The organism is Nocardioides sp., assembly GCF_036503465.1.
Lineage (GTDB): Bacteria > Actinomycetota > Actinomycetes > Propionibacteriales > Nocardioidaceae > Nocardioides.
In genome coordinates this window covers 1-112664 of the sequence record NZ_DASXWU010000104.1, presented here as the reverse complement: position 1 = coordinate 112664, position 112664 = coordinate 1, and the positions used below count along the sequence as shown (strand labels likewise).

Below are 112664 nucleotides of genomic sequence, written 5' to 3'. Positions count from 1 at the left end.
ATCGAGGTCCGGATGGACTCCAAGCTCGTCGTCGAGCAGATGAGCGGCAACTGGAAGATCAAGCACCCCGACATGCGACCGCTGGCGATGGAGGCCAACCGCCTCGCGACGCGTCGACGGGGCGCCACGACGTACACCTGGGTGCCGCGCGAGCAGAACAAGCATGCCGACCGGCTCGCCAACGAGGCTCTCGACGGGATCCGGTCCGGCGTCACCCGGCACTCCGGCGACGAGGCCGACTCCGCGGTCGAGGTGGCCGAAAGCCCCGCCTACCGCGGCTGGTCGCCGCCCGGCGGTCCGGTCACGACGCTGGTCCTGGTCCGGCACGGCGCGACCGCGCTGACCGCGGAGAAGCGGTTCTCCGGAGGGCTCGGCAGCAGCAACCCCGGCCTCACCGACGAGGGCCGCGCGCAGGTGCGCGAGGTCGCGGACTGGCTGTCCCCGATCGGCGAGGCGGTGGACGTGGTCGTCACCTCGCCGGTACGCCGCACCCGCGAGTCCGCGGAGATCCTGGCCGAGCACCTCGGGGTCGGCCTCGTCGAGGAGCCGGGCTTCGCGGAGATGGAGTTCGGCACCTGGGACGGGATGACGTTCGCCGAGGTGCGCGACCAGCGCCCCGACGAGATCGAGGCCTGGCTCGGCTCGCTGGACGCCGCGCCGGACGGCGGCGAGTCGTTCCGCGAGGTCGAGAAACGCGTCCTCGACGCACTCTCGCGCATCCTCGAGGGCCACGCCGGCAAGACCGTCGTCGTGGTCGGCCACGTGACCCCGATCAAGGTGATCGTCGCCAGCGCCGTCGACGCGCCCCTCTCGTCGCTGTTCCGGATGGAGCTGTCCACCGCCTCGGTCAGCGTGGTCTCGTTCTTCGGTGATCCCGGCAGCGACGGCATCCGGGGCTCGATGCGCCTCTACAACGCCCAGCCGCCCGGGGCGGGGCAGATGCTGGACCCGCAGCGCTGGTGATCAGAGCTCGCTGACCACGACGTCGAGCTGGGTTCCACCCCGCGTCGCCGGTCCTGCCTCCACCTGCCAGCCGAGCTCGACCACGAGGTCGGTGAACGCGGACGGAGTCCGCGGGTCGCGACCGTCCTCCAGCACCGCGCGCACCAACCGCCCCTTGGTCGCCTTGTTGAAGTGGCTCACGACCTGGCGTCTCCCGTGCACCTCGTGCAGCACCCGCACCGTGACCACCCGGTCCGCCAGGTCGGGCGCCGGCCGCCAGAACGCGGCGTACGTCGACGAACGCAGGTCGACGACCAGACCGCGACCGGCCTGCTCCCGGACGACCGGGTCGAGGTGGCGGCGCCAGTGGGCGGCCACGCCGCCGAGCCCGGGCAGGCTGACGCCACCGGCGAGCCGGTACGGCGCGATCCGCTCACCCGGACGGACGAGCCCGTACAGCGACGACACGATCGCGATCCGCGAGAGCGCTCGCCGGTGCGCGGATGCGCCGAGCGTGGTGAGTTCCAGCGCGTCGTAGAGCACGCCGGTGTACACCCGTTCGGCCGCGGCCGTCGGCAGGTCGCGCAGCCCGGCGTTGCGGCACACGTCGTCGACCTGGCCGTCGCTGAGGCCGAGCACCCTGAGGGCCTCCGGCTCGGGGCCACGACACAGCGCCACGAGCGCGTCGACGACCTCACCTCGCGCGGCCGCCAGCGGTCCGGCCTCGAGGTCGAGCGGCTTCCCGCGCCGCGGCTGGGCCTTGCCCTCGCTGGGTGGCAGCAGGATCAGCACGCGGCGAGGCTAGCCAAGCCGCGGCATCACTAGGGTGGGGGCATGTCCTCGAGCCGAGTGGTGCGGGTCCACGCCCGAGACGAGGTGGCGGCCCGATCGCTCCGTGACGGCGTTGCCAAGATCCAGTCAGAGCTCCAGGTCACGCCCCAGTTCGCGCCGGAGGTCGAGGAGGCCGCGAGTCGCGCCGCCGCGGCGCCCCGCCTGCCGCAGCTCGACCGCACGGACATCCCGTTCGTGACCATCGACCCGCCGTCCTCGATGGACCTCGACCAGGCTCTTCACATCGAGCGTGAGGGCTCGGGCTACGTCGTGCACTACGCGATCGCCGACGTCGCGGCCTTCGTCCAGCCGGGCGACCCGGTGGACGTCGCCGCGCACGAGCGCGGCGAGACCCTCTACGGTGCGGACTCGAAGATCCCGCTCCACCCGACGTCGCTCTCCGAGGGCGCGGCGTCCTTGCTCCCCGACCAGGTGCGCCCGGCCCTGCTCTGGACGATCCACGTCGACGAGACGGGGGAGGGCACCGGCGTCCACGTCGAGCGTGCCCGGGTGCGGTCGCGGGCCAAGCTGGACTACGCCGGGGTCCAGCAGGCGATCGACGACGGCACCGCCGACGAGGTGCTGCGCCTGCTCCGCGAGGTCGGCGAGCGCCGGCTCCAGCGCGAGGCGGCGCGCGGCGGCATCTCGCTGCCGCTGCCCGAGCAGGAGGTCGAGGTGACCGGCGACCAGTGGTCGCTCGAGTTCCGTTCGATGATCCCGGCCGAGACCTGGAACGCCCAGATCTCGATGCTCACCGGCTTCGCGGCGGCCTCGCTGATGGTCTACGCGCGGGTCGGGCTCCTGCGCACGTTGCCGCCGCCGCACCCCCACGACCTGCAACGGCTCCATCGCGTCGCTCGGGCGTTGCACATCGACTGGCCGGCCGAGCAGCTGTACCCCGACTTCATCCGTGGTCTCGACTCCCGCAAGCCGGCCGAGGCCGCGATGATCACCGCCTGCGCCCGGCTGCTGCGGGGCAGCGGGTACGTCGCCTTCGACGGCGAGATGCCCGCGGAGCCGATCCACGCCGCGCTGGCCTCGGAGTACGCGCACGTGACAGCCCCGCTACGGCGCCTCGGTGACCGGTACGCCGGCGAGATCTGCGTGGCCCTCTGCGCCGGCACCGACGTCCCGCCGTGGGTCCTCGCCAAGCTGGCCGAGATCCCCGACGTCATGAAGGACGGCGGTCGTCGCGCCGCTCAGTACGAAGCCGCTGTCCTCAACCTGGTCGAGGCCGGCGTCCTGCACCGGCACGTGGGGGAGACGTTCGAAGGGGTCGTCACCGAGGTCGACGAGAAGGACGCCACCCGCGGCAAGGTGACCATCCAGGACCCCGCCGTCGAGGCGCGGGTGACCTCGTCGAGCGCCCTGCCGCTCGGAACGGATGCCGAGGTCCGGCTCGCCCAGGCCGACGTGGCCTCCCGGTCGGTGGTGTTCGAGCTCGCTTGAACCGGGCGAGGAAAATTTGTTCGAAGATTTCACCTTCGACGGGCAAACCGCTTAACCTTCTCTTGAGACTTCGTCGAGCGGTTCCCCGGCCGGCAAATCCCCCCCGCCGGAATTCCGGGCGCCTTCGACGACGGGTCCGAGGCACACCCCCCATCGCCTCGGCCCTTCTGACGACCGCCCCACTCCGCGCGCCTGTCGCAGCGGGTGGGGCGGTCTGGTCTCACCTCAGGCGTGTCACTCAGATGGTCTGAAGCCGACCTCCGACGGTTCCTCCCCGGGCCATCTCAGCGTGGTCACGCTGGGCGGTGTGGTCGCCACGACGCGTCCATGCGAGACGACGTGGGTGGGCCGCACCTGGCGGCGCACCGCGTCGTAGCCGTCGGAGGCCGGCAGCAGGATGAAGCTCGCCGGCCCGCCGACGTGGACGCCGTACTCCTCGCCCAGCCCGAGCACCGCGGCGGCGCGCGACGTGACCATCCGGAAGGTCTCCTCGATCTCGTCGCGCGAGAGCAGCTGGGTGGCGTGGGTGCCGACGTGCGCGACCTGGAGCGGGTTGGCCGTGCCGAGGGGGTACCACGGGTCCATCACGTCGTCGTGCCCGAAGGCGACGTTGACGCCGGCGGCGAGGAGCTCCTTGACCTGGGTGAGCCCGCGCCGCTTGGGGTAGTCGTCGAACCTGCCCTGCAGGTGCAGGCTGACCATCGGGTTGCAGACGACGTTGATGCCGGAGCGGGTGAGGATGCGGTGCAGCTTGTAGCTGTACGCCGAGTTGTAGGAGCCCATCGCGGTCGTGTGGCTGGCGGTGACGCGCTCGCGCAGTCCCGAGCGGGCCGCGCGGGTCGCCAGCACCTCGACGAACCTCGACTGCTCGTCGTCGATCTCGTCGCAGTGCGCGTCGACCCGCAGCCCGTGCCGCTCGGCCAGGTCCACCGCGATCTCCACGGAGCGCACGCCGTCCTCGCGGGTGTCCTCGAAGTGCGGGATCGCACCGATGACGTCGACGCCACGTCGCGCCGCCTCGGCGAGCAGCTCCTCGCCGTCCGGGAACGAGCAGATGCCCTCCTGGGGGAACGCGACGAGCTGTAGCTCGATCACGTCGCGGACGCGGTCACGCACCTCGAGCAGCGCGTCGAGCGCGACCAGGGAGGGGTCGGTGACGTCGACGTGGCTGCGCACGTGGAGGGTGCCGTTGGCGGCGTACCAGCGCAGCGTCTGCTCGGCCCGGCCGATCACGTCGTTCCGCGTGAGCATCGGCTTGCGCTCCGCCCAGCAGGCGATGCCCTCCCAGAGCGTCCCGCTCCGGTTCCAGCGCGGCTGGCCGGCGGTGAGGGCGGCGTCGAGGTGCACGTGGGGCTCGACGTACGGCGGGGTCGCCCAGGCGCCCGATCCGTCGAGCACCGTCTCGGCCTCGACTGCGGCGCCACTGTGTGGCTCGATCGCAACGATCCGGCCGCCCTCGACGTGGAGGTCGACGGCCGAGAGCTCTCCGGTCGCCTCGTCGCGCACCCGGACGTCGCGGACGAGCAGCTCGATCACGGCTCGCCCCCTTGGGTGTGCGCCGCCCGGTCGGCGCGGGCCATCAGCGAGGTGATCTCGTAGCCGAGGGTGGCGGCGGCGAGCGAGGTGATCTCGGCGTGGTCGTACGGCGGCGAGACCTCGACGAGATCGGCCGCGACGAGCTGCTCGGGCGGTAGCGCCCGGACCAGGGCGAGCAGCTCGCGGGAGGTGAGACCGCCCATCTCCGGCGTCCCGGTCCCGGGCGCGAACGCCGGGTCGAGGACGTCGATGTCGATCGACAGGTAGACCGGAGCGTCCCCGACCCGGCGGCGTACCCGGTCGAGGACCTCGTCGCGGCCGATCCGGTCGAGGTCCTCGGCCCGGACGATCTCGAAGCCGAACCGTGCGTCGTCGGTCAGGTCCCGGGCGTCGTACAACGGGCCGCGGATGCCGACGTGCGTGCCGGCGTCCTGGATCAGCAGGCCCTCCTCGTGAGCACGGCGGAACACCGTGCCGTGGGTGCGGTCAGCGCCGAAGTAGCTGTTCCAGGTGTCGAGGTGCGCGTCGAAGTGGATCAGCGCGACGGGTCCGTGCGTCCGGGCGACGGCCCGCAGTCCGCCGAGCGCGATCGTGTGGTCGCCACCGAGCAGCACGGGCCTGGCGCCGGAGGCGAGCAGCTCGGTCACGCCGTCGTCGATCTGCTGCAGCGCGGCGTCGATGTCGAAGGGGTTGCACGGGACGTCGCCGGCGTCCACGGCCTGGAGCACCTGGTACGGCGCGACGTCCTGCGCGGGGTTGTACGCCGGTCGCAGGTGGCGCGAAGCCTGCCGGATCGAGCTGGGGCCGAACCTGGCGCCCGGACGGAACGAGACCCCGCCGTCGAACGGGGCGCCGATCACGGCGACGTCGAAGACGTCCACCTCGTCCACGCGTGGCAGCCGCGCGAACGTCGACGCACCGGCGTACCGCGGCACCACGGTGCCGTCGACGGGTCCGAGAGGGGTGCTCATGCAGGTATCTCCGGCTGGGGGAACACGCGCGGGGTGAGGTCGAGCGAGCGTACGTGCTCGGCGAGGTCGCGGGCAGGTGCCAGCCAGAGCCCGGGCAGCGTCAGCATCGTCTGGATCAGGGTCTCGAGGGCGCGCAGCCGCCCGAGGCGACCGCTCAGGAACGGGTGGACGGTGAGCGTGAAGCAGGAGCCGTGCCGGTGGGCCTCGGTCAGCTCGGCGGTCCACATGGCCAGCGACTTGGCCGGGTCCTCGATCACGCCGGGGCCGAACAGCTCGGGCACGAAGGCGAACTGCTCCCAGTCGTCGAGCGCCCAGGAAACCGGGATCTCGACGATGCTGCGGGCGCCCTCCCCGGGGCGCTCGGCCAGCTGGTAGGGGAGGTCGGAGTCCATCAGGCTCGAGTCGTAGGCGAAGCCGCGGTCGAGGAGCAGCTCCGCGCTCGCGTAGGTCGTCTCCCACATCGGCGCGCGGTACCCGACGGGCCGGACCCCGGCCACGCGGTCCAGTGCCTCGAGGCCGCGGTCGAGCACGGCCGCCTCCTGGTCACGGGACATCCCGGCGATGGCCTCGTGGAGGTATCCGTGGTGCGCGATCTCGTGGCCCGCGTCGCGCACCCGGCGGAGCAGGTCGGGGTAGCGCTCGGCGGTGTAACCAGGACAGAAGAACGTCGCGCGCACCTCGTACCGCTCCAGAAGGTCGAGCACCCGGGGGACCCCGGTCAGCGGGCCGTAGGCCTGGTGCGACATCGCCGACAGCCGGTGCCGGCTCTCCGGGTCGACGGTGAGCGCGACGTCCTCGGCGTCCATGTCGAAGCCGAGGGTCGCGGCTGCCTGGTACCCGCCGGGCCAGGTCACCGGCGCGGCGGGGGTGGTGGCGTCGTGGGAGCCCGGATCCGCCGCCATCAGGCGCTTTGTGCGCCGACGGTCGGCGCCGCCGGAGCGGGACGCCGCGACAGCGCGACGTACGACAGGACGCCCGCGACGACAGCACCGGCGAGCCACGAGAGGTCGATGCCACCCATGCTCTTCGCGACCGGACCCTGGAGGTAGCTCGGGATGCCGTACTCGAACATCCAGGTGGCGACGATGCCGATCAGGAACGGGATGATCGCCTCCCAGACGATGTCGGGGACGCGGCTCGAGCCGGGCGGCTCGAAGAGCGCGTTGACGTCGATCTCCTGCTTGGCGACGGCGTAGAAGTACACGAGCATGATCGCGCCCCACGGCGCCACCCAGGTGACCAGCCCGGCGAGCCACCCGTCCAGGTTGGAGGCGAAGTCGCCGTTCCGGATCAGGTAGATCGTGAACAGGGTGGCGAGGATGCCCACGCCGTAGGACAGCTTGCGGCGGTCGACGTTCCAGTCGAGGGTCTGCGCGCACAGGCCGCAGGAGTAGATGTTCAGGACGTTGGTGGCGATCGGGCCGTGGATGACCAGCAGGAGCACCGGGATCGCCAGGCCGCCGAACGACTCGACCACCAGCTGGCCGGGGTCGACCGCCTGGGTCACGGTCGCGAGGGTGGCCCCGAAGATGCCGAGCCAGACGGTCGGGATGAACTGGCCGAGCACGCTGCCGACGTACAGCCTCGACCGCGGCACCCTCGGGGAGACGAAGCGTGAGTAGTCCGACGCGTAGGCGAACCAGGTGATGCCCCAGCCGATCCCGATCGCGGTCATCAGGGTGGTCAGCGAGCTCCACAGCGCCTTGCCGTGCAGGCCGCCGCCGGCGTACCCCCAGTCCACGTCGTTCTTGGTCCAGGCGACGATCGTCATCGCCAGCAGCACGACGATCGTGATCGGGACGGTCCAGCGCTCGAAGCGGGCGATCGCGCGGAAGCCGATCGCGGCCAGCCAGACCTGGATCGCCATGATCACGATGGCCACGCCGATCTTGAGGCCGTCGCCTCCGTGGATGCCGATCTTGCCGAAGAGCGCGATGACCAGGTCGAGGATGATCCAGGTGTTGATCGCGCACCAGCCGACGGCGAGCAGACCCTGCATGAGGGCCGGCAGGTAGGCGCCACGGCGTCCGAACGCCGCGCGCGACAGCACCATCTGGCTGACCGCCGTCCGCTGGCCCATCAGCACGAAGAACCCGAAGACCGCCATCCCGATCAGGTTGCCGATGACCAGCACCCCGATCGTCTGCCACAGGCTGAGGCCAAGGGCGATGCCCAGCGCACCGAGGACCCAGTTGATCGGTGCGATGTTGGCGCCCATCCAGATCCAGAACTGGTGGGCGACGGTGGAGGTCCGAGCGTTCTCCGGGATGGGGATCAGGGTGTGTTCGGCGGCTTCGGTGACATCGAGCTCGTCGGCGTTGATCGACACGGTTCCTCCGGAGGGTCGGCTGACGGGCAGTCAATTCCTGCGTTGCATCATCTGTCAAGGTATGTTGTCGCATGCATCAACTTGTGGTCGTGCCGCACGGGGAGGACGGAGATGTCGGTCGAGACCGAGCTGCCGGCTTCGGAGGGCGAGGTCGGGCCGCGGCTGCGTCAGCTGCGGGAGCAGAAGGCGATGTCGGCCCGTCAGGTCGCCGACCTGGCCGGCGTCTCCGCGGCGTACCTGAGCCGGCTCGAGAACGGCCGGGTCAGCCCCACCGTGGCGACCCTCGCCCGCCTGGTCGCGGCGATGGGGGAGACGATGGCGACCCTGTTCCAGGAGCCGCCGGGTCCACACGAGAACGTCGTACGTCGTGACGGCCGGCACCGGATGCGGAGCAGGGGCGTCCTCGACTCCCAGGTGACGCCGGGCTGGGCCACCCGGCTGGAGATCCTCGAGTCCCTGGTCGAGCCAGGGCAGGGGAGCAGCGGTCGCCTGCACACGCACGCCGGCGACGAGGAGTGCGTCCTGGTGCTGGACGGCGAGCTGGACCTCTGGCTCGGCGACGACCGGCACCACCTCGAGTGCGGCGACTCGGCCACCTTCGACTGCCGAACCCCCCACCGCTGGCGCAACCCCTCGGACGCTCGGTCGCGCGTGCTGTGGGTGATCACGCCGGCGAGCTACTGACGCGGAGGAGCGTCCGCCACTCCCTCCGGAGCAGTCCGTAGACCCACGAGTCGGACACGTCGCCGTTCACGACGCAGTCCTCCCGCAACGTCCCTTCCCGCACGAATCCGAGCTTCTCCAGGACCCGGGCGGATGCCACGTTGCGCGTGTCGGTCTCGGCCTGGACCCGATTCAGGTCCAGCGTGTCGAAAGCCCACATGAGCAGCGCGTGCGCGGCCTCGGTCGCGTAGCCCTGACCCCAGGCCGCCTCGGTGAGGCAGTAGCCCAAGGCGGCGCTGCGGTAGTCCGGGTTCCACCGGCTCAGGACGCACCACCCGACGAACGCCCCGTCAGAGATCCGATCCATCGCCAGCCGCGCCCCGGTGCCTTCGTCCGCCATCTGCCGGCACGCCGCGAGGAATCGCTGCGCGCGCGCAGGTTCGCTCCACGGCGGCGAGTCCCAGTAGCGCAGCACGTCGGCATTGCTGTGCAGCGCGTAGAGGGCGTCCGCGTCCGCGTCGGTGAACGGACGCAGCCTCAGGCGTTCGGTGTGCAGTGTGGGGGTGGGCAGGGACATGGGTGCCATGGTTCCTGACCGCCGCAGTTCGGGTCTCACCGGGCGAGCTGCATCGCCTCCTTCTATGATGCGGTATCGATGCGTGCCGCCGTCGCCTGCAGCTGAGTCAGGCAGCCGGGGCACGTCGGCCTGACGGCGATGGATCCCGCCGGCCACGCTGTGGCGAACCGCCGAACGGCTGATGGCTCCTGCTTGATTCCACGCAGGAGGTTGCCGCCGTGCCAGATCCGCGTCCCCAGGGTCACGGGAGCGGCCGCCGATGACCGGCGATCTTCGGGAGTTGGGAGCGATCTTCGTGGGCGGGGCGGTCGGGTCGGTTGCGCGCGCCTGGGTCGGACTTCATGTGGCCACAGCTGCGCACCAGTGGCCGTGGGGGACGTTCCTGGTGAACGTCGTGGCGGCGTTCCTGCTGGGCTACTTCTCGACGCGCCTGCTCGAGCGGCTTCCCGTGTCGAACTACCAGCGGCCGTTCCTGGGCACCGGGATCTGCGGCGGTCTGAGCACCTTCTCCACGATGCAGATCGAGGTCGTCCGCCTGTTCCAGTCCGGCGCTTGGGTCATCGGGGTCAGCTACGTGGTGGCGAGCATCGTCGCCGGTTACGTTGCTCTGCACCTGGCCACGGCGGTGGTGCGGCGGGCGGCGGTCCGATGGTGAGCTCGACCTTGGTGTGGGTGGAGCTCGCTCTGGGCGCAGGGTTCGGTGCCGTGCTGCGGTTCCTCCTGGACGGTGCCGTCAGCCGAGCCGTGACCAGCTCGCTGCCCGTCGGCACGCTGACGGTCAACCTGGCCGGCAGCCTGGCCCTCGGCGTCATCGACGGCGCCGCGCTTTCGCACGATGTCGCCTTCGTCGTCGGGACCGGCATGGTGGGTGCCTTCACGACGTTCAGCACGTGGATGTTCGAGACCCAACGGCTCGGCGAGGAGCGCCAGGTCGCCCGAGCCGCCCAGAACCTCTACCTGAGCGTCGTGCTCGGTGTGGTGCTCGGATGGCTCGGGCTGTGGATCGGGGGCCGACTGTGATCGACGACTGCCTGAAGGTCACCAGCTACTTCGGTGAGCGACTGCGAGTGGGTCGACGCTTCTACTCCGAGCTGCTGCTGGACACCTTCGAGGAGCACGACGTGTCCAGCAGCATCCTGCTGCGCGCCACGGGTGGGTTCGGGCTGCGGCACCATCTGCGCACCGATCAGACGCTGACGATGTCCGAGGACCCGTCGGTGATGGCCGTGGCCGTCGACACCCCGTCCCGGATGAACGTCCTTCTCCCACGGCTCGCCGAGCTGCAGCCACGCGGCATGCTCACCGTCGAACGAGCGCGCGTGATCCGAGGCGACGTCGCGCCGACGCCCGCCACCCCCGAGCACCACGTGGAGACCAAGCTGACCATCTACATCGGACGCGGTGAGCGCACCGCCCGGATGCCCACGCACATGGCCTTGTGCGATCTCCTGCAGCAGCGCGGCGTCGCCGGCGCGTCGGTGCTGGTAGGGGTGGACGGGACGTACCACGGGGAACGTCAACGGGCTCGGTTCTGGGACCGCAACCTCGATGTCCCCTCGATGGTGCTCGCGGTCGGCCCCAGCGAACGGATGGACCGGGTGCTCCCCGAGCTGGGTCCTTTGTTGCGCCGGCCGATGGTGACCGTGGAACGCGTCCGCGTGTGCAAGCGCGACGGCCAGCGTCTGGAGGGTCCTTACAACCTGCCGGACGTCGACCAGGACGGCCTGCCGTTGTGGCAGAAGCTCATGGTCTACACCTCCGAGTCCCACCTTCACGAGGGCGAACCCGTCCATCGGGCTCTGGCGCGTCGGCTGCGGCAGACCCAGGCGGCCGGGGTGACCTCGGTACGTGGTGTGTGGGGCTTCCATGGCGACCATCCGGCCCACGGCGACCGACTGACCCAGATCGGGCGCCGCGTTCCGGTCGTCACCGTCGTCGTGGACTCCTCCAGGCGGATCGCCGCCTCGTTCGAGGTCATCGACGAGCTGACCACCGAGCACGGCCTGGTCACCTGCGAGATGGTGCCGGCGATGCAGTACTTCCCGGCCGGCGACGGAGGTCGCGGAGGACTGCGGCTGGCTCGACACCGCTTCTAGCCAGGACAGCCCACGTGGATCGCGCTTCCGCGGGCCGGTGGCCGTGAGGCGGAGGGGCTGGTCTGTAGGCCGGGTTCTGTTCCCGGAGTCCTTGCGGCGCTCCGTTCGGCGGCCATCCATCTCGAGCCACCGTTGCCGGCGGCCTCGTGCGGTCCACCCGCGCACTCGGGCGGGCAGCCCTCGGACGTGCGCTGTTCGACCTTGCTCCGGGCGGGGTTTGCCGAGCCGACCCGGTCGCCCGGGCCGCTGGTGGTCTCTTGCACCACCGTTTCACCCTTACCCTCCGCGGCCGAACCGGTGGAGGGCGGTCTGCTTTCTGTGGCACTGTCCCGCGGATCGCTCCGGGTGGGTGTTGCCCACCGCCCTGCCCTGGGGAGCCCGGACCTTCCTCGACGCCGACGCTGCACGCCGTACGCCGCGGCCGCCCGACCAACCCCTCCGCGTCCGCGATTGTAGGGGAATGCGGAGCGCCGGGCCGACCCGGTGAGGTCGGTCGCCCCGGCGCTCCAGGGTGGGACGCCCGAAGGCGCCGGTTCAGCCGGTGTTCAGGCGCAGGAGCCCGAGCATCAGCTGAGGTTCAGCGAGGTGTCGTCGATGACGAAGTTCGTGGCGTAGGAGTAGTCCTCGGTGCCGGTGAACGTGATCGTCACGGTCTGACCCGCGTAGGCGCCCAGGTTGAAGGAGTGCCCCTGGTAGCCCGACTGCGCGTTCTGGTTGCTGTACGTCGCCTTCGTCGACCCGTTGACCTGGACCTTCAGCGTGTCGTACGCGCCGCTGGGGTAGTCGTCGGTGTCGATGTGCAGGTAGAACGTCAGCGTCGCACCGCAGCCCGCCGGGATCGACACCGACTGCGACAGCGTGTCGGTGTGGCTCGTTCCGTAGCCGTCCAGCCAGGCCTTCCAGCTGCCGGTGCGAGCCGGCTCGTAGGTCGAGTTGTCGATGACGTTCGCCGTGTGCGACCAGCCGGTGTCTCCCGACTCGAAGCCGGGGTTGGCCAGCTTCTGGCCGGAGCACCCTCCGCCGCCACCGCCGCTGATCGTCCACGTGAACGACGTGGTCCCGAAGGCGCCGGTCGTGTCGGTGGCCTTGACCGTCGGGTTGTACGTCGCCGCGGTGGTCGGCGTACCGCTGATCAGACCCGTCGAGGAGCTGATCGACAGACCGGCGGGCAGCCCGGTGGCCGACCACGTCAGCGTCTGACCCGACTGCGAGTCGGTGCCGGTCATCTGCAGCGACGCGGCGGTGCCGACCGTGCCGGTCCGGTTGCCCGGGTTGTTGACGGTCACGGTGTTCGTGCCGCCACCACCGGAGCAGGTCGGGTCACCGGACTGCGCCGGCACCGACACGGCGTTCCACGCGGCCTTCGTCGCGTTGAACAGCGCGCAGGTCGAGTCGAGGTTCTTGGCCGCGGTCAGCGTCCAGGTGCGGTACTTCAGGTACGACGACGAGCTGGTCTTCATCAGCATCGCGTTGTACATGATCTGCTCGGCCTTCTGGATGCCGACGCCGGTGACCGACGACCCGTTGCAGGTCGGGCTGTTCGGTTGACCGTTCGTGGGGCTGCTGCCCTCGGCCAACAGGTAGAACCAGTGGTTGCCCGGGCCGGCCGCCGCATGCACCTCCTCGTTGGGGATCGACGAGGAGTAGCAGTTGTCGTCGCCCGCCAGCGACGGGTTGTACATGTAGCGGATCGGGCCGGAGCCGACCAGGTTGACCTCCTCGCCGACGGTGAAGTCCGGCGGGTCATACGACGACGGCTCGTTGGCGTACCACTCGGTCGCCGCGCCGAACGTGTCCGCCACGAACTCCTGGGTGCCGTTGCCCGAGATGCCGCCGGGGGTGTGGTCGTCCACGCCGTGACCCTGCTCGTGTCCGAGCACGTCGAGCACCGGGATCCAGGCGCCCTGGGTGTTGTGCCCGATCTGCACCTGGGTGCCGTCGTAGTAGGCGTTCTCGTCGTTCAGGCCGATCCGGATCGGCCAGCCGCCGCCGTTGCCGTCGAAGCTGTTCCGGCCGTCCCACGCCGACAGCATGTGGTTCTCGGTGTTCTCGACGAACATCGCGTCGACGCAGCCGGTCTCCTTGTTCGTCGCCGAGCCGTTGCCCCACACGTCGTCGGTGCCGGTGAACGTCTGGTTGTTGGCCGCGTCCTGGCACTTGATGGTCATGTGGTTCGGGTCGACCATCGAGAAGCTCGAGCCGGACCCGCTGGTCGGGATCGTGACCGGGTTCGGACCGTCGTACGCCGCGGTGCCGGTGCCGTCGGCGACCCGCTCGCGGGCCTGCAGGACCTTGCCCGAGCGGGCGTCCACGACGACGTCCTTGATCGAGGGCATGACTCCTTGGTGCCCGGTGACCCGGGTCTCCCAGCCCAGCCGTGAGGTGGCTCCGTGCTGCCACACCACCAGGTGGGCGCGCGTGCTGTCGGTGACGTTCGGGACCTGGTGTCGCGCGGTCCGCACCGCGGTCGCCCTGGCCACGGTCGGGTCGATCGAGTGGAGGGCGACCTTGTGGGTCTGTGCCACCGAGGTGCCGAGGATCTGGCCGTGGGAGTCGGTGACGACCACGAAGTCGCCACCCACGACCGGGAGGCCGCGGTAGGTGCGCTCGTAGGGCGCGTACTGGATGCCGTGCGAGGACACGACCGGGTCGGCCTGGAACGCGTCGTGGGCACTCACCTTGAGGGCCGGCGGCTTGCTGGCCACCAACCGTTGGGCCGACTGGGCCGCCAGCGTCCGGGCGCTCTGCCCGTGCGTCGGGGCGGCAGCATCCGCGCCGTGGGGCGTGGCGGCGAGCGCCGCCCCCACCAGCGCGGCGGCAGCGAGGCCGCCGAGATGTCTCCTGCTCATGCTTTCTCCTGGATCCGGGCCGGGAGGCCCTTCCGGACGGTCCGCTCGGGGCGCGTCCGTCGCTGACGGTCCGACCGGGTTGCGGCCGGGCCGCGACCACCCCGGGGGCGAGGTGATCTGGCGAAGGGTTGCAATCGGCGCGAAGCAGGGTCAACGAGTCGCGAACTGCAGGTTTGTGCATTGCACGAAGTTGAGCAGGAGCCCGGCTACGGGAGGGTCAGGATCTCCGCGCCGTCGCCGGTCACCAGCAGGGTGTGCTCGAACTGGGCGCTGCGCCGACCGTCGGCGGTGACGACGGTCCAGCCGTCCGCCCACATCACCCACTCGTGGGTGCCGAGATTGAGCATCGGCTCGATCGTGAACGTCATCCCGGGCCGGATCTCGTCGTCGAACCGGGGATCGTCGTAGTGCGGGATGACCAGTCCGCTGTGGAACGACGTGCCGATCCCGTGGCCGGTGAACTCGCGGACCACGCCGTAGCCGAACCGCTTGGCGTAGGCCTCGATCACCCGGCCGATCACGTTGACCCGCCGGCCGGGCTTCACGGCCTTGATCGCCCGCATCAACGCCTCGTGCGTGCGATCCATCAGCAGTCGGGACTCCTCGTCGACGTCGCCGGCCGGGAACGTCGCGTTCGTGTCGCCGTGGACGCCGTCGAGGTACGCCGTGATGTCGATGTTGACGATGTCGCCGTCCTCGAGCACCCGGGCGTCGGGGATGCCGTGGCAGACGACCTCGTTGACGCTGGTGCACAGGGACTTGGGGAAGCCCTTGTAGCCCAGGGTCGAGGGGTAGGCGCCGTGGTCGCACAGGAACTCGTGGCCGACCCGGTCCAGGTCGTCGGTGGTGACTCCGGGGGCGACGTGCTCGCCCACCAGGTCACGCGCCTGCGCCGCGAGGCGGCAGGCGCGGCGGATCCTCTCGATGGTCTCGGCGTCCTTGACCTCGTTGCCGGTGAACGGCGCCGGCGCCGGCCGGTCGACGTACTCGGGCCGGCCGATGGACTCCGGCACCGGGCGGCGAGGCGAGATCGCGGCCGGGGCCATCGCGGTCGAGGTCATGGGTCGAGTCTAGAGTCGAGCCCCGGTGAGCGAGCTTGTGAGCTCACCGACCAGGGCGAGAGGTGGAGGAGGGTCCGACTCAGGCCCGAACGAAGAGAGGGACCGAGTGGCCCGTCTCGATACCCGTAGTCTGCTGGTCATGGCCGCGTACTGGTTCTGCGTCAAGCACCACCGCGTCGAGCAGACGCCCGGTGACGTCTGTCCGCCCATCGACCGGTTGGGTCCCTACGACTCCGAGGCGGACGCCGCGCGGGCGCTGGAGAAGGCCAAGGAGCGCAACGAGGACTGGGACAACGACCCGGAGTGGAGCGACGAGACCGACTGGGCCGGGCTCCCCAAGCGACGTCACCCCCAGTGACGCGCCCGGCTCCGCGCCGGCCCTCGCGACCCACGCCCCCGCCGGCGCCGCCCCGGATCTCGCCCTTGCCCTTCGGGGGCATGGTGGGCCTGGCCTGCGTGCTGTTCCTGGATCTCGCCAGCGGCCTGGTCGTCGACTGGCCGGTGGTCGTGCTGCTGGTCGCCGCGTGGGTCGTGCTGTTCGTCCTGGCTTGTGCGTGGTGGACCCCCCACCCCACCCGCCTCCCCTGGCTCGGTGCCGTCGCCTTCGGGATCTGGGTGGTGGTCGTGATCGGCGGCAGCGTGGCGTTCGGCTGAGCAGGCTGGTCGATAGTACGGATCACCAGACCGGTTCCCAGCGGCCGTGGGACAGGTCGTGTGATCCGTACTATCCGCTCAGAGCCAGCCGTGGGAGGTGGCGATCTGGACCGCCTCGGAGCGGTTGCCGGCGCCGGTCTTGCCGATGGCCGAGGACAGATGGTTGCGGACGGTGCCAGGGGAGAGGTGCACGCGCCCGGCGATGACGGCCACGGCGGCTCCGTCGGAGGCGGCCCGCAGGACCTCTGTCTCGCGTTCGGTCAGAGGGGAGTCGCCGATGGCCAGGCTGTCCATGGCCAGGACGGGGTCGACGACGCGAAGGCCCTGGTGGACCCGGCGTACGGCGTCGGCCAGCCGGGCTGCGGGGGTGTCCTTGACGACGAACCCGTCGGCGCCGGACTGCATCGCGCGGCGCAGGAAGCCCGGCCGGCCGAACGTGGTGACGATCAGGACCCGGGTGCCCGGTGAGACGCGACGTACCTCGGCGGCCGCGCTGATCCCGTCGAGCCCGGGCATCTCGACGTCGAGCAGGGCCACGTCGGGGCGGTGCTCGAGCACCGCCGGTACGACGGCGTCCCCCGACGCCACCTCGGCCACGACCTCGAGGTCGGGCTCGAGCCCGAGCAGGGCCGAGAGCGCGCCGCGGACCAGTGCCTGGTCGTCGGCGAGGAGGAGCCGGATGGTCACGGGACGACCACCCGGAGCGAGAAGCCGGGATGAAGCGACTGGGTGACCACGGTGCCGCCCACCGCGGCTGCGCGTTCGCGGAGCCCGGTCAGCCCGTGGCCGGTGCCGGGGGAGTCGGCGCCGCGGCCGTCGTCGCGCACCTCGACCTCGTGCTCGCCGAGCACGACCGTGCAGCGTCGGGCGCCGCTGTGCCGGATCACGTTGGTGATCCCCTCGCGGACCGCCCATGCGAACAGCTCGCGCCGGTCACTGGGGACGTCGTCCGTGGTGTTCGGCAGCTCGGCGGCGATCTCCGCGGCCGACAACGCCGTCTTGGCCCGGGCGATCTCGCCGGGCAGCGTCAGCTCGCGGTACCCCTCGACGGCTCGGCGTACGTCGCCCAGCGCGTCGCGGGAGAGCCGCTCGAGGTCGGCCAGCTCGGACCGGGCGCGCTCGGTGTCGACGTCGATCAGCCGGTTGGCCAGCTCGGCCTTGACCGTGATCACGGTCAACGAGTGGCCCAGGATGTCGTGCAGGTCGCGGGCGAACCGGTTGCGCTCGTCGTCGAGCGCCAGCCGGGCGTTCTCCTCGCGGACGGCGAGCACCTCGATGTTGCGGTTGATCGCCTGCGAGATCCCCCAGATGGCGAGGGTGGCGACCAGGGTGCCGAACAGGATCCCGTCGTCGCGCTCCCACCCGGGCAACCAGATGGTGGCGGCGTAGGCGCCGAAGGCGACCGTGGTCGCGGCGAGCCAGGCCCACCGGGTCTGCAGGCAGATCACGCAGATCACCGCGACGTACACCGCAGCGGCGTCACCCTTCTGCCCGATGGCGGCGCACATGACCACGCCCAGCGCGAGCTGCGCCAGGACGAGGGCCACGCCCTGCGAGCGTCGGACCGGCGTCCGGAACGGCGTGCCGACGCGGCGCCACCGCATCAGCACGAAGACGGTCAGATAGAGCGCGGCGAACAGCAGGGTCGCGCCGATGCCGATCCAGCCCCGGAGGTCGTGCCGGTCCCACGCGGCGCTCAGCGGGGAGAGGAGGTAGAACAGCCAGATCGCGGCGAACAGCAGACCCCAGCGACGTGGGCCGACGGGCCGGCCCACGTCGATCCCCGGAACCAGGGCGCTGCTCATGTCGGTCACCGTAGGTCAGATCCCGGGATGCTCACACGCGGGCGGTGTCCTTGCTCATCCGCCAGGCGGCGCCGGCCACGAAGATCGCCAGCCAGACCACCAGGTTGACCACCCACACCGCGTGCGGGGCGCCGCCGTACAGCGGCCAGCGGGCGAGCTGGGCCAGGCCGTAGATCGGGGTGCACGCCGAGATGTGACCGAGCGTCGAGCCGCTCGAGATCGGGAACCACAGCCCACCGACCGCGGCCAGACCGGCCAGGACGGGGCCCAGGATCTGCATCACGTTCTCGCTCGGCAGCAGGTAGCCCATGAAGAGGCCGAAGGCACCGAAGACGATCGACCCGATCCAGGCGATGACCGCCGCCGTGACCCAGACGTGCAGCGGCATGTCGGCCTTGCCGTTCAGGGCCCCGGCGACGTTCACCGCAGCCACGGACAGGGCGCCGAAGCCGAGGGCCACGATGGACTTGGTGACGATGTAGGCGACCGGCGACAAGGGCGTGAGCCGCAGCTGGCGGGACCAGCCCAGCGCGCGTTCGGTGGCGACCATCGCCCCGCCGCTGGTCGAGGCCAGCACCGCGCCGTACACCGCCATGCTGATCAGGATGTACGCCGAGACGTTGCCCGAGCCTTCACGGTCGCTGCTGTAGGCGGCGTTCGACCCGATGATCAGGAACAGGAGGACCGGCATCACGAAGGTGAAGATCATCGTGCGTCGGTTGCGGAGCATCCGCTTGAGCTCGATGGCGAGCGTGGTGTGGTTGAACCCGCCGAGCGAGGGAACGCGACGGACGGCCGGGTCGATGGTCTGGGTGGTCATGCCGAGGCTCCTTGGTCGATGGTGGCGGTCACCGAGGGAGTGATGGCCTGGTCGTCGCCGGTGAGGCTGAGGAACGCGTCCTCCAGGCCTCGGGCCGTGATCTCGAGGTCGTGGGCGGTGGTCTCGGTGAGGAGGTGGCGGGCGATCGCGTCGGTGTCCTTCGCGTGGATGTAGACCGAGTCGCCGCGCACGTCGACGCTGTCGACGCCCGGCAGCGCGGAGAGTCGGGCCGCGTCGGCGTCGGGCAGGGTCGCCCGGACGGTGCGGCCGGCGGCCAGCGCCTTGATCTGGCTGCCGGTGCCGTCGGCGACGATCCGGCCCTGGCTGATCAGCACGATCCGGTCGGCGTACTGGTCGGCCTCCTCGAGGTAGTGCGTCGCGAACAGGACCGTGCGGCCCTTCTCGGCGTCCGCGCGGATGGCGGACCAGAAGGCGCGGCGACCCTCGACGTCCATGCCGGTGGTCGGCTCGTCGAGCAGGAGCAGGGCCGGATCGGACAGCAGAGCCATCGCGAACCGCAGGCGCTGCTGCTCACCGCCTGAGCACTTGCCCACCTTGCGGTCGGCGATGCCGGTGATGCCGGCGCGAGCCAGTACGTCGTCGACCGGCGTCGTGTCGGCGAACAGGCTCGCGGTGTACTGCACCGTCTCGCGGACGGTGAGGTCCTTGAGGAGCCCGCCGGTCTGCATCACGGCCGAGACGAGGCCCCGCGAGATCGCCTGGCGGGGCTGCATCCCGAGCACCTCGACCGACCCGGTCGTGGGATGCGAGAGGCCCAGCACCATGTCGATGGTGGTGGTCTTGCCGGCACCGTTCGGGCCGAGGAAGGCCACGATCTCGCCCTGCTGGAGGCTGAGGTCGATGCCGCGGACGGCGTGGACGGAGCCGAAGTCCTTGGTGACGCCGGAGATCCGGACGGCAGGCGCGGCCCCGGCCGTGCTGCCGGTCGCTCCCGAGAGGCTGGTCTGTGTCATGGCCCCAGCCTGGACGAGGAGTGGATCTGGTGCCTCACACAGGCATCACGAGTTCGGCATGACGAATGTCATGAGCCGGTCATGAGCCCGCGTCAGAAAGTGTGCTCGGGGCCGGGGAACGTGCGGTTCTTGACGTCCTCGTCGTAGGCGCGGGCCGCCCGGAGCAGCTCGCCGTGCAGGTCGGCGTACTGCTTGACGAAGGTGGGCATCCGTCCGGTGCGCATGCCGAAGGCATCCGTCCAGACCAGGACCTGCCCGTCGCACTCGGCACCCGCGCCGATGCCGATGGTCGGGATCAACAGCTCCTTGGTGATCTGGGTGGCGACGTCACCGGGGACCATCTCCATGACGACCGCGAACGCGCCGGCGTCCTGCACCGCGTGAGCGTCGGCGATGACCCGCTCGGACGCGTCGCCGCGCCCCTGGACCCGGTAGCCGCCGAGCGCGTGCTCGCTCTGCGGGGTGAAACCGATGTGCGCCATCACCGGGATGCCGCCCTGGGTGAGCCGGGTGATCTGTGGGGTCATCTCGACACCGCCCTCGAGCTTCACGCAGTGGGCGAGCCCTTCCTTCATGAAGCGCGCGGCTGTCGTGTACGCCTGCTCCGGCGAGGCCTGGTAGGAGCCGAACGGCAGGTCGCCGACGACGAGCGCCCGACGGACGGAGCGGCTCACGGCCCGGGTCAGGGGGAGGAGCTCCTCGACGCTGACCGGGACGGTGGTCTCGTAGCCGTAGACGTTGTTGGCCGCGGAGTCCCCGACCAAGAGCACGTCGATGCCGGCCTCGTCGAAGGTGGCGGCGGTGTACTGGTCGTAGGCGGTGAGCATCGAGAACCGCTCGCCGCGCTCCTTGAGCTGGCGCAGATGGTGGGTGCGGACCCGCTTCACGGGGGCGCTGGTCCCCGAGAGGTTTCGGGGGGCGGGACCGGTGCCGTACGGCGCGGCGACCTCGTCGTTCATCCGGGGCTCCTCGGTGCCGACAGGGTCGGCCGTCATCGCGGCTCCCTCGTGGAGTCCACGCAACGCTTCCAGGCTAGTGACGTGCATGCAGGAAGGGGCCTGTGTCGCTCGTCACGGGCGCGTGAGCTCGTGGCGGAGTCCACCGAACGCGATCTCGTCGTCGCGAGTCCCGACGTGGGGGGCGGCGAACCACGCGGCGTACTGGCTGATCTCGTCGAGCCGCCACTCCAGGTCGAAGAGCTCGAGCATCTCCGGGTCTGCCCCGACCTCGTGTGGGGACATGCCGCCCTCGACCAGGAGCCGGAGGTCGAGCTCCGGCGGTGCCAGGGTCAGCGACTCCCAGTCCACCAGGAGCCGGCCGGACGCCGTCAGCAGCTGGTCGTGACTGCTGGGCTCGCCGTGGTTGGCGACCCAGGCCCGGTCCCGGGCGGCATCTGCGAGGCGGTGGTACCGATCGGTCCATCGAGCCACGTCGGTGAGCCGCTCGCGCACCGCCTGGCGCGCCGCGTCGGCGTACGGCCCGGGACCCCAGCTGCGGCCGGTGAGCTCGCCCGTCCTGTCCGCGAAGTCCGGACGGACCAGCGGGCGCCAGACCGGAGTGACCTCCGGGGGAGGCACGTCGTGGAGCCGGGTCAGGGCCAGCTGGGTCCAGGAGAGGTCCAGGGAGCCGCCCGACCCACCGTCGCGCCACGGCGTGCAGCTGAGTCGTCCCTCGCCGAAGGGGACAGTCGTCGCGCCGGATGCGCCGACCAGCGCCGCGACCACGAACTCCAGGCCGCTGTCGTGGAGAGCGACCGCAGAGGCGTACGCCGCCTCCAGGCGGTAAGCGTCTCGCCACTCGTCCACACGGTCCAGGGTGACGAACAGCCGCGGCTGCCGATCCTGGTACGCCGCCCAGTGGTGTGCGCCGAACCCCACCGGGAGGTACGAGACGGTGTCGACCCGCTCGTCCCAGCCTCGGCGGACCTCGGCGAGGACGTCCCCGTCGTCGACGAGGCCGGGTCGTTCATGCACGGGCGAACCTGCGCGTGCGGAGACGGTCGAACGCGCGCTCCGCCGGCGGGTTGCGGATCAGGTCGAGGAGTGCGGCGGTGGGCTCGTCCGGGCCGTACGTGGTGTCGACCGTCAGGTCGCAGTCCCCGTGCTGGAAGACCAGCCGCTGCTGGTGGAGCGCGGTGCCCGGGTCGCGGTCGTTGCGCAGCCTCTCGCGCCGTCGCAGCTCCTTCGGGGAGCAGGTGACGTGGACCAGCAGGACGTCGATCCCCACGGTCAGCCGCAACAGGTCGTCGAGCCGCCACGGCTCGTTGAGGACGTGGTCGCCGAGGACGTCCATCCCCGACGAGGCCGCGCCGACCAGCGCCCGGTGGTACGCCGCGCGCGTGCGGTGGAAGACGTCGTGCCACTGCCGGTCGGTGAGGTCGGCGTCAGGGCGGGTGCGGATCTGGTGGAAGAGATCGACCGGCAGGAGCAGCCACGGCGTGGGCAGCCGGCGGGCGACGGCCTGGGAGAGCGTCGACTTGCCGGCGCTCGACGGCCCGTTGAGGAGGACGATCCGACCCGACGGCATGGCAGGACGGTACCGAGAGCGCTGCTAGCTCTCGCGGGGAGGCGTCGGTGGGCGCAGGACCCGCGCCGCGCGTTCGCTGACCTGCTGCTGGGCGGCGAGCTCCTCCCCGACGAAGACCACGTTGTAGTTGTTCCGGCGCTGGATGTCGCGCATCACCGGGACCTTGCCCAGGTCGCGGAAGAAGCGCGCCACGTCGACGTCGAGCCACTGGCCCGACCACAGCTCGACGCCCTCCACCTCGATGTAGACGGCAGCCACCCGGCTGAGCACCTCGCGCGCGCCGGTGAGCACCGCGTCAGAGGCGCCTTCGACGTCGATCCAGGCCACGATCCGGTCGGTGTCCGTCGGATGCACCAGGTCGTCGACCCGCACCGCCTCGACGTCGACCGCTTCGTGCTCATGGCTGCCGCGGTGGATGCCGAGGCTGGCCATCCGGCTCTTCTCCGGGTCGACCGTCCGCCGGCCGATCGAGAGGGGGATGTTGACGGTCACGGTGCCGTTGGTCGAGGCCGCCGCCAGGTGCCGGTAGTCCACCCCGGCCCGGTCCAGCTGCTCGCGGTACCTGCGGTGCACGTAGGGGTTCGCCTCGAGGGCGAGGCATCGGGCCTCGGGGAACGTGCCCTTGGCCCAGGTCGAGAACGTGCCCTCGTGCGCGCCGAGCTCGAGGACCAGCGTGGGGTCGACGGTGCGGCAGAGGTCGTGGAAGAACCGGCGTACCCGACGGTCGATCACCCCGGTCGGCTTGCCGGTGTTGCGGGCCTGGGCGGCCGTGAACTCCGCCCAGAACCGGTAGCCGTGTGGCTCGTCGGGCAGCGGAGGACCGAGCGCCATGGGCGCACCCTAACGCGGGGCGATCCCTAGACTGGTGACGTGGAGTTCTACTCGGCGTACGCCCAGGGTTTCGCGCGGGTGGCGGCGTGCACCATGCCGGTGGCGCTGGCGGATCCGGCGGCCAATGCGCGCTCCGTCCTCGACCTGGCCCGTGACTGCCACGACGACGGAGTGGCGGTGGCCGTCTTCCCCGAGCTCTGTCTCAGTGGCTACTCCATCGAGGACCTGTTCCTCCAGGACACCTTGCTGAACGCCGTGCAGGAGGCGGTCGCGACGATCGTCGCGGGCTCCGCCGACCTAGTCCCTGTGCTCGTGGTCGGGGCGCCGCTCCGGCACGGCTCGAGGGTCCTCAACTGCGCCGTGGTGATCAAGGACGGACGCGTCCTGGGAGTCGCTCCCAAGTCCTACCTCCCGAACTACCGCGAGTTCTACGAGCGCCGGCACTTCGCGCCGGGCGACGACCTGCGGGGGGCGGCGATCCGCGTGGCCGGAGCGGAGGTCCCGCTGGGACCGGATCTGGTCTTCGCCGCCTCCGACCTGCCCGATCTCCGCCTCCACGTGGAGATCTGCGAGGACATGTGGGTGCCGGTGCCTCCGAGTGCCGAGGCGGCGCTGGCCGGGGCCACCGTGCTGGCCAACCTCTCGGGAAGCCCGATCACCGTCGCCCGGGCCGAGGACCGGCGGCTGCTGGTGCGCAGCGCCAGCTTCCGCGACAACGCGGCGTACGTCTTCGCCGCCGCCGGCCAGGGGGAGTCCACGACCGACCTGGCCTGGGACGGCCAGACGATGGTCTACGAGTGCGGCGACCTGCTCGGGGAGAGCGAGCGGTTCCCGATCGGGCCGCGGCGGACGGTCGTCGACGTCGACCTCGACCGGATCCGCCAGGAGCGTCTCCGGATGGGGACCTTCGACGACAACCGCCGGACACTCGGGCTCGGCCGGAGCGACGTCCGGGAGGTGGCGTTCGAGCTCTCGCCCCCGGCCGGCGACATCGGGCTGCGCCGCAAGCTCGACCGCTACCCGTTCGTCCCCGACGACCCCGACCGGTTGGCGCTGGACTGCTACGAGGGCTACCACATCCAGGTCGCCGGGCTGATGCAGCGGCTGGAGGCGATCGGCCGGCCCAAGGCAGTGATCGGAATCAGTGGTGGTCTCGACTCCACCCACGCCCTGATCGTCGCGGCCAAGGCGATGGATGCCCTCGGCCGGCCGCGCAGCGACGTCCTCGCGTTCACGATGCCGGGCTTCGCCACCGGCGAGACGACGAAGTCGCTGGCGACCCGTCTCGCGGGGGCGCTCGGGGTGACCTTCGAGGAGATCGACATCAAGCCGGCCGCCGAGCAGCTGCTGAAGGACCTCGACCACCCGGCGGCCGACCCCACGCAGGACGAGCCGACGTACGACATCACCTACGAGAACGTGCAGGCCGGGTTGCGCACCGACTACCTGTTCCGGCTGGCCAACCAGCGCGGCGGCATCGTCGTCGGCACCGGCGACCTCAGCGAGCTCGCGCTCGGCTGGTGCACCTACGGCGTGGGCGACCAAATGTCGCACTACAACGTCAACGCCGGGGTGCCGAAGACGCTGGTGCAGCACCTCATCCGGTGGACGATCGAGAGCGGCCAGTTCGACGAGGCGGCCGACCAGGTGCTCGGGGAGATCCTCGACCAGGAGATCACGCCCGAGCTGATCCCCACGGTCGAGGGACAGAAGGCGCAGGCGACCGAGGACACGGTCGGGCCGTACGCGCTCCAGGACTTCACGCTCTTCCACGTGCTGCGGCGGGGCTACCGACCGACCAAGATCGCCTTCCTCGCCTGGCACGCCTGGCACGATCCCGAGGCGGGGGACTGGCCACCCGGGTACCCGGCGGACCGCCGGCCGGCGTACCAGCTGAGCGAGGTCCGGCACTGGCTCGAGATCTTCTGCCGGCGCTTCTTCGCCAGCCAGTTCAAGCGCAGCGCTCTTCCGAACGGGCCGAAGGTGAGCGCGGGCGGCACCATGAGCCCGCGCGGGGACTGGCGGATGCCGAGCGACGCGGCGGCGACCGCCTGGCTCGCCGACCTCGAGCAGGTTCCTCGCCGCTGATCGGGTCACCCGCCCGGCGTACTCCGTCCTCCTGCCGGATGACATTTCGGCAACGGCGCGTCCCGACTGCAACCTTTCCCGGGCACGGTCAGTCGAAGGGCCGTAGGGGCGCCGCGGAGGCGCCGCCCTGAGCTCCGGGAGACGGACATGACACGAGTACGACGCGCGTGGGGGGTCGCAGCGGTCCTCGCGACGCTCGCCGCCACCATGCTGGCCACCACCGCCCAGAACGACGCCCATGCCGCAACCGGGTCCGCCGCCCCGGCGGCACGGCAGTCGGCCAGGACCGCCCTGCACATCCACGTCACCGGGTGCGACCGGTGCTCGGTGCAGCTCCAGCAGGCGATCCACGGCCGGGGCACCGTGTGGCAGTCGCGGTCGAAGCGGATCGGCGACGACAAGGAGGTGACGTTCCGCGTACGCAGCTACCGGACCAAGGGGATGTCCTTCGTCCTGCGCGCCCCGTGGGCCAGGGACCTGGACTGGGTCCCCAACGTCGCGACCCGGTACGCCGGCCACAAGGTCGACTCGTTCGTGACCCGTACGGAGGCCCGCGCGGCCGATCGCGCCGAGGGATGCTGGGCGGGCACGAACCTGGACCGGGTCGCTCTGGGCTTCCACGTCTCGCGCATCTCGGCGGAGGCCGGCGACGGATCACCGACGAAGGCTCCTCTGGTCTACGCGACTCACACGATGTCGAGCTGGCGGCCGATGGCCGACACCTACAAGGGCACGATCGCCAACCAGGAGGCGTTCTACTGCACCCGACCGAAGACCACCGACGTCACGTTCACCGCTCCTGGCTGCACCGGGTGTGAGCTCCAGCTGCTGAACGGTGCCCGGCGCGCCGAGAACCTCTGGGTCTCCCGGGCCAAGACCGTCTCGGGCGGGTCCGTCGCCTTCCGGGTGCCGCGGCCGCTGACGCGCGGCCTCAGTGCCACGGTCCGGGCGCCGTGGGAGGGAGCACCGCCGTTCACCACCACCGTGGTGTGGCGGTACGGCGGTCACAAGGTCGGTGACTCGGTCACCTTTGCCGACGCTCGGTCGCGCTCGCGGGCGACCGGATGCTGGGGCGGGACCACCGAGTCCGCCGTCTCGGTCGCACTGACGATCCGCGAAGTCACGGTCACGAGCACCACCGGCTCCCCGACCGCCGGGAGCATCGCGTTCGCCGACGTCACCCAGCCGTGGTTGAGGCCGATGTACCCGGTCAAGAAGGGTGTGCTCGGCACCCAGGACGTCATCGTCTGCAGCAAGTAGTCGACGTACGACGAGCACGACGCCCTGCCGGTCTCGGGCCGGCGGGGCGTTGTCAATTTTCCGGTCTGTTCGAAACGACGACTGGGGTCTAGCGTGTCGATCGTTGTCGGGGTTCTTCTGCTCGAGGGGAGATCACACATGCGTGCTCGTCGAAGCCGTGTTCTTCAAGGCAAGGCAGGGTTGGCCGCCGCCACTCTCGTGGTGGGCACCGCAGCCGGCGCGATCGCCTCGGTCGGCGCGGCGCCGCCCGCCGTCGGCGCTGATCCGTCCGGCTGTCAGCTGGGCAACGGCGTGAAGCACGTCGTCGAGATCGTGTTCGACAACGTGCACTTCTTCCGGGACAACCCGAACGTCCCATCCGATCTCGAGCAGATGCCCCACCTGCTCAACTTCCTCGAGTCCAACGGCACGGTGTTCTCGAACTCCCACACGCCGCTGATCGCCCACACGGCAGACGACAGCCTGACGATCTACACCGGCTTGTACGGCGACCGTCACGGCCAGCCGGTGACCAACAGCTACAACACCTACAACCCGTACGGCAGCACCGACACCGCGACGTCCTTCGCCTACTGGACGAGCCCCGTCGCCGATACGTCGAGGCCCCCGAACGTGAACCACGACACGGCACCGTCGATGACCTACTCGGCCACCGTGCCTGCCGGCGGCACACCGAACAAGGTCACCCCGGCGCCGTGGGTGCCGTTCACCCGCGCCGGGTGCTCCGTCGGTGACTTCTCGACTGCGAACATGGTGCTCGAGAACACCAACCCGGACATCAACACCGTCTTCGGGGCCGGCTCGCCGGAGGCCCAGCAGCTCGCGAGCGACCCTGACAGCTTCAAGGATGCGGAGGTCGCCGATTACATCGGCGTCGCGGTGCACTGCGCCCAGGGCGATGCGATCTGCGCCGACGCGCAGGCCAAACGCGGAAACGACACCTCACCGTCGCCGACCGCCCGGCCCGACCTGTTGCCCGACGAGCCCGGTGGCTACGACGGCTACCAGGGACTGTTCGGCGCGCGCTACGTGGCCCCGCAGCTGGGCGCCGGTTCGTTGGACCTGAAGCACAACGGCTACCAGGTCACGAACACCGCCGGGAACCTCGTCGATCTGAACGGGAACGAGATCGACGGCGCGTTCCTCAGCGGCCATCCCGGCTTCCCAGGATTCAGCCCGACGGCGGCGCAGACGCTGGCCTACGTGGCGGACATGCAGGAGGCCGGGATCCCGGTGACGTACGGCTACATCTCCGACACGCACGACAAGAAGAACGGCGCGACCGGGTGCACGTCACCGGGCAACGCGCTCGGCCCCGGTGACGCGTGCTCGGTCGCCGCGTTGAAGTCGTACGACGATGCCTTCAACACGTTCTTCCAGCGCCTCCAGGCGGACGGCATCACGCCGGCCAACACCGAGTTCATGATCAGCGCCGAGGAGAACGACCAGTTCGCGGGAGCGAACGCCGTCGGCCGCTCGGTCCAGCCCACGCCCGCGGACTGCGACGGCGTCACGACCCCCTGCACCTACTCGAAGACGCAGATCGGCGAGCTCGCAGCCAACATCAAGGGGCTGCTGTCGACGACCGCGAGCTCAGGAACGCCGTTCGACCTCGACGCGCAGGGGGCTTCGCTCTACGTGCACGGCCAGCCGTCCGCGGACGACCCGGCGGTGCGTCAGCTGGAACGCGACACGGCCGCCATGACGAACACGTCCGATCCCTACGCGAACTACAGCGGGGTGCCGGACGAGAAGATCGTCAAGTACCAGGCCGGCGCGCTCGAACAGCGGGTGTTGCACATGCAGACGAACGATCCGTTGCGAACGCCGACATACTCGATCTTCCCGATGCCGGACTACTTCTTCGGGACATCAGGTCACGATGTGAGCATCAACAACGGATTCGCCTACGACCACGGGTACTACTCGCCGAACATCGACATCACCTGGGCCGGGATCGCGGGTCCGGGAGTGGCGGTGAACGGCGTGGACGGTCCCGTCCCGACCGAGGGGAACGAGTCGCACGACCCGAACTCAACGAAGACCGTCCCCGAGGCGTCGAGAGAGGGCACCTGGGTCGAGGAGGCCGATCTGCGGCCCACGCTGCTGCACCTCGTCGGCCTGACCGACGACTACCAGACCGACGGCCAGGTGATCACGCCGGCGCTCACCGACGCGAGCAGCTCACTGGAGAAGGTGGCTGAGCTGGGCGCCTTGTATCAGCAGATCAACTCGAGCGTCGGTGAGTTCGCGACGGACACGCTGATTGCGGACTCCAAGGCGCTGGCGAGCGGGTCGACGTCGGACGACTCGACGTACACCACCGAGCAGGAGGCCCTGCAGACGATGGCCGATCATCGCGACCGGGTCGCGGCGCTCATGAAGGCGACCCTCTCGCGCGCCGCGATGGGGATCGCGCCCGGCCGCGGCGAGCTGCGCTCCGAGATGGTGCAGGGGAGGGCGCTGCTGAGGCAGGCGGCCGAGCTGGCAGCCGATACCTGACAACCAGGGCTCGGCCGCCGCACACAGCGGTCGAGCCGCTCGCAACATCGCCGTAACACGGCTGGGACACACTGCGGCCCATGGGCAAGCAGGAAGACTTCGTGCTGCGCGCGCTCGAGGAGCGCGACGTCCGGTTCGTGCGGCTGTGGTTCACCGACGTGCTCGGGTTCCTCAAATCCGTGGCCGTCGCGCCCGCCGAGCTCGAGGGCGCGTTCGACGAGGGCATCGGCTTCGACGGCTCCGCGATCGAGGGGTTCGCCCGCGTCTACGAGGCCGACATGCTCGCCAAGCCCGACCCGGCGACGTTCCAGATCCTGCCCTGGCGCAGCGGCGACGGCCCGAGCACGGCCCGGATGTTCTGCGACATCGTGATGCCGGACGGCTCCCCGTCGTACGCCGACCCGCGGCACGTGCTGAAGCGGACCCTCGGCCATGCCGCCGAGGAGGGCTTCACCTTCTACACCCACCCCGAGATCGAGTTCTACCTGTTCAAGGACAACCCCACTCCCGGTGGCGACCCGGTGCCGGTCGACCGGTCCGGCTACTTCGACCACACCGCACAGTCGCAGGGTGCCGACTTCCGGCGCGAGGCGATCACGATGCTCGAGTCGATGGGGATCTCGGTGGAGTTCAGCCACCACGAGGGCGGCCCCGGCCAGCAGGAGATCGACCTGCGGTACGCCGACGCGCTGTCGACCGCGGACAACATCATGACGTTCCGCACCGTGATCCGTGAGGTGGCGCTGAGCCAGGGCATCTGGGCGACGTTCATGCCCAAGCCGTTCACGGCTCAACCCGGGTCGGCGATGCACACGCACGTGTCCCTGTTCGAGGGTGACAGGAACGCGTTCTTCGAGGCGGGTGCCGAGTACCAGCTGTCGAAGACGGGCCGGAAGTTCATCGCCGGCGTCCTCCGGCACGCCAGTGAGATCGCGGTGGTCACCAACCAGTGGGTGAACAGCTACAAGCGCCTGCTCGGCGGCGGCGAGGCCCCCTCGTACATCTGCTGGGGCCACAACAACCGCTCGGCCATGGTGCGGGTACCGATGTACAAGCCGCAGAAGGGCGTCTCGACCCGGGTCGAGGTGCGCACGATCGACTCGGCCTGCAACCCCTACCTGGCGTACGCCGTGGTGCTCGCCGCGGGCATGAAGGGCGTCGAGCAGGACTACGACCTGCCGCGCGAGGCCGAGGACGACGTGTGGACGTTGACCGAGCGGGAGCGCAAGAGTCTCGGCATCGAGCCGCTGCCCACCAGCCTGTCCGAGGCGATCCGCGTCGCGGAGGACTCCGAGCTGCTCGCCGAGACCCTGGGCGAGCACGTCTTCGACTTCTTCCTTCGCAACAAGCGGAACGAGTGGCGCGAGTACCGCACCGAGGTCTCCGCCTTCGAGCGCGACCGGATGCTGCCGGTCCTGTGATCGGCTGACGTGTCCGGGGCGACAGCCGACACCGGACCGACGTTCCGGTTGTGGCCGCCGGTGGCCGTCGGTGCTCCGCTGCTGATCGGACTCCTGCTGACCTGGCTCGTCGGCGGCCCCTGGGGTCCTTCACGCGACGCGTCGGCGCTGGGCTGGGTCCTGCTTATCGTGTTCGCCATGTGGAACGGATGGGCGCTGCTGACGATGCGCCGCCACCGCACCGGGCTGTTGCCGGGCGAGCCGAGCACGACGGTCCTCGCGGTCGGTCCCTTCGCCAGGTCGCGCAACCCGTTGTATGTCGGACTGCTCGTCGCGTCGGCCGGCGTCGCGCTGCTGGCGGGCTCGCTGTGGGCCGTGCTCGCTCTGCCCGTCGAGTGGGCGTTGCTCAGATGGGGGGCGGTCCTGCCCGAGGAGCGCTACCTGTCGGCGAAGTTCGGTCCGGAATACGCCGACTATCGCGGCCGGGTGCGTCGCTGGCTGTGACGTTCCGGCGGTCGTGCGACGTGGTCGCCACCGGTGGTTGGGGAAGGCGTCCTGGCCCGGCTCCGGTGGTTGAGGAAGGCGCACTGGCCGTCACCGGTGGTTGAGTAAGCCGCCCCGCCCGGCACCGGTGGTTGAGGAAGGCGCCCCGGCCGGCACCGGTGGTTGAGGAAGGCGCCCTGGCGCCTGTCTCGAAACCACCGCTGAGGTACGGGGGTGCTGGTCGAGGTCTTGCGGTGGGTGGTGGGGTGCGGTCTTTTGGCTGAATAGAGGGACGGCAGGATGGCGCCTGGCCGCCGTTGCCGGCCTCCGGTTTGCATGGGGTATCCCGGTCCAGCACGTCTGGGCTACTCCCGAAAGACCTCTCGGAGAACCGGCCGACAAAGATTCCTCAAACTTTTTCTGGAAAGCGGTCGATAACGCTGTGGATAAGCGGGGTCACTGTCGGTGGTGCCTGCTTGGCTTATCGGTATGTCGATCTCGGAACTCTCCCCGCAGCAGCCCGGTGCCGCCGGTCCGGCCGCGGTCCTGGCCGAGATCCTCACCGCGGTCCGCGAGCTGGACGGGACCTGGTGGACCAGTCAGTCCGATGACGACCTGATCGCGGTGGCGGAGCTGGTCGCCGAGCTCCGGGCAGCCACGGCGGCGGTCGAGGCGGGGGCGGTGGCGGAGGCCGACACCCGTGATCTCGGGAAGGCCACGCTGCATCACGCCTCGACCCCGGCCTGGTTGACCCACCTCGGCGGGCTGCGTAAGGGCGAGGGACGTCGGGTCGTGACCCGCGCCCACGCCCTGACCGGACCCCTCACGGCGACCCGGGAGGCGATGGCGGCCGGGACGATCAGCCCGGAGCAGGCGGACGTGATCGTGAGGTCGATCGAGGCTCTGCCGGTCGGGGAGGCCGTGCGCTCCCGGGGTGAACGCACGTTGCTGGAGCAGGCGGGGTGTCTGGATGCCTCCGACCTGGCCCGGGCGGGTCGGCATCTGGTGCACGTGGTCGACCCCGACGGGGAGGACCGCACCCTCGAGAAGCAGCTGGCCCGGGAGGAACGCGCCGCCCACCTGGACCGGTTCCTCTCGATCGCTGCCGATGGTGCCGGCGGGGTCCGGGTCAAGGGACGCGGCTCGGCCGAGGACGGCGCCCTCCTCAAAGCCGCGTTGCTGCCGCTGACCGCACCGGCTCCGGCGGTCGACGACCGAGACGGCGAGCTGGTGCACGACCTGCGTGACCACGGCGCCCGACTCTGGGACGCCCTGGTCGCCACCGCCCGGCACGCCCTGGACACCGATCTCCCACCGGCCTCGGACGGCGCCCCGGCCCGGTTGATGGTCACCGTCGGCCTCGACACGCTCCAGGCCGGACTGACCACGGGCCTCGCGGAAACCGCGGAGGCCGGGCTGGTCGGGATCGGCGTGACCGGGCTGACCGGGGACGGCACCGACCTGTCGGTCGCGACCATCCGGCGGTTGGCCTGCGACGCCGAGATCATCCCCGCCGTCCTCGGCACCCGCGGCGAACCCCTGGACGTGGGCCGGGCGCGGCGGCTGGTCACCGTCGCGATCTGGCTCGCCCTGGTCATCCGGGACCGGCACTGTGCCTTCCCGGGCTGTGACCGGCCGCCACTGATGTGTCACGCCCACCACATCCGGCACTGGATTCTCGGCGGCGAGACGAAGCTCGAGAACCTCGTGCTCCTCTGCGGGCATCACCATCGGGTCATCCACGACTCACCCTGGCAGGTCAGGCTGAATCCCGACGATCACAAACCCGAATTCCGTCCACCACCCAAACCCGGTGTCGAAAGCGCCTGGATCCGATATCGACCCCGACGAGAATGAGGGGGTGCTGCACGACCCCGACGGTCGGTTCTTTGGGTCGGAGGCCGTCATCAAGATGCCCAGGAGCCCTCAGCCCATCGGCATGGTCTGATCGGACGGGAGCGTCAGCCAGGGAAGTGCCTCGGGGGCGACGAGCAGCAGGATGCCCACGCCGGTCAACAATGCGGCGGTGGCGACCGTGAGGCCGCCTCGCCAGGGCAGGGTTTTCTCGACCGCGATGATGCCGGCGACGAACCCCATCCAGATGACGCTCATCACCCCGAGCGCGAACAGCGACGCCATCAGCGCCCAGCAGCAGCCCACGCACCAGGCCCCGTTGCGCGCGCCCATCCGGAGCGCCCCTGTCACGCCGTCCCGCCACGAGCCCAGGAGCGCGCCGAGCGGGCTGCGGCACTTCGAGAGGCAGACGTCCTTGAACGGGGTGAGCTCATAGGCGGCCGCGGCGAGCAGCGTGGCGCCCGCGAAGCCGTGGCCGGCGCGGTCCCACGCGAGGGCGCCGTCCGAGGTCGACGCCACTGCGCCGGCGAGGACGTAGGCGGCGATGCCGGCCGTGGCCCACGTGAGCAGGTAACCCACCGTGAAGGCCCACGGTGACAGTGGCGAACGCTCCCTGGTGATGCGGGTGTACAGGCTCACCGTGGGCGCCACGGACGGCAGCATCATCGCGGCCATCATCACGACCCAGATGGCGAGGAACCAGCCCAAGCTCCCGAGGCTCGTCCAGGGTCCTGCGTCCATGCCGCGCATCTCGCGCGCGGTCCACAGCCAGCCGACGGCGGCGAGGGCGAACAGGGCGGCCACCAGCCCGAGCCGAGCCCGCGCCGCGGCGTACGCCGGACCGAGCCCGGCGCTCGCGCCGGCGGGCGCTGCCGACCTCATCGGAGGTCAGGCGGCCCAGGAGAACTCGGACTTGGACAGCCCCGTCTTGCCCTCGAAGGAGATGCCGAAGGCGTTGATCCGAGTGCGCTGCGCCTCGGCCATGGTGAGGTCGGAGCCGACGGGGTGGAACATCCCGTTGAACCGGACCGGCTCGCCGGACTCCACGCCGAACGGGACGACGTCCTCGATCTCGAAGTCGATCGTGTCTCCGACGCGCACGCTGTGCCGCAGGCCGTCGTCGCTGATCTCGATCGCGGCGCGTTCGACCCCGACCACTTCGGCAACGAGGGGCGTGAGCGCGCCCATGGGTCCGCCCAGCTGGCCGCCGAACACCTTCGTGAGCTTGTCGAACTGCTCGTCGCTCGCACCGTCGTCGACAAAGAGCCCGAGTCGCCAGTCGCCGTCGGTCATCACCTTCGGGGTGTCGGCGATCATCACGACCTTGCGCCCCGCGATGTCGGTGCCTTCGATCTCACCCTCGCGGATGTTGAAGGCCAACGTCACCCGGCAGAAGTCGTAGGTGGCGCCGTGGGCCATGGACAGGTTGCACGGGCACATCAGCTCGCAGGAACAGGTCTCGACATAACTCCCGGTCAGATTCCATGCCATTTCGGGCCCCCTCCGTGAGACCTTTCAGTCTTGCCAGGTCGGGTGGATCGGTCAATGAATCGATCGAGCCACGGGACACCGTCTCGACGCGTATGCCGATGGCCATAGGTTGGCCACGTGACACCACGCGTGCTCGTGATCCAGCACGAGGCAGACGACCCGATCCACCTGATGGGCACCTGGATGCAAGGCGTCGAGCTCGTCGTCTGCCGTGCCTACGAGGGAGATTCGGTCCCGGTCGAGATGGACGGCCTTGACGGGGTCGTCGTGATGGGCGGCGCGGTGGGCGCGCACGACGACGAGAAGGCGCCCTGGCTGCCCGCGGTCCGCGAGCTGATCCGGCTGGCCGCCGAAGCGCGGGTGCCGACCCTGGGCATCTGCCTCGGCCACCAGCTGTGCGCGGTCGCTCTGGGTGGCGAGATCGTGGTGAACCCCCGCGGCCGGCAGCTCGGACTCCTCGACGTCGGGTGGACCGCCGAGGCGGTCGACGACGCGCTGATGGGCGGCCTGGTCGGACCGCGCCGCGCGATGCACTGGAACGACGACGTCGTCGCCGTGCTCCCCGAAGGTGCGCGGCAGCTGGCGACGTCGAGCACCGGCGAGGTGCAGGCGGTCCGGTACGCACGGGCGGTCTGGGGCGTCCAGTGGCATCCCGAGGTGGACGACGCCCTCGTCGCACGGTGGGCGAACGACGGCAGCCTCCCGGCGTCCGAGAAGGAGCGGGTGCTCGACGACCTGGTCCGATCGCGGAACGACCTCGACGAGTCCTGGCGACCGCTCGCGCAGCGCTTCGTCGACCTCGTCCTAGCCGGCCGGCTCGGCTAGCGCGAAGAACCCTCTGCGGGGCCGGCGAAGGACTCCCGGAGCCGCTCGCGGACTCCGGGCGGAGCCTCGACTCGGTCGAGGCCGAGCAGGGCCGCTCCGACGACGGGCGGGGTGCGCACGACTCGGGGTTCGGCGAGGGGTGCGGCGTCAGCCAGGAGACGGTTGATCTCCTCCATCAGCTGCTTGTGCCCCGCGGTGAGCACACCGCCACCCAGCACGACCGGGAACGACTGCTCCAGGACCCCGAGACGTCGCATAGCTGCCACCGCCAAGGCGACCACCTCCTCGGCCTGACGGCGTACCAAGGCGGAGGCCACCTCGTCGCCGGCGGCCGCGACAGCGAACAGCACCGGCGTCAGCCCGCTGCACTCCGTCTCCGAGAGGGAGCCGAGGTGCACCGCTGCGATCAGCTCCTCCATGCCGGCCAGACCCGCGTGGCGGGGGAGCGCCTCGCTCAGCTCGGTGCGCGGCCCGCGGCCGTCCACGGCTCGCGCCGCCCACCACATCGCCTCCTGCCAGAGGTGGCCGCCGCCGCCCCAGTCGCCCGAGATGTGACCGACCGCGGCGAAGCGCGCCGTGGTGCCGTCGGGCAGCAGGCCGGCGCAGTTGATCCCGGCTCCGCACACGACGGCGACCCCGCGCGGCTCGTCGAGCCCGGCGCGGAGCAGGGCGAAGGTGTCGTTGAAGACCTCGATCGACGCGCCCCACCCCTGGGCGACGATCGCCGACTCCAGGGCCTGGTGCTCGACGGGCAGGTCGGCGTTGGCGAGGCAGGCCGACACGTGCCGGGCGACCGGGCCCTCGCCCTCGAGCCCGGCCCGCGCTCGCGCCCTCGCGACCAGGGGGGCGAGGCCGGTCACCGCGGTCGCCGGCCCGAGCCGGTCGGGCCGGAACGGACCTCCACGGGCGGTGGCCCGTACCGTCCCGTCGTCGGCGACGATCGCGACGTCGGTCTTGCTGTTCCCCGCGTCGATGGCGAGGACCGACGCCGGCTCCTCGGATGTGTGCTCGCCCATGTCAGGACCACCGGAGGTAGTCGCGGTTGGTGGCGATCAGCCGGTCGGCGAGACCGTGCGCGACATCGACCTGACCGACGAGCGGGTGGGCGAGAAGGGCCTTGAACACCCGGTCGTATCCGCCGCGCAGCGCCGCGTCCAGCGCGAGGTGCTCGTACGCCGTGACCGCCGCCACCAGCCCGGCGTACACCGGCGCGAGCGGTGCGAGGGGCACGGCTCGTACGCCGGAGCGGTCGACCGCGGCGGGAACCTCGATCACAGCGTCGTCCGGTAGGAAGGGCAGGGTGCCGTCGTTGCGCAGGTTCACGACCTGGGTGTGCGCGGCGCTTCCGGACCCGAGCAGGGACGCCGCGAGCTGCACGGCGGCCTCGGAGTAGAACGCCCCGCCGCGCTCGCCGAGCAGCGCCGGCTTCTCCTCGAGCGCGGGGTCCGCGTACATCGTGAGCAGCTCCTGCTCGATCTCCGCGACCCGCGCCGCCCGCGAGCCCGCCGCGCGCTGCTCGGCCACCACCTCGTCGTGGGCGTAGAAGTAGCGCAGGTAGTAGGACGGGACGACCCCCAGCGTGTGCAGCACCTCCACGGGGAGCTCCAGCGACTCCGCGATCTCCGCCCCGTGCGCCGCCAGCAGCTCCGGAAGCCGGTCGACCCCGTCCACGGTGACGGCGCGTTCCCAGGTCAGGTGGTTCAAGCCGACGTGGTCGAGCTCCACGAGCTCGGGGGAGACGCCCAGCCACGCGGCGAACCGGCGCTGGAAGCCGATCGCGACGTTGCACAGCCCGACGGCGCGGTGGCCCTCCTGCAGGAGAGCACGGGTGACGATGCCGACCGGGTTCGTGAAGTCGATGATCCAGGCGTCCGGTGCGGCCGCGCGCACCCGCTCGGCGATGTCCAGGACGACGGGGACTGTCCGCAGCGCCTTGGCGAGACCGCCGGCGCCCGTCGTCTCCTGCCCCACGCACCCGCACTCCAACGGCCACGTCTCGTCCTGCTGCCGCGCGGCCTGGCCCCCGACACGCAGCTGCAGCAGGACCGCGTCGACGCCGTCGAGCGCCGGCTCCAGCTCGGTCGTGGTCGTGATGCGCCCCGGGTGGCCGAGCCGGGCGAGGATCCGCCGGCCGAACGCGCCCGTCAGCTCGAGGCGGTCGGCGGCGGGGTCGACCAGGACCAGCTCGTCGACCGGCAGTACGTCGTACTGCCGGCCGAGGCCGTCCACCAGCTCCGGGGTGTACGTCGAGCCGCCGCCGACGACCGCGACCTTCCGTGGGGTGCTCGTCATCCCTTGACCCCCGTCAGCGTCACGCCTTCGATGAACGCCCGCTGGGCGAGGAAGAACAGGATGAGGACCGGTGCCATGACCAGGACGGTGGCCGCCATGGTCAGGTTCCAGTCCGTGTGGCGGGCGCTCTTGAACGTCTGCAGACCGTAGCTGAGGGTCCAGGCAGCCGGGTTCTCGCTGGCATAGATCTGCGGCCCGAAGTAGTCGTTCCAGCAGTAGAAGAACTGGAACAGACCGACGGCGGCGATCGCCGGCCTGATCATGGGGATCACCACGCTCACCATCGTCCGGAACTCCCCGCAGCCGTCGATGCGCGCGGCCTCCAGGTAGGCCCGCGGCACCGTCAGCATGAACTGCCGCAGCAGGAAGATGGTGAACGCGTCGCCGAAGGCGAGCGGGATGATCAGCGGCCACAGCGTCCCGGTCAGGTGGAAGTCCTGGGCCCACACGAGGTAGAGCGGGATGATCGAGACCTGCGGTGGCAGCATCATCGTCGCGATCACGACCATCATCGCCACGTTCCGACCCCGGAACCTGAAGTACGCCAGTGCATAGGCCACCGGAAGGCTGGACAGCAGCGTGAGGGCGGTGCCGCAGCCGGCGTACACGAGCGTGTTCCTCCACCACGTCGGGAAACCGGGGGTGTGCCAGACGTCGACCAGGTTGCGCCACGCGAAGGGGTGCGGCCACAGGTCCCGGGTCAACGACTGCTGGTCCGACATCAGCGCCGTGAGCACGACGAAGACGAAGGGCAGGACGAACAGCAGGGCGAGGCCGACCGCGAAGGAGTGCAGGGCGACCCACTCGAGCAGGGCGCGTCGTCGATAGAGGGCGGGCTGGGCGGCGCTCGTCGTCATCTCAGTCCTCCGCCGTCAGGAAGCCGCTGCCGCGCCCCATCAAGAAGGCCGCGAAGATCATCGAGAGGACGAACAGCACCATCGCGATCACGCAGGCGGCGCCGATGTCGAACCGTTGGAAGCCGAGGTTGTAGACCAGCTGGGGGAGGGTCAGGGTCGAGCCGGAGGGGTAGCCCGGCTCGAACTGGTTGCCCGACCCGGCGATCTGCCCACTCGCGACCTGGCCCGCCACGATCGGCTCGGTGTAGTACTGCATCGTCGCGATGACGCCGGTGATCACGGCGAACAGCAGGATCGGTCGCAGGTGGGGGAGCGTCACGTGCAGGAAGCGTCGCACCGCCCCCGCACCGTCCAGGGACGCCGCCTCGTACAGCTCCTGGGGGACGTCGAGCAGGGACGCCAGGAAGATCACCATCAGGTCCCCGACCCCCCACAGCGCCAGCAACGTGAGCGCGGGCTTGGACCAGGTCGGGTCGTTGAACCAGCTCGGCGCCGACACACCGACGTGGCCGAGGATGGTGTTGACCGGCCCTGTCCCGGGGTTGAGCAGGAACACGAACGCCAGAGTTCCCGCGACGGGCGGTGCCAGGAACGGCGCGTAGAACACCGTGCGGAGCAATGAGTTACCGCGCTTGACGGAGATGACCAGCTGGCCGAGCACCAGACCCGCCACGATCCGCAGGGTCACCAGTACGACGACGAACCACAGCGTGTTGCGCATCGCGGGCCAGAAGAACGGATAGTCGCGGAACACGAAGCGCCAGTTGTCCAGCCCGTTCCAGGTCGGAGACACGAAGCCGTCGTACCGGGTGAACGAGAGGTACGCCGTGGTCGCGAGCGGATACAGGAAGAAGAGTCCCGTCCCCAGCAGCCACGGGGACAGGAAGGCCAGGTTGCGCAGCAGCTCCCGACGGCGGCGGCTGCGCAGACCCGGACTCCTCCTCGTTCTGGGTGAGGCCGTGAGCGTCACTGGACCTGGGCGATGTTGGTGTCGATCTGGTGGGCTGCGTCGACGAGGCCGGACTGGAGGTCGCTCTGCTTCCCGGACTGGAAGTTGTAGCCCAGGTTCTGCAGGACCAGCTGGTAGTCGCCCCCGTTGGGGCTCGCCGGCGTCGTAGTGCTGTTCGGGTCCGACGCGATCTTGATGAACGTCTGGAAGTTCGGGTCCTGGCTCACCTTCGGCGAGGCCAGCGCAGCGGTCGTCGACGGGACGTTGTGGATCGCGTTCGCGAAGTTCACGACGGCGTCCGTGTCCGTGGTCAGGTACTTCACGAACTCCCACGCGGCGTTCTGCTTGTCACTCGTACTGGCGATCCCGACGATCGTGCCCGTGATGTAGCCCTTGCCGTACTGGTCCGCCAGGTCGTCGGGCACCGGGAAGGGTGCGACGCCGTAGTTCACCTTGCTGTTCGAGTCGTCGATCATGCCGGCGCGCCACTCACCGTCGATCATCATCGCGACCTGGCCGGTCATGAACGCGTTGTTGTTGCTGAACTCCTCACCGGCGGAGGTGCGGAACTTGTCCAGCCGCGCGTATCCGCCCAGCTTGTCGACGAGGTTCTTCTGCCACTCCATCGCGGACTTCAGGGCGCCGTCGTTCGCCACGTTGGACTTGCCGTCCGAGGTGAAGTACGTCGGCGACCACTGTGCCGCGAAGTGGGTGATCGTCGACTCGTAGAAGTGGTAGTCGGGCTGGAAGCCGAGCTGCGAGTAGGAGTCGCCGGACGTCTTGGTCAGCTTGACGGCGTCCGCGTCGAGCTGCGACATGGTCTTGGGCGGACCGCTGATCCCGGCAGCCTTGAACGCGTCCTTGTTGTAGTAGAGGCCGTAGGCGTCGCTGAGCAGGGGGAGCGAGCACTGGTTGCCGTTGTACTGCGTGTAGGACAGCTGTGGGCCCGGGAACGTCGTGGTCGGGTCGATCCCGGACTTCGCCAGGAACGGGGTCAGGTCGACGAACGCGTGGGACGTGCAGAACTCGCCGACGTTGTCGGTCGTGAACGACGAGACGACGTCCGGGGCCGATGAGCCGCCGGCTCGCAGCGCCTGGTTGATCTTGTCGTCGGTGATGTTGCCGACGGCCTTCACGTGGATGTTCGGGTGGGCCTTCTCGAACGCGTCGATGGTCGCCTGGATCGCCTTGACCTCGCTCGGCGCGCTCCACCCGTGCCAGAAGGTGATGGTGACGTCCGCGTTCGGGTTGTCGTTGGCCCCTCCCTTCGACGACCCGAAGCACGCCGTCAGGGCGAGCGCGAGGGCTGCGGTCAGGGCGCTGCCGGCGATGCGACGACGCAGGTGTCGGGTCATGGTGATCTCCTGTTGTCGGGCCGGGCGCTGCCCGGGTGTGCGAGGTGACGGACCGTGTCGAAGACGTCGTCCCGGGCGGCGGCGAGGGCCGTGTGGAGCGCACCGGTGAGCACCGGTCCCTCGCGGACCTCCGCGAGCTCGAGGCGCGGGCGCCCGGCGGCCAGCGACCCGAGCTCGTCGGCGACAGCCGCGCGGAGCCGCTGATCGCCGGCGAGGGCCACGGATCCCGAGAGGACGACGAGGGCCGGGTCGAGGACCGCGACCAGAGCCGCGATGCCGACGGCCAGCCGGTGCCCCAGCGTCGCGATCAGCTGGTCGCCCGCCCCCGGGGTCGCGATCGCCCTCCGGACGGCCGCGGGTGCCGATGTCGCCCGGATGCCGAGGGAGCGGGCGAGTGCGAGGACGGCAGGAGCGCCGGCGAGCTCCTGGAAGGCGCCGGCATTGCCGCGGCGTACGTCGCGCACGAGCGGCGTGCCCGGGAGCGGGAGGAAGCCGATCTCGCCCGCTCCACCGGTCGCGCCGCCGTACAGCCGACCGCCGATCACCACGGCGGCGCCGAGCCCCTCGTCGACCCAGAGCAGCACGAAGTCGTCGACCCCACGGCCGTGCCCCGAGCCGAGCTCGGCGACAGCGGCGAGGTTCACGTCGTTCTCCACGTGAACCGGCGCGGCGACAGCCTCTGCCAGCCTGTCGAGCAGGTCGGGGTCGTGCCACCCCGGGAGGTGGCGGGCGTAGCGCAGCCGGCGGGTGCGCGGGTCGAAGGCACCGGGGGTGCCGATCGCGACGTGCAGCAGGTCCGACGTGCCGATACCGGCCGCGGTCGAGGCGCCCTCGAGCGCCGTCCGCACGTTCTCCACCGCGTCGGGGCCGGGGCGTCGGGGCGTGCGGAGCTCGTGCTCGCCCACGATCCGGCCGGTGATGTCGGCGACCGCGGCCACGATGCGGGTCGGGGTCACGTCCAGCGCCCCCACGTGACCGGCACGCGGGTTCACGGCGTACAGCTGCGCCCGCGGGCCCGGGCCGCCGGAGGAGCTGCCGCTGGCGACGACGAGGCCCGCGGCCTCGAGCCGTGCCAGGAGCTGCGACGCCGTCGGCTTCGAGAGACCGGTGAGCTCGCCCAGCCGGGTTCGCGACAGCGGCCCGTGCTCGAGCAGGAGGTCGAGAGCCGCCCGGTCGTTGATCCCGCGCAGCATCCGCGGCGTACCCGGCCTCATCGGGTGCCCGTCCGCGCTGCTCTGCTCATGCCGTCCTCACATTAGACAGGAAAGTTTCCTAATAGATTGCACCAACGGGTTCGCGGCGCGCAAGGGTCAGCACCGCGACGGGTGGCTACATTGACGCGGTGAGCCCCCGAAGCGACTCCGCGCGCACTCGGCTGCTCAGGCTGGGCTTCGAGGACTCCGCGCGGGCGCGCGATGACCTGGCCAGGCTCGGGGACGAGGCGGAGCCGCTGGTGGCGGTCCTCGCTCGCACCGCCGACCCCGACCAGGCCCTCGCCGGCCTGGTGCGCCTGGCGGAGCGGGCAGGGCCCGGACTGGTCGAGGAGCTCGCCGACGACGAGGGCACCGCGATGCGGCTGCTCTCGGTGCTCGGCGCCAGCCAGGCGCTGTCCGACCACCTCTGCCGCCACCCCGAGCACTGGCGCGAGCTCGCCGACCCCTTCCTCGGCTCCACCCGCCCCGCGGCGTACGCCGTACGGGCCGACCTGATGCGGGCCGTCGGTGCCGATCCCGCGAGCGACGCCCCTACCGCGACGACGTCCGAGGCCGAGGCGGTCGATGCGCTGCGGGTCGAGTACCGACGGCTGCTCACCCGGCTCGCGGCCCGCGACCTGGCCCAGCACCTCGGTGTCGACGACGCGTCGGCCGAGCTCTCCGACCTCGCGGCCGGCACCCTCGACGCCGCCCTCGCGATCGCCCGCGCCCACGTGCCCGACGCGGAGACCAGCCGGCTCGCGGTGGTGGCACTCGGCAAGTGCGGTGGACACGAGCTCAACTACGTCTCCGACGTGGACGTGCTCTACGTCTTCGAGCCCGCCGACGGCATCGACGAGGCCACCGCCGCTCAGGTCTCCACGCAGCTCGCCTCGTTCCTGATGCAGGTCTGCTCCGACCACACCCGCGAGGGCACGATCTGGCCCGTCGACGCCAACCTCCGTCCCGAGGGGAAGGCCGGCCCACTGGTCCGCACCCTCGCCAGCCACCGCGCCTACTACGAGCGCTGGGCGAAGGCGTGGGAGTTCCAGGCCCTGCTCAAGGCACGGCCGGTCGCAGGTGACCTCGAGCTCGGGCGGAAGTTCCTGTCCATGGTCGGTCCGATGGTCTGGCAGGTCGCGGAGCGGGACGGCTTCGTCGGTGACGTGCAGGCGATGCGGCGACGGGTCCTGGACGCCATCCCCGCCCGCGACGCCGACCGTCAGCTCAAGCTCGGCGCGGGCGGTCTGCGCGACGTCGAGTTCGCCGTCCAGCTCCTCCAGCTGGTGCACGGGCGCACCGACGAGACGCTCCGCGACCCCGGCACCCTGCATGCGCTCGAGATGCTGACCGCGCGTGGGTACGTCGGCCGGGAGGACGGAGAGGCGCTGCACGCGGCGTACGAGTTCCTGCGCACGCTCGAGCACCGCATCCAGCTCCAGCGCCTGCGCCGCACCCACGTCGTACCGTCCGACGACGCATCGCTGCGCCGGCTCGGGCGCGGGATGGGGTTCACCAAGGAGCCGGCGAAGGCGCTCGAGCAGGAGTGGTCACACCATCGGCTGGAGGTACGCCGCCTCCACGAGAAGCTCTTCTACCGGCCGCTGCTCGAGGCGGTGGCGCGCGTCCCGGCGGCGGGGGTGCGGCTGACCGCCGAGGCGGCCGGACAGCGCCTCGCCGCCCTGGGGTACGCCGACCCCGCGGGGGCACTCCGGCATCTCGAGGCGCTGACCAGCGGGGTCACCCGGACCGCCGCCATCCAGCGCGCCCTGCTGCCGGCCATGCTCGAGTGGTTCGCCGACGCACCCGATCCGGACGCCGGCCTGTTCGGGTTCCGCCGGATCAGCGAGAGCCTCGGCTCGACGCACTGGTACCTCAAGACGCTGCGTGACGAGGGCCAGGTCGCCGAGCGGCTGGCCCGGCTGCTGGCGACGTCGCGGTACGCCACCGACCTCCTCGAGCGCGAGCCCGAGGGCGTGCGGATGCTCGGCGAGGACCTCACCCCGCTCGGGTCCGAGGCGATCCTCGAGCGCATGCACGCGTCGGCCGAGCGCCAGGACGACGCGGAGGAGGCCGTGCGCTCGATCCGCGCGATCCGCCGGCGCGAGCTGTTCCGGATCGCGGTCGGCGAGCTCTTCGCAGAGACCGAGGTCGCCGACGTCGGCGCCGCCCTGTCGCGGCTGACCGACGCCACGCTCGAGGCGACCCTGGAGGTCGCCGGCTGGTCGGTCCGCGAGCAGCGGGGGCTCGCCGAGGCGCCGACCCGGATGGCGATCGTCGCCATGGGTCGCTACGGCGGCTTCGAGCTGTCCTACGGCAGCGACGCCGACGTGCTGTTCGTGCACGAGCCCAGGGCCGATGCCGACGACGTGGCCGACGACGCCGGCGAGGAGGCGTCGGCGTACGCCCATGCGGTGGCCAACGAGCTCCGCCGGTTGCTGCTCGCGCCGGGCACCGACCCCGCCCTGGTGGTCGACGCCGACCTGCGCCCCGAGGGCAAGCAGGGTCCGCTCGTGCGCAGCCTCGCGTCGTACGCGGCGTACTACGGCACGTGGTCGAAGGTCTGGGAGGCTCAGGCCCTGCTCCGTGCCGACGCGGTCGTCGGCGACGAAGGTGTGCGCCGCGGCTTCACCGAGCTGATCGATCCGCTGCGTTACCCGCCCGAGGGGATCACCGACGTCGAGGTCACCGAGATCCGACGGATCAAGGCGCGGGTCGACCGCGAGCGCCTGCCCCGCGGCGCCGATCCGAACACCCATCTCAAGCTCGGCCGGGGCGGCCTCGCCGACATCGAGTGGACGGTCCAGCTGCTCCAGCTCCGGTACGCCGGCCGCGTGCCCGCCCTGCGCAGCCCCCGCACCCTGACCGCACTCGACGTCGCCCGCGACGCGGACCTCCTCGACGCCGCCGACCACGCGGCCCTCGACCGCGCCTGGAGATCGGTGAGCCGGCTGCGCAACGCGATCACCCTGGTCACCGGGCGCAGCGGCGACCAGGTGCCCCGCGACGCCCGCGAGCGTGCCGCCGTCGCCAGCATCCTGGGCTACGGCCCCGGACGCTCCGACGAGATGGTCAACGACTACCTCCGCACCACGCGCCGCGCCCGGGCCGTTGTCGAGCGGGTGTTCTGGGAGTGACCGATGCGTTGGTTTGGGGACGGTCGCTGGGCCCGTCTCGAGACACGGAGGACGGTCCTGAGGCCCCAAGCACCGTCACCGGGTTTCGACTCGCCTGTCACGGCTTCGCAGGCTCAGCCGTGGGCTCGCTCAACCTTCGCTCGCCCACGCCGACCCTCGTTCCTCGGGTCGGCTGCTCGCTCGACATACTCGGCGCATGACCTCCACCGCCGACCGGGCGACCGCACTGCTGGCGCTCCACACCGACCCGAAGCTGCTGACGCTCGTCAACGTCTGGGACGTCGCGAGCGCGCGCGTCGTCGCGCAGACCGAGGGCACGACCGCCATCGCCACGGCCAGCCACGCGATCGCAGCGATGTACGGCTACGAGGACGGCGAGCACATCCCGCGCGACCTCATGCTCGAGGCGGTCGGCCGGGTCGTCGATGCCGTCGAGCTTCCGGTCACCGCGGACCTCGAGGCGGGGTACGGCGATGCGGCCGAGACCGTACGCCGCGCCATCGCCCTCGGGGTGGTCGGCTGCAACATCGAGGACCAGCTGAAGCCGGTCGCCGAGGCGGCGGAGGTGGTCGGGTCGGTGATGCGGGCCGCCGCCGACGCGGGCGTGCCGGACTTCGTCCTCAACGCCCGCACCGACGCCTTCCTGCTGGCCGGCGACCGGGACCCGCACGACGTACTCGAGGACGCGATCCAGCGGGGTCGGGCGTTCCTCGACGCCGGAGCGCCGGTCGTGTTCGTCCCCGGTCGCCTGACCGAGGAGCAGGTCGGGGTGCTCGTCGACGCGCTGGGTCCGCAGCGACTGACGATGCTGCCCGCGCCCGGCTCCCCGCCGCTGGCCAGGCTGCAGGAGCTCGGCGTCGCCCGCGTCAGCTTCGGGCCGTTCCCGCAGCGCGTCGCGCTGACGGCGCTGCAGGAGATGGTCGAAGGAGTGGGAAGGGGCGAGGGCATCCCCTCCGGCACCCGGCCCCTGACCTGAATCCGTTTGGAGGTGTCCCTCGGCGACTGGTTGGCTGACCCCCGTGGACGACGAGCAGAGGGAACGCCTCGAGGCCGCGTCGAAGGCCTGCGACGCCACCGTGTTCGGGCACGCCAAGCGCACACCAGCCGAGACGCTGAGGGTGGTGGCGGACGCGACGGAGCGGCTGGGTGTCGACGAGTGGGACGTGTACGCCGAGAAGGGCGCTGTGGCGCAGGTCGAGGCCCGTGTCGCCGAGCTGCTCGGCAAGCCGGCGGCGGCGTACTTCCCGAGCGGGATCATGGCCCAGCAGGCGGCCCTCCGGGTCTGGTGCGACCGCACCGGCTCGCGGCGCGTGGCTATCCCCGACCTGTCGCACCTGCTCAAGCACGAGGAGGACGGACCGCGCCGGATCCACGGGTTCGAGTTCGACCACCTCACCGAGGGGCCGCGGACGGCGACCGCCGACGACCTCCGGCGGCTGTCACCCGGCCTCGGCGCTGTGCTGATCGAGCTGCCGCTGCGCGACGGGGGCTGCCTGCTGCCGACGTGGGACGAGCTGACCGAGCTTTCCGACACGGCCCGTGAGCTCGGCGTACCCCTGCACGCCGACGGTGCTCGCATCTGGGAGTCCCAGCCCTTCTGGGTCCCTCGCCGACATCGCCGCGCTGGTCGACACCATGTACGTCTCGTTCTACAAGGGCCTCGAGGCCCTCGCCGGCGCCGCGCTGGTCGGACCGGAGGACGTCGTGGCCGAGGCCCGCACCTGGCGCCGCCGGATGGGCGGCACCCTCTTCCACCTCACGCCGTACGCCGTCTCCGCCCTGGCCGGCCTCGAGGAGCGGCTGCCGCGGATGGGGGAGTACGCCGCCTGGGCACGGTCGCTGGCCGCCGAGCTGACGCAGTGCGGTGTGTCGGTGACGCCCGACCCCCCGCACACCAACACCTTCCAGCTCTTCGCAGAGTCGACTCCCGACGAGATCCTCGAGCGGAAGATCGCGTTCATGGAGCGCGAGAAGGTCGACCCCTGCGGGGGCTGGTGGGAGTCGCGTGTGCCGGGCATCGCGATGAGCGAGATCGCGGTCCACGAGGTCGCACTGGGGCACGACCCGGCTCAGGTCGCGGCCTGGATCGCCGAGATCGCGCGCGGCTGACGGATCGGTGGAGGCGGTCCTGCCGGGGATGCAGGCACTGCCCCTTGAGCGCCGTCCGGACCAGGCCTAGCGTGGGATGACCACGTCCGGAGGAGGCTCACATGACACTCACCCGGATCACGTCCACTCTCGGCGCGCTCGCGCTCGGCGGGGTACTCGTGGCCTCGACGTACGGCGCACAGGCGGCCGGGCCGCCGTCTGCACCGGACCACTCGGGCCACTCCGGACACAGCCGGACGGTCGAGAAGACCTACCACTTCCAGGCGCCGGTGCCCCACAAGTACGGCCCCAACGGAATGCGGATGGGCCTGCACTGCGAGACCGTGGACATGTCGTGACCGGGCCAGGTCGCGGTCGCGGCATGGTCCTCCGGGCCGCCGGCGCGGTCGTGTTCACGGCGCTGCTGGTCGGCCCGTCTGCGCAGGCCCGCGCGCCGGGTGTGTCCCACGTGTCCGACGGGCACGCACGCCCGGCCTACGGCCACACCACGAACGAGTGGCTGATGATGGGCCCGCACTGTGGCGCCAGCATGACGTCGGGCTGAGCCCGCGGGCGTTGTCTCACACCCGGCCGTCGAGGAACATCCGCAGCCGGCTCCTGGTGGACTCCGGGTCCTCGGCGATCGTCCGGTTCGCGGCACGACAGGCCCAGCCCAGGCGCAGCGCGATGGGGACGGCGTCCCGGAGCTCGGGCCGGTCCGGGGCGTAGCGGCGCAGGTGGCGGTCGATCAGGGGCGCGATGTCGACCGCGTTCTCGACGTCGTCGAGGCCCCAGGCGACGAAGCCCTCGAGTGTCACCGACATCGTGAAGAAGGGATGCGAGACGACCGCGTCGCCCCAGTCCAGGATCAGGTGCCGACCGGCCCGCACGAAGACGTTGCCGTCGTGCAGGTCGTCGTGCTGCAACGTCTCGGTCACGGCGTACGTCGCCAGCTCCTCGGCCAGCTCCCGCACCCGCGGTACGGCGTCGCGGAACCGCTGCTCCACGTCCTCGGCCTCGACCAGCGCGGCGTACCGGTCGGGCAGCACGGCCAGCCTCATGTCCGGGACGCCCGCTCCGACCAGGGCGTCGACGTCGGTCTCCATCGCCCGGGCGATGTCGGCGGCCCCCTCGAGGATGTCGTCCCAGCGGGACAGGTCGCGCTCCTCGGCGATCACCTCGCGGAGCCGGCGCCCGGCGTCCTCCATCAGCATCCAGCCACGGTCGGGATCGTCGGCGATCAGCGGCGGCACACGGTCGGGCACCCGCCGGGCCAGGAGGAGCACGACGGTCGCCTCGTGCCGGAGCGCCTCCATGTTGGCCTTGAACCAGACCGGCCCGTCGGCGGTCGGCACGCGCAGCACCGTCGACCACGGGCGCACGTGCACCTGGTCGGGCTCACCGGTCCGCGGCCGCCCCGCGCCGGCCAGCCGGTCGTCGACCCACGCGACCGCGCCCTCCAGCCAGGCCGGGTCCTCCCAGGGCTCCGCCGAGACGCCCACCATGTCGCCCGCCACGACGTGCAGTCTCGTCCACCGGCGTACGGCGTGGCTCGCGATTTCCCGGCGGGCGAGTGGTGCGGACCCGCATCATGTGGCGGTGGATCTGCCCAAGTACCCGGTCACGGACAGAGCGCCGTCACCGGGCGCGAGCACGGCGCGTGGGCCGGCCATCGCGCTCCTCGTGCTCGAGTCGGTCCTTCTCGGAGTCTCGCTCCCCATCCAGCTCCTTCTTCTGCTGTCGCTCGGGTGGGAGGGCGGTGACGAGGCTCTGAAGCACCGGCTGCTCGGTCTCCTGCCGCTGCTCGGCATGGGCGCCCTCGTGACAGTCGTCGTGGCCGCACTGGCCGCCGCCTCGGTCCGTCGGGACGCGAGCGAGGCCGTCGGATTGGCGGCGTCCGCCGCCGCTCTGACGGCGCTGCTCGGCATCGGCTGGCTCGCGGCCTTCGCGGTGCGGTCGTGGACCCCGTTCTCGGGCCGATCTGGGTGGCGATGACCGCGCCGTCCCTCGTGGCCTTCGGGCTACTTCTCGCCGTACGCCGCCGGGTCAGGCGGGCGGACGGGTCGCCGCCTCGATGACCCGCGTCAGCCGGGGCTGGAGCTCCTTGAGCTCCGAGATGTCCATGCCCAGGCGTTCGACGACGGCCGGCGGGACCTTCAGGGCCTTGCGCCGCAGGGCGCGGCCCTCGGGCGTGAGCTCGACGGCGAGTGCTCGCTCGTCGTGTGGGTTGCGCTCACGGGTGACGTAGCCGGCAGCCTCGAGCCGCTTGAGCAGCGGGGACAGGGTCGCGGGGTCGAGCTGGAGCATCTCCGAGAGGTCGCGGACCGACACCGACCCGTGCTCCCACAGCGCCAGCATCACGAGGTACTGGGGATGGGTGAGCCCGAGCGGCTCGAGCACGGGACGATAGAGCGCGATCACGCTCCGCGACGCCACGGCGAGCGCGAAACAGACCTGTTCCTCGAGTGCGAGCGGGTTCTCCGGAGGCACGGCTGTCGTCCTCGTCACAGTGGTTAGTGTACCAATGATTGGTACCCTAACCATTGATGGACACCACCCAGCCCGCTCGTCGCCGGCGTCACCTGATGGACCCTGCCAACCCGCAGCGTCCGAGCGTCGAGTCGCGCGAGATCACCGTCGTGCGGCAGTGGGTGTTGTCCGTGCTGGTGACGACGACGATCCTGCACCTGTCCTTCGGGTTGGCGTTCGCAGGTGTCTACGCCGACGGCACCCGGCCCGGCGCCGGTGTCGGCCTGAACGTCCTCGCCTCGGTCAGCGGCATCGGCGCCGTCGTCGCCGCGCGACTGATCCACGGGAAGTCGCCGCTGTCGTGGTGGCTGCTGCTCGGCCCGCTGCCTGGGGTCATCGGCCTCTGGCTACTGCTGCGCTGACAGGATGAACGGGTGACGTCTCGTCGAGATCGCCGCGTCGCAGTGACGGTCTGCCTGGCGGCCACCCTCGTGCTCGCGGGGTGCCGCTCGACCGGTTCCTCGTCCACCGCGTCCTCAGGTCCCGGGACCTCGCTCGACCACACGGTCCCCTCCGCGATCCTGGACCTCCCGCTGCGAGAGGCGGACGGGAGCACGACGACCCTCGGCGACTTCTCCGGCTGGACGGTCGTGATCTCGGACTCGATGACGCTGTGCACGGAGGACTGTCCGCTCGACACCGCGAACGTCGTGACCGCGGCACGAGCCGCCGACGCGGACGGGCTCACCGGGAAGGTCGTCTTCCTGACCATCACCGTGGACCCCGGGCGGGACACACCGCACCGCCTCACGGCGTACCGCAGGCTCTACGACCCCGACAACCGGTTGTCCAACTGGCTGCTGCTCACCGGCTCGCGGCCCGACATCGCCCGCCTCTGGAAGTACTTCGGCGTCTATTGGCGCAAGGTGCCGGAGGGACGCCCTCCGGACCGCGACTGGCTGACCGGAAGGCCGCTGACCTACGACGTCGAGCACGCCGACGTCGTCCTCATGCTCGACGGCAACGGCCACGAGCGGTACCTGATCTCCGGGCACGCGCACGTCGCCGGTGCACGCAACGTGCCCGGCAAGGTGCGCGACTTCCTCAACGGCCTCGGGCGTCAGCACCTGTACCGGCCGGGCTCGGGGTCGTGGACCTGGAACGACGTCCTCGACGGCGTCCACCGGGTCGCGGGTGACGGCTGAGGTCGGTCAGGTGCCGACGAGGGTGCCGGCGACGACCGCGACGAAGAGGAGGGCGAGGTAGTTGTTGGTGACGTGGAACAGCGCCATCGGCCGCGCCACCCCGCCGGCGCGCACCTGACGGCGTAGTCGCCACGCGGCGCCCCAGAACCACCCACCCAGCCCGACCGCGCAGACGCCGTAGACGGGCCCGGCGTACCAGACGAGCGTCAACGACACCGCGATCGTGGCGGCGGTGTACACGAGGATCTTGCGGACCACCATCTCGGGCGTGGCCACCACCGGGAGCATCGGCACCCCGGCGGCCGCGTAGTCCTCGCGGTATCGCATCGCCAGCGCCCAGAAGTGCGGGGGCGTCCAGACGAAGACGACGGCCGCGAGCAGCAGCGCCGGCAGCCCGACCCGGCCGGTCACGGCGGCCCATCCGACCAGCGCCGGGAAGCACCCGGCGGCTCCGCCGATGACGATGTTCGACGCGGTCCTCCGCTTCAGGCCCAGCGTGTAGACGACGATGTAGAACACGATCGCGGCGTCGGCCAGGGCCGCGGCGAGCCAGTTCACGGTCAGCCCGAGCACCAGGGTGGCCGCGACGCCGAGCAGGCTCGCGAACACCAGCGCGCGCGGTGGGCTCACGACGTATGCCGGGTCCGCGGCCGCGAGTGGCCGACGAGACGTGCGACGCATCTTGGCGTCGATGTCGCGGTCGAAGTAGCAGTTCAGCGCGTTCGCGCTGCCGGCGGCGAGGGTGCCACCGACCAGGGTCAGGAGCACGAGCGGCAGCGAGGGGACCCCGCGCCGGGCGAGGACCATCGCGGGGACGGTGGTCACCAGAAGCAGCTCGATGATCCGAGGCTTGGTCAGCGCGAGGTAGGCGCGGACGGCGCCCGCGTGCGCGGGCCGGTGGCGGGGAGGGGCTGCGCGGACGACGGTCACCGGGCACCCGCCAGGTGGTTCGGCGGAGTGGTCAGACCAGGACGCCGGTCACCCTGACGCGCCTCGTCGTCGAGCCAGCGCATCAGCACGACGCCGATGGCCGGGGCGATGGTGAACATCCCGGCGACCCACATCAGGGTGCCGGCGGCCTGCTGGTCGGCCAGCGGCGAGGTCCCCCACGGTGTCGGATGCGCGTAGGACGAGTAGAGCAGGTGGCCGGCGTTCGCGATCGCCAGCCCCAGGAACGCCGTCGCCGGCATGGAGATCATCAGGTAGAACACCCGGACCGGATGGCCGATCCGACGTGGCGCCGGATCCACTCCGACGGCGGGCCACCAGAACATCAGCGCGGTGACCAGGTAGACCAGGTGCTCGACCTGGTGCACGGGCTCGTGCTCCAGGGCCATCTCGTAGAGCGACGTCAGGTGCGTGACGACCAGCACTACCGCGAACGCCGCGAGGGCGACCAGGGGATGGGTGACGACCGTGACGAGTCGGCTGCGCAGCACCCGCACGAGCATTCGGCGACGGAGCCACGGTGGGTCGGCGCGCAGCAGGACCGACACCGGACCTCCCAGCAGCAGCAGCGGTGCCGCCACCATCTGGAGCAGCACGTGCTGGACCATGTGCAGCGAGAACGACGACTCCGCGAACACGTCGGGGGGCCCGTCGACCGCGACGACGAGGGCGAGCAGCCCGCCCGCGAAGCACCAGGCTCGCGACCGTGGGACAGCGCGCCCCTTCCCCCGGGTCCGGAACGGCACCCGGTGCCAGGCCGCGGCGTACAGGATCCCGGTGACGACGACGGCCGTCGTGGGTACGGCGCTGAGCGACCACGAGGTCAACCAGTCCCGGAGCGTCACCTCGGCTCCTTCCCACGACGGCGATCGCCGTCGCGGTGCTCACCGTGACACAACGTCACCGGACGACCTCGCTGGGTGACACGCCCGTCATGGTCATGCGGTGACCGGGTTACACAACGGTCATGTTCCGGGTCGGGGCGGCGACCGCGGGCCCCCGGAGGGATTAGAGATGGATACGCGATCTCCGGACCGCATCCAGCGGCCGCTACACCCAGTCGGCCGCACTGGATGAAAGGACCGACAACGTGAGCCATCGGACGATCTTCTTCGGCGGGCCCCCGGCGCGGCGCCCGGTCACTCGACTCGCACCCCTCCTCGTCGCCTTCGCCCTGGTGCTCGTGGTGGGGGCGTGCAGCAAGAGCGCCAACTCCTCGTCGCCGCAGAGCGGTGCCTCGACATCCGCGACGACCCCGTCCACGTCGACCAGCGCCAGCCCGGCCACGGGCAACGGCATCCCGACGTACGACGTGTTCGTCAAGAACTTCACCTACCACGGCATGCCGAAGACGGTGCCGGCGAACACGCCGGTCCTGGTGTCGTTCACCAACAAGGAGTCGTTCGCGATCCAGCACGAGTTCGTGGTGCTGAAGCTGACCGGTGGCAAGACGGCCGAGGACGTGATCAAGGACGCCAAGAAGAAGGGCCCCGACGGCGAGGACGACTGGATCCACGTCGCCGACAGCGGTGACCCCCTCGACACCGGGGCGACTGCCGTCGTGACGATGGACCTGGCTCCGGGCAAGTACGTCGCGACCTGCTGGCAGACCGGCAAGGCCGGTGGGGGGTCCGGTCCGCCACACGTGGCGATCGGCATGATCGCGCAGTTCACCGCCACCGCGTCCGCGACGGCAGCGAACACCCAGCCGCTGCCGAACTACGACACCTACGTCAAGAACTTCACCTACCACGGTGTGCCGAAGACGGTGCCGGCCAACGCGCCGTTCCTGTTCACGTTCACGAACAAGGAGTCCTTCGACATCACCCACGAGTTCGTGGTGCTGAAGCTGCCGCCCGGCAAGAGCGCCCAGGACGTCGTCGCCGACGCGAAGAAGAAGGGCCCGAAGGGCGAGGACGACTGGATCCACGTGGGTGACAGCGGGGACATCGACACCGGCAGCAGCGTCACCATCCCGATGGACCTGCCGCCCGGCAACTACGTCGCGACCTGCTGGCAGACCGGCAAGGCCGGCGGCGGATCGGGTCCGCCGCACGTGACGATCGGGATGATCGCGCCGTTCACGGCGTCGGCCGGAGCGACCGCACCGAGCAGCGCGGAGCCGGCGTCGTACCAGGTGTCGGTCAAGAACTTCACCTACCACGGGATGCCGAGCACGGTCGCGGCGAACACCCCGCTGCTGGTGTCATTCACCAACGACGAGTCGTTCGCGATCCAGCACGAGTTCGTCGTGCTGAAGCTGACCGGCGGCAAGACCGTGCAGGACGTGATCGCGGACGCCAAGAAGAAGGGACCCGACGCAGAGGACGACTGGATCCACGTCGCCGACAGCGGCGACCCGCTCGACACCGGGTCCAGCACGGTCGTCCGGATGGACCTGCCGCCGGGCAAGTACGTCGCGACCTGCTGGCAGACCGGTAAGGCCGGTGACGGATCGGGTCCGCCGCACGTGGCCATCGGCATGATCAAGGCGTTCACCGCCTCGTGATGCGCCTCGTACCAGCACCCCGGCGCCGGGCCACGTCGTCGACGGGAACGCCTCTGACGGCGCTCCCGCGGCGGCTGGCCCGGCTGGGGCTCGTCGCCGGGCTCCCGCTGCTCACCTCGGGATGTGTGAAGAGCGGGATCTCGCAGAAGGCCGCGGACACCCACGACCTCTTCTACATCATCTTGTGGCTGGCCCTGCCGGTGTTCCTGTTCGTCGAGGGCATGCTCGTGGTCTGCGTGATCGCCTTCCGGCGCAGGAAGGGCGACCAGTCGGTGCCGGTCCAGGACTACGGCAGCAACCGCGCCCTGTTCGCCTTCTTCGGTGGCCCGCTGGTGGTCGTGGTGATCCTGCTCGCCTTCGGCGAGCACACCCTCTCGACGGTCGACCACGTGGACCCTCACCCCGACCTCGAGGTCACGGTGACAGGGTTCCAGTGGGAGTGGTCGGCGACGTACCCGAAGGCGGGTTTCACCGTCAGCGGCGAGACGCTCAAGTCCCCGATGGTGATGGAGCTTCCGGTGGACCAGACGACGCGGATCACCCTGACCTCCAACGACGTCATCCACGAGTTCTACGTTCCGGACCTGCTGTTCATGAAGAACGCCGTCCCGGGCAACCCCAACGTGTTCACCATCCGCCCGACCAAGATCGGCACCTACCACTCCCAGTGCGCCCAGTACTGCGGGCTGTGGCACTCCAAGATGAAGTTCGACCTGAAGGTCGTCAGTGCCGCCGACTTCGCGGCCTGGCAGACCCAGGAGAAGAAGGCCACCACGCCGTCCGGCACGTGCGCGCCGACGGGCTCGTCGATCACCCTGACCGCGCACAACATCCACTGGGACAAGAAGTGCATCGCGGTCGAGGCGGACAAGCCGATCACGGTGACGATCGACAACAAGGACGCCGGCATCGCCCACGACTTCGGGGTCTGGCAGAGCTCCAAGCTGAAGCACGAGTTCTTCGCGACGCCGAAGGTGACCGGCGTGTCCACCAAGACCTTCAAGCTGCCTGCCCTCAAGGCGGGGAAGTACTACTTCCAGTGCGACGTGCACGGACCCGCCATGTCGGGAGTCCTGATCGTGGGTGGCTCATGAGAAGCGGGATCGGCGTGATCGAGGCGAGCCGGGCCGAGGCCCGGAGCGAGGAGGTGCCGGCATGACCGTCGCCAAGGTGAAGACGCCGCAGGCGGCTCCGCGTCCCGGGCGAGTCCTGGCCTGGCTGACGACCACGGACCACAAGAAGATCGGGATCCTGTACCTCTTCAACTCGTTCACCTTCTTCGCCGTGGGCGGCGCCCTGGCGATGATGATGCGGACGCAGCTGATGAAGGCGGACAACACGTTCCTGTCGCCGAGCACCTACAACGAGGTGTTCACGATGCACGGCACGATCATGATCTTCCTGGTGGTGCTGCCGCTGTTCTCCGGCTTCGGGAACTACTTCGTGCCGTTGCAGATCGGTGCCCTGGACATGGCCTTCCCTCGAGTCAACGCGCTGTCCTTCTGGCTGCTCCCGGTCGGCGGGCTGACGCTCGTGGCGGGCTTCCTCACCCATGGCGGGGCCGCCGCGGCCGGCTGGACCAACTACGTGCCTCTGGCACTGCAGGAGGGCACGGGGGAGGATCTGTGGATCCTGGGGCTCGCCATCGTCGGGACCAGCTCGATCCTCGGCGCGATCAACTTCATCGTGACCGTCCTCCGGCTGCGGGCGCCGGGCATGACCATGGCCCGCGTCCCGATCTTCACGTGGGCGACGCTGAGCACCTCCATCCTGGTCGTGCTCGCCGTACCCTCCCTGACCGCCGCTCTGATCATGCTGTTCACCGACCGGCACCTCGGGACGGTCTTCTTCGACCCGACCCACGGCGGCTCGATCGCCAACTACCTGAACACCTTCTGGTTCTTCGGCCACCCCGAGGTCTACATGCTGATCATGGGCGCTTGGGGGATCACCTCGGAGATCGTGCCGGTCTTCAGCGGCAAGCCTCTCTACGGCTACCGCGGAGTGATCCTGGCGCTGATGCTGGTGATGGCGCTGTCGTTCACGGTCTGGGGCCACCACCTCTACACCACCGGCCTGGTCGACGACCCGTTCTTCTCGGTCACCACCGAGCTGATCTCCGTGCCCACGGGGGTGTTGTTCTTCAACTGGCTGTTCACCCTCTGGAGAGGCCGCATCAGGCTGGAGCCGGCAATGCTGTTCGCGCTGGGCTTCATCTCGCTGTTCGTCGTCGGCGGCATCGACGGCGTGTGGATGTCGGCAGTGGCCGCCGACTACGCCATCCACGACACCTACTTCGTGGTCGCCCACATCCACTACGTGCTGTTCGGCGGCAGCATGTTCGCCGTCTTCGCCGCCATGTACTACTGGTTCCCGAAGATGACCGGACGCACGCTCGACCGGAAGCTGGGCTACTGGCACTTCGGCCTGGTGTACGTCGGGTTCAACGTGACGTTCTTCCCGATGCACTTCCTCGGGCTCGACGGCATGCCGCGGCGGATCGCGACGTACGACGCCGACACCGGCTGGGGCAGGACGAACTTCATCGAGACCATGGGGGCCTACCTGATCGCGATCGGGATGCTGGTGGCGCTGGTCAACCTGGTGCTCACGATGCGTCGCCCCGCCGACGCGCCGGACGACCCGTGGGAGGGCAACACCCTCGAGTGGGCGACCTCGTCGCCACCACCACCGCACAACTTCGACGCGCTACCCATGGTCTACTCGGAACGCCCCGTGCGTGACCTGAGGCTCGCTGCGACCGCGCCCGCCGAGGACGCGTCATGACCGCGCAGACCCCGGCGGTGCCGGGACGTCCGGCTGCCGAATCGGTGGACGAGCGGGCCGTCGGCAGCGCATCGAGCTCGGTGACCGGGATGACGCTCTTCGTGGCGTCGGAGGCGGTCTTCTTCGCCGCCTTCCTCGGCATCTACGCCAACTCCTACACCGCAGCCGACAACTGGCCCCCTCCCGGGATGCCGGCGCCGTCGCTCGTGGTGCCCTCGGTGGCGCTGGTCATCCTGCTCCTCAGCGGTGTCGCGATGACCCGGTGCCTCCGCCGGATGCACCAGGCGGCGTACCCCGCGGGGCTGGCACCCTGGCTGCTGACCGTGTTCGCGGGATCCGTCCTGTTCTCCGCGCTCGTCGCCGTCACGATGACCGGCACAGGTTTCGGGATCGGCGACGGCATCTACCAGTCCCTGTACTTCGTGATGACCGGGCTGGAGCTCGCGCACGGCATCGGCGGTGCCGTGCTCCTCGGACTGCTGCTGGTGCGGCTGCGCACGGGCGAGCTGGCCCTCCGTCGGGATCCGCTGCAGGCGGCAGCCATCTACTGGTACTTCGTGATCGTGCTCGGGGTCGTGCTGTACGCCGTCCTCGACCTGGCGGTCCAGTGATGGCCACGTCCGGAGGGGGTTGGCGATGAAGCTGCTGGGCCGGATCTTCCTGGCGCTGGGGGTGTTCCTGGTCGCGGGCGGAGTCGCCTATGGCCTCCACTCCTACGAGTGGCAGGGCTTCACGTTGATCCTCACCACCGCCGGTGGGGCATTCCTGTTCGGCGGCTACCTGGCGCAAGCCCTGCAGCGCGCCTCAGCCGCACACGATACGGAGCCAGCGGCCGTGGACGAGGGCGAGCCGCACGTCGGGCCCACCATCTGGCCGCTGGTCTTCGCCCTGTCGATGGTGCCCATGGTTGTCGGCGCAGTGGGGTCGAGGTGGGTGCTCGTCGTCGGTGCGATCGTGTTCGTGGGCGCCGGAGCCGGGTGGTTGCTCGACGTCCAGCGCCAGTGGCAGCACCACTACAGCCATGGTCCCGCGCCGGCGGTGCCGCGGGGTCCTGACACTTCGGAAGACGGATAGGTTGGGCAGGGACAGATGACCAGCGTCCGAAGGTTGCCTCCGATGACCCGCGCCTACGACCAATGCATGCGGTGCGGCAAGGCGACCCAGTGGGGCCGCTCGGTCTGCCGTGACTGCAACCCCGCGGGGCTTCCCGAGCCGAGCCCCTCGCAGTACCACGCGACCGTGTTCGTCGTGGTCCTGATCGTGGTCGTCATGCTCGCCGTCATCGGCATCGTGCTGCGCTGACCCGTCATGTGGGCCGGGGCCGTTTCCGTCGTACGACGGGGCTCCGTGGTCGCGGCCGTGACCGGGCTCCTGCTGCTCGGCTGGGCACCGGCGTCCTGGGGGCATGCGGTCCTGGTCGCCTCGGACCCGGCGGCCGGGGCGGAGCTGCACACGGTGCCCTCTGTGGTGACCCTGACGTTCGACGAGCCGCTCGTGCCGTCGCTGTCGCACGCGACCGTCACCTCACCGGCGGGACGGGACTTCTCGTCAACTGTGTCCGGGAAGACCATGCAGGTCCGGATGAGCGGAAGCAGCCACGGCGTGTACCGCGTGTCCTGGAAGACGGTCAGCGAGATCGACGGACACACGATCCAGGGCACCCTCCGCTTCGGAGTCGCGGTCCCGGTCACCGGCGCCGCCGTCACCGAACCCGGGGCGACCACGGCGGACTTCGAGGTCTCGGTGCTGCGCGCCTTCGAGTACGCCCTGGTGCTCCTGGCCTGCGGGATGGCCCTGCTGGAGTGGCTGGGTCGGCGTACGGCGCTCCACCAGCCCGTGGTACCCGTCACGGCGGCCCTGCTCGTCAGCGGGATCCTGGTGGTGGGGGCGGAGGTGGCGATCGCCGGGTCCGGGCTCTCGATGGTGGCCACCGCCGACTATCTGAGCAACGGCCTCACCGGCTGGGCGCGGGTCGGGCGTCTGGTGCTCGAGGCGGCGCTGCTCGGCCACGCGATGTGGCGGCGGCAGATCTCCGCCCTGCTCCTGGCCGGGATCATCGGGGCGGTCGCGGTGGCCGGGCACGGCGCCGACGTCGAGCCTGCCTGGCAGGGAATGGCGGTGAACGCCGCTCACCTGGCCGCCGCCGGCATCTGGGTGGGCGGGATCCTGGCCCTCGCGCTGGTCCGGCTGACAGGTGCGTGGGCCGGCTCCGGCCGGGACCTGTTGGCGGGCTTCTCACGGGTGGCGATCTGGGGGTTCGCGGCATCGGTCGGCCTGGGAGCGGTCCAGGCCTACCAGCTGCTCGGCAGTCCGCAGCCGGTGCTGCACACGTCGTACGGGCTCACCCTGGTGGCCAAGTCGCTCGCGGTGCTCGCGATGGTCCCGCTGTCCTGGTTGGCGTGGCGACGAGCGCGCGAGCACGTGCGCGGCGAGGCGGTTCTCGCGCTGGTCGTGGTCGCGGCGGCGGCCGCGCTGGCGGCGTTCCCGGTCGTGCCGAAGGAGGCCCGGGAGGCGGCAGAGGAGGCGGCGGACACCACCGACCCCGGGGCCGCGGCGACCGCCTTCCCGCGGTCGGGAGACCTGACCCTCGGCGGCCGGGCGGGGCAGGTGATGGTCGGGCTCACGCTCCACCCGGGCCGACCTGGGATGAACACCGTCACGGCCTACCTGGCCAGTCCGGCCGGGCGCGGCACGCGGGCGCGGGTCGAGGTGGGTGGCAGGTCGGTCGACCTGGACAGCTGCGGCACACGGTGCCGCAGCGGAACCATCAGGCTGAGGGGCGGCCAACTCCTCGCCGTGCACGTCGCCGGGGAGGGAACGGCGACATACCACCTGCCGCGCCTGCCCGCTGCGGACGGCTCGGCCCTCGTGCGCTCCGCGCAGCGGCGGATGGGAGCGCTCGCGTCGTACCGCGTCGACGAGACCCTGGCCGGCTTCCACACGCGGTACCTCTACCAGCGGCCGAACCGGCTGTTCGCGCGCACCCGGTTCGGGGACGGGATGCACGCCACGCTGTGGCTCGGCCGCCGGCTGTACCGCGGCTCGGGCCGTGACCGACCGTGGCACCTGGAGACGAAGGGTCCGCTCGCCCCGGTGCCGTACTACCCGTGGTACCCGTTCCGACCGCTCGTCGACGCGCACGTGGTCGGGAGTGCGCATCTCCAGGGGCGTCGCGTGGAGGTCGTCAGCGTGTTCGCCGGCCACGGCAAGGATCCCGAGGCCGTGTGGTTCACGCTGTACGTCGTGCCGGGGACGAACGACGTGGTGCGGTCGCGGATGTGGGCCACGAACCACTTCATGCTCGACCGCTACTCCGACCTCGACGGCCGGGTCAGGATCCCGAGCCCGGATGTCAGCCCTCGGTGAGGGACGCCGGGAGCGGCGTCGAGAGCTCCGTGCCGAAGGCGGGCACGGGCAGCCGCATCTCGAAGACCGAGCCGCCGCCGGGGCGGGGATAGGCGGTGACGGTGCCGCCGTGGCCCTCGCTGATGGCCTTCACGATGGCCAGGCCGAGCCCGACGCCGCGGTGACCGGATCCGGAGCCGCGCGCGAACCGCTCGAACAGGTCCGCACCCAACGCGGGGATGCCGGGGCCGCGGTCGGCCACCGCCACGACGACGAAGCCCCCGTCGAGGCGTGCGTGCACCTCGATCGTCGTGCCCTCGGGGCTGTGGGCGACGGCGTTCCCGATCATCTCGTCGAGGGCCTCGACCACCCGGTCGGGATCGACGAAGGCGACCACGTCCTCCACGGGGCCGAGCAGGACGTTGTGATGGGTGCCGATCCAGCGGTGGGTGGTGGTGGTGACCAGCTGCGCGAGCGACGTCTCCACCGGGTACAGGAAGTCGGGTTGCTCGCTCTTGGCGAGCGCCAGCAGGCGATCGGTCGTCTTCTTCAGGCGGTAGAGCTCGTCGACCACCACGTGGGCGTCCTCCGCGGCGGCGGGGTCGACCGTCGTCCGTTGCAGGAGCTCGGCGTGGCCGATCGCGATCGTGAGCGGGGTGCGCAGGACATGGGAGGCGTCCTGCACGAGCCGGCGGCTCTCCTCGAGCAGCGCCAGGTTGTGCTCGGAGACCCGCTCGGTCTCACGATGGGCGGCGACACTGCGGCGTACATAGAGGACCATCGCGATGAAGACGGCTGCCATGAGCGGGATCTCGGTGAGCTCGTCGGCGGCCTGGTCGCCGCTGATCACGTCGTCGAGGAGGGCGGCGCCGGTGACCACGACGATCACGCCGAGGGCGGCGGCGGTCGCCCGCACGCTCCACACGCGCCAGCCGTAGATGAGTGACAGGCCGATCCAGATGAAGTGGAAGGGGACGGTGGCCCACTCGCGGAGCATCAGGATGCCCCATGCGTTGACGGCGACGAAGAGCCACCACCAGATCTCGACCTGGTGGTGTCGCCAGACGCCGCTCAGCCAGGTCTGGGGGAGAGCGTCAGAGGTCGACGCCATATCCCACCCCACGGACGGTCGAGACCATCTCGGCTCCCAGCTTCTTGCGGATGCGGCGTACGTAGACGTCGACCACGTTGGTCTCGGGGTCGAAGTCGTAGCCCCAGACCTCGGACAGCAGCCGTTGCTTCGACACGCTCTCCCCGGCGTGCCGGATCAGCTCGGCCAGCAGGGTCGACTCCCGTCGCGTCAGCAGCACCGTCCGAGAGCCGATCTTCACCTCGTGGCGCACGGGGTCGAGCACGAAGTCGCGGGCGCTCAGGGTGAGGGCGTCGGTGTCCGGCCGCTCACGCATCCGCGCCCGCACGCGCGCGAGCAGCTCGTTGAGCGCGAACGGCTTGCCGAGATAGTCGACGGCACCGCCGTCGAGAGCCCGGACCTTCGAGCTGGTGTCGGTCAGGCAGGAGAGCACCAGGATCGCCACCTCGGGACGCTGGTGGAGCAGCCGCTTGAGGACCGTCATGCCGTCGGTGCCGGGCATGACGAGATCGAGGATGACCAGGCCGTAGGCGTGCTCCAGGGCCAGCCGGTAGCCCTCCTCGCCGCTCTCGGCCGTGTCGACCTCGACCCCCTCGGCACGCAGGGCACGCGAGACGAAGTGCAGCACCCCCGGCTCGTCGTCGACCACCAGCACTCGGTCTCGGGACATGAGCGACCACCCCAACATCCTCCCGAGATCACAAACCTCCTCAGTGTAGGCGCATTTCGCGCCTCCGGGCCCGGCTCTGACCCGGTGCCGGATGCGGACCCCCAAGGCCCATGGAGGCGATGGTTCCGACCGCGAGCCAGGGCCCTGCTGCTCGGACTCGTCGTCGCGCCGTTCCTCCTTGTGGGGTGCGGGTCGTCGGGGGAGTCGGGCGGTGATGCGGCGCGGACCACCGTCCGACCCGTGCCGGACACGGCGCCCTGCCCGAGATCACACGGCCTGGACGTCGAGGGTCTCCCGCGGCTCTCGCTCTCCTGCCTGACGTCGTCCGGCGCGGTCGAGATGTCCGTGCTCCACGGCAGGCCGGAGGTCATCAACATCTGGGCCTCGTGGTGCGCGCCGTGCCGCCAGGAGATGCCGCTGCTCCAGCACGCGCACACGGAGCAGGGCGACGGGGTGCTGTTCCTCGGGGTCGACGTCAAGGACTCTCGCTCCCACGCCCTGAGCTTCCTCGCGAACACCGGCGTCAGCTATCCGCAGGTCTTCGACGCCCGCGGGGACTTCCCGCTGAGGCTGGGTCTCCAAGGGGTGCCGAACACACTGTTCGTCGACGAGTCCGGACGGGTGGTGGACCGGGTGATCGGTCCCTTGAGCGAGACCCGGTTGCAGCAGGGGTTGGCGGCGCTCGATGGGGACTGAACGAGCTGGATCAGCGAGAGAAGGGCGGCGGACAGGTGGATCGGCCCGCCGGAGGCGGCCCCGAAGCGGGTGTCGGGTTGGGCCAGACGGGTACTCCTTCCACGACCGCACCGGTGCCGCGCGTGCTCGAACGACGACTCGACTCCACGGGAGGAGACACACATGGAGGACGGACCCGCTGCCGACCACGAAGTCCCCGAGGGGGTGAGTCCGCAGACCGTCGATGCTGTCGGAAAGCTGACCAAGGCGCTCGAGACCACCGAGCGTGCCCGGGGTCATCTCTGCGCGTTCCACCAGCTGACCGGTGAGAGCGACAGGCGCGTCGAGGAGGCCATGCACATGTTGCGCGATGCCGGTCACGTCGAGTGGGCCGACCGGCTCGAGCGCGAGCTCTTCGGCCGCAACGTGCTCGAGGGACGCTGGACCTTCCAGATCGTCGAGGAGTACGACGCGGGCTACTGGACGTCGTTCCGCGAGCTCGAAGCAGCCCTCCTCGAGGACGTCGTGCGCGGTCGCCGGCACCTGCGCGAGGCGGGGATGAAGGAGGACCACCGCTCCCGCGGCGAGTCGGGACACGCGGCAGCACACTAGGTCGGCGAGGCGGCGGCCGCCCCACAGCCGCGGAAAGCCCGGGGTGCTGAAGACCCCGGGCTTTCCGCGTCGGCATGCGGGCGGCTTCCCGGGCCTCCGGCCGGGACCTGTCCTCAGCGAGTTGTCAGGACCGCGCAGGCCACGGGGAGGGTCTCGTCGTAGGTGCCGTCCGGCAGTGTCATGCCGTGCACCACGACGACGTATTGGTGGATCGCGCCGAGTGTGGAGACCGGCTGGCCCGCCATCGTCTGGTCGAAGGTGCGCGAGTAGGCCAGGGTCGACCCGGCGATCTCGTCGTGGCCGAAGGTGATCACCGGCGGCCCGTAGGCCGGCAGCCCGTCTGCGAACGACAGGATCCCGTCCGGCCCGGCCAGGCTCGCGTCGGGGCAGTGCGCCTGGGTGCCGTCGCCGAACCCGTGCAGGTGCTCGAGGTGGCCGTTGGCCTCGAGGTTGTGCGCGTCCAGGTCGACCCGTAGCTGTCCGTCCTGGTCGATGATCGTGACCTGCCCGTGCACGCCGGACGCGTTCAGCTCGACCAGGCCGCCGCGAGCCACCACCGCCCCCGCGCCGCTCGCCGTGGACGGGGTGAAGGCCGCAGCAGCCGCGCCCACGCACAAGCCCGCCGTGAGCAGACGGATCTTCGATCCCTTGTTCATCGCATCCTCCGATCTCTCCCGTCGGCCCACCCGGCCGCGGGATGCCTTTCCTGGCTTGTACGGCGTGAGGCCCCGAAGTGTTCAGGCCTGGGACGATTGCGTGCCGTGGGGTCGGCGCGATGCCGAGTGCAGGAGCGACTCGCGACGGCGCACATGGCTGTCGCGGTCACCGGAGAGGATCACGGGGTGAAGGAGTACGTACTCTTCGACCACGATGGTGTCCTCGTGGATACCGAGCGCTGGTACTACGAGGCCGGAGAACGGGCCCTGGCGGACATCGGTCTGACCTTGGACAAGGACCAGTACCTCCGGGACATGAGCCAGGGAGGGGGCACGTGGGCCCAGGCCAGGGCGGCCGGTGTCGATGAAGAGACCATCAGCAGGCAACGTTCGGTCCGAGACGACTACTACCAGGAGTATCTGAGGACCGAAGCCATCGAGATCGAGGGCGTCGTCGAAGCTCTTGCCGAGCTGTCTCGCTACGTCCGGATGGCCATCGTCACGACCGCCAAACGTGTGGACTTCGAGATCATCCACGAGAAGCGCCGTATCAGACAGTTCATGGATTTCGTCCTGGTGCGCGAGGACTACATGCTGGCCAAGCCGCACCCGGAGCCGTACCTGACCGGCTTGAAGCGTTTCGGAGCCGACCGGGCAGAGACGCTGGTCGTCGAGGACTCAGCGAGAGGACTGCGCTCAGCGGTGGCGGCCGGTATCGACTGTGCGATCGTCCGCAACGAGTTCACCAAGGCACAGGACTTCACGGGAGCCAGCTATCGGATCGACACTCTGATCGAGTTGAAAGAGATCATCCGGGGCTTGACCTGAAGGAGTCTTCCCACGTGTCGAGATCGCTGAGTGACCCGTACGAGCGCGGGACGGCCCCGATGTCCGAGGACGACCCGGTGGTGCAGTGGCTGCTGGAGGGAGACCCGGCGATCCGCTGGCAGGTGTTGCGCGACCTCGTACAGGCTTCGGAAGCCGAGGTGGGGGCCGAGCGGGCTCGCGTGGGACGGGAGGGCTGGGGCGCTCGGCTGTTGGCGTCGCGTGATCCGGACGGACTGTGGGCGAACGGCGCCTATGTCCCCGGTACGGCGGAGTTCGCCCTCGCGACGGCTCGGGCCTTGGAGGCCGGTGAGCCGCCGCCGCCCTTCCCGTCGGCCGACCCGGAACCGGATGAGACGACGGCCGAAGGACCGAGTGACGATGCGGGCCAACCGTGGACCGCGACGTACCCGGTCCTGCTCGACCTGTGCCACCTGGGGGTTCCGCCGGACGAGCCGGTGATGCGAGAGACGGCAGAGCTGGTCAACCGCAACTGCCGCTGGGAGTACGACGGGCGGCCGTTCTTCGCGGGGGAGGTCGACTGCTGCATCAACGCCGGCACGATCCTGATCGGAACCTATCTCGATGTCGATGTCGACGAGGTCGTACAGCGGCTCGTGGTCGACCAGATGCCTGATGGCGGATGGAACTGCTGGGCGCAGACGCGTCCCGCGCCGGGCTCTTTCGCGAGCACTCTCGACGTGGTCGACGCCCTGCTGCGATGGGAGCGGCACACCGGCGGATCCGACGAGGTACGGCGGGCTCGGCGCGAGGGCGAGGAGTACCTCCTCCAGCGCCGTCTCTTCCGGTCGCTGCGCACCGGCGAAGTGGTGAACGAGCAGTGGACGCAGTTCTCGTATCCCCCGCGCTGGCACTATGACGTGCTGAAGGCGCTCGACCACTTCGCGCGGCGCGGGGGTGCGGCCGACCCGCGGATGTCCGAGGCGGTCGATCTGGTCCGCGCCAAGCGCCAACCCGACGGCCGATGGCTGCTCGAGAACAGCCATCCCGGAAAGACCCATGTCCGCTTCGAGGAACCCGACGGGACGCCGAGCCGGTGGAACACCCTGCGTGCCTTGCGCGTCCTGCGGTGGTACGACGCGGTCCCGACCCGGGCGACGTGACTCACCCAGTCGTGCGGCTGGGTTCGAGAAGTGACCTGAGGATGTCTTCGATCTCGTCGAGGCTGTCTTGCTGACCGTCGAAGCCGGTCATGTGGTCCCTTCCTGCCTGGTCCCGGAAGGTGAGTCGCCACGTGAACGTCGTTACTCCGTCGCGTTCGTGCAGCTCCATCGCTTCCACCGCCTCGACACCCGGCCAGCAGTTGAAGTGCCACGTCTCCACAGTTCGCACCGGCGGCTCGACCTCGAGGTAGGTCCCGCTGAACGAGAAGACGGTTCCGTCTCCGGTCACGAAGGAGGAGTGGTAGTTCCCGCCGACCCGGAGGTCGATCGAGCACTCCGTCATCCGGTCGGGGGGTGTGGCACCCCACCTGCTCACGTGCTCCGGCTTGGTCAACACGTCGAAGACGAGGTCGATCGGAGCGTCGAACTCTCGAGTGATGACAACCTCGAGCTCGCTGGGGAAGGTGATGATTGCCGAGCCATGCCGATCAGGTGCCACCGTCGTCTCCTTCTCGTTGCAGTGTCGCGAGGTAGTCCTCGATCCGATCCAGTCGCGCGTTGATCGCCCGCTCGTACTGGGACACCCAGTCCCGGATGGGCCGAAGCGCCTCGGGGGCCAGACGATAGAGCCGGCGGCGTCCCTCCGCCCGGCACTGGACGAGCCCGACGTCACCGAGCACCCGGAGGTGCCTCGAGACCTGCGGCTGAGGCATCGGGACCTCGCCCACGATCGCCCCGACCGCCTTCTCGCCGGCAAGCAGCACATCCAATATCGCGCGGCGATGGACATCGCCGACGGCGTTGAAGACATCCGACGTCGTCGATGCTCGAGCCACCGGCCCAACATATCTCGATATCGCCATATGTCAAGGCTACGTGACGGATGCGGTGCTGGCCCTGATGTAGGTGCACGGAAACGCGACGGCACTGGGCGAGGCCGGCTGCTACTCCCAGTCGCGCGCTCTGGGCCGCCCGAGCGGGTCGATCCTCGGTGTTCGACCGTTGTGGTCGAATCCGTGGTCGTTCGCGCTGCTGAACGGGGGCCGGCCCTTTCCGTGGCCGCGAAGGATCTGCTTGACGGTCGAGGAGCGGACCGCCCAAGCCGCGATCCCCACGCCAAGCAGGACAAGGAGTCCGTAGAAGATCATGACAACCCCGTCTCTGGACCGTGTTCGGAGTCTAGGAGAGATGGTCATGTCCGGCCAGCGCCTCAGCACCGCATCGCCCCGGGGTGTTTCCGCGACGTGGAGGGTGTCAGCCGCACAAGGCGTCGTTGATCACCGTCGACAACTGATCCTCGACCGCAACGGACAGGGAGGCGTTCTCCGCGATCACGACCGAACGGCTGCGGTCCCTCGCCGTCAGGGCGTAGGTGTGGAAGCCCGGTATGTCGCCAGTGGCGCCGTAGGCGGCGCCACAGCTGGTCTGGATCGTGCCCACGCCGAGTCCATAGCCGCTGTACGGAAGATCGGGATTGGTCTCCCGGCGCATCGTGAGCATCCGATCCAGCAGCGTCCCGTGCACCACCCGCCCGGACAGGAGCGCGTCGTAGAAGCGCGCCACGTCGCCGATGTCCGACACCACGCCGCCCGCGGCCCACAGCCACGTGAGCTCGGGGTTCGTGACATCCCTGCGGTTGTCATACCCGTGCGCCAGCGGGGGAGTTCTCGTCCGACTCTCGGCGAGACTGGCGCTGCGAAGACCGAGCGGACCGAAGAGCTCCTGTTGCAGGAGAGTCGCCAGAGGCTCGTGGCTCACCTTCTGAAGGATCATTCCGAGGACGACGTAGTTGGTGTTCGAGTAGAACGAGCGCGAGCCCGGCGAGAACATGAGGGGCAGGTGGACAACCGCACCCACCAGGGCGGGTGGGGCGGTCGACGTATGCCCGCTCACATAGTGCGAGGTCACGATGGGCGTGTAGTCGGGCAGCCCACTGGTCTGGCCGAGAAGGTCTGCCACGGTGATCTCGGCGCCTCGCGGGAGCAGGGCCGGCTCCCACTTCTCGACCGTGTCGGACAAGGACAGGCGCCCTTGGGTCACGAGTTTCAGGGCCACCGCTGCGACCATCGACTTGGTCAGGCTGGCGACCTGGAACCGATCGCCAGCGGTCATCGGCGCCCCGGTGGCCAGGTCCGCGCGGCCGACCGCCAGAGTGCGGCTCTGTCCGCCGTCTCGTACCACCACCACGGCGCCCGGGAAGACATCGGCTGCCACCGCTCCTCGGACGACCCGTCGGATCAGGGACATCTCATCGGCCAGCCCGGTCCCGCTCGCGGAGGCCCGTGCCTGGCTGGGGGCCGCCGGACTCCTGGACGAGGAGGACGAGGACCCACACCCCGCCGTCACGCATCCGGCCACCAGAGCGACCAGGACGGCACCCACCACACGTGCGTTTCCCGGCGCGGTCCGCCCACTCACGCGACGGTCGGGTGGCGCCGTCATGACACTCATCCTCCGAGGGCCGCGGCCCAGGCCTCGAAGCCGGGATGAATGTTCTCGGCCGCCGCCAGCGTCGTCCGGGTGTCACTGTCCGGTGTGAGCACGGCAGAGCGCATCTGGCGCGCGAAGTCGAGGCCCATGTCAGCTTGGACGTGCCCGACCTTCACGCTGAGGGCGTCCTGGTACCAGATGTAGTTCTCCGCTCCGACCCCGAAGTAGAGCTCGTCGAGGGCCTCGAGCGAGCGATGCTCGGGGCCGGCACCGTCGGTCCGGGCCCGGGCGAGTGTGAACCACAGGGACGCGTCCTCGGGACGATGTGCTACCAGAAAGCAGCAAGCGAGGTAGGTCGCCAAGAACTCGGACAACCAGCCCTGCGGAAGGGTGAGTCCCATCGCGCGTGTGTGAAGGTGACCGAGCTCGTGCACGGCGATCAGGTCTGCGAACCGCTCCGCGGACTTCCGTGACCCGGACGCCGCATAGATGTCGACGAGGAAGTTGCGCGTGGGATCAGCGGGGACCACCAGGTCGAACCCCTCGTCGGCGGCGTAGGGGATGCCATAGGGCGGCGCGTCGTCACCCCCCATCATCCAGTCGGTCTGATCGAGAACCATGACGATCGGAGAGAAGTCGGTCCCGAGACCGTCCGCGAGATATCGGTGCGCATCGCCGACGAGTTCCTGGAGATCCCTCGCCCGTTGCTCGTAGCCGGTGCTCGCGCGCGTCGTGGGCGTCCCGCCGATCTCGCTCACGGTCTCGAACATGCTGCCGTCCGGCTTCAGTACTAGATGTCGTAGTAGAGCTCGAACTCGTGGGGGTGCGGGCGGAGGGCGACCGGCTGGATCTCCTGGGTGCGCTTGTAGTCGATCCAGGTCTCGATCAGGTCGCTGGTGAACACCCCGCCCTCGAGCAGGAACTCGTGGTCGGCCTCGAGCGAGTCGATGACGGCGCCGAGGGTGGCGGGCACGGTGGGGATGTCGGCGTGCTCGTCCGGGGGGAGCTCGTAGAGGTCCTTGTCGACCGGCTCGTGCGGCTCGATCTTGTTGCGGATGCCGTCGAGCCCGGCCAGCAGCATCGCGGAGAAGGCGAGGTAGGGGTTGGCCGAGGGGTCGGGGCAGCGGAACTCGATGCGCTTGGCCTTCGGGTTCGAGCCGGTGATCGGGATGCGGACGCACGCCGAGCGGTTGCGCTGGCTGTAGACCAGGTTGACCGGGGCCTCGAAGCCGGGCACCAGCCGGTGGTAGGAGTTCACCGTCGGGTTCGTGAACGCCAGCAGCGACGGGGCGTGCTCGAGGATGCCGCCGATGTAGTAGCGGGCGGTGTCGGACAGGCCGGCGTACCCGGTCTCGTCGTAGAAGAGGGGTACGTCGTCGTCCCAGATCGACTGGTGGCAGTGCATTCCGGAGCCGTTGTCGCCGAAGATCGGCTTCGGCATGAACGTCGCCGACTTGTTGTTGCGCCACGCGACGTTCTTCACGACGTACTTGAACTTCATGACGTCGTCGGCGGCCTTGAGCAGCTGGGCGAAGTTGTAGTTGATCTCGGCCTGCCCAGCGGTGCCGACCTCGTGGTGGGCACGCTCGACGATCAGCCCGGCGCGCTCGAGCTCGAGCACCATCTCGTCGCGCAGCTCACCGAAGTGGTCGTACGGCGCGACCGGGAAGTACCCACCCTTGTACCGCACCTTGTAGCCGCGGTTGTTCTCCTCGGAGCCGGAGTTCCAGTACCCCGCCTCGGAGTCGATGTGGTAGTACCCGGCGTTGACCTTGGTCTCGAAGCGCACCGAGTCGAAGACGTAGAACTCGGCCTCCGGCGCGAAGTATGCCGTGGTGCCTATGCCGGTGGACGCGAGGTAGGCCTGCGCCTTCCGGGCGATGTTGCGCGGGTCGCGCGAGTAGGGCTCCCCGGTCAGCGGGTCGTGGATGAAGAAGTTCACCACCAGCGTCTTCGCGGTTCGGAACGGGTCGACGTACGCCGTGGTCGGGTCCGGGAACAGGGACATGTCGGACTCATGGATCGCCTGAAAGCCGCGGATCGACGAGCCGTCGAAGTTCAGCCCGTTGTCGAAGACCGACTGGCCGAAGGACGAGACCGGCACAGTGAAGTGCTGCATGATCCCGGGCAGGTCGCAGAACCGGACGTCGATCATCTCGACGCTCTCGTCCTTGATGAACTTCAGCAGCTCGTCGCTGGTGGCGAACATTCGACCTCCTGGGTGTTGTCTCGCCGGATGCCCGCCAACGTAGGAGCAGCCAGTTTCTCGACCGTATCCCCTGTGTTTCGCCGATGTAACGACCTCCCGGGCAGGAGTCGAGCAGCGGAACCGCCTCAGTAGGCTGACCCGGGTGCCGGTCCAGGAGCTGCCGTTCGAGACCGCGTCCTGGGCCCGGCGGGTCCTGGCGCTCCTCGTGGACTACGCCGCGTGCTGGGGCGTGATGCTCGCCGTCTACGGAAGCGACTGGTTCGGCAGCGGCAGCCTGCCGTCGGTGTACCTCAACCTGCTGTTCATCGCCGAGTCGGCCCTGCTGATGGCGCTCTCGGGCGGATCCTTCGGACAGCTCGCCACCCGCCTGCGCGTGGTGCGCGTCGACGGGAGCGGCCGGCCGCTCAGCCTCCTGACCGCGCTGCTGCGGCAGGTGATGATCTGCCTGGTCATCCCGCCCCTGGTGTTCCGGCCCGACGGCCGTGGGCTGCACGACATGGTCTGCGGGTCCGCGACCGTGCCGCTGGTCCCGCGGACCGACACCGGTTCATGACCCGTTTCGTGCGTCCCGGCTCGGCCCCGCAGTTACCCTGAACGAGCTGTCCGTCGCCTCGGGCGGCCGGTCACGCTCACGGGGAGCGGACCACGTGGAGCCCTGGAGGACCCATGCGCAGCCTGACTCTTCGCAAGACGGCCCTGGCTGCCGTCGTACCGCTGGCGCTCGGGTCGCTGGCGGCCTGCGGCAACCACGACTCGCAGACCGCGGCCGACCCCCAGGCGCCCTCGACGTCCACCGGCGCGAGCAGCCCGAGCTCGCCGGCGACCACCGACTCGGGGAACGGTGCCCACACCCTCGACCCGGCGGCGTTCCTCGGCAAGCTCAAGAGCGCCGCGAAGTCGATCACGACGGCTCGTTTCACCATGTCCATGGACCTGTCTGGCCAGAGCATCACGGCGAAGGGCGCCCTCGACATGACCGGTGACACGCCCGCGATGCAGGTGACCATGGACCTCACCGGGATGGGCACGGCCACCGACATGCGCATGGTCGGCGGCGTCATGTACATCAAGGACCCCACCGGCAGCGGGAAGTACCTCAAGCTCGACCTCAGCGACCCCAACGGGCCGCTCGGGAACATGGGCGACGCGCTGGGCAACTACGACCCCCAGTCGTTGATCGACAAGTTGTCGCCGGACACCTTCCGCAAGGTCACCGACCTCGGCCAGGCGACCATCGGCGGGCAGCAGGTGGAGCACTACCGGGTCGTGCTCGACACCCACGCCGCCACCCAGATGTTCAAGAACCTGCCGAGCACCGCCTCCTTGCCCAGGACGATGACCTACGACTTGTGGCTCGACAGCCAGGACCGGATGGCGCGGTTCACGATGCTGATGAAGAACGTCTCGCGCATCACGGCGACGTACACCGACTACGGCGCCGACGTCCACATCAGCGCCCCGCCGGCCGCCGACGTCATGGAGATGCCGAGCAGCAGCAGGTGACGCTCGGGAACGGCGTACGACGTGACGAGGGGCGGGTGCCGACGGCACCCGCCCCTCGTCCTCAGGCCTGCTACTTCAAGGCCTCGACGAAACGCGGCGCGTACGGCGTGCCGACACCGGTCACGTCGTCCCATCCGGAGGTCGTTCCGAGGGAGGTGTCGGCATTGAACCCGACGTTGAAGAAGCTCCCCGAGTTGAAGCTGCCGTAGTACAGCGACCGAGAGCCGGGGCCGGCCGCCGCCGACGGGTTCGGGTTGTCGAACGTCGGCGGAAGTGCGTCCCGGATCGCCCCCTGGGGGAGGTCGTAGACATACTGCGACGCCAGACCCGCGGGGCCGTCACCGACCGCGGCCCGGGCTTGATCGACGTCGGCCATCAGGCCGGCGAAGAGGGGAGAGGAGAGGCTGGTGCCGCCCCACTGCTCCTCGACCGGCTGGGTCGGGTCGACGGCCGGGTCGGTGAGCCAGACCTGCATCCCGGTCTCCGGGTCGCCCACCATGGAGATGTCGGGGATGGCCCGGTGGCTTCCGACCTTCCCGTAGCCGACGGCCGTGTCGTTGCCGATCGCGGACTCCTGCCAGGGCTGCGCCTGCCAGAAGTTGCTGAGGCCGCCACCTGCCCCGCCGATGAATCCCTCGTCGAGCGTCTGTGAGTCCGACCGGTCGTACGCGGTGCACGTCTTCTGCCCGTTGGAGTCCGTCGTGAAGGTGTCGCAGACGGCCAACCGGTAGAAGGTGTCACCCCACCCGGTCTCGCTGTCGTAGTTGCCCTGCTCGTCGGCGAACAGGCTGGTGCCGCCCACCGCGTTGGCCCACGGCGAGGTCGCCGGGAAGTCGACGGTCTGCACCCCGAAGCGCCCCGAGTTGTCCCCGTCGTCGCCGGTGGAGAAGTTGACTCCGATGCCCTCCGCCGCGGCGGTCTCCAGGATCCGCTCCATGCGCGTGCCCTGGCCCGGTGAGGCGAGGTCGACCGGGAATCCCCAGCTGTTGGTGACGATGTTCGCCAGGTGGTGGACCAAGATCCAGTTCACGGCTTCGTCCAGGCTGGACCGGTCGTTGGGCGCTGCGACCAGCACGATCTTCGCGCCCGGTGCCATGGCGTGAACGGCCTCGACGTCGATGGCCACCTCGGGCAGCCATCCCGACGGGTCCTGGGCCTTGGAGTCCTTCACGTGACCGATGCCCGGGGGCGTGACGATCTGGAAGTTGTTCTGGTCGAGCTTCGGGAGACCGTTCTCCGTCGAGAACTTGTTCGCGTCTGCACGGATGGTCGGGCTGCCGTAGGCGTCCACGATGGCGACGGTCTGGCCCGCGCCGGCATCCATCGACAGCTGGTCCACGCCGTACAGGTGCCGGAGGTCGGTGCCCGTGTAGCCGTTGCACGGCAGGAAGCCGGTGTAGGACTCGGTGGCATGAGACGGCTTGTCGAAGGTCACGCTCTGGGTCGTGTCGAGGAACCCGCACAGTCCCTTCCACGGAGTGGACGAGTCCGCGGGCGTCACCTTCTTGCGGCTGGCCATCGGGCGGTAGGTGGAGGCGGTGTCCAAGCCGCCGACACTGTCGATGTGTCCGCCTGCGATCGCGCCCAGCCGCGGCTTGGTCGTGCCACGGTAGGTGTGCCCCTGGTAGCGGTACTGACTCAGCTTGACGCCGAAGGCATGCTCGGCCTGCCTGGTCGTGCCGGAGACGTTGACGTAGGCCCGGTTGCTCGCCACCGACTCGATGCGGAACCCCTGAGCAGTCAGGTAGTGCTTGACCACGGCGATCTGGTGCTCGGTCGGGGCATAGCGGCGCATCACCTGCCGCGGCGTCAGCCACCGGTGGTACTGGGCGTTGCCCCGGGTGTAGATCGCCCGCGTGCGCGCCGCCAGCCCCCGGGTGTCACGCTGCTTGAGCCACACCGCGAGGTGCAGGACCGTGGACGGCTTGGTGCTGCCGAGCCTGGTGGCCCGCGATGTCCACGACGTCGTCGTGCGAGTGGTTGTGCGAGTGGTTGTGGGAGTGGCGGCCGAGCGGGTCGCGCTCGACTGATGGCGGGCTGTCGCGTGGGCCGGTGCGGCCACCTGTGCGACGCCGAGAGAAACCAAGCCGGCTGTGGCGATGGCCGCCAGCTTCTTGGTGCTGTGTGATGTGTTCACTCGTGACTTAGTGCCCGAGCGTCCCGTGCCGACCCGAACACATCTCCTGTTCTTCAGCTAGATGGAACGGAATCCGAGGTAAGGCGACAGGACTCTAACTCCGAAGACGGGTCGAACGGGAGAGGGGAGAGGCGACTTGTTGGCCTCGTCGTGCGCACCGCTTCGCGAGCGTTTCGTGAGCCTCGAGGGGCACGCAAACCGACGACGACCTCGCCCCACCCCGCAGCGGCCGCGGGTCAGCGGCCGCGCATCTGGCCGCGCAGTCCCTTCATCGAGGTCGGCACCGGGCCCCGGGGCATCGGCAGGGCCGGGCGTGAGGCGTCGATCGCCTTCAGCCGGGCCAGGATGTCGGTGATCTCCGCGGGCTGCACCTGGCGCTTCATCTTCTGCACGTGGCGCGACAGCTTGGACAGCGCGACCTGGCCCTCGTCATTGCCCACCACGATCTCGTGGACCGGGGTGTCGACGGCGACCCGCTCGTGACGCTTGCGCTCGCTGGTCATCAGCGGCCGGAGCCGGCCGGGGCTGCCCTCGCCGACGAGCACGATGCCCGGCGGACCGATCACCCGGTGCACGATGTCCTGCTGCTTGGTGAACGCGATCGCGTTGTCGACGTGCCAGCCGCGCTTGAGCAGGCCCAGCGCTCCGGCGGCCGCTCCGGCCTGGCCCTCCATCTGGCCGTAGACCGCCTTCTGCGCACGTCGTGAGAAGACGATCAGGCCGGACAGGACCGCGACCATCAGGGCACCGATGACGGCCAGCACGACGCCGAGCGTGCTGCTGCGGCCGACCGCCAGCCAGAACAGCCCGAAGCCGACGACCAGGCCGAGCAGCCCGGCGCCGAGCACCCAGCGGCCGATGGCCGGGTCGGACTTCTTGGCCATCCGGTAGGTCTGGGCGAACTGCTGACGCCGGCTCAGCGAGGGCGGGTCAGCCGGTTTCGGCGTGGGGCTCTTGGCCATGCTGTGACGTACTCCGTGGACGTGGTGATCGGGTCAGGCAGGCGTGCGCGCCGCCATGGCCTGACGGTACAGCCGCCCCGCCCGGTACGACGAACGCACGAGCGGGCCGGACATGACACCGGAGAAGCCGATCTCCTCGGCCTCGGCCGCCAGCTCGACGAACTCCTCCGGCTTCACCCAGCGCTCGACGGGGTGGTGCCGGGCGGACGGGCGGAGGTACTGGGTGATCGTGACCAGCTCGCACCCGGCCGCGTGGAGGTCGCGGAGCGCCTGGCTGACCTCCTCACGGGTCTCGCCCATGCCGAGGATCAGGTTCGACTTGGTGACCAGGCCGACGTCGCGGGCAGCCGTGAGAACGTCGAGCGAGCGGTCGTAGCGGAACGCCGGCCGGATGCGCTTGAAGATCCGCGGCACCGTCTCGACGTTGTGGGCGAGCACCTCGGGCCGGCTCTCGAAGACCTCGGCCAGCAGGTCGGGCTTGCCGTTGAAGTCGGGAATCAGGTTCTCGACACCGGTGTCGGGGTTGAGGGAGTGGATGGCGCGCACCGTCTCGGCGTACAGCCAGGCGCCGCCGTCGGGCAGGTCGTCGCGCGCGACACCGGTGATGGTGGCGTACCTGAGGCCCATCTTCTGCACGCTCTCGGCGACCCGTCGGGGCTCGTCGCGGTCGAGCGCCTGCGGCTTCCCGGTGTCGATCTGGCAGAAGTCACAGCGCCGCGTGCACTGGTCGCCGCCGATCAGGAACGTCGCCTCCCGGTCCTCCCAGCACTCGAAGATGTTGGGGCAGCCCGCCTCCTGGCAGACCGTGTGCAGCCCCTCGGACTTCACCAGACCGTGCAGCTCGGCATACGCCGGCCCCATCTTCGCCCGCGTCTTGATCCACTCGGGCTTGCGCTCGATCGGGGTTTCGGCGTTGCGGACCTCGAGCCGCAGCAGCTTGCGGCCGTCGGGAGCGACGTTGCGGGACGGAGCCTGAGTCACCGTCCCATCGTACGGGGACGGCCCAGTCCGCCCGTCAGCCCGGGAGGCCGAGCACCGGGACCCGAGCCTGACGGCCGGGCTCGGGCCGCGGCTCGTAGTCGGGCGTCGGGTCGTACGGCACCCAGGCGAGGAGGTCGGTGAGGTGCCGGCGTGCGCTCGGCAGCACGTCGTGCACGGTGACGTCGCGGCCGAGCTCGCCCGCCAGCGACGTGACGCCCGCGTCGGAGATGCCGCAGGGGACGAAGCGGTCGTACCACGACAGGTCCACGTCGCAGTTGAGCGCGAAGCCGTGCATGGTCACGCCGTGGCTCACCCGGATGCCCAGGGCGGCGACCTTCCGCTCCGGGCGGAAGGAGTCCGCCTTCAGCCAGACGCCGCTGCGGCCCGGGACGCGGGCGGTGGCGAGACCCAGGTCGGCGCAGACCCGGATCAGTGCCTCCTCGACCCGGCGTACGTAGTCGACCACCTTGACGTGGTCGGGGAGCCGGACGATCGGGTAGCCGACGAGCTGGCCCGGGCCGTGGAAGGTGATCATCCCGCCGCGGTCCACGTCGATCACCGGGGCGCCGCCGGGGTCGGCCGGTCGGTCGCCGGGCGCGGTGCGCTTCCCGGCGGTGAAGACCGGCGGGTGCTCGAGCAGCCAGACGGTGTCGGGCGCGGCACCGGACGCGACCTGCTCGTGGATCTCGCGCTGGGTGTCCCACGCGGACAGGTACTCGACGGCGTCAATGCCGAAACCGCCCTCACGGAACACCAGGTCGCTCACTCTCCCGAGCGTAACGAACGCCCCACGAAGGCCAGCTGGGCCGGCACCATCCGGGTCCAGTACGCCGCGTCGTGCGCGCCCTCCTCGAAGGTCGAGGTCACCGGACGGTCGAACCCGTCGACGTAGGAGCGGTCGGCCGGGTAGAAGGGGTCCTCCCGTCCGCAGTCGACACGCACCGGGATGCCGTCGAGATCGGCCTGGTGCCCCATCACCGAGTAGCGCCGGTACTCGGTGGCGTCGGAGAACCCGTCCGACGACGCGTCCGCCGGGTCGGTCCACAGTGCGGGGCTGAGGGCAGCGACCGCGCGCACCCGCTGAGCGCCGACGAGCCCGGCGAGCCGGAGGGCGCCGTACCCGCCCATCGACCAGCCCTGGAACGCCAGCCGTGAGGTGTCGAGACCGGCGTCGTCGAGCCGCGGGAGGAGCTCGTCGAGCACCATGCCCCCGGCGTCCTCACCGCTCGGGCGTGGGTGCCAGTACGTCGTGCCGCCGTCGACCGTGGCGATCGCGAAGGGCGGGACACCTGCCGCGACGGCCGCGGGCAGGAACCGGTCCATCCCCAGCTCGGTGACCGCCGTGGTGTGGTCGCCGCCGAGTCGGTGGAGCGACACCATGACCGGAAGCCGCTGCGTCCGCCGGCCCGGATAGATCACCGACCAGCCCACCTGCTTCCCGAGCCGGTCGCGTGACACGAATGTCCCGCTGACCACCTTCCCCGGCGGCACGTCGGGGATGTGACCTGCGGGCCCGGTCAGGCCGAGGGCGCGCCGGATCCGGTACTTTCCCGGCAGCCAGCCCTCGTCCACGGCGAGTCCGGCGGCGGCGACCGCGACGAGGGCGCCGCCGGCGCCGGTCAACACACCCCGTCGGGACACGTTCACGCGTCCACGGTAGGAGGGTGTGGACAGACTCTGCGGGGAGCGCGCCGATCGGGTCACAGTGGTGGGATGCGGACTCGGGAGGTGCTGTTGCTCGCGACCGTCGCGACGGTCGCACCGCTCTGGCTGGCCGGCATGACCGGCACGGCGGACGGCGGTGACGCCACACGCCATCCGGTCCGGACGACGCCCGCCGCCGACGGTCCGGCCTCGCCGGACGCCCGGGCGCTCTCGGTGCTCCGTCGGTGGGACAGGCTGCGCTCGCACGCCTGGGCGACCGGCGACCCGGCCGCTCTGATCCGGCTCTACGTGACGGGCTCGACCACCGGTGAGCGCGACGCCGACGACCTCCGCCGGTGGACCCGTCGCGGCCTGAGGGTCGCCGGGCTCCGCCAGCAGGTCGCCGAGCTCCGGGTCACCGACCGTCACCCCGGCCGGCTCGTCCTCGTCGTGACCGAACGCACCGTCGGCGGTGTCGCCGCCGGCGCGAGCCGGCCTACGGCGGTGCCGGCGAGTGCCTGGGCGACCCACCGGATACTCATGCGGCGGACGGCCGCGGGATGGAAGGTCGCCGAGGCGAGCGCTCAGCCGGCGAGATGACCCCAGCGGGTGGCGATCCGCTCCCAGGGGCCGCTGTCGGCGACCCGGCCCTCGACCAGGACGACGACCCGGTCGGCCTGTGCGAGAGCGGCGACCTTGGAGGTCGCACCGATCACCGTGGCGCCCCGCTCGCGCAGCGCGGTCCAGAGCTCGACCTCGGTCGTGGCGTCGAGCGCCGAGGAGACGTCGTCCGCGAGCAAGAGGTCGGCGTCGCATGCGAGCGCCCGGGCCAGGGCGAGGCGCTGCACCTGGCCACCCGACAGACGCACGCCGCGGTGCCCGACGAGGGCATCGGGTCCACCCGCGTCGGAGACGTCACGCTCGAGGCGAGCGGCCTCGACCGCGGGCATGACGTCGCGGCCGGGGTGGTCGAGTGCGATGTTGCCGCGGAACGTGCCGGACAGGACCCGCGGCACCTGGGCGACGTGGGCGACCCGGCCGGGTCGCAGGTCGGCCTGGTGGTCGGCGAGCACCTGACCGTTCCAGCGGATCTCTCCGGTGCTGCTCACCAGGCCGGCGAGAGCCCCGAGCAGGCTCGACTTCCCGGACCCGACCTGGCCCAGCAGGAGCACCAGCTCGCCGGGCACCAGCTCGAGGTCGACGTCGCTGACGCCGATCGTCCCGTCGTCGTGGACGGCCGTGAGGCCCGTCAGGTGCAGCTCGGTCAGCGGATCGCGCAGCGCGGGCGCCGGGTCGGGCGCGATGCCCTCGACGAGATGCACGCCCTCGGGCAGGTGCATCAGGTCGCCTCCGCCCGCGAGACGACTGGTCGCGCGCATCCACGCGCGGACGCCCGGCGCCTCGGTGATCACCGTGCCGGCGACCCGCCCGAACCAGTCGAAACCGTTGACCGCACCCGCGACCATCAACGCCGTGGCCAACCCCCACCACCCGGCGACCAGGATCGCCCAGGCGGCCACGACTCCCACCTGCACCATGACGATCGGCACACCGTCGAGCATCGCCTGCACGCGGTGCTCGCGGACGGCCGCGTCGACGCGTCCACCGTCGACCTCGCGCAGGTGACGGTGGACGTCGGGCGTCGCTGCCGCGAGCTTGACCGTGCGGATCGAGTCCAGCGAGGAGACCAGCGACCGTCCGAAGCGGGCACGTGCCGCCGACGACGCTGCGGCGGAGCGACCGGCGACGCGACGACCGAACGACGACGCCACGGCCGACGCGGTCATCACCGTGAGCAGCACGGCTCCCGCCAGGACGGTGCCCGCGACGACCGCTGTCACGATCGCGATGAGGAGTCCGTTGAGAAAGTCGACCCAGCGGTCGGCGTAGCGGGCCAGGCGGTCGGCGTCCATCGTGCGGGCGACCACCTCACCCGGAGGCGTCCGCTCGAGACGGTGGGTGCTGGTCTGTCCGTGCAGGACCCGCGTGCGCGCCCGCAGCATCACCGAGATCCACCACTGCGGGTAGCGCCGGATGGCCACCGAGAGCAGCAGTGGCGAGCCGATGAGCGAGACGATCAGGAGCCCGACGAGCAGCACTGGTCGCTGGCCCTGCTGGAGGTCGGTGACGGCGTGGCCCCAGATCCAGCCGGTGATCGCGCCGAACGCCCCGGTGAGGGCGGTGACGAGGAAGATCGCCATCCCGAGCAGGCCCCACTGCGGCTCGACGAACAGGGCGTTCTTGGTCGCGCGGGCGAGGCTCGGCAGCGGCTGCAGCTCCGGGCTCGGTGGGGGAGCGCCGGTGCGCCGCCGGGTGCCGACGGCGCCGCTGGTCAGGGCGTGCTCGTCGGCAGCGACGGCGTTCCTGTCCACGTCACGCCCATCGGTCTCACGGAGGGCGGACTCGCGAGCACTGGCATCGAGCAGGCCGCGGAAGGCGCCGGGCCGATGGGACAGGACCTCGCGTGGCCCGCTCTGCATCACCCGGCCTCCGTCGAGGACCGCCACCTGCTCGGCACGTTCGGTGGTCGACAGACGGTGGGCCACCAGGATGCCCGTGCGTCCTTTCAGCAAGCGATCCGCGGCGCTCACGACCCGCGCCTCGGTGAGCGGGTCCATGCGAGCGGTGGCCTCGTCGAGGACGACTACGCGGACGTCACGCACCAGCAACCGCGCGAAGGCGACCAGCTGCTCCTCGCCGGCCGACAGGCTGGTGCCGCCCGGACCGAGGAGCGTGTCGAGCCCCTGAGGGAGGCCCGCGACCCAGGCCGAGAGGCCCAGCTCCGCGACGGCACCCTCGACCGTGGCGCGGGGAAGCTCGGCGAACAGGGTGATGTTCTCGGCCAGGGTGCCCGCCAGGATCTCGGTGCGCTGGGTGACGACACCCACGGCGGCCCGCAGCTGCTGGAGATCGAGGTGGCGTACGTCGATTCCGCCGAGCAGCAGCGACCCGGGCTCGGGCTCGACCGCGCGCGAGACCAGGGAGGCCAGGGTGGACTTGCCGGAGCCGGTGCGCCCGACGAGCGCGCACGTCGTACCGGCGGGGACGGTCAGGTCGACGCCCGACAGCGCGAACGTGCCGTGCTCGTAGGCGAAGTGGAGGTCGTCGAAGCGGACCGAAAGGGGCCCGTCGGGGAGGTCGAGGCCGCCCTCGGGCTCGGGGTCGGACGCCATCAGCTGGCGCAGCCGGATCACGGCCCCGAGGCCCTCCTGCAGGTCGGGTATGTGCCGGGCCAGCTGGTCGACCTGACCGACGAACATCGTGGTCACCAGGAACAGCGTCACCAGCGACGCCGTCGACAGCCGGTCGCCGAGGACCAGCAGGACGCCCACGAGCGCGGTGGCGGCCAGGACTCCGTGGAGGAGCACGCCCGTGCGTCGCCCGATGCCCGCCTCGAGCGACACGACGTCGGCGAAGCGGCGGTGGATCTGCCCGGCGAGCTCCGTGCAGCGACGCAGGACGTAGGGCTGGCCCAGGCTCGTGCGCAGGTCGTCGCGGGCCGCGACTCCTTCCTCCATCGCGGCGGCGTGGTCGGTCCAGGCCATCTCCTCGAGAACCTTGAGCTCGGCCAGGCGGGGCAGCATCCGCTTGACCAGCAGCAGCGCGCCGGCACCGGTCACGGGGAACAGGACGAACGCCGGCCACCAGGTCAGCCCGCCGACCAGCCACAGTGGACCGGCGGCCATGCCGACCCGGACGACCATCCAGATGTTCTGCCGGAGCAACGTGCCGACCTCGTGCGTGTCGTCGTCGATCCGGTCGAGCATCTCGCCCACGGCCTGCTCGCTCAGCTCGGACAGGGGTTGAGCCATGGCCGCGTCGAGGAGATCGGCTCGCAGCCTCCCCTCGGCCCGGTCGACGAGCCCGGCCCAGACCGTGCGGCCGATCGTGTCGAGCAACGAGCCGCCGACCACGCACAGCGCCAGGAGGTCCACGAGGCGGCTGGTCGGGTGCTGGGCGAGGTGCCCTGCGATCACCGAACCCAGCGACATCCCGACGGCGCTGATGAACGAGAAGACGATGGACATCCCCGCCAGCGGCGACTTCATCCGGTGCCACGTGACAGGCGTACGGCCCTCGGGCACCCGCGGCCTGGTGGTCGTCGGGCGGAGGGCGGAGGGGGCGAGGTCGGTGGTCGTCACGGCCCTCTGACGGTACGGCGGAGCACCGACAGGCTGCCTTCGATTTTTCCGAGCGCTTCGGCCCGGCTCAGCGCGCGCCCGCGAGCCCGGCCGCGACCACCGCCGTCACGTCCCGGTCGCGGAACTCGAACCCGCGGTCGAGCAACACCGCCGGGACCAGGTTGACCGAGCCGAGCACCTCCTCCGCCAGCGGACCCGCGGCGATCCGGATCGCGGGCGCCGGCACCGGCAGCACGGCCGGGCGGCCGACCGCTCGGGCCAGCGCACGGTTGAACTCGGCCATGGTCGGTGTCTCGGGGCAGCACAGGTTGACCGGGCCGCTCGCCTCCGGGTCCTCGGCCAGATGCACGACCGCGGCGAGCCAGTCGCGCAGCGAGACCATCGGGAAGTACTGCCTCCCGCTGCCGAGCCTTCCGCCGGCTCCCAGCCGGTACAGCCGCCGCAGCATCCGGAGCGGCTCGGACTCGCGGTCCATCACCGGCGCCGTCCGGAGGACGCACACCCGAGCCCCCGCCTCGACCGCCGGCTGCGCCGCGGCCTGCCACGCCCGGGTCACCTCACCCATCAGCGTGTGGCCGCGGCTGTCGCCCTCCTCGGTCACGGGGTGGTCACCGTGATCGCCGTAGACAGCGACCGCGTTGCCCGCCAGGAACGCCGGTCGGCCGGGCGAGGCCGCGATCGCCTCGGCGAGCGTGCGGGTGGTCGTGACGCGCGACTCGCGCAGGGCATCGGCCCACCGCTTCGAGTACGGGTTGCCGATGGTCGGGCTGCCGGCCACGTTGACCACGACGTCGGAGTCCTCGACCACCTGGGCGTCGACCTGGCCGGTGGCGGGGTCCCACCGGGACTCGTCGTCGGCGGCCGCCTCACGGCGTACCAGGGACGTCGTGGTGTGGCCGCGGTGCCGAAGGGCCGCGGTCAGGTGCCGCCCGAGGAACCCGGACGCACCACCGACCAGAACGTGCACGGTCCCACTCTGCCATCCGGTGAACCTGCACCGGGCGCGAGCGGCTCAGGACCGGTCAGGCCTGGGCCCGTTCGTCGCTGCCGCTCTGCTCGGCGTCGTCGTTCCGCTCACGCTCGTCGATCCTCTGTTGCTTGCGCACGACCGGCGACGAGTCGAGTCCCAGGATCCCGGCGAGCAGGAGCGAGAGTCCCAGCCCGGTGCCGGCCAGCGCCCATGGCGCCGTGCGCACCGTCTCGCCGAAGAGACCGACGCCCAGGGCGATCGCGACCAGCGGCAACGTCGAGTCCATGACCGGCGTGCTGGCCGCCAGGGGACCCGCCTGATAGGCGTTCTGGACCAGGAACGCGCCGAGGAGGCTGACCGCGATCAGAAGATAGGGCTCCCAGGTGAGGAAGATCTGCAGGAAGCCCTGCGGCAGAAGCGTGATGGTCGCGTCGTACAGGGCTGACTGCAGCCCCATGGCGCACGCTCCCGCGAACGCGATGCCACCGGCCTTGGCCGGCCCGGACCTGAAGCGGGCGAAGGCCAGCCCCGCCGCCACGACGACGGCCACGCCGACGAGGGCCGGGATCCAGGTGAGCAACGGCTGCACCGGCTGACCGGTCTGCGGATCGGCGGACACCATCCCGACCGCGAGCCCGGCGACGACGGCGACGACGGCGCACCACTCGCGCGGGCCCAGCCGCAGCCCCCGGAGCCGCACCGAGGCGGGGATCGCGAAGAGGAGCTCGGAGACGATCAGGGGCTGGACCAGGATCAGCGGACCGAAGCTCAGAGCCAGCGCCTGGAAGCCGTAGGAGAGGACGGCGAGCCCGATGCCGATCACCCACCCCCGGTCACGGGCGAGCTCGACCACCAGGCGCAGGGACATCCTCTCGTCGCTGGGCCGCTGGGCCGCCGCCCGCTGCTGGAGCACTCCGGATGCGGCGAGGCACAGACCGGCGAGTACGGCGCTGACCGCCGAGATCAGGATGCTCACGGCTCAGCCACCTGACGGCCCTGGCCCCGACTGCGCGGACGGAGCGGTCAGCAGCGGCGAGCGGGTGAGCACCGTGATCCCCGCCAGCATGGTCAGCAAGGACGCTCCCATCAGGTAGACGTACGGCGGGTCTGAGCGCACCCCTCCGTGCAGGACCCAGACGCTGATCGCCATCGCGCACAGCAGCTGGCCGGTGACCACCGCCGGGTAGGAGGCGGGGAGCGGAGCCGCCTCGAAGGCGCTCTGGACCATCAGCGTGCCCAGGAGGGCGACGCCGACGACGGCGTACGGTCGCCACCCGGCCAGGGTCGCCGCGGGACCGCGCTGGCTCAGTGAGTGGACGGCCGCCTTCACCAGCACCGTCTGCAGCCCGAAGAGGACGCCGGCAGACCCGCCCAGGAGCGTTGCCCGCCGGGCCCCGGCCCGGCGGCTGGCGATGCCGGCCACGCCGACGGAGAGCAGCACCGGCAGGACGATCGCGAACAGCCACCCGGCGCTGTCGACGTCGCCCGCCTGCGGCCGGGCGCTGAGCAGGAAGACCACGATGCTGGCCAGCAGTCCGAACGCGGCCGCCAGGTCGCGCAGCGGCACCCGGTGCCAACCCCAGAGCGCGGCGACGACCAGCGCGAACACCAGCCTGGTCAGGAACACCGCCTCGACGAGGACGACGCTGCCGGTCGTCAGAGCACCGGCGAAGAGCGCGTTGCCCAGCAGCGAGAACCCCACACCGGCCAGCCACTCCGGACGCCGGGCCAGCCACCACAGCAGCCGCGGCGAGAGGTTCGCGTCCGGTGGCGCGCGCATTGCGACCCGCTGCTGCACCACCTCGCCGACACCCACGATCAGGGCGGCCAGGAGCGCGAGCGAGTACACCATGGCGCCTCCAGGAGAACGGGTCGTCCCTCCGGTGCCCGCGACCTCGCGGCCCCATGCGTGGGCTGCTCCCCGTGCTTGACAGCCGGGACTTCGGGTACCGGCACCCGTGGCGCACCACCGGATCCTGCTGGTCTCGGCGGCGATGGGTGGCGGGCACCTCCAGATCGCCCGGGAGCTCGAACGCCGACTCCGCGCTCGCGGTCACACCACACTGCTGGTCGACCAGCTGAGCGTGATGCCGGGTCCCACGGGCCGCTGGCTCGGACGGCTCTACATCTGGCTCGTGAACCGCGCGCCGAGGATCTACCAGTGGGTGTACCAGACGTTCTTCCTGGCCCGTCAGAAGGGCGGCGAGCGGGCGGGCGTCCCGGTGCGCCTCGCTCTGTCGGGCCTGCGCCGCGTGGCCGACGGATTCCGCCCCGACCTCGCGGTCTCGACGTACCCCTTGTGCTCCCTGGCGCTCGGGGAGCTACGCCGCCGCGGGCAGCTGTCGTGTCCCGCGGTGACGGTGTTGACGACGTTCTCGGTGAACTACCTCTGGTTGCACCCCGCCGTGGATCTCGAGCTGTGCATCTCCGGACCCGCCGCCGAGGACGTCACCCGCCGTACCGGTCGCCCCGCCGCGGTGTGTGGGCCCGTTGTCCGCGACGCGTTCTGGGACCATGCCGGCGACGGTGTCGGGGTCCGCGAGGGCCTCGGCGTCGACGGTGACCGGCATCTGGCGCTGGTCACCACCGGCTCCATGGGCCTGGTCGGGGACGCCGTCACCGCGGCCGAGGCCATCGCTTCCCTGCCGGACTGGGTCCCGGTCGTGCTCTGCGGCCACAGCGAGATGTTGGCCGAGCAGCTCGCCCAGGTGGAGGGGGCCGTCGCCGTCGACTGGTCGGACGACATGCCCTCGATGATGGCGGCCGCCGACGTGCTGGTCGACAACAACTGCGGGATGGCCGCCAAGGAGGCGCTGGCCTGCGGACTGCCGGTCGTCACGTTTCGGCCGATCAGCGGCCACGGCCGCGACGACACCGATGCCCTCGCCGGGCTCGGGCTCACCGACCGGGTTGACGAGGTGTCAGAGCTCCAGGCCGCGCTGGCGCGCATCCTGCACGACCCGCGATGCCGGCGCGACCGTGAGGACCGGGGCCGCGCCCTGTTCGTCGCCGACGCCGCCGAGATGCTCGAGCAGGTCGCCGCCCGTGCAGGGCGCTAGACCTCGAACTGGCCGGCCTCGAGCCGCGCCTTCACCTCCGACAGGAACCGAGCGGCGTCCGCACCGTCGACCAGCCGGTGGTCGTAGGTCAGCGCGAAGTAGACCATCTGCCGGACCGCGATGGTCTCGCCGAGGTTCGGGTCGTCGATCACCACCGGGCGCTTCACCACTGCACCGGTGCCGAGGATCGCGACCTGCGGCTGGTTGATGATCGGGGTGTCGAACAACGCGCCCCGGCTGCCGGTGTTGGTCAGTGTGAAGGTGCCGCCGGAGAGCTCGTCCGGGGTGATCTTGTTGGTGCGCGTGCGCTCCGCGACGTCGGCGATCTTGCGGGCCAGGCCCGCGATCGACAGGTCGCCCGCCTCCTTGATCACCGGCGTGAGCAGGCCACGCTCGGTGTCGACGGCGATCGCGAGGTTCTCGACGTCGAAGTAGGTCACCTCGCCCTTCTCGGTGTCGATCGCGGCGTTCAGGCTCGGATGGGCCTTCAGGGCATCGATCGCCGCCTTGGCGAAGAACGGCATGAACGACAGCTTCACGCCCTCGCGTGCGGCGAAGTCGGCCTTCACGGAGTCGCGCAGCCGCGAGATCGAGGTGACGTCGACCTCGACGACGGTCGTCAGCTGCGCGCTGACGTGCAGCGACTCGACCATCCGCTGGGCGATCACCTTGCGCAGCCGGGTCATCGGCTCGGTCTTGCCCCGGAGCGGTGACGGGACCGGCGCACCCGGCGCGGGAGCCGTGGGGGCGGCCGGCGCGGGCTGCTCGGGCTGGGCCGCGGCCGCAGCCGCCGCGGCGGGCCGGGTCGGTGCGGTGTCCTTGCCCTGCTTCTGCGCTGCGTCGAGCACGTCCTGCTTGCGGATACGACCGCCCACCCCGGTGCCGACGATGTCGGCCAGGTCGACGCCGTGCTGGGCCGCCATCTTCCGCACCAGGGGCGTCACGTACGCCGAGGAGTCGCGGCCGCCAGACGGTTCACCCGCCGCTTCGGCCGAGGGTGCTGCCGGCGTCGCGTGGGCGGCGGGCTGCTCGGGGACCTCGGGCTCGGGGGCCGACTCCGGCTGCGGCTCGGCCTCGGCCTCGGGCGCGGCCTCGGCCGCCTGCTCCTGCTCCTGCTCCTCGGCGGGCTGCTCCTCGGCCTGCTTCTGCTCGGCCTCCGGCTCCGTCGGGGCGGCCTGGCCGCCGTCGCCCGCAGGCGCCTGACCGGAGCCGATCACGGCCAGCTCGGCGCCGACCTCGACGGTCTCGTCCTCGTTGACCTTGATCTCGAGCAGCGTCCCCGCCGCCGGCGATGGGATCTCGGTGTCGACCTTGTCGGTGGAGACCTCGAGCAACGACTCGTCGGCCGCCACCTCGTCGCCGACCTGCTTGAGCCAGCGGGTCACCGTGCCCTCCGTCACCGACTCGCCGAGCTCCGGGAGCCGGACGACGGTCTGCTCCCCGGACGACCGGGAGGCCCCGCTTGTCGCCGCGGCGACCTCCTCACGCGGTGCCTCGTCCTGGGTGTCGGCCTGCTCGGCCTGCTCGGCCTGCTCGGCCTGCTGCGGTGCCTCCTGGCCGGGCGTCGCTTCCTGCTCGGCCTGGTCGTGGGCCTCGCCGCGCTCCACCCTCTCCTCGTCGAGCGGGGTCTCCGCGGGCTGCTCCTGCTCCTGCTGCTCCTCCGGTTGCGGCTCCGGCTCCGGCTCTGGCTCCGCCTCGGCTTGAACGGGCTGAGCTTGCTCGGGCTGGGCCTGCTCGGACTGCTCGTCGCCGCCGGACTCGCCACCCCCGTCGCCGCCACCCGACTCGTCGGCGGACCCGATCATCGCGAGCACGGCTCCGACCTCGACGGTGTCGTCCTCGTTCGCCTTGATCTCCAGCAGGGTGCCGGCGACCGGTGACGGGATCTCGGTGTCGACCTTGTCCGTCGAGACCTCGAGCAGGGGCTCGTCGACCGCGACCGCGTCGCCGACCTGCTTGAGCCATCGGGTGACCGTGCCCTCGGTGACTGATTCGCCGAGCTCGGGGAGGTTGACTTCGGTGGCCATGTGAGTGGGGCTCTTCCTGTTTGTCTGTGTCTCTGGCAGTCGCGGTCAGGCGTGGGCGTGCAGAGGCTTCCCGGCCAGGGCCAGATGGGCCTCGCCGAGCGCCTCGGTCTGGGTCGGGTGCGCGTGCACGAGGGGGGCGACGTCCTCGGCGTACGCCTCCCAGTTGTAGATCAGCTGGGCCTCGCCGATGAGCTCTCCGACCCGGTCGCCGACCAGGTGCACGCCGATGACGGGGCCGTCCTTGCGCCGGACCAGCTTCACGAAGCCCTGCGTCATCAGGATCTGGCTCTTCCCGTTGCCGCCGAGGTCGTAGGTCACGGTCTCCACCGCGTCGTCGCTGTACGCCGCGCGTGCGGCCGCCTCGTCGAGCCCGACCGAGGCGACCTCGGGGTGGCTGTAGGTCACCCGGGGGATGCCCGCCTCGTCGATCGGCGACGGCTCGAGACCGGCGATGTCCTCGGCCACGAAGATGCCCTGCTGGAAGCCGCGGTGCGCGAGCTGGAGCCCCGGGACGATGTCCCCCACGGCGTACACGTTCTCGAGGTTCGTCCGGCACCGCTCATCGGCGAGCACGAACCCGCGCTCCATGGCCACGCCCTGCTCGTCGTACCCGAGCCCGTCGCTCGTCGGACCGCGCCCGACCGCCACCAGCAGCAGCTCGGCCTCGATCACGTCACCACCTTCGACGGTGACCGCGACGCCCTCGTCGGCGACCTTCACGCTCTGGAACGGCGTGCCGGTGCGGATCTGGATCCTGCGCTTGCGGAAGGCCCGCTCGAGGGCCTTCGACGACGCCTCGTCCTCGACGGGAAGGAGCCGGGGGAGCGCCTCGACGATCGTGACCTCGGCGCCGAAGCTCGCCCACACGCTCGCGAACTCGCAGCCGATCACGCCGCCTCCGAGGACGACCACCGACGACGGCACGCGGTCGAGGCGCAGGGCGTGCTCGGAGGTGAGCACCCGCTCGCCGTCGATGTCGAGGCCCGGCAGCGAGCGGCTGTACGAGCCGGAGGCCAGCACCAGGTGCCGGCCGGCGTACGTCGTGTCGCCCACGGTCAACTGCCTCAGACCGGTCATCCGGCCCTCGCCCTCGATGACGGTGATCCCGCGGCCCTGGATCAGCCCGGTGAGGCCCTTGAAGAGCCGGGCGACGACCTTGTCCTTGTAGGAGTTCACGCCGACCATGTCGATGCCGTCGAGAGTCGCGGTCACGCCGAACTGCGCCGACTCGCGGGTCTGGTCGGCGATCTCGGCCGCGTGGAGGAGTGCCTTGGTGGGGATGCAGCCGATATGGAGGCAGGTGCCGCCGAGGTTCCCCTTCTCGACGAGGCCGACCGAGAGCCCGAGCTGGGCGGCCCGGAGAGCGCATGCGTAGCCGCCGGATCCTGCCCCGAGAATGAGTACGTCGAACTCGCCGTCGGTCACCCGGTCATCCTTGCACTCTCGGCCATGCCGATCGCAAGGAGGGCGAGGAGGTCGCGGCTGCACGGCGGCTCACGCTCGACCGGGCATCATGGCCCCATGAAATTCTTCGGACGCGGTCGGGGGCCGCGGCAGCGACGCCCGAGCGGCGACGCGGCCCGGACCGGCTCGACGCGGGTGCGGGCGTCGTCCGACGCGGACGAGCAGCACCTCGACGGCTTCGCCTCGACCCGCGAGGGCGTGGAGGGCTTCGTCGAGCCCCGGACCGCGGTCAGCGACGTGACCCTGCTCCTGGTGGCCTGGGACGGCGAGTACACGCGCCGCCGCGTGCCGTCCACCGACTGGGCCTACAAGTTCTGCCAGCGCCGCGGGATCTCGGCGTACGAGGCCGGCGTCGTCGGCATCCCTCAGCGGATGCGGGAGTACATCAAGCGGCAGAAGGCGCGCGGTCAGGCCTGACCCGTGAGCGTCCGCGCGTAGTCGACCAGAGTCGTCAGGGCGAAGCCCGTGCCTCCCGGCGTCAGATGGCCCGCGGCGCCGGCGGTGTTGAACGCCGGACCCGCGATGTCGAGGTGGGCCCAGGGCCGCCCGTCGGTGAACTCCCGGAGGAACGCGGCGGCGAAGAGTCCACCGCCCCAGCGGTTCCAGTCGTGCTGGGCGAGGTCGGCGATCTTGCTCCCGCGCACCCGGTCGACCACGTCCTGCGGGATCGGCATCCGCCAGAGCTTCTCGCCGGACTCCCGGCCGGACTCGACCAGCGGTGCGACGACCTCGTCGCTGCCGAACGCCGCGCCCACGCGGTTGCCCAGCGCCTGCATCATGTGACCGGTCAGGGTGGCCACGTCGATGATGGTGTCGGGCTGCTCCTCGACCGCGCGCTGGAGACCGTCGGCCATCACCAGCCGGCCCTCGGCGTCGGTGTTGAGCACCTCCACGGTCTTGCCGCCGTAGATGCTGATCACGTCGCCGGGCCGCATGCTGCTGCCGGACACCATGTTCTCGGCCAGGCAGGCGTACGCCGTGACGCGCAGCGGCAGGCCGAGCCTCGCGATCGCCAGCGTGGCCTGGGTGACCGTCGCCGCCCCGGCCATGTCGCACTTCATCGTCTCCATGCCCTTGGCCGTCTTGATGCTCAGGCCGCCGGAGTCGAAGGTGATGCCCTTGCCGACGAGCGCGAGATGGGCGAACGGTTCGGCGGGGGAATAGCGGAGCTCCACCAGCCGCGGTGGGGCGCTCGAGCCGCCCCCGACGCCGAGCAGGCCGCCGCAGCCGAGCTCGGTCAGCGTCGCCTCGTCGAGGACCGTGGCCGTGACCTTGGTGCCCTTCGTGGCACGAGAGATCTCCTCGGCGAACGCCGGCGGCGTGAGGTCACCGGCCGGCGTGTTCACCCAGTCGCGCACGCCCTGCACGGCCGCGGCCACCACCTGGGCCTCCTCGAACGTCGTGCCGGCCTCGCCGCGGCGCGCGGCCGGGCTCAGCACGGTGACCGTGCCGGCCCGCTTGTCCGGGTCCTTGGACTGGTACCGCGAGAACGCGTACCCGCCGAGCAGGTAGCCCTCCAGCACGTTGCGGATCAGCCCGGCGTCGTCGGCCGGGAGTGCGAGTGCGACCGAGGCGGCGTTGGCGGTCGACCGGGCGGCGACACCGGCGGCCCGGCGTACGGCGAGGAGCTCCGTGGCTCGGTCGGCGGGCTTCTCGCCCAACCCGACGAGCACCAGCAAGGGGCTGGACAGCTTGCCGCCGGTCGGCACCCGGGTCACCTCGCCCGTCTTGCCGGTGAAGCCGAGCGTGCTCAGGAGCGGGCGGAGTGACCGCCCGAAGGCGGTGCCGACATCCTCCGCCCCGGCCGCGAGGGTGACGCCCCCCTTGGGGTCCTTCCAGGCCCCGACGACCACGGCGTCGGCCCGCGTCTTGGCCGGGCTCGCGCCCCGCAGGTGGTAGCTGGTCACCGGGTCACCCTAGCCAGCGGTCAGGGGCAAATCCGGGGTCCCTGCTGAGGGGTCCCGCCCGGTGTAGGTTCGCGGGCATGGCCGAGGTGAGCGGTACGCCGCTGCTGCAGTCGCCGCTGCACGACCGGCACGTGGCCCTCGGGGCGAAGTTCGCCGAGTTCGGCGGCTGGTCGATGCCGCTGGAGTACCCCTCCGGCGTGGTCAAGGAGCACACCGCCGTCCGCGAGGCGGTCGGCATCTTCGACGTCAGCCACCTCGGCAAGCTGATGGTCACCGGCCCCGGCGCCGCGGGGTACGTCAACGCGACGCTGAGCAACGACCTCGGCAAGATCCGGCACGGCAAGGCGCAGTACACGCTGTGCTGCGACGCCGAGACCGGCGGGATCGTCGACGACCTGATCGCCTACTTCGAGGACGACGAACACGTGCTCCTGGTCCCGAACGCCGCCAACTCCGCCGAGGTCGCGCGCCGGCTGACCGCCGGGGCGCCCGAGGGCGTCAGGGTGCTCGACCACCACCGGCAGTACGCCGTCCTGGCCGTGCAGGGCACGAATTCCGACGAGGTGCTCGACGCGGTCGGGTTCCCGTCCGGCCACGAGTACATGTCGTTCGCCGAGGTCGAGTTCGAGGACAGCGGCGTCGTGGTCTGTCGCACCGGCTACACCGGCGAGCGTGGCTACGAGCTGATCGCGCGCAACGAGGTCGCCGGGAGCCTGTGGGACCGGTTGCTCGAGGCCGGTACGCCGTTCGGCATGCTGCCGTGCGGTCTCGGCGCCCGCGACACCCTGCGCACGGAGATGGGATACCCCCTGCACGGGCAGGACATCACCCTCGACGTCACGCCGAACCAGGCCGGTCTCGGCTGGGCGGTCGGCTGGAAGAAAGACGCCTTCTGGGGGCGCGACGTGCTCCTGAAGGAGAAGGAGTCCGGACCCCAGCGCCGGCTGCGCGGTCTGCTGGCGCTCGAGCGCGGCATCCCACGGCCGGGCATGCTGGTGAGCCTGGTGCCCGACGTACCGCTGTGCGAGATCACGTCCGGCACCTACTCGCCGACCTTGAGGAAGGGGATCGGGATGGCGCTGGTACCGACCTTCGTCGACCCGGAAGCCGAGCTCGGCGTGCAGATCCGGACCCGTCGCGAGATCTTCGCGTCCACCAAGCTCCCCTTCGTCGACACCTCGGTCCGGGAGTCGTGACGGTCCGATGAACCTCCCCGAGCAGCCCGCGACCTTCCGCCCGCCCTCGCCCGCCGAGCGGCCGTGGTGGTGGAAGCTCCTCGACCCCGCCGGCAAGGAGGCCCGGGTGCCGGAGGAGTACGCGAGCCAGCGCTTCGCCTCGCAGGCCGACGCCGAGTCGTGGGTCGGCGAGGTGTGGGCGGAGCTCTCCGCGGCCGGCGTCGACGCGGTCACGCTCTTCGAGCACGAACGCGAGGTCTACGGGCCGATGTCCCTGTCCGCGTGACGTTGCCGGCTCCCGTCGAGGCGGTCTGCACGACGTTCCTCTCGGCCGTGCCCGAGGGTCTCGTCTCCGGGCTGTACCTGCACGGCGGGCTCGCGTTCGGCGAATGGGTCGAGGGCAAGAGCGACGTCGACTTCACCGCGACTCTCGCCTGCCGTGCCTCCTCTGACGACGTGGCGGCGCTGCGAGCGGCTCACGAGATCGTGGCCGCGACACACGGGGACGCACCGATGCTCGACGGTGTCCACGTGCTTGCCTCCGACCTGGCCCGTCATCCCGACGAGTGCCCCGACCGGCCGACCGTGTTCATGCACACGTTCGAGGCCGCCGGACGCTTCAGCCTCAGCCCCGTCTCCTGGCACGAGCTCGCCCGGCACGGCGTCACGGTGTCCGGGCCGCCGGTGGAGTCGCTCGGCATCTGGACCGACGACGACGCGCTGCGCGCGCACACGATCCACAACCTCGACACCTACTGGCGGCGACATGCCGAGGCCTGTGCCGCCGATCCCGGAGGCGCTTCGGTGCCGTTCGCGTGTGAGTGGGTGGTGCCGGGGGTCGCGCGCCTGCACCATCTCCTCGTGACCGGCGAGCAGACCTCGAAGTCACGAGCCGCGCGGTGGGGCCTCAGCTACTACCCGGAGCGCTTCCGCCGGGTGCTCCACGAGTCGCTCCGGATCCGTGAGGGTGCCGCCGAGCCGCAGTACGACGACGTGCTCGAGCGTGGCCGCGACGTCGCGGCCTTCGCGGCCTACGTCGTGGAGGAGGGTGTCAGCCTTCCGTGGAGGGAGTGAGCTCGCCGACCGGGACCTCGGCCTCCAGCCGGTTGCCGCGCGGAGCGAGGGGGCAGGCCCAGCTCGGGTCGTAGGCGCACGAGGGGTTGTAGGAGAAGTTGAGGTCGATCACCCAGGCGCCCCCCTCGCGACCGAGGTCGGCGCCCTTGACCGTGTCGAGCAGATAGCGCCCGGCGCCGTACGTCGTGCGTCCCGCTGTGGCGTCGCGCAGCGGCACGAAGATCCCGTTGCCGTAGGACCCGAGCCACCACACGTCCAGCCCGCCGATGCCCGGGATCTCGAACCGGCCGGCTCTCGTGAAGGGCACCGCGCCGTCGCTGCCGGTGGTCGGCGCCCACTCCTCGGGCTCGGCGGGTTGCATCTCGAGCCGGAACCGGTACGCCGCGTCGTACCGCGCGTGCCGCAGCCCCTGCCCGGGCTGGCGGGCGGTGGCGGGGTGAGTGCGGAAGAGCGCGGTCCGTCGCTCGACCCACGCGGCGTGGGCGGTGGCCGGATCGGCGTTCGAGCGGACGTCCGCGTAGAGCGCGTGCACCTCCCGCCGCCACGAGGCGACGTGCTGCGACCAGGTGCACAGATCCTTCACCCCCACAGCATGACGAACGAGCGCCAGGATCGTGTGCCCGGGGACGGTCTCCAGACCGTCGTCAGGCACACGACCCGCAGAGCGGTTCAGGTGAGGGAGGGTGCGACGCCGGCCTCGGGCTCCTCGATCGGGAGCTCGCCCTCGACGATGCCTTCACGCTCGAGGAACCACTCGGCCATCCGGACCGAGAGCAGCGACTGCGTCGCCGGCCGACGCGACAGTGGCGTGGGTGGGATCAGTCGTTGCTGGGACTCCCCGCGTCGTGGCACTGGTCCATGGGACCAGGAACCGCCGACGGTCCTCTTGCGATCTTCTCTAGCCTCGTGCCATGCGCCCCTTCTCCCAGGTCGATGTCTTCTCCACCGAGCCGCTCACGGGCAACCCGGTCGCGGTCGTCCACGACGCGGACGGGTTGAGCGACGAGGAGATGCAGCGGTTCGCGCACTGGACGAACCTCTCGGAGACGACCTTTCTGCTGACGCCCACCGACCGTGCGGCCGACTACCGGCTCCGGATCTTCACGCCGAGCGCCGAGCTGCCGTTCGCCGGCCACCCGACGATCGGCAGCGCTCATGCGTGGCTCGAGGCCGGGGGGGAGCCGAGCTCCGACAGGGAGCTGGCGCAGGAGTGCGGCGCAGGGCTGCTCCGGATCCGGCGTACCGAACGACTCGCCTTCGCCGCCCCGCCGCTGCTGCGCGACGGACCGGTCTCGGACGACGAGCGCAGGCAGATCCTGACCGCGCTGCGCCTGGGCGACGACGACGTGGTCGACATCTCCTGGGGTGACAACGGCCCGGGCTGGGTGGTCGTCTTGATGCGCCACGCCGAGGCGGTGCTCGACGTGCGGCCCGACTGGTCGTCGTTCGGTGACCTCGACATCGGCGTCGTCGGCCCCTACCCGGAGGGTTCGGAGTGCGCCGTCGAGGTGCGCGCGTTCTGCCCGAGCATCGGCGTCGTCGAGGACCCGGTCACCGGAAGTCTCAACGCCAGCATCGGGCAGTGGCTTGCCGGCGAGAGCCTGCCCACGTCGTACGTCGCCTCGCAGGGCACCGCGCTCGGTCGCCGGGGCCGGGTCCACGTCGAGAAGGACGGCGACACGGTCTGGGTCGGCGGCGATGCGGCAACGACGATCAAGGGCACTGTCGGCGTCGGACCCTAACGTCGGGGCATGTTCGAGACACCGGACGAGCTCGACCGGCTCCAGTCGCTGCTCGACGCCTCGCACACACGGTCGACCGAGCACCTGCGCGGGATCATCAACGACGACCGCACGCTCTCGGCGACGCAGCTCGTCGGCCTCCTGACCGGGATGAAGGTGATCACGGCCGCCACCGTGACCGCGAGGGGGGAGCCGCGGATCAGTGCCATGGACGGCCACTTCCTGCACGGCACCTGGACCTTCTCCACCAGCCGCACGTCGGCGAAGGCGCGCCATCTGTCGAGCCGTCCGGCGGTCTCGGTGGCGCACGTCGACGGCGAGGCGCTCGCGGTGTTCAGCCACGGCCACGTCGTGGAGCTGGCGGGCGAGGAGCTCGCGGCGGTCGACGAGCACTGGACCTCTCATTACGGCTCGTCTCCGTTGTCGTGGGGCGACGTCGTGATGTGGCGGCTCGAGCCGACCTGGATGGTCGGCTACGCCTTTCAGCGCGAGCGGCTGCTCGCCGAGAGGGGCGTCACAGCCTGACGCCGGAACAACGTCCGCGGCCGCGAGGTTGCGGCCTCACGTGAGTCTGCTGTTCTCGCCGCTGACGCTGCGCGGCACGACGTTCCGCAACCGCGTGTGGGTCTCTCCGATGTGCCAGTACTCGTCCCACCACGGGCACCCGACCGACTGGCATCTCGTCCACCTCGGTGCCTTGGCGCAGGGCGGAGCCGGTCTGGTGATGACCGAGGCGACCGCCGTGGTTCCCGAGGGCCGCATCTCGCCGGAGGACGCCGGCATCTGGAACGACGAGCAGGCCGCCGCCTACGAGCGGATCGTCGACTTCGTCCGCGGGCAGGGCGCCGTGCCGGGCATCCAGCTCGCCCACGCCGGCCGCAAGGCATCCACCCGCGCGCCGTGGCGCGGGCGCGGATACGTCCCGGTCGAGCAGGGCGGGTGGGAGACCGTCGGCCCGTCTCCGGTGGCGTACGCCGACTGGCCGGCGCCGCGGGAGCTCACCCCTGACGCGCTGAGGGAGCTGCCGGGTATCTGGGCCGACGGGGCCCGTCGCGCGCTGCGGGCGGGGTTCGAGGTCGCCGAGATCCACGCCGCGCACGGCTACCTGCTCCACGAGTTCCTGTCGCCGCTGTCCAACCGGCGTACCGACGCGTGGGGCGGCGACCTTGACGGCCGCAGCCGCCTGCTCGTGGACGTCGTCGACGCCGTCCGCGCCGTCTGGCCCGACGACCGGCCGCTGTTCGTCCGGCTCAGCGCCACCGACTGGGTCCCCGGCGGGCTCGAGGTGGACGAGGTGGCCCGGGTCGCGACCCGGCTCGCCGAGCTGGGCGTGGACCTGGTCGACGTCTCCAGCGGCGGCAACTCGCCCGACGCCAGGATCGCCGCCGGTCCCGGCTACCAGGTGCCGTTCGCGACCGAGATCAAGGAGGCGAGCGGCCTTCCGGTCGGCGCCGTCGGCCTGATCACCGAGCCTCGTCAGGCGGAGAAGATCCTGGCCGACGGCGAGGCCGATGCGGTCTTCCTCGGCCGCGAGCTGCTGCGCAATCCTCACTGGCCGCAGCTCGCCGCGGCCGAGCTGGGCGACGACGTGTACTGGCCCGACCAGTACCTCCGCGCGCGTCCCTGACGACGTCGGCGCACGCGCCTAGATTGATCACATGCAGGTCTACCTCGATCTCCTCCGGCGCATCCTCGACGACGGGGTCGAGAAGTCCGACCGCACCGGCACCGGCACGCTGAGCGTGTTCGGCCACCAGATGCGCTTCGACCTGGCCGAGGGCTTCCCGCTGGTGACCACCAAGAAGGTCCACACGCGATCGGTCTTCGCCGAGCTGCTGTGGTTCCTCCGCGGCGACACCAACGTCACGTGGCTGCAGGACCGCGGCGTCACGATCTGGGACGAGTGGGCCGACGGCGACGGGGAGCTCGGCCCGATCTACGGCTACCAATGGCGCTCCTGGCCGGCGCCCGACGGGCGACACGTCGACCAGATCGCCCAGGTCATCGACCAGATCCGGACCAACCCCGACAGCCGTCGCCACCTGGTCTCCGCGTGGAACGTCGCCGACATCCCCGAGATGGCGCTCGCGCCGTGCCACGCGATGTTCCAGTTCTACGTCGCACCCGGGGCCGACGGCGGGCCCGGCCGGCTGAGCTGCCAGCTCTACCAGCGCTCCGCCGACGTCTTCCTCGGCGTCCCGTTCAACATCGCGTCGTACGCCCTGCTCACCCACATGGTCGCCCAGGTCTGCGGGCTGGAGGCCGGCGACTTCGTGCACACCCTGGGCGACGCCCACCTCTACACCAACCATCTCGAGCAGGCCCGGCTCCAGCTCACCCGCGAGGCCCGGCCGCTTCCGACGTTGCGGCTCGACCCGTCCGTCACCCGGATCGACGCCTTCGACCTCGAGCACATCGCCGTCGAGGGCTACGACCCCCACCCGGGCATCAAGGCGCCCATTGCCGTCTGACGCGGAGCCGGCCCAACGACGCCTCACCCTGGTCGCGGCGTACGCCGCCAACCGAGTGATCGGCGACCGGGGCCGCATCCCGTGGCACATCTCGGAGGACTTCGCCCACTTCAAGGCCACCACCATGGGCGGGGTGCTGGTGATGGGGCGGGCGACGTACGACTCCATCGGTCGGCCCCTTCCGGGCCGGACCACGATCGTGGTCACCCGCAACCGCGACTGGTCCGCCGAGGGGGTGCTCGTCGCGCACTCCCTCGAGGACGCTCTCGACCGCGCCGGTGAGCAGCCCGGGGAGACCTTCGTCGTCGGGGGCACCCAGCTCTACGAGCAGGCCCTGCCGCTGGCCACCCACCAGGTGCTGACCGAGGTCGACCTGGCACCCGACGGCGACGCGCACTATCCCGAGTTCGACCTCGGCGAGTGGGTCGAGACCCGCCGCGAGCCGCGCGACGGGTTCGCCTGGGTCTGGTGGGAACGCCGCAGCTGACGGAACCGCCCGACGCACCAGTACGTCGGATCCGCATGCGCCGTCTGCTCGCCGTGGTCCTCCTGGCCGCTGCGCTGTCCGGCTGCGGTGGGCATGCGACCGCCACCCCGCGGACCACCTGCCCGCCGCCCGCCGGCGGGCGCTGCGCCCAGGACATCGCGTGGCACGGCCCGATCTACCTGACCCCGGACGGTCGCCGGCTGCACCAGCTGATCCTCTGCGGCGGCACGCTGCACGCCACCGAGACGACCGACTCGGTGACGATCCGGCTGCACCTCGGCGCCATCGGAGCCGGAGCCATGAGCTGCGCGAAGGTCGACGTCGGGGTGCGCCTCCGCGCGGCCGTGGGCGATCGGACCGTCGTCGACTCCGTCAGCGGCCGAGTGGTCCGTGTCGTCCACGGGGCTCCGCAGGACCCCAGGTCCAGCCCTACGCTGCGCGGGTGACTGTCGAGCTCCACCTACGCGTCGAGGCGGCGGGCGCCCACCCGCCGTACGAGCAGATCCGCACCCAGATCGCGGACCGGGTCGATGCGGGCGACCTCGCCGCCGGCACCCGACTGCCGAGCGTGCGCGCCCTCGCGGACGCACTGGGCGTCGCGACCAACACGGTGGCGCGCGCCTACCGGGAGCTCGAGCACGCCGGCGTCGTCACCACTCGCGGCCGGAACGGCACCGTCGTCAGCGGCGACGCCGGGGACCGGGCTGCCAAGGAGGCGGCCGTGCGGTACGCCGACGCGATGCGCGACCTCGGCGTCGGGCAGGATGAGGCACTCGAGCTGGTACGGCGCGCGTTCGACCGGCCTGCGAGCAGTTGAGGGCAATCGACATCCAGGGGGAGCACCGGTGCTGGTGCACGACGAGGTCCGTGAGGCCGTCGCCGAGGGGCGTGCGGTCGTCGCGCTCGAGAGCACGATCATCAGCCACGGCCTGCCACGACCCGACAACGCGCACCTGGCGCGGGAGTTCGAGCAGGCGGTTCGGGACGGCGGTGCGGTTCCGGCCACGGTGGCCGTGATCGACGGTCAGGCGCGGGTCGGGCTCGACGACGCGGCACTGGACCGGCTCGCCAACGACGAGGACGCCGTGAAGGTCAGCGTGCGCGAGCTGGCCACGGTGGCCAACCGCGGAGGTGTCGGCTCGACGACGGTTGCCTCGACCGCACACCTGGCGGCCCTGGCCGGTGTCACGGTCTTCGCCACCGGCGGACTCGGCGGAGTGCATCGCGGCGCCCAGGACACGTTCGACGAGTCCGCCGACCTCACCACGCTCTCGCGCACCGGCGTGCTCGTCGTCTGCGCGGGCGTGAAGTCGATCCTCGACGTCGGCGCCACGCTCGAGCGGCTCGAGACGCTGGGTGTCGGCGTGCTGGGATACCGGACCGACCGCTTCCCCGGTTTCTACCTCGACGACTCCGGGCACGACGTCGGCTGGCGCGTCGAGTCGCCGCGGGAGGTCGCTGCGATCCTCGCGGCTCGCGAAGGGGTCGGCACGGCCGGCCTGGGGCTGGTCCTCGCCAACCCGATCTCGGCCGACGACGAGCTCGACCGGGAACTCCACGACCGGCTCCTCGAGACCGGCCTCGCCGCGGCGGAGCGCGACGGGGTCCACGGCAAGGACGTCACGCCGTACCTCCTCGACTGGTTCCACCGCGAGAGCGGCGGCGAGTCGCTGCGCGCGAACGTCGCGCTGGTCCGTTCGAACGCGCGGCTGGCCGCCGAGGTGGCGTCGGCGTACGCCGCACGTAGCTCGTCGACGGAGTCGTGACGGTGACCTTCTTCTGTCTCGGCGACCTGATGGTCGACGTGGTCGCGCGGCTGTTCGGACCGCTGGCGGAGGGGTCGGACAGCCCGGGCGTCATCTCCTACGTCGGCGGCGGCTCGGCCGCGAACACGGCGGCCTGGCTGACCCGGGTGGGGGAGAGCACGGTCTTCGTCGGGGCGATCGGCGACGACCCGGCGGGGCAGTCGCAGGTCGAGAGCCTGCACCGGCTCGGCGTCGACGTCCGCTTCCGGGTCGACCACACCCGGCCGACCGGCACCTGCCTCGTGCTCGTCGCTCCTTCTGGGGAGCGGACGATGGTGCCCGACCCGGGTGCCAACCTGTCGCTGCTCGAGCACGACGTACCCGTCGACGAGTTCCGCGCCGGCGACCACCTGCACGTCTCCGGCTACGCCCTGCTCCGCGACTCGCGCGACGCTGCCCTGCACGCGCTGTCCGCCGCGGTGGCCGCCGGGATGACGGTGTCGGTCGGCGCGGCGTCCGCGGCACCGCTCCAGCAGCTGGGGCCGGAGGCGTTCCTGCGGATGGTGCCCGAGGACGCACACCTCTTCGCCAACGAGCGGGAGGCGGGGGTGCTGGTCGGCGGCGCGGGTGCCGCCGCGGACCTCGCGCGGGGGCTCGCGACCGACTCGCGCCAGGTCGTGGTCACCGCCGGATCGGGCGAGGCCGCATGGAGCAACGGCGAGGCCACGGCCACGATGGCCGCCGCTGCGCTGGACCGGCCGGAGCTGGACACGACCGGCGCCGGAGACGCGTTCGCCGCCGGCTTCCTGGCCGCCCGCGCCCGGGACGTCTCGCCCGAGGTCCGGCTGCGCGACGGGCACGCGCTCGCCGCCGCCGCCTGCCGCACCACCGGCGGCCGCCCCGAGGCCTGACCCTGCTGTGCGTGGCAGGGTGGCGGCATGGAGCTGCGCATCTTCCTCGAGCCTCAGCAGGGTGCGACGTACGACGACCAGCTGACGATCGCGCGCCTGGCCGAGGGCCTGGGATTCGGGGCGTTCTTCCGCTCGGATCACTACCTGGCGATGGGCGTCGACGGTCATCCGGGCCCGACCGACTCGTGGGTCACGTTGGCCGGGATCGCGCGCGAGACCGACACCATCCGGCTGGGCACACTGCTGACGTCGGCGACCTTCCGCTACCCCGGCCCGCTCGCCATCTCGGTCGCGCAGGTCGACCAGATGAGCGGCGGGCGCGTCGAGATCGGGGTCGGCGCGGGGTGGTACGACGCCGAGCACGCGGCGTACGCGATCCCCTTCCCGCCGGCGCCCGAACGCTTCGACAACCTCGAGGACACCCTCGCGATCCTGACCGGGCTCTGGGGCACCCCCGACGGCGAGACCTTCTCCTACGCCGGCTCGCGCCACTCCGTCACCGATTCCCCGGGGCTCCCGAAGCCGTTCCAGCAGCCGCACCCGCCGATCATCGTCGGCGGCAAGGGCGCGAAGCGGACGCCGGCCCTGGCCGCGCGCTTCGCCGACGAGTTCAACCTGCCGTTCGTCGGCCTGGACGAGAGCGAGCGGCAGATCGCCCGCGTACGCGCGGCCTGTGAGGAGATCGATCGCGACCCGGACGCGCTGGTCTACTCCAGCGCCCACACCGTGTGCGTCGGACCCGACGAGGCGGAGGTACGCCGACGCGCCGACTCCATCGGCCGCACGCCCGAGGACCTCCGCGCCAACGCCGTCGCCGGCACACCGCAGGAGGTCGTCGACACGATCGGGCAGTACGCCGCGCTGGGCGCGACGCGGATGTACCTCCAGGTGCTCGACATCCACGACCTCGAGCAGATCCACCTGATCGCCTCCGAGGTCATGCCGCACGTGTGACCCGCCGACACCCGAGCCGGCATCAGGCGATCACGCAGAACAGGTTCCCCTCGGGGTCGGCCAGCACCACGAAGTCGGCGTCCTCGGGATAGGTCCAGTCGGCCCGTGTGGCGCCCAACCCGACCAGCCGCTCGACCTCGGTCCCCAGGTCGGAGCTCGAGCGGTCGACCCACAGGTCGAGGTGCGTGCGGTCCGTCTCGTCGAGATGGACTCGCACCCCGTCGCCGTCCGGCGGGACGAGGAAGTCGGGGGCGCCCTCCTGGGCGCGGTAGCCCACCGCCTGCGGCCAGAACTCCGCCGCGCGCCGGGCGTTGCCGACGTTCAGCACGACGGCCCTGGCCTCAACCGCCATTGCCACTCCTTTCTGTCGGGGGCAAAGTCGTCGGATCGGTCGCCATCCGCCGATCGATCCCGGTCCCGTACGTCGGATGGCTTCCGCGCACGTGCACGTCGTACGCCGTGGCCGTCGCGACGTACAGCCGCAGGTCGCCGTCGCCGCTGAGCTCCTCCGGCGCGAACCGCCGACCGCCCCTCGACTGGTCGAACGCCTCGTCCAGCACCTCCGGCAGCTCGTGCTCCGCGAGCTCGCGGGCGGTCGCCGACATGTAGACGGCCTCGCTGGTGCCCGGCGAGGTCGATGAGTCGAAGACCACGATTCGCACCTCCGGGCGCTCGCGCACGTTGCGCGAGTGCTGCGCGTCCGGTGACGAGACCCAGTAGAAGTCCCGGTAGCGCGCCGGCGTGAAGTACACCGGGGACAACCGCGGCAGCCCGTCCGCCTCGACGGTGCCGAGCACCAGGTACCGGTTGCCGTCGATCACCCGTCTCGCCATCTCCGCCAGCTCGTCCTCGGCCATGCGGCCACCCTGACCGCAGCCGGTCGCCCGTGTCGAGCCGTCTCCGGCCGCGACCGCTCAGACGTGTGCGAGATCTGATGAACGGGTAAGTCAGGGGTGACAGGAGGGCGGATGAAGGCACTGACGGTCAAGCCCGGCGCGGCCGGGGACGTGAAGGTGGACGAGGTACCCGACCCCAGCCGGGAAGACGGCGACCTGCTCGTCGAGGGCGTCGCGGTCGGCGTGTGCGGCACCGACAAGGAGATCGTGCGCGGCGAGTACGGATGGGCGCCCGAGGGCCGCGATCGGCTGGTGATCGGGCACGAGTCGCTCGGCCGGGTCCTGGAGGCGCCGGAGGGAAGCACCCACGCCTCCGGCGACCTCGTCGTCGGAGTCGTCCGCCGGCCCGACCCGCAGCCCTGCGGCGCCTGCGCGCACGGGGAGTGGGACATGTGCCGCAACGGTCAGTACACCGAACGGGGCATCAAGGAGGTCGACGGGTACGCCAGCGAGCAGTGGACGGTGCCCGAGAAGTACGCCGTCGGCGTGGCAGGACACCTCGGGCTCGCCGGCGTGCTGCTGGAGCCCACCAGCGTCGTGGCGAAGGCCTGGGAGCAGGTCGACCGGGTGGGAGCCCGGGCCTGGTTCGAGCCGCACACCGCTCTGGTCACCGGCGCCGGGCCGATCGGCCTCCTGGCGGCCATGATCGGGGTGCAGCGCGGCCTCGACGTGCACGTCCTCGACCGGGTCACCGACGGCCCCAAGCCCGACCTCGTGCGCGACCTCGGCGCGACGTACCACTCCACCTCGATCACGGAGATCGCTCAGCAGGCACGCCCGGACGTCGTGATCGAGGCGACGGGCGTCGGCCAGCTCGTGTTCCAGGCGATGGCCGAGAACGCGCCGTACGGCATCGTCTGCCTGACCGGGGTCTCTCCGACGGGGCGCACCCTCGAGGTCGACGCGGGCGGGCTCAACCGCAGCCTCGTGCTCGAGAACGACGTGGTCGTGGGCTCGGTCAACGCCAACCTGCGGCACTACCAAGCCGCCGCGGACGCGCTCGCCGCGGCGGACGTCTCGTGGCTGCGCCGCCTGATAACGCGCCAGGTCCCGCTCGACGAGGCGCCCAGCTCCTTCGACGCCCCGTCTTCCGACGACGTCAAGGTCGTGATCACGCTCGGCGATGCCCCGGACCAGCCTGCTGCCGCTGGCTGAGGCCGTCCCCACCAGCCGGCCCCGCGGCGTCGCCCTGGTCGTTGTGCCGCGGGAGCGCTAGCGTGCGCCGGTGCACGCGTCCCGCTTGGACGAGACCCTGAGCCATGCTGCCGCGGGCGCGGGGGTGCCTGGCGCGCAGGCAGTGGTTCTCCGCGACGGCGACGAGCTGTGGAGCGGGGTCTACGGGCTGGCGGACATCGCGGCTGGGACACCGGTCACCGACGACACCGTGTTCTGCCTGGCCAGCGTCGGGAAGCTGCTTCTCGCGACCTTCATCCTCCATCGTGCCGAGCGAGGTCTCCTCGACCTGGACGCCCCGATTGCGTCCGTGCTCGGTCGGGAGATTCCGGGCACCGATGTGGTGACGATGCGGATGCTGCTGGCTCACACGGCGGGATACCCGGACGTCTACGAGTCGCCCGGGGTCCAGGTGCTGATGCCGCCGGAGAAGCCGGGCGAGACCAGCGACTACGACCCGGACCGGCCGTTCACCTGGTCGATGCTGGCGCCGGGGTACCGGGAGCCGGTCGAGCCGGGTCGCCACTGGGCGTACTCCAACGGCGGGTACATCGTGCTGACCGAGGTGCTCGCTCGTCTGCTCGGCGGCCCCGCCGAGCTGATGGCGGCCTGGGCGGGCTTCGTGGCATCGGACGCGCGGCTCGGCCTCGGAGACGGGTTGCTGACCCCGGAGCGTTCCGAGTCGGCCCGCTCGCGCCTCGCCCACGGGTACTGCCGGCAGGACGGAGGGCCGTACGCCGACGTGAACGCCGACCACCCGGCGATCGGGATCCCTACGGACCTGTACGGTCTGCCGTTCGGAGACGGCATGTTCGCCGGTACCGCGCGCGGGGCCGGTCGTTTCCTGGACGCGGTCTTCGTCCGCGGCGCCTTCCTGGGAGAGCCGACCCTCGCGCAGATGACCGTGACCAGCGCCCAGGCCGCCGCCGACGGACCCGCGGAACCCGGCCTGGACACCTACGGGCTGGGCACGTTCCGCATCCCGGAGTCCGGCGCTGCCTGGCAGGGCCACTCGGGGACCTACGGAGGGTTCTCGGCGCTCGCCGCAACGCGTCGCGCCGACGGCGTCACCCTGGTCGTCCTCACCAACGGGATGACCGACGACGTCCAGCCGGCGCGGTCGATCTGGCGGGAGCTCGCGGCCACGTGCACGGCATGACCGGTGGTCACGGGTAGCCTGATCGCATGACGTCCCCGGCGCCTTTCGGGCGGATGCTGACGGCGATGGCCACGGCGTTCACCGACGACGGATCGGTGGATCTCGACGGTACGGCGGCGATCGCCCACCACCTCGTCGAGCACGGTCACGACGGCGTCGTGGTCAGCGGGACCACCGGCGAGAGCCCGACGACGTCCGCGGCCGAGGCGGGAGACATCCTGCGCGTCGTCAAGGACGCGGTCGGCGACCGGGCGACCGTCATCGCCGGCGTCGGCACCAACTCCACCGCGCACAGCATCGAGCTGGCCCAGCAGGCCGAGAAGCTCGGGGCCGACGCGCTCCTGCTCGTGACGCCGTACTACAACAAGCCGGGCCAAGCCGGCGTGCTCCACCACTTCCAGCAGGTCGTCGCCGCGACGGGCACGCCGGTGGTCCTGTACGACGTCCCGGGGCGCACCGGCACCCAGATCGACCTCGAGACCTACGCGCGGATCAAGGGCGACACCGTGGTCGCGGTCAAGGACGCGGTCGGCGACTTCGCGCGCGGCGTACGCCTCCTCGAGCTCGGGTACGCCGTCTACAGCGGCGACGACGCGGCCAACCTCGCCTGGCTCGCGCACGGCGCGAGCGGAGTGGTCAGCGTGGTCGGCCACGCGGGGGGCCGCCAGATCCGCTCGATGATCGAGGACTTCCTCGACGGCAACACCACCGCCGCCCTCAAGACCTACCAGCGCCTCCTGCCGGCGACGAACGCGATCATGGGTGTCCCGAACTACGGCGCCACCACCGCCAAGGCCTGCCTGCAGCTCCTCGGCGTCCTCGACAACCGCAACGTCCGCGGCCCGCTGGTCCCGTTGACCGACGAGGAGGTCGACGCACTCCGCGCCGGCCTCGAGGCCTCGTCGCTGCTGTGATCCCCAACCAGAGGGAGACCCCTTGAGTCACCCACATCCTGAGCTCTCCACGCCGGCCGCACTGCCGAAGGGGGGCTTACGGATCTATCCGCTCGGCGGGCTGGGCGAGGTCGGCCGCAACATGACCGTCTTCGAGTACGACGGCCGGCTGCTGATCGTCGACTGCGGCGTGCTCTTCCCCGAGGAGTCGCACCCCGGGGTCGACCTGATCCTCCCCGACTTCGACGCGATCCGGGACCGGCTCGACCAGGTCGAGGCGCTGGTGCTGACGCACGGGCACGAGGACCACATCGGCGCCACGCCGTACCTCCTGCGCGAGCGCGGCGACATCCCGCTGGTCGGCTCCGAGCTCACCCTGGCCCTGCTGGACTCCAAGCTCCGCGAGCACCGGCTCCAGGAGACCGTGCACCACAAGGTGCAGGCCGGTGTCCGCCTGGGCCTGGGTCCGTTCGGCCTGGAGTTCGTGGCGGTCAACCACTCGATCCCGGACGCCCTCGCGGTGGCCATCCGCACCGGTGCGGGTCTGGTGCTGCACACCGGCGACTTCAAGATGGACCAGCTGCCGCTGGACCGCCGGATCACCGACCTCCGCTCGTTCGCGAGGCTGGGGGAGGAGGGCGTCGACCTCTTCCTCACCGACTCCACGAACGCCGAGGTGCCCGGCTTCACGACGTCCGAGCAGAACATCGCCCCCGTTCTCGACCGGGTCTTCCACGACAGCGACCAGCGCATCATCGTGGCCTGCTTCGCCTCGCACGTGCACCGGGTGCAGCAGGTGCTCGACACCGCCGTCCGGCACGGCCGCAAGGTCGGGTACGTCGGCCGCTCGATGGTCCGCAACATGGGCATCGCTCAGGACCTCGGCTACCTCCACGTCCCCCCGGACGTGATGGTCGACGCCAAGGACCTCGCCGACCTCCCACCCGACCGGCAGGTGCTGATCTCGACGGGGAGCCAGGGCGAGCCGATGTCGGCGCTGAGCCGGATCGCACAGCGCAACCACAACTTCGTGCACATCGAGGAGGGCGACACCGTCATCCTCGCCAGCTCGCTGATCCCCGGAAACGAGAACGCCGTCTACAAGGTGATCAACGGCCTCGCCCGGCTCGGGGCGAAGGTCGTGCACAAGGGCAACGCGCTGGTCCACGTCTCCGGGCACGCCAGCGCCGGCGAGCTGCTCTACGCCTACAACATCGTCAGGCCGCGCAACGTGCTGCCCGTGCACGGCGAGTTCCGGCACATGAAGGCGAACGCCGACCTCGCGAAGGCGACCGGCGTCGAGAACGTCGTGATCGCCGAGGACGGTGTCGTCGTCGACCTGGTCGACGGGGTCGCCAGCATCGCGGGCAAGGTCGACTGCGGCTACGTCTTCGTCGACGGCTCCAACATCGGCGACATCACCGAGTCCGACCTGAAGGACCGCCGGATCCTCGGCGAGGAGGGGTTCGTCTCGGTGATCGTCGTGATCGACTCGGTCAGCGGGAAGGTCTCCAGCGGCCCCGAGATCCATGCCCGCGGCTTCGCCGAGGACGACAGCGCGTTCGACGACATCAAGCAGCCGATCGTCGACGCTCTCGACCAGGCGATCCGCGACGGCACGGACGACACCTACCAGCTCCAGCAGGTGGTACGCCGAGTGGTCGGCCGCTGGGTCAACCGCGAGCTCCGCCGGCGGCCGATGATCATCCCGGTCGTGATCGAGGCATAGGAGGCGGGTGCCTCCTATGCCTCGTGGGTCCACATCGGGGGGTGTTACATCGGGTCGCGTTCGTCCCTGACGCGGCGACCCGTGGTCGTGGTCGTGGCGGTGCCCGTGCCCATCGCGGTGTCGCGCTCGGTGTCGGCAACCACCGCGCGCTCGCGGGCGAACCTGGCGTCGCGGACCGACACCACGCTCATCCGGCCCAGCGCCATCGCCGCCAGGAAGACGATCACGACGCCCAGACCCAGGAAGAAGCCGATCCACTCAGCGATCTGCCCGAGGTTGCTCGTCGCAGTCGGTGCACCGGCCTGCATCACGCCGTCGTTCCAGAGCATGCTGAACCACTGGCCGGTGACGAACCAGGCGCCACCCGCTGCGGCCAGCCACGCTCCGGCCGACCCGCTGATCCGGCTGGCGCTACCCATCACGGCCAGCCCGCCGAGCACCGTGGCGGCCGCGGGCAGCACCTCGAGCCAGAGGCGCCCCATGGTCCAGTGCCAGGTGATGTCCGGGGTGAAGCTGTAGCCGAACGCCGGCCCCACGAACGGGACCAGGCCGCCCCAGATGCCCAAGAGGACGATCAACAGGCCGCTTGCCGCTCCGCGGGAGCGGGGCATGTGCAAGCGGTCGTGCATGGTCAGCTCGGACTCGTGCCGTGTGGCGACCATGTGTCTCAACTCCTTCCGAGGAGGACAATCCACCGCTTGGCCCGTACCCCGGCCGACCCGTCTTCATGCGGGAAACAGGCGCTCGCCGCGGGTGTCACGAGCGCGGGACGGAGGCGGAGATTCACGTCGCTGCGAGCACGCCGGCGACGATCAGGGCCTGGCCCACGTGGTAGGTCACCATCACCGCAACCGGCGCCCACGGACGCGGCGCGACGAAACGGTCGACGGCCAGGATCGAGTCACTCACGGCGAACACGGCCGCGCCTGTGGCGATCCGGGCTTCGCCGGTGTCGAAGGCGAGGATCACCATCGCCCCGATCACGACGGTGTACGCCGCCACCGGCAGCGCCAGAGCCTGCCCGCCCCGGAGGAACGTCGCCGGGACGACGTGTCGGGTGGCGAGCAGGCAGCCGAAGAGCACCGGCCATGCCACCCACGCCCATCCGGCCGGGTCGAGGCCGATCCGCGTGAACGACACGACGTAGGCCAGGTGCCCGACCAGGAACGCCGCCAGCCCGAGCCGGAAGCGGCTCTCGGTGCGACCGAGCAGGGACACGTCCCCGACCAGCCCCAGCACCAGGGCGACGAGCAGCCACAGTCCGGCGGGGGTGCCGGTGCCGCCGAGGACCAGCGCCACCAGGATCAGGGCGAGGAGCGTCGCCGGCTTCGCCCACGTCTCGGTACGCCGGTCGCCGCGGCCGACGGCGTACCAGTCCACGAGGGCGAGCACCGCCGGGACGACCCAGAGCGCCTGCACCGCGGCAGCATGACAGGCCCATCGGCAGACGTGCCAAGGTGACCCCATGAACGTGAGCGAACTCCTGACCGACGCCCTGGGCCGTGTCCGCGAGCAGATCCCCGACGTCGTCGGGGGCCTCGGCGACGACGACCTCGCCTGGCGACCCGATCCCGAGGCCAACTCCATCGCCTGGCTGGTGTGGCACCTCAGCCGGATCGAGGACGACCACGTCGCTGGCGTAGCCGGCAGCGAGCAGGTGTGGACCGCCGACGGGTGGGTCGACCGGTTCGGGCTGCCCTTCGACGAGGGTGAGCACGGGTACGGGATGAGCGCCGCCGACGTCGGGAAGGTCAAGGTGGGCGGCGACCTGCTGGCCGGCTACTACGACGCGGTGTCGCGCCGTACCGCCGACTACGTCGCCGGGTTGCAGCCCGACGACCTCGACCGCGTCGTTGACAGGGCGTGGGATCCCCCGGTGACCCTCGGCGTCCGGCTGGTCAGCGTGGTCAACGAGGTGAACGCACACCTCGGCCAGGCTCAGTACGTCCGGGGCCTCCTCGAGCGTCGGTAGCAAGACGGCCCTCCGCGCGCGGCGTGTGGTCCGTGTGACTGGAGTGACGGTGACCTAGATTCGTCACCATGGCGACCCGTACGTCTTCCCCGCCGGGTTCGCGGAGCAGGGCCAAGTCGTCTGCCCGGCCTTCTGCGCGTTCCCGGGGTACGACCAAGAAGAAGCGACCCCGCGCGTCCACGCGCAGGAAGCGCGGTCCGGTCCTGCGCCTGTTCGGCGTCGTCGGCCGTGGGGTGGCGGCGGTGTGGCTCGGGATCGCCCACGCCATCGGGGCCGTGGCCCGCAAGATCGGCAGAACCGCCCACGATCTGGAGCCCGAGCACCGGCGTGACGGGTTCGGCCTGTTCCTCTTCGGCCTCGCCGTGGTGGTCGCGGCCGCCGTCTGGTGGCAGCTGCCCGGCGGACTGATGGCGGGCGCTCGTACCGTGGTCGCCGGCTCGGTCGGCAAGGTGGGCTGGCTGGTGCCGCTGATGCTGGTCTGGGTCGGCTGGCGGAACATGCGCGACCCGGAGCGCAACGGCCCGGCGGGCCGTCAGGTCGTGGGCTGGGTCGCGCTCGCCTTCGGTGTCCTCGGCACGGTCCACATCGCCGCCGGGAACCCGGCCCCCGTCAACGGCGACTCGTCCGACCTTCGCGACGCCGGCGGCGCGATCGGGTACGTCGTGTCGAGCCTGCTCCTCGACCTGCTCCGCACGGCCTACGTCGTGGTGCCGCTGCTGCTCCTGCTCGCCTTCTTCGGGCTGCTGGTGGTGACCGCGACCCCGGTCTACCAGGTGCCGGCCAAGCTGGCCGCGTTCCGCGACCGGGTGCTCGGCCGCACCCCGGTCGAGCAGTCCGACCTCCCCGAGAACGGCGTGCGCAGCCGGCGTCGTCGCTCGTTCGGCGAGGACGAGTACGACCCGGAGATGGGGGACCCGGCGTACGACAGTCCGGTGCTGACGGATCGCGAGCTCAAGAAGCGACGCAAGCGCGGCGAGGTCGACGACACCCAGGCCGGCGGCGACTCGACGCAGGCGGGGGCGGTCACCGATGCCATGCCCGACCCGATGGCCGACACGGCCGCGGACCTGGTCGCCCCGCCGCACACCCCGCTGCCGGAGCGGATGGAGCAGCTCGAGCTGTCCGGCGACGTCGTCTACAGCCTTCCCGGCAACGACGTGCTGCGTCCCGGCTCGCCGCACAAGGCCCGTTCGCGCGCCAGCGACGGCGTGGTCGACCGGCTCACCCAGGTGCTGGAGGAGTTCGGGATCGACGCCCAGGTCACCGGCTACACCCGAGGCCCGACCGTGACCCGCTACGAGGTCGAGCTCGGGCCGGCGGTCAAGGTCGAGAAGGTCACCGCGCTGTCGAAGAACATCGCGTACGCCGTGGCCTCGGCCGACGTGCGGATCCTCAGCCCGATCCCGGGCAAGTCCGCGATCGGCATCGAGATCCCCAACTCCGACAAGGAGATCGTCTCCCTCGGCGACGTCCTCCGGTCGGGCACCTCGCGCTCCGACCACCACCCGCTCGTGGTCGGCCTCGGCAAGGACGTCGAGGGCGGGTTCGTGGTCGCCAACCTCGCGAAGATGCCCCACCTGCTGGTGGCCGGAGCGACCGGCTCCGGCAAGTCGAGCTTCATCAACTCGATGGTGACCTCGCTGCTGATGAGGTCGACCCCCGACGAGGTGCGGATGATCATGGTCGACCCGAAGCGGGTCGAGCTGAACGCCTATGAGGGCATCCCGCACCTGATCACCCCGATCATCACCAGCCCGAAGAAAGCCGCGGAGGCCCTGGCGTGGGTCGTGCGCGAGATGGATCTGCGCTACGACGACCTGGCCAACTTCGGATTCCGCCACGTCGACGACTTCAACAAGGCCGTCCGGGCGGGGAAGGTGAAGGTGCCGCCGGGCAGCGAGCGCGAGGTCGCGCCGTACCCCTATCTGGTCGTGGTCGTCGACGAGCTCGCGGACCTGATGATGGTGGCCCCTCGTGACGTCGAGGACGCGGTCGTCCGGATCACCCAGCTGGCCCGGGCCGCGGGCATCCACCTGGTGCTGGCGACCCAGCGACCGAGCGTCGACGTGGTCACCGGCCTGATCAAGGCGAACGTGCCGTCGCGGCTGGCGTTCGCGACGTCCAGCCTCGCCGACAGCCGGGTGATCCTCGACCAGCCCGGCGCGGAGAAGCTGGTCGGCCAGGGCGACGGGTTGTTCCTGCCGATGGGCGCGTCCAAGCCTGTGCGTGTCCAGGGCTCCTGGGTCACCGAGGCGGAGATCCACCAGGTGGCGGCGCACTGCAAGAAGCAGCTGTCGCCGACGTACCGCGAGGACGTCACCGTCCCGCAGCAGAGCAAGAGGGAGCTCGACGACGACATCGGCGACGACCTCGACCTGGTGGTCCAGGCGGTCGAGCTGGTGGTGTCGACGCAGTTCGGCTCCACCTCGATGCTGCAACGCAAGCTCCGCGTCGGCTTCGCGAAGGCGGGCCGGTTGATGGACATTCTCGAGAGTCGTGGCGTGGTCGGGCCGTCGGAGGGCTCGAAGGCGCGCGACGTACTGGTGAAACCCGATGAGATCGACGCCGTGATCGCCACCCTGAACGGGGAGATGGGGGCCTGACATGACCGACGCCACGACCCACAGCGTGACGGACGAGTCCGTCCGGGAGGCGATCGGCGACCCGGTCGCCGCGCCCGAGCATCTGGTGGAGGTACGCCGCCGCACCGGGCTGGCCGCCGCGCTCGGCGCCGGCGCGTCGCTGGTCGGCGTGGCCTACCTCGCCCGCGCCGCGAGCGGGGGTGGGGTCCTGGACTGGATCCTCGCCGCGGTCCTCGGCGCGATCGGCGTGCTGAACCTGGCCGCGCTCGTCGACGCGCGCACACCGCTGCTCGTGGCCGACGACCTGGGGATCCGGCTGCGGCTCGGGCGCACCTGGGTCGGACTGCCCTGGGGCGGTCTCCACGAGGTCGAGCACCGGATCCGGAGCACCTGGTGGCGCGACGGGCTGCTCACGGTCCGGACCCACTACGTGCAACGGATCCTGGAGGACCTCGACCCCGGTGCTCGTCGCGCGGCGGGGTTCAACCGGCGGCTGCACCGATCGGCGCTGGCGGTCCCGCTCGGGGTCGGGACCCGGGTCGTCGGCGCCGTTCCGGACCTGACCACCGTCCTCCGCGCGCTCGCCGACGGCCGCACCCCGGTCGTCGAGACCGAGCCGATCGCCGAACCCACTCAGCCCACTCAGCCCACGCTGCCACGACT

General features: G+C 70.9%; 113 protein-coding genes, 1 other RNA gene, 1 pseudogene and 1 riboswitch (1 of these 116 running past the window's edge). Of the genes and pseudogenes, 60 read left to right on the top strand and 55 right to left on the bottom strand.

Annotated features, from left to right (window positions below; genetic code table 11):
* Window positions 1–963, top strand: partial view of a bifunctional RNase H/acid phosphatase gene (locus VGK78_RS20205; RefSeq protein ID WP_331529549.1) — the 3' portion only. The gene continues 216 nt to the left of window position 1, outside the view; only the last 963 of its 1179 coding nucleotides appear in the window; the start codon falls outside the window, past its left edge; the stop codon is at window positions 961–963.
* On the opposite strand, the gene VGK78_RS20200 is transcribed toward VGK78_RS20205, so the two are convergent.
* Window positions 964–1734: a peroxide stress protein YaaA gene (locus VGK78_RS20200; protein ID WP_331529548.1), complete on the bottom strand. Its 771-nt coding sequence runs from the start codon at window positions 1732–1734 to the stop codon at window positions 964–966.
* Between the two features lie 42 nt (window positions 1735–1776).
* On the opposite strand from VGK78_RS20200, the gene VGK78_RS20195 reads away from it, so the two are divergent.
* A complete protein-coding gene (locus tag VGK78_RS20195) occupies window positions 1777–3222 on the top strand; it encodes an RNB domain-containing ribonuclease (RefSeq protein WP_331529547.1) in 1446 nt (481 codons plus the stop codon).
* 234 nt (window positions 3223–3456) lie between these two features.
* On the opposite strand, the gene codA is transcribed toward VGK78_RS20195, so the two are convergent.
* The 4 genes from codA to VGK78_RS20175 are packed head-to-tail and all read right to left on the bottom strand — an operon-like array spanning window position 3457 to window position 8058.
* Complete coding sequence (codA, locus tag VGK78_RS20190; protein WP_331529546.1) at window positions 3457–4758, bottom strand: cytosine deaminase; 1302 nt, start codon at window positions 4756–4758, stop codon at window positions 3457–3459.
* Window positions 4755–5729: an agmatinase gene (gene speB, locus VGK78_RS20185; RefSeq protein WP_331529545.1), complete on the bottom strand. Its 975-nt coding sequence runs from the start codon at window positions 5727–5729 to the stop codon at window positions 4755–4757. The genes codA and speB overlap by 4 nt, the downstream gene beginning before the upstream one ends.
* Window positions 5726–6631, bottom strand: coding sequence for a polysaccharide deacetylase (locus VGK78_RS20180; RefSeq protein WP_331529544.1), 906 nt, complete (start codon window positions 6629–6631; stop codon window positions 5726–5728). The genes speB and VGK78_RS20180 overlap by 4 nt, the downstream gene beginning before the upstream one ends.
* Window positions 6631–8058 carry a cytosine permease gene (locus VGK78_RS20175; protein ID WP_331529543.1) on the bottom strand — a complete coding sequence of 476 codons (1428 nt, stop codon included), beginning with the start codon at window positions 8056–8058 and terminating at the stop codon, window positions 6631–6633. The genes VGK78_RS20180 and VGK78_RS20175 overlap by 1 nt, the downstream gene beginning before the upstream one ends.
* Window positions 8059–8169: 111 nt before the next feature.
* On the opposite strand from VGK78_RS20175, the gene VGK78_RS20170 reads away from it, so the two are divergent.
* Window positions 8170–8742: a cupin domain-containing protein gene (locus VGK78_RS20170; RefSeq protein WP_331529542.1), complete on the top strand. Its 573-nt coding sequence runs from the start codon at window positions 8170–8172 to the stop codon at window positions 8740–8742.
* On the opposite strand, the gene VGK78_RS20165 is transcribed toward VGK78_RS20170, so the two are convergent.
* Window positions 8723–9298 (bottom strand): GNAT family protein, encoded by a 576-nt coding sequence (locus VGK78_RS20165; protein WP_331529540.1) that lies wholly within the window; start codon window positions 9296–9298, stop codon window positions 8723–8725. The two genes, VGK78_RS20170 and VGK78_RS20165, sit on opposite strands and share 20 nt — an antisense overlap.
* A 125-nt stretch (window positions 9299–9423) precedes the next feature.
* Window positions 9424–9496, top strand: a riboswitch (Fluoride riboswitch).
* Between the two features lie 61 nt (window positions 9497–9557).
* Between VGK78_RS20165 and crcB (VGK78_RS20160) the strand changes: the two genes are divergently transcribed.
* The 3 genes from crcB (VGK78_RS20160) to VGK78_RS20150 are packed head-to-tail and all read left to right on the top strand — an operon-like array spanning window position 9558 to window position 11394.
* Window positions 9558–9953, top strand: coding sequence for a fluoride efflux transporter CrcB (gene crcB / locus VGK78_RS20160; RefSeq protein WP_331529539.1), 396 nt, complete (start codon window positions 9558–9560; stop codon window positions 9951–9953).
* Window positions 9950–10318 carry a fluoride efflux transporter CrcB gene (gene crcB, locus VGK78_RS20155; RefSeq protein WP_331529538.1) on the top strand — a complete coding sequence of 123 codons (369 nt, stop codon included), beginning with the start codon at window positions 9950–9952 and terminating at the stop codon, window positions 10316–10318. Before crcB (VGK78_RS20160) ends, crcB (VGK78_RS20155) begins: the two co-directional genes overlap by 4 nt.
* Complete coding sequence (locus tag VGK78_RS20150) at window positions 10285–11394, top strand: DUF190 domain-containing protein (protein WP_331529537.1); 1110 nt, start codon at window positions 10285–10287, stop codon at window positions 11392–11394. Before crcB (VGK78_RS20155) ends, VGK78_RS20150 begins: the two co-directional genes overlap by 34 nt.
* A 49-nt stretch (window positions 11395–11443) precedes the next feature.
* Here VGK78_RS20150 and rnpB read toward each other — a convergent pair.
* The 3 genes from rnpB to map all read right to left on the bottom strand — a co-directional run bounded on the left by rnpB (window position 11444) and on the right by map (window position 15304).
* An RNA gene (gene rnpB, locus VGK78_RS20145) (RNase P RNA component class A) lies at window positions 11444–11831 on the bottom strand.
* A gap of 129 nt (window positions 11832–11960) precedes the next feature.
* Window positions 11961–14243 carry a M4 family metallopeptidase gene (locus VGK78_RS20140; RefSeq protein WP_331529536.1) on the bottom strand — a complete coding sequence of 761 codons (2283 nt, stop codon included), beginning with the start codon at window positions 14241–14243 and terminating at the stop codon, window positions 11961–11963.
* A 206-nt stretch (window positions 14244–14449) separates the two neighbouring features.
* Window positions 14450–15304 (bottom strand): type I methionyl aminopeptidase, encoded by an 855-nt coding sequence (gene map / locus VGK78_RS20135; protein ID WP_331529534.1) that lies wholly within the window; start codon window positions 15302–15304, stop codon window positions 14450–14452.
* A gap of 139 nt (window positions 15305–15443) precedes the next feature.
* Here map and VGK78_RS20130 point away from each other — a divergent pair, with 139 nt between their 5' ends.
* Both VGK78_RS20130 and VGK78_RS20125 read left to right on the top strand, forming a co-directional pair.
* The gene (locus tag VGK78_RS20130; protein ID WP_331529533.1) at window positions 15444–15662 is read left to right on the top strand and encodes a hypothetical protein; all 219 of its coding nucleotides are present in this window, start codon (window positions 15444–15446) and stop codon (window positions 15660–15662) included.
* 80 nt (window positions 15663–15742) lie between these two features.
* On the top strand, window positions 15743–15958 hold the full coding sequence (locus tag VGK78_RS20125) for a hypothetical protein (protein WP_331529532.1): 216 nt from the start codon (window positions 15743–15745) through the stop codon (window positions 15956–15958).
* Between the two features lie 78 nt (window positions 15959–16036).
* On the opposite strand, the gene VGK78_RS20120 is transcribed toward VGK78_RS20125, so the two are convergent.
* The 8 genes from VGK78_RS20120 to VGK78_RS20085 form a co-directional block, all read right to left on the bottom strand.
* Window positions 16037–16645 (bottom strand): response regulator transcription factor, encoded by a 609-nt coding sequence (locus VGK78_RS20120; RefSeq protein ID WP_331529531.1) that lies wholly within the window; start codon window positions 16643–16645, stop codon window positions 16037–16039.
* Complete coding sequence (locus tag VGK78_RS20115; RefSeq protein WP_331529530.1) at window positions 16642–17763, bottom strand: sensor histidine kinase; 1122 nt, start codon at window positions 17761–17763, stop codon at window positions 16642–16644. Before VGK78_RS20115 ends, VGK78_RS20120 begins: the two co-directional genes overlap by 4 nt.
* 31 nt (window positions 17764–17794) lie before the next feature.
* A complete protein-coding gene (locus VGK78_RS20110) occupies window positions 17795–18583 on the bottom strand; it encodes an ABC transporter permease (protein ID WP_331529529.1) in 789 nt (262 codons plus the stop codon).
* Complete coding sequence (locus tag VGK78_RS20105) at window positions 18580–19557, bottom strand: ABC transporter ATP-binding protein (RefSeq protein ID WP_331529528.1); 978 nt, start codon at window positions 19555–19557, stop codon at window positions 18580–18582. The genes VGK78_RS20110 and VGK78_RS20105 overlap by 4 nt, the downstream gene beginning before the upstream one ends.
* 92 nt (window positions 19558–19649) lie before the next feature.
* A complete protein-coding gene (gene panB / locus VGK78_RS20100) occupies window positions 19650–20552 on the bottom strand; it encodes a 3-methyl-2-oxobutanoate hydroxymethyltransferase (protein WP_331529527.1) in 903 nt (300 codons plus the stop codon).
* A 75-nt stretch (window positions 20553–20627) separates the two neighbouring features.
* Window positions 20628–21530: a hypothetical protein gene (locus VGK78_RS20095; RefSeq protein WP_331529526.1), complete on the bottom strand. Its 903-nt coding sequence runs from the start codon at window positions 21528–21530 to the stop codon at window positions 20628–20630.
* The gene (locus VGK78_RS20090; protein ID WP_331529525.1) at window positions 21523–22083 is read right to left on the bottom strand and encodes a phosphotransferase-like protein; all 561 of its coding nucleotides are present in this window, start codon (window positions 22081–22083) and stop codon (window positions 21523–21525) included. Before VGK78_RS20090 ends, VGK78_RS20095 begins: the two co-directional genes overlap by 8 nt.
* 24 nt (window positions 22084–22107) lie before the next feature.
* Complete coding sequence (locus VGK78_RS20085; protein ID WP_331529524.1) at window positions 22108–22914, bottom strand: FkbM family methyltransferase; 807 nt, start codon at window positions 22912–22914, stop codon at window positions 22108–22110.
* Between the two features lie 39 nt (window positions 22915–22953).
* Here VGK78_RS20085 and VGK78_RS20080 point away from each other — a divergent pair, with 39 nt between their 5' ends.
* The 6 genes from VGK78_RS20080 (at window position 22954) to VGK78_RS20055 (ending at window position 32504) form a co-directional block, all read left to right on the top strand.
* Complete coding sequence (locus VGK78_RS20080; protein WP_331529523.1) at window positions 22954–25002, top strand: NAD(+) synthase; 2049 nt, start codon at window positions 22954–22956, stop codon at window positions 25000–25002.
* A gap of 147 nt (window positions 25003–25149) precedes the next feature.
* Entirely contained in the window at window positions 25150–26262 is a 1113-nt protein-coding gene (locus VGK78_RS20075; protein ID WP_331529522.1) for a hypothetical protein, read from the top strand.
* 201 nt (window positions 26263–26463) lie between these two features.
* Window positions 26464–28764: a hypothetical protein gene (locus tag VGK78_RS20070; protein ID WP_331529521.1), complete on the top strand. Its 2301-nt coding sequence runs from the start codon at window positions 26464–26466 to the stop codon at window positions 28762–28764.
* Between the two features lie 80 nt (window positions 28765–28844).
* Complete coding sequence (locus VGK78_RS20065; protein ID WP_331529520.1) at window positions 28845–30185, top strand: glutamine synthetase family protein; 1341 nt, start codon at window positions 28845–28847, stop codon at window positions 30183–30185.
* A gap of 9 nt (window positions 30186–30194) precedes the next feature.
* Complete coding sequence (locus VGK78_RS20060) at window positions 30195–30668, top strand: isoprenylcysteine carboxylmethyltransferase family protein (protein ID WP_331529519.1); 474 nt, start codon at window positions 30195–30197, stop codon at window positions 30666–30668.
* Between the two features lie 468 nt (window positions 30669–31136).
* The gene (locus VGK78_RS20055) at window positions 31137–32504 is read left to right on the top strand and encodes an HNH endonuclease signature motif containing protein (protein WP_331529518.1); all 1368 of its coding nucleotides are present in this window, start codon (window positions 31137–31139) and stop codon (window positions 32502–32504) included.
* Window positions 32505–32573: 69 nt separating this feature from the next.
* Here the strand turns inward: VGK78_RS20055 and VGK78_RS20050 are convergent, their stop codons facing one another.
* Together VGK78_RS20050 and VGK78_RS20045 are read right to left on the bottom strand one after the other, a co-directional pair.
* Window positions 32574–33383: a DUF2182 domain-containing protein gene (locus VGK78_RS20050; protein WP_331529517.1), complete on the bottom strand. Its 810-nt coding sequence runs from the start codon at window positions 33381–33383 to the stop codon at window positions 32574–32576.
* Window positions 33384–33389: 6 nt separating this feature from the next.
* Window positions 33390–33992 (bottom strand): DUF1326 domain-containing protein, encoded by a 603-nt coding sequence (locus VGK78_RS20045; RefSeq protein WP_331529516.1) that lies wholly within the window; start codon window positions 33990–33992, stop codon window positions 33390–33392.
* Window positions 33993–34109: 117 nt separating this feature from the next.
* Here VGK78_RS20045 and VGK78_RS20040 point away from each other — a divergent pair, with 117 nt between their 5' ends.
* Window positions 34110–34817: a type 1 glutamine amidotransferase gene (locus VGK78_RS20040; RefSeq protein ID WP_331529515.1), complete on the top strand. Its 708-nt coding sequence runs from the start codon at window positions 34110–34112 to the stop codon at window positions 34815–34817.
* Here VGK78_RS20040 and VGK78_RS20035 read toward each other — a convergent pair.
* Genes VGK78_RS20035 through VGK78_RS20010 form a run of 6 tightly spaced genes read right to left on the bottom strand, consistent with a single transcriptional unit; the run spans window position 34814 to window position 41484 of the window.
* Window positions 34814–35833: an N-acetylglucosamine kinase gene (locus VGK78_RS20035; protein WP_331529513.1), complete on the bottom strand. Its 1020-nt coding sequence runs from the start codon at window positions 35831–35833 to the stop codon at window positions 34814–34816. The two genes, VGK78_RS20040 and VGK78_RS20035, sit on opposite strands and share 4 nt — an antisense overlap.
* A 1-nt stretch (window position 35834) precedes the next feature.
* Window positions 35835–37109, bottom strand: a complete 1275-nt coding sequence (locus tag VGK78_RS20030) for a 6-phospho-beta-glucosidase (protein WP_331529512.1) — start codon at window positions 37107–37109, stop codon at window positions 35835–35837.
* On the bottom strand, window positions 37106–37966 hold the full coding sequence (locus VGK78_RS20025; protein ID WP_331529511.1) for a carbohydrate ABC transporter permease: 861 nt from the start codon (window positions 37964–37966) through the stop codon (window positions 37106–37108). The genes VGK78_RS20030 and VGK78_RS20025 overlap by 4 nt, the downstream gene beginning before the upstream one ends.
* A 1-nt stretch (window position 37967) precedes the next feature.
* Window positions 37968–38936, bottom strand: coding sequence for a sugar ABC transporter permease (locus tag VGK78_RS20020; RefSeq protein WP_331529510.1), 969 nt, complete (start codon window positions 38934–38936; stop codon window positions 37968–37970).
* Window positions 38933–40270 (bottom strand): ABC transporter substrate-binding protein, encoded by a 1338-nt coding sequence (locus VGK78_RS20015; protein WP_331529509.1) that lies wholly within the window; start codon window positions 40268–40270, stop codon window positions 38933–38935. The genes VGK78_RS20020 and VGK78_RS20015 overlap by 4 nt, the downstream gene beginning before the upstream one ends.
* Window positions 40267–41484, bottom strand: coding sequence for an ROK family transcriptional regulator (locus VGK78_RS20010; RefSeq protein WP_331529508.1), 1218 nt, complete (start codon window positions 41482–41484; stop codon window positions 40267–40269). The genes VGK78_RS20015 and VGK78_RS20010 overlap by 4 nt, the downstream gene beginning before the upstream one ends.
* Before the next feature lie 128 nt (window positions 41485–41612).
* Here VGK78_RS20010 and VGK78_RS20005 point away from each other — a divergent pair, with 128 nt between their 5' ends.
* The 6 genes and pseudogenes from VGK78_RS20005 to VGK78_RS19985 all read left to right on the top strand — a co-directional run bounded on the left by VGK78_RS20005 (window position 41613) and on the right by VGK78_RS19985 (window position 47253).
* A complete protein-coding gene (locus VGK78_RS20005; protein ID WP_331529507.1) occupies window positions 41613–44600 on the top strand; it encodes a bifunctional [glutamine synthetase] adenylyltransferase/[glutamine synthetase]-adenylyl-L-tyrosine phosphorylase in 2988 nt (995 codons plus the stop codon).
* 196 nt (window positions 44601–44796) lie between these two features.
* Window positions 44797–45576 (top strand): isocitrate lyase/phosphoenolpyruvate mutase family protein, encoded by a 780-nt coding sequence (locus VGK78_RS20000; RefSeq protein WP_331529506.1) that lies wholly within the window; start codon window positions 44797–44799, stop codon window positions 45574–45576.
* Window positions 45577–45619: 43 nt separating this feature from the next.
* A pseudogene (locus VGK78_RS20445) lies at window positions 45620–46129 on the top strand (beta-eliminating lyase-related protein); the annotation flags it as partial.
* A 10-nt stretch (window positions 46130–46139) separates the two neighbouring features.
* Window positions 46140–46709, top strand: a complete 570-nt coding sequence (locus VGK78_RS19995; RefSeq protein ID WP_331529505.1) for a beta-eliminating lyase-related protein — start codon at window positions 46140–46142, stop codon at window positions 46707–46709.
* 101 nt (window positions 46710–46810) lie between these two features.
* Window positions 46811–47047: a hypothetical protein gene (locus tag VGK78_RS19990; protein WP_331529504.1), complete on the top strand. Its 237-nt coding sequence runs from the start codon at window positions 46811–46813 to the stop codon at window positions 47045–47047.
* Window positions 47044–47253: a hypothetical protein gene (locus tag VGK78_RS19985; RefSeq protein WP_331529503.1), complete on the top strand. Its 210-nt coding sequence runs from the start codon at window positions 47044–47046 to the stop codon at window positions 47251–47253. The genes VGK78_RS19990 and VGK78_RS19985 overlap by 4 nt, the downstream gene beginning before the upstream one ends.
* Window positions 47254–47269: 16 nt before the next feature.
* Here VGK78_RS19985 and VGK78_RS19980 read toward each other — a convergent pair whose 3' ends face one another.
* Window positions 47270–48205, bottom strand: coding sequence for a phosphotransferase (locus VGK78_RS19980; RefSeq protein ID WP_331529502.1), 936 nt, complete (start codon window positions 48203–48205; stop codon window positions 47270–47272).
* Window positions 48206–48287: 82 nt separating this feature from the next.
* Between VGK78_RS19980 and VGK78_RS19975 the strand changes: the two genes are divergently transcribed.
* A complete protein-coding gene (locus VGK78_RS19975) occupies window positions 48288–48683 on the top strand; it encodes a hypothetical protein (protein WP_331529501.1) in 396 nt (131 codons plus the stop codon).
* A 51-nt stretch (window positions 48684–48734) separates the two neighbouring features.
* On the opposite strand, the gene VGK78_RS19970 is transcribed toward VGK78_RS19975, so the two are convergent.
* The gene (locus VGK78_RS19970) at window positions 48735–49196 is read right to left on the bottom strand and encodes a MarR family transcriptional regulator (protein WP_331529500.1); all 462 of its coding nucleotides are present in this window, start codon (window positions 49194–49196) and stop codon (window positions 48735–48737) included.
* Window positions 49197–49234: 38 nt separating this feature from the next.
* Here VGK78_RS19970 and VGK78_RS19965 point away from each other — a divergent pair, with 38 nt between their 5' ends.
* On the top strand, window positions 49235–49579 hold the full coding sequence (locus VGK78_RS19965) for a hypothetical protein (protein ID WP_331529499.1): 345 nt from the start codon (window positions 49235–49237) through the stop codon (window positions 49577–49579).
* A 12-nt stretch (window positions 49580–49591) separates the two neighbouring features.
* The gene (locus VGK78_RS19960) at window positions 49592–50362 is read left to right on the top strand and encodes an SCO family protein (protein ID WP_331529498.1); all 771 of its coding nucleotides are present in this window, start codon (window positions 49592–49594) and stop codon (window positions 50360–50362) included.
* A gap of 6 nt (window positions 50363–50368) precedes the next feature.
* Here the strand turns inward: VGK78_RS19960 and VGK78_RS19955 are convergent, their stop codons facing one another.
* Both VGK78_RS19955 and VGK78_RS19950 read right to left on the bottom strand, forming a co-directional pair.
* Window positions 50369–51292 (bottom strand): heme o synthase, encoded by a 924-nt coding sequence (locus VGK78_RS19955; protein ID WP_331529497.1) that lies wholly within the window; start codon window positions 51290–51292, stop codon window positions 50369–50371.
* The gene (locus VGK78_RS19950) at window positions 51289–52155 is read right to left on the bottom strand and encodes a cytochrome c oxidase assembly protein (protein ID WP_331529496.1); all 867 of its coding nucleotides are present in this window, start codon (window positions 52153–52155) and stop codon (window positions 51289–51291) included. The genes VGK78_RS19955 and VGK78_RS19950 overlap by 4 nt, the downstream gene beginning before the upstream one ends.
* A 245-nt stretch (window positions 52156–52400) precedes the next feature.
* Here VGK78_RS19950 and VGK78_RS19945 point away from each other — a divergent pair, with 245 nt between their 5' ends.
* From VGK78_RS19945 to VGK78_RS19915, 7 genes are all read left to right on the top strand, one after another.
* Window positions 52401–53819: a hypothetical protein gene (locus VGK78_RS19945; RefSeq protein ID WP_331529495.1), complete on the top strand. Its 1419-nt coding sequence runs from the start codon at window positions 52401–52403 to the stop codon at window positions 53817–53819.
* Entirely contained in the window at window positions 53819–54913 is a 1095-nt protein-coding gene (locus tag VGK78_RS19940; protein ID WP_331529494.1) for a cupredoxin domain-containing protein, read from the top strand. Before VGK78_RS19945 ends, VGK78_RS19940 begins: the two co-directional genes overlap by 1 nt.
* 61 nt (window positions 54914–54974) lie before the next feature.
* The gene (locus VGK78_RS19935; protein WP_331529493.1) at window positions 54975–56606 is read left to right on the top strand and encodes a cytochrome c oxidase subunit I; all 1632 of its coding nucleotides are present in this window, start codon (window positions 54975–54977) and stop codon (window positions 56604–56606) included.
* A complete protein-coding gene (locus VGK78_RS19930; RefSeq protein ID WP_331529492.1) occupies window positions 56603–57217 on the top strand; it encodes a cytochrome c oxidase subunit 3 in 615 nt (204 codons plus the stop codon). The genes VGK78_RS19935 and VGK78_RS19930 overlap by 4 nt, the downstream gene beginning before the upstream one ends.
* 25 nt (window positions 57218–57242) lie before the next feature.
* Window positions 57243–57680: a cytochrome c oxidase subunit 4 gene (locus VGK78_RS19925; RefSeq protein WP_331529491.1), complete on the top strand. Its 438-nt coding sequence runs from the start codon at window positions 57243–57245 to the stop codon at window positions 57678–57680.
* 42 nt (window positions 57681–57722) lie between these two features.
* Window positions 57723–57908 (top strand): hypothetical protein, encoded by a 186-nt coding sequence (locus VGK78_RS19920; RefSeq protein ID WP_331529490.1) that lies wholly within the window; start codon window positions 57723–57725, stop codon window positions 57906–57908.
* Between the two features lie 57 nt (window positions 57909–57965).
* On the top strand, window positions 57966–59972 hold the full coding sequence (locus VGK78_RS19915; RefSeq protein WP_331529489.1) for a copper resistance CopC/CopD family protein: 2007 nt from the start codon (window positions 57966–57968) through the stop codon (window positions 59970–59972).
* Here the strand turns inward: VGK78_RS19915 and VGK78_RS19910 are convergent.
* Both VGK78_RS19910 and VGK78_RS19905 read right to left on the bottom strand, forming a co-directional pair.
* A complete protein-coding gene (locus VGK78_RS19910) occupies window positions 59959–61062 on the bottom strand; it encodes a HAMP domain-containing sensor histidine kinase (RefSeq protein ID WP_331529488.1) in 1104 nt (367 codons plus the stop codon). The two genes, VGK78_RS19915 and VGK78_RS19910, sit on opposite strands and share 14 nt — an antisense overlap.
* On the bottom strand, window positions 61046–61711 hold the full coding sequence (locus VGK78_RS19905; RefSeq protein ID WP_331529487.1) for a response regulator transcription factor: 666 nt from the start codon (window positions 61709–61711) through the stop codon (window positions 61046–61048). The genes VGK78_RS19910 and VGK78_RS19905 overlap by 17 nt, the downstream gene beginning before the upstream one ends.
* Window positions 61712–61951: 240 nt before the next feature.
* Between VGK78_RS19905 and VGK78_RS19900 the strand changes: the two genes are divergently transcribed.
* Window positions 61952–62407, top strand: a complete 456-nt coding sequence (locus VGK78_RS19900; RefSeq protein ID WP_331529486.1) for a TlpA disulfide reductase family protein — start codon at window positions 61952–61954, stop codon at window positions 62405–62407.
* Between the two features lie 162 nt (window positions 62408–62569).
* Complete coding sequence (locus VGK78_RS19895) at window positions 62570–62998, top strand: hypothetical protein (RefSeq protein WP_331529485.1); 429 nt, start codon at window positions 62570–62572, stop codon at window positions 62996–62998.
* Between the two features lie 113 nt (window positions 62999–63111).
* Here the strand turns inward: VGK78_RS19895 and VGK78_RS19890 are convergent, their stop codons facing one another.
* On the bottom strand, window positions 63112–63654 hold the full coding sequence (locus tag VGK78_RS19890) for a hypothetical protein (protein WP_331529484.1): 543 nt from the start codon (window positions 63652–63654) through the stop codon (window positions 63112–63114).
* Window positions 63655–63780: 126 nt separating this feature from the next.
* On the opposite strand from VGK78_RS19890, the gene VGK78_RS19885 reads away from it, so the two are divergent.
* Window positions 63781–64482, top strand: coding sequence for an HAD-IA family hydrolase (locus VGK78_RS19885; protein WP_331529483.1), 702 nt, complete (start codon window positions 63781–63783; stop codon window positions 64480–64482).
* 14 nt (window positions 64483–64496) lie between these two features.
* Entirely contained in the window at window positions 64497–65603 is a 1107-nt protein-coding gene (locus VGK78_RS19880; protein WP_331529482.1) for a squalene cyclase, read from the top strand.
* A gap of 1 nt (window position 65604) precedes the next feature.
* Here the strand turns inward: VGK78_RS19880 and VGK78_RS19875 are convergent, their stop codons facing one another.
* The 5 genes from VGK78_RS19875 to glnA all read right to left on the bottom strand — a co-directional run bounded on the left by VGK78_RS19875 (window position 65605) and on the right by glnA (window position 70242).
* The gene (locus tag VGK78_RS19875) at window positions 65605–66102 is read right to left on the bottom strand and encodes an SRPBCC domain-containing protein (protein WP_331529481.1); all 498 of its coding nucleotides are present in this window, start codon (window positions 66100–66102) and stop codon (window positions 65605–65607) included.
* A complete protein-coding gene (locus VGK78_RS19870; RefSeq protein WP_331529480.1) occupies window positions 66092–66439 on the bottom strand; it encodes a metalloregulator ArsR/SmtB family transcription factor in 348 nt (115 codons plus the stop codon). The genes VGK78_RS19875 and VGK78_RS19870 overlap by 11 nt, the downstream gene beginning before the upstream one ends.
* Window positions 66440–66857: 418 nt before the next feature.
* The gene (locus tag VGK78_RS19865) at window positions 66858–67850 is read right to left on the bottom strand and encodes a serine hydrolase domain-containing protein (protein WP_331529479.1); all 993 of its coding nucleotides are present in this window, start codon (window positions 67848–67850) and stop codon (window positions 66858–66860) included.
* Between the two features lie 200 nt (window positions 67851–68050).
* Window positions 68051–68803: a hypothetical protein gene (locus tag VGK78_RS19860; RefSeq protein WP_331529478.1), complete on the bottom strand. Its 753-nt coding sequence runs from the start codon at window positions 68801–68803 to the stop codon at window positions 68051–68053.
* A 20-nt stretch (window positions 68804–68823) separates the two neighbouring features.
* A complete protein-coding gene (glnA, locus tag VGK78_RS19855) occupies window positions 68824–70242 on the bottom strand; it encodes a type I glutamate--ammonia ligase (protein WP_331529477.1) in 1419 nt (472 codons plus the stop codon).
* 142 nt (window positions 70243–70384) lie between these two features.
* Between glnA and VGK78_RS19850 the strand changes: the two genes are divergently transcribed.
* On the top strand, window positions 70385–70795 hold the full coding sequence (locus tag VGK78_RS19850) for an RDD family protein (protein WP_331529476.1): 411 nt from the start codon (window positions 70385–70387) through the stop codon (window positions 70793–70795).
* A gap of 113 nt (window positions 70796–70908) precedes the next feature.
* On the top strand, window positions 70909–71745 hold the full coding sequence (locus tag VGK78_RS19845; protein ID WP_331529475.1) for a hypothetical protein: 837 nt from the start codon (window positions 70909–70911) through the stop codon (window positions 71743–71745).
* Between the two features lie 70 nt (window positions 71746–71815).
* On the opposite strand, the gene VGK78_RS19840 is transcribed toward VGK78_RS19845, so the two are convergent.
* From VGK78_RS19840 to VGK78_RS19820, 5 genes are all read right to left on the bottom strand, one after another.
* On the bottom strand, window positions 71816–73882 hold the full coding sequence (locus VGK78_RS19840; protein WP_331529474.1) for a S53 family peptidase: 2067 nt from the start codon (window positions 73880–73882) through the stop codon (window positions 71816–71818).
* Between the two features lie 236 nt (window positions 73883–74118).
* Window positions 74119–74844 carry a DUF4191 domain-containing protein gene (locus VGK78_RS19835; RefSeq protein WP_331529473.1) on the bottom strand — a complete coding sequence of 242 codons (726 nt, stop codon included), beginning with the start codon at window positions 74842–74844 and terminating at the stop codon, window positions 74119–74121.
* Window positions 74845–74877: 33 nt separating this feature from the next.
* Window positions 74878–75825: a lipoyl synthase gene (lipA, locus tag VGK78_RS19830; protein ID WP_331529472.1), complete on the bottom strand. Its 948-nt coding sequence runs from the start codon at window positions 75823–75825 to the stop codon at window positions 74878–74880.
* Between the two features lie 34 nt (window positions 75826–75859).
* Window positions 75860–76591, bottom strand: coding sequence for a lipoyl(octanoyl) transferase LipB (gene lipB, locus VGK78_RS19825; protein ID WP_331529471.1), 732 nt, complete (start codon window positions 76589–76591; stop codon window positions 75860–75862).
* Window positions 76588–77472: an alpha/beta hydrolase gene (locus VGK78_RS19820; protein WP_331529470.1), complete on the bottom strand. Its 885-nt coding sequence runs from the start codon at window positions 77470–77472 to the stop codon at window positions 76588–76590. The genes lipB and VGK78_RS19820 overlap by 4 nt, the downstream gene beginning before the upstream one ends.
* 66 nt (window positions 77473–77538) lie before the next feature.
* Between VGK78_RS19820 and VGK78_RS19815 the strand changes: the two genes are divergently transcribed.
* Window positions 77539–78069 carry a hypothetical protein gene (locus VGK78_RS19815; protein WP_331529469.1) on the top strand — a complete coding sequence of 177 codons (531 nt, stop codon included), beginning with the start codon at window positions 77539–77541 and terminating at the stop codon, window positions 78067–78069.
* Here the strand turns inward: VGK78_RS19815 and VGK78_RS19810 are convergent.
* The 4 genes from VGK78_RS19810 to VGK78_RS19795 form a co-directional block, all read right to left on the bottom strand.
* A complete protein-coding gene (locus VGK78_RS19810) occupies window positions 78054–81611 on the bottom strand; it encodes an ABC transporter ATP-binding protein (RefSeq protein ID WP_331529468.1) in 3558 nt (1185 codons plus the stop codon). The genes VGK78_RS19815 and VGK78_RS19810 overlap by 16 nt on opposite strands.
* A 67-nt stretch (window positions 81612–81678) precedes the next feature.
* Window positions 81679–82578 (bottom strand): TIGR01777 family oxidoreductase, encoded by a 900-nt coding sequence (locus VGK78_RS19805; RefSeq protein ID WP_331529467.1) that lies wholly within the window; start codon window positions 82576–82578, stop codon window positions 81679–81681.
* Window positions 82579–82633: 55 nt separating this feature from the next.
* A complete protein-coding gene (locus VGK78_RS19800) occupies window positions 82634–83557 on the bottom strand; it encodes a DMT family transporter (protein ID WP_331529466.1) in 924 nt (307 codons plus the stop codon).
* Window positions 83558–83560: 3 nt separating this feature from the next.
* Window positions 83561–84433, bottom strand: coding sequence for a DMT family transporter (locus VGK78_RS19795; protein ID WP_331529465.1), 873 nt, complete (start codon window positions 84431–84433; stop codon window positions 83561–83563).
* Between the two features lie 106 nt (window positions 84434–84539).
* Between VGK78_RS19795 and VGK78_RS19790 the strand changes: the two genes are divergently transcribed.
* Complete coding sequence (locus tag VGK78_RS19790; RefSeq protein ID WP_331529464.1) at window positions 84540–85640, top strand: MGDG synthase family glycosyltransferase; 1101 nt, start codon at window positions 84540–84542, stop codon at window positions 85638–85640.
* Here the strand turns inward: VGK78_RS19790 and sucB are convergent.
* Window positions 85637–87667: a 2-oxoglutarate dehydrogenase, E2 component, dihydrolipoamide succinyltransferase gene (sucB, locus tag VGK78_RS19785; RefSeq protein WP_331529463.1), complete on the bottom strand. Its 2031-nt coding sequence runs from the start codon at window positions 87665–87667 to the stop codon at window positions 85637–85639. The two genes, VGK78_RS19790 and sucB, sit on opposite strands and share 4 nt — an antisense overlap.
* Window positions 87668–87712: 45 nt before the next feature.
* Window positions 87713–89092, bottom strand: coding sequence for a dihydrolipoyl dehydrogenase (gene lpdA / locus VGK78_RS19780; protein WP_331529462.1), 1380 nt, complete (start codon window positions 89090–89092; stop codon window positions 87713–87715).
* Window positions 89093–89188: 96 nt separating this feature from the next.
* On the opposite strand from lpdA, the gene VGK78_RS19775 reads away from it, so the two are divergent.
* Entirely contained in the window at window positions 89189–89548 is a 360-nt protein-coding gene (locus VGK78_RS19775) for a hypothetical protein (protein ID WP_331529461.1), read from the top strand.
* Here VGK78_RS19775 and VGK78_RS19770 read toward each other — a convergent pair.
* Window positions 89539–91038 carry a leucyl aminopeptidase gene (locus VGK78_RS19770; protein WP_331529460.1) on the bottom strand — a complete coding sequence of 500 codons (1500 nt, stop codon included), beginning with the start codon at window positions 91036–91038 and terminating at the stop codon, window positions 89539–89541. The two genes, VGK78_RS19775 and VGK78_RS19770, sit on opposite strands and share 10 nt — an antisense overlap.
* Before the next feature lie 77 nt (window positions 91039–91115).
* Between VGK78_RS19770 and gcvT the strand changes: the two genes are divergently transcribed.
* The 3 genes from gcvT to VGK78_RS19755 are packed head-to-tail and all read left to right on the top strand — an operon-like array spanning window position 91116 to window position 93287.
* Complete coding sequence (gene gcvT, locus VGK78_RS19765; RefSeq protein WP_331529459.1) at window positions 91116–92234, top strand: glycine cleavage system aminomethyltransferase GcvT; 1119 nt, start codon at window positions 91116–91118, stop codon at window positions 92232–92234.
* Between the two features lie 7 nt (window positions 92235–92241).
* Complete coding sequence (locus VGK78_RS19760) at window positions 92242–92499, top strand: hypothetical protein (protein ID WP_331529458.1); 258 nt, start codon at window positions 92242–92244, stop codon at window positions 92497–92499.
* A complete protein-coding gene (locus tag VGK78_RS19755; RefSeq protein ID WP_331529457.1) occupies window positions 92496–93287 on the top strand; it encodes an aminoglycoside adenylyltransferase domain-containing protein in 792 nt (263 codons plus the stop codon). The genes VGK78_RS19760 and VGK78_RS19755 overlap by 4 nt, the downstream gene beginning before the upstream one ends.
* Here the strand turns inward: VGK78_RS19755 and VGK78_RS19750 are convergent.
* The gene (locus tag VGK78_RS19750) at window positions 93265–93870 is read right to left on the bottom strand and encodes a DUF1684 domain-containing protein (protein ID WP_331529456.1); all 606 of its coding nucleotides are present in this window, start codon (window positions 93868–93870) and stop codon (window positions 93265–93267) included. The genes VGK78_RS19755 and VGK78_RS19750 overlap by 23 nt on opposite strands.
* A gap of 86 nt (window positions 93871–93956) precedes the next feature.
* Entirely contained in the window at window positions 93957–94139 is a 183-nt protein-coding gene (locus VGK78_RS19745) for a hypothetical protein (RefSeq protein ID WP_331529455.1), read from the bottom strand.
* Window positions 94140–94198: 59 nt separating this feature from the next.
* Here VGK78_RS19745 and VGK78_RS19740 point away from each other — a divergent pair, with 59 nt between their 5' ends.
* Genes VGK78_RS19740 through VGK78_RS19695 form a run of 10 tightly spaced genes read left to right on the top strand, consistent with a single transcriptional unit; the run spans window position 94199 to window position 101597 of the window.
* The gene (locus VGK78_RS19740; protein ID WP_331529454.1) at window positions 94199–95029 is read left to right on the top strand and encodes a PhzF family phenazine biosynthesis protein; all 831 of its coding nucleotides are present in this window, start codon (window positions 94199–94201) and stop codon (window positions 95027–95029) included.
* A gap of 9 nt (window positions 95030–95038) precedes the next feature.
* Window positions 95039–95554, top strand: coding sequence for a pyridoxamine 5'-phosphate oxidase family protein (locus tag VGK78_RS19735; RefSeq protein ID WP_331529453.1), 516 nt, complete (start codon window positions 95039–95041; stop codon window positions 95552–95554).
* A 40-nt stretch (window positions 95555–95594) separates the two neighbouring features.
* Window positions 95595–96656 carry an NADH:flavin oxidoreductase/NADH oxidase gene (locus VGK78_RS19730; protein ID WP_331529452.1) on the top strand — a complete coding sequence of 354 codons (1062 nt, stop codon included), beginning with the start codon at window positions 95595–95597 and terminating at the stop codon, window positions 96654–96656.
* Window positions 96657–96687: 31 nt separating this feature from the next.
* A complete protein-coding gene (locus tag VGK78_RS19725; protein ID WP_331529451.1) occupies window positions 96688–97500 on the top strand; it encodes a thymidylate synthase in 813 nt (270 codons plus the stop codon).
* On the top strand, window positions 97490–97987 hold the full coding sequence (locus VGK78_RS19720; RefSeq protein WP_331529450.1) for a dihydrofolate reductase: 498 nt from the start codon (window positions 97490–97492) through the stop codon (window positions 97985–97987). The genes VGK78_RS19725 and VGK78_RS19720 overlap by 11 nt, the downstream gene beginning before the upstream one ends.
* A gap of 35 nt (window positions 97988–98022) precedes the next feature.
* Entirely contained in the window at window positions 98023–98433 is a 411-nt protein-coding gene (locus VGK78_RS19715) for a hypothetical protein (RefSeq protein ID WP_331529449.1), read from the top strand.
* Window positions 98430–98804 carry a GntR family transcriptional regulator gene (locus tag VGK78_RS19710; protein ID WP_331529448.1) on the top strand — a complete coding sequence of 125 codons (375 nt, stop codon included), beginning with the start codon at window positions 98430–98432 and terminating at the stop codon, window positions 98802–98804. The genes VGK78_RS19715 and VGK78_RS19710 overlap by 4 nt, the downstream gene beginning before the upstream one ends.
* A gap of 28 nt (window positions 98805–98832) precedes the next feature.
* A complete protein-coding gene (locus tag VGK78_RS19705; RefSeq protein ID WP_331529447.1) occupies window positions 98833–99753 on the top strand; it encodes a pseudouridine-5'-phosphate glycosidase in 921 nt (306 codons plus the stop codon).
* A gap of 2 nt (window positions 99754–99755) precedes the next feature.
* Complete coding sequence (locus tag VGK78_RS19700; RefSeq protein WP_331529446.1) at window positions 99756–100643, top strand: carbohydrate kinase family protein; 888 nt, start codon at window positions 99756–99758, stop codon at window positions 100641–100643.
* A 27-nt stretch (window positions 100644–100670) separates the two neighbouring features.
* The gene (locus VGK78_RS19695) at window positions 100671–101597 is read left to right on the top strand and encodes an LLM class F420-dependent oxidoreductase (RefSeq protein ID WP_331529445.1); all 927 of its coding nucleotides are present in this window, start codon (window positions 100671–100673) and stop codon (window positions 101595–101597) included.
* Window positions 101598–101619: 22 nt separating this feature from the next.
* On the opposite strand, the gene VGK78_RS19690 is transcribed toward VGK78_RS19695, so the two are convergent.
* Window positions 101620–101949 carry a VOC family protein gene (locus VGK78_RS19690; RefSeq protein ID WP_331529444.1) on the bottom strand — a complete coding sequence of 110 codons (330 nt, stop codon included), beginning with the start codon at window positions 101947–101949 and terminating at the stop codon, window positions 101620–101622.
* Window positions 101939–102454: a pyridoxamine 5'-phosphate oxidase family protein gene (locus VGK78_RS19685; protein ID WP_331529443.1), complete on the bottom strand. Its 516-nt coding sequence runs from the start codon at window positions 102452–102454 to the stop codon at window positions 101939–101941. The genes VGK78_RS19690 and VGK78_RS19685 overlap by 11 nt, the downstream gene beginning before the upstream one ends.
* Window positions 102455–102565: 111 nt before the next feature.
* On the opposite strand from VGK78_RS19685, the gene VGK78_RS19680 reads away from it, so the two are divergent.
* The 4 genes from VGK78_RS19680 to VGK78_RS19665 all read left to right on the top strand — a co-directional run bounded on the left by VGK78_RS19680 (window position 102566) and on the right by VGK78_RS19665 (window position 107447).
* On the top strand, window positions 102566–103648 hold the full coding sequence (locus VGK78_RS19680) for a glucose 1-dehydrogenase (protein ID WP_331529442.1): 1083 nt from the start codon (window positions 102566–102568) through the stop codon (window positions 103646–103648).
* A 70-nt stretch (window positions 103649–103718) separates the two neighbouring features.
* A complete protein-coding gene (locus tag VGK78_RS19675; RefSeq protein WP_331529441.1) occupies window positions 103719–104825 on the top strand; it encodes a serine hydrolase domain-containing protein in 1107 nt (368 codons plus the stop codon).
* 26 nt (window positions 104826–104851) lie between these two features.
* Window positions 104852–105739, top strand: coding sequence for a 4-hydroxy-tetrahydrodipicolinate synthase (gene dapA, locus VGK78_RS19670; RefSeq protein WP_331529440.1), 888 nt, complete (start codon window positions 104852–104854; stop codon window positions 105737–105739).
* Between the two features lie 22 nt (window positions 105740–105761).
* Window positions 105762–107447: a ribonuclease J gene (locus VGK78_RS19665; protein ID WP_331529439.1), complete on the top strand. Its 1686-nt coding sequence runs from the start codon at window positions 105762–105764 to the stop codon at window positions 107445–107447.
* 44 nt (window positions 107448–107491) lie between these two features.
* Here the strand turns inward: VGK78_RS19665 and VGK78_RS19660 are convergent, their stop codons facing one another.
* Together VGK78_RS19660 and VGK78_RS19655 are read right to left on the bottom strand one after the other, a co-directional pair.
* Window positions 107492–108109 carry a hypothetical protein gene (locus VGK78_RS19660; RefSeq protein WP_331529438.1) on the bottom strand — a complete coding sequence of 206 codons (618 nt, stop codon included), beginning with the start codon at window positions 108107–108109 and terminating at the stop codon, window positions 107492–107494.
* 121 nt (window positions 108110–108230) lie between these two features.
* Window positions 108231–108866: a lysoplasmalogenase gene (locus VGK78_RS19655; protein ID WP_331529437.1), complete on the bottom strand. Its 636-nt coding sequence runs from the start codon at window positions 108864–108866 to the stop codon at window positions 108231–108233.
* Between the two features lie 46 nt (window positions 108867–108912).
* On the opposite strand from VGK78_RS19655, the gene VGK78_RS19650 reads away from it, so the two are divergent.
* The 3 genes from VGK78_RS19650 to VGK78_RS19640 all read left to right on the top strand — a co-directional run.
* Window positions 108913–109419, top strand: a complete 507-nt coding sequence (locus tag VGK78_RS19650) for a mycothiol transferase (protein ID WP_331529436.1) — start codon at window positions 108913–108915, stop codon at window positions 109417–109419.
* Window positions 109420–109487: 68 nt separating this feature from the next.
* Entirely contained in the window at window positions 109488–112022 is a 2535-nt protein-coding gene (locus tag VGK78_RS19645) for a DNA translocase FtsK (protein ID WP_331529435.1), read from the top strand.
* A gap of 1 nt (window position 112023) precedes the next feature.
* Window positions 112024–112664 (top strand): hypothetical protein (locus tag VGK78_RS19640; protein WP_331529434.1); only part of this gene is annotated, 641 nt, incomplete at its 3' end.

What these genes read in the sequence shown, in the direction of transcription:
- VGK78_RS20195 (WP_331529547.1), top strand. Translation starts at nt 1,777, where the DNA reads ATGTCCTCGAGCCGAGTGGTGCGGGTCCACGCCCGAGACGAGGTGGCG.
- speB (WP_331529545.1), bottom strand. Translation starts at nt 5,729, where the DNA reads ATGAGCACCCCTCTCGGACCCGTCGACGGCACCGTGGTGCCGCGGTAC.
- VGK78_RS20180 (WP_331529544.1), bottom strand. Translation starts at nt 6,631, where the DNA reads ATGGCGGCGGATCCGGGCTCCCACGACGCCACCACCCCCGCCGCGCCG.
- VGK78_RS20170 (WP_331529542.1), top strand. Translation starts at nt 8,170, where the DNA reads ATGTCGGTCGAGACCGAGCTGCCGGCTTCGGAGGGCGAGGTCGGGCCG.
- VGK78_RS20165 (WP_331529540.1), bottom strand. Translation starts at nt 9,298, where the DNA reads ATGTCCCTGCCCACCCCCACACTGCACACCGAACGCCTGAGGCTGCGT.
- crcB (WP_331529539.1), top strand. Translation starts at nt 9,558, where the DNA reads ATGACCGGCGATCTTCGGGAGTTGGGAGCGATCTTCGTGGGCGGGGCG.
- VGK78_RS20150 (WP_331529537.1), top strand. Translation starts at nt 10,285, where the DNA reads ATGGCTCGGGCTGTGGATCGGGGGCCGACTGTGATCGACGACTGCCTG.
- VGK78_RS20140 (WP_331529536.1), bottom strand. Translation starts at nt 14,243, where the DNA reads ATGAGCAGGAGACATCTCGGCGGCCTCGCTGCCGCCGCGCTGGTGGGG.
- map (WP_331529534.1), bottom strand. Translation starts at nt 15,304, where the DNA reads ATGACCTCGACCGCGATGGCCCCGGCCGCGATCTCGCCTCGCCGCCCG.
- VGK78_RS20130 (WP_331529533.1), top strand. Translation starts at nt 15,444, where the DNA reads ATGGCCGCGTACTGGTTCTGCGTCAAGCACCACCGCGTCGAGCAGACG.
- VGK78_RS20125 (WP_331529532.1), top strand. Translation starts at nt 15,743, where the DNA reads ATGGTGGGCCTGGCCTGCGTGCTGTTCCTGGATCTCGCCAGCGGCCTG.
- VGK78_RS20115 (WP_331529530.1), bottom strand. Translation starts at nt 17,763, where the DNA reads ATGAGCAGCGCCCTGGTTCCGGGGATCGACGTGGGCCGGCCCGTCGGC.
- VGK78_RS20110 (WP_331529529.1), bottom strand. Translation starts at nt 18,583, where the DNA reads ATGACCACCCAGACCATCGACCCGGCCGTCCGTCGCGTTCCCTCGCTC.
- VGK78_RS20105 (WP_331529528.1), bottom strand. Translation starts at nt 19,557, where the DNA reads ATGACACAGACCAGCCTCTCGGGAGCGACCGGCAGCACGGCCGGGGCC.
- panB (WP_331529527.1), bottom strand. Translation starts at nt 20,552, where the DNA reads ATGACGGCCGACCCTGTCGGCACCGAGGAGCCCCGGATGAACGACGAG.
- VGK78_RS20090 (WP_331529525.1), bottom strand. Translation starts at nt 22,083, where the DNA reads ATGCCGTCGGGTCGGATCGTCCTCCTCAACGGGCCGTCGAGCGCCGGC.
- VGK78_RS20085 (WP_331529524.1), bottom strand. Translation starts at nt 22,914, where the DNA reads ATGGCGCTCGGTCCTCCGCTGCCCGACGAGCCACACGGCTACCGGTTC.
- VGK78_RS20075 (WP_331529522.1), top strand. Translation starts at nt 25,150, where the DNA reads ATGACACGAGTACGACGCGCGTGGGGGGTCGCAGCGGTCCTCGCGACG.
- VGK78_RS20065 (WP_331529520.1), top strand. Translation starts at nt 28,845, where the DNA reads ATGGGCAAGCAGGAAGACTTCGTGCTGCGCGCGCTCGAGGAGCGCGAC.
- VGK78_RS20055 (WP_331529518.1), top strand. Translation starts at nt 31,137, where the DNA reads ATGTCGATCTCGGAACTCTCCCCGCAGCAGCCCGGTGCCGCCGGTCCG.
- VGK78_RS20050 (WP_331529517.1), bottom strand. Translation starts at nt 33,383, where the DNA reads ATGAGGTCGGCAGCGCCCGCCGGCGCGAGCGCCGGGCTCGGTCCGGCG.
- VGK78_RS20045 (WP_331529516.1), bottom strand. Translation starts at nt 33,992, where the DNA reads ATGGCATGGAATCTGACCGGGAGTTATGTCGAGACCTGTTCCTGCGAG.
- VGK78_RS20035 (WP_331529513.1), bottom strand. Translation starts at nt 35,833, where the DNA reads ATGGGCGAGCACACATCCGAGGAGCCGGCGTCGGTCCTCGCCATCGAC.
- VGK78_RS20030 (WP_331529512.1), bottom strand. Translation starts at nt 37,109, where the DNA reads ATGACGAGCACCCCACGGAAGGTCGCGGTCGTCGGCGGCGGCTCGACG.
- VGK78_RS20025 (WP_331529511.1), bottom strand. Translation starts at nt 37,966, where the DNA reads ATGACGACGAGCGCCGCCCAGCCCGCCCTCTATCGACGACGCGCCCTG.
- VGK78_RS20015 (WP_331529509.1), bottom strand. Translation starts at nt 40,270, where the DNA reads ATGACCCGACACCTGCGTCGTCGCATCGCCGGCAGCGCCCTGACCGCA.
- VGK78_RS20010 (WP_331529508.1), bottom strand. Translation starts at nt 41,484, where the DNA reads ATGAGGCCGGGTACGCCGCGGATGCTGCGCGGGATCAACGACCGGGCG.
- VGK78_RS20000 (WP_331529506.1), top strand. Translation starts at nt 44,797, where the DNA reads ATGACCTCCACCGCCGACCGGGCGACCGCACTGCTGGCGCTCCACACC.
- VGK78_RS19990 (WP_331529504.1), top strand. Translation starts at nt 46,811, where the DNA reads ATGACACTCACCCGGATCACGTCCACTCTCGGCGCGCTCGCGCTCGGC.
- VGK78_RS19965 (WP_331529499.1), top strand. Translation starts at nt 49,235, where the DNA reads ATGGACACCACCCAGCCCGCTCGTCGCCGGCGTCACCTGATGGACCCT.
- VGK78_RS19940 (WP_331529494.1), top strand. Translation starts at nt 53,819, where the DNA reads ATGCGCCTCGTACCAGCACCCCGGCGCCGGGCCACGTCGTCGACGGGA.
- VGK78_RS19935 (WP_331529493.1), top strand. Translation starts at nt 54,975, where the DNA reads ATGACCGTCGCCAAGGTGAAGACGCCGCAGGCGGCTCCGCGTCCCGGG.
- VGK78_RS19930 (WP_331529492.1), top strand. Translation starts at nt 56,603, where the DNA reads ATGACCGCGCAGACCCCGGCGGTGCCGGGACGTCCGGCTGCCGAATCG.
- VGK78_RS19925 (WP_331529491.1), top strand. Translation starts at nt 57,243, where the DNA reads ATGAAGCTGCTGGGCCGGATCTTCCTGGCGCTGGGGGTGTTCCTGGTC.
- VGK78_RS19920 (WP_331529490.1), top strand. Translation starts at nt 57,723, where the DNA reads ATGACCCGCGCCTACGACCAATGCATGCGGTGCGGCAAGGCGACCCAG.
- VGK78_RS19910 (WP_331529488.1), bottom strand. Translation starts at nt 61,062, where the DNA reads ATGGCGTCGACCTCTGACGCTCTCCCCCAGACCTGGCTGAGCGGCGTC.
- VGK78_RS19905 (WP_331529487.1), bottom strand. Translation starts at nt 61,711, where the DNA reads ATGTCCCGAGACCGAGTGCTGGTGGTCGACGACGAGCCGGGGGTGCTG.
- VGK78_RS19895 (WP_331529485.1), top strand. Translation starts at nt 62,570, where the DNA reads ATGGAGGACGGACCCGCTGCCGACCACGAAGTCCCCGAGGGGGTGAGT.
- VGK78_RS19890 (WP_331529484.1), bottom strand. Translation starts at nt 63,654, where the DNA reads ATGAACAAGGGATCGAAGATCCGTCTGCTCACGGCGGGCTTGTGCGTG.
- VGK78_RS19865 (WP_331529479.1), bottom strand. Translation starts at nt 67,850, where the DNA reads ATGTCCCTGATCCGACGGGTCGTCCGAGGAGCGGTGGCAGCCGATGTC.
- VGK78_RS19860 (WP_331529478.1), bottom strand. Translation starts at nt 68,803, where the DNA reads ATGTTCGAGACCGTGAGCGAGATCGGCGGGACGCCCACGACGCGCGCG.
- glnA (WP_331529477.1), bottom strand. Translation starts at nt 70,242, where the DNA reads ATGTTCGCCACCAGCGACGAGCTGCTGAAGTTCATCAAGGACGAGAGC.
- VGK78_RS19845 (WP_331529475.1), top strand. Translation starts at nt 70,909, where the DNA reads ATGCGCAGCCTGACTCTTCGCAAGACGGCCCTGGCTGCCGTCGTACCG.
- VGK78_RS19835 (WP_331529473.1), bottom strand. Translation starts at nt 74,844, where the DNA reads ATGGCCAAGAGCCCCACGCCGAAACCGGCTGACCCGCCCTCGCTGAGC.
- VGK78_RS19815 (WP_331529469.1), top strand. Translation starts at nt 77,539, where the DNA reads ATGCGGACTCGGGAGGTGCTGTTGCTCGCGACCGTCGCGACGGTCGCA.
- VGK78_RS19795 (WP_331529465.1), bottom strand. Translation starts at nt 84,433, where the DNA reads ATGGTGTACTCGCTCGCGCTCCTGGCCGCCCTGATCGTGGGTGTCGGC.
- sucB (WP_331529463.1), bottom strand. Translation starts at nt 87,667, where the DNA reads ATGGCCACCGAAGTCAACCTCCCCGAGCTCGGCGAATCAGTCACCGAG.
- VGK78_RS19775 (WP_331529461.1), top strand. Translation starts at nt 89,189, where the DNA reads ATGAAATTCTTCGGACGCGGTCGGGGGCCGCGGCAGCGACGCCCGAGC.
- gcvT (WP_331529459.1), top strand. Translation starts at nt 91,116, where the DNA reads ATGGCCGAGGTGAGCGGTACGCCGCTGCTGCAGTCGCCGCTGCACGAC.
- VGK78_RS19760 (WP_331529458.1), top strand. Translation starts at nt 92,242, where the DNA reads ATGAACCTCCCCGAGCAGCCCGCGACCTTCCGCCCGCCCTCGCCCGCC.
- VGK78_RS19740 (WP_331529454.1), top strand. Translation starts at nt 94,199, where the DNA reads ATGCGCCCCTTCTCCCAGGTCGATGTCTTCTCCACCGAGCCGCTCACG.
- VGK78_RS19735 (WP_331529453.1), top strand. Translation starts at nt 95,039, where the DNA reads ATGTTCGAGACACCGGACGAGCTCGACCGGCTCCAGTCGCTGCTCGAC.
- VGK78_RS19725 (WP_331529451.1), top strand. Translation starts at nt 96,688, where the DNA reads ATGCAGGTCTACCTCGATCTCCTCCGGCGCATCCTCGACGACGGGGTC.
- VGK78_RS19715 (WP_331529449.1), top strand. Translation starts at nt 98,023, where the DNA reads ATGCGCCGTCTGCTCGCCGTGGTCCTCCTGGCCGCTGCGCTGTCCGGC.
- VGK78_RS19695 (WP_331529445.1), top strand. Translation starts at nt 100,671, where the DNA reads ATGGAGCTGCGCATCTTCCTCGAGCCTCAGCAGGGTGCGACGTACGAC.
- VGK78_RS19690 (WP_331529444.1), bottom strand. Translation starts at nt 101,949, where the DNA reads ATGGCGGTTGAGGCCAGGGCCGTCGTGCTGAACGTCGGCAACGCCCGG.
- VGK78_RS19685 (WP_331529443.1), bottom strand. Translation starts at nt 102,454, where the DNA reads ATGGCCGAGGACGAGCTGGCGGAGATGGCGAGACGGGTGATCGACGGC.
- VGK78_RS19680 (WP_331529442.1), top strand. Translation starts at nt 102,566, where the DNA reads ATGAAGGCACTGACGGTCAAGCCCGGCGCGGCCGGGGACGTGAAGGTG.
- dapA (WP_331529440.1), top strand. Translation starts at nt 104,852, where the DNA reads ATGACGTCCCCGGCGCCTTTCGGGCGGATGCTGACGGCGATGGCCACG.
- VGK78_RS19660 (WP_331529438.1), bottom strand. Translation starts at nt 108,109, where the DNA reads ATGGTCGCCACACGGCACGAGTCCGAGCTGACCATGCACGACCGCTTG.
- VGK78_RS19650 (WP_331529436.1), top strand. Translation starts at nt 108,913, where the DNA reads ATGAACGTGAGCGAACTCCTGACCGACGCCCTGGGCCGTGTCCGCGAG.
- VGK78_RS19645 (WP_331529435.1), top strand. Translation starts at nt 109,488, where the DNA reads ATGGCGACCCGTACGTCTTCCCCGCCGGGTTCGCGGAGCAGGGCCAAG.